The sequence below is a fragment of the Neobacillus ginsengisoli genome, from assembly GCF_030813055.1.
The window spans coordinates 1-115,343 of the sequence record NZ_JAUSTW010000006.1 but is presented as its reverse complement, the minus strand read 5'-3'; the positions used below and the strand labels follow the sequence as shown (position 1 = coordinate 115,343).

Here is a 115,343-nt window from a genome sequence, read left to right as displayed (position 1 = left end):
TGTGTTAGGTTATTATAAATGGATTTGCAAACTGGAAAAGAAGGCGGTATGCTAGAAGACCATTTCACCGGGGTTTACTTATACGTTTAATTAGTTTAAAAAAATCGTAGGATTACCCTACGATTTTTCATGATTGAAAGATTTCTTGTAATGTCTCATCCTCATCCAAAAATTGCAGTGCTTTCTTCCGATATGTCTCATCATGCAAATAAGTGTATCGGTTCGGTTTAATTGTCGGAGCCATTTCAATGGCTTGACTGTATTCTTCTTTATTTAAGCTCAGATCTTTCACATAATCAAAAAAGCCCGTTCTCGTAAAAATTTTTGTCATTCGTTCGGCACGATGCTGTTGAATATTTGCGATTATGTAGGTAGCGATACCGACTTGAATTCCGTGCATTTGCGGATGCTTAGAAATTTTATCCAGCGCATGGGAAATCAGGTGCTCTGAGCCGCTTATGGGAGAGCTGTTCCCGCTTATAACAGTCGAGATACCGCCAAGCGTAAGCGAACTGATGAGCTCTTTTAGGAAAATAGGGTCTTTTATATTTGTCATAGGTGTCCGAATAAAGCTATTTACTGCTTTTTTACTGAGCATATAGGCGAAATGATTCACTCGAGTCACCTCATGCTTTTCCTCAAACTCCCAATCATAAAGAGCGGTGATGTTGGACATCAAATCACCGATGCCTGCCAAAATAAATCGATCAGGCACATGTCGGATGATTTCGAGGTCGGCAATAATTCCATATGGAACCCTAGCCGGAACCGTTGTTTTCTTTTTATTAACAATTAGGGAGCAATTGCTGCTGGCAAAACCATCATTGGATGCTGAAGTCGGTATGCTAAGAAAAGGACTCCTTCGTGAAAAGGCAATATATTTTCCGTAATCGATTACCATTCCGCCTCCCATGCTAATCACAACATCAAATCGCTCCATCTCAAAAGCTTTTTTGATCAACTCTTGGATATCCATATCAGGCGGCATCAACAGGGAAGTAATTTTAGTTGCGGAAATCGAGTCTATTATGACTTGTTGATACGTTTGATAGGTGAAATCATCAAACAGGAAAACAGCATTTAAGAAGCCGTTTTGCTTTAATATCCTATCCAGGTTAAAAACAGTACCTTCACCAATTTCCAAAATTGCAGGAATTGGAATACTTGTAACAGGAGTCATCACGTGTGCATTACCCCTTCTTCAACCAAATAATTTTCAACCTCTTTAAAATCATTTACGGCAATAAACGGTAGCTTTTGTTCACGCAACAACTCCTGTAAACCGTTCTTAGCAAAAGTAACATCAGCAACTTTTGCAGGGTGCGAGTCCGGTTCGCTATCCCCGATAAAATATACAGTTTCATACTCTTCCTTCAATTTTTGAATCACCTTGGTTTTGTCAATTCCGTACCGTTCGGAATAATGCCACTGGTTTTTATCGATGTTCATATGGACATTTTTTTCACGGTAGTAGCCTTCGTTTGAAAAAACCTTTACGTTTTCAACGCCGTACTTTTTTAAAAGATGATAAATATAATAGTCCGTTCCGGCGCTTAAGATGTAAAAATCGGCGCCATTCTTTTGTACCTTCTTAATAAAATCGGGTACATACTCATCAATTGGGATGGATAACGTATCCTCAATAATCCTTTCTTCCTCCTGATTGATGGACTTGAAAACAGTGCCTAAGAAGTCAATATCCATCATCTCCCCGGATTTCCATTTTTTAAAAAGCTCACGACCGGCAGGGAAGTACTTGTCCATCATGATGATATAGAAATCCTGTTTCGAAATAGTTCCGTCAAAATCGGAAACAAACGCCCATTTTTTCACCTATTAATCCTCCATGATATAAGTTATTTATTATATTTTGCCCGGAAAAGCACAAAAAAACTTCCTCTGAAATCGTAAGATATTAGAAGGATTAACCAACATATTTCCTTTGGAGAAAATCCAAACTAAAAACTGCTGCTCATTCACTACAAAGGGAGTTGGTTTATTTGAAATGGCATATGAAGCTTTTATCCATGATCCAAAAAAGAGAAGATAAAAAAATAGCCCTAGCAGTTGATACCTCTACAGCCGAAGTAAAATCCGATCTCATTAACAACATTGTGAAATTATTCGAAACTGTTAAACCCGATACCATTCTCGTTCAAGCAGACTTTAAAATACGAAGCATCACCCCAGTAAAAGCCAATACCATCAAATATTATACACACGGAAAATCTTCCTATACCGATGTACTTGAATGGGCCAAAAATGAACAGATTGATACTCTATTCTATATTACGGATGTAACCGGTTATATATATGAGGAAATTAAAAATGTCGATTATGAACTTTACTGGTTAGTTCCGGATGAGTACCTTCCTAAAGTACCGTTTGGAAAAGCGATAAAGGTAGCGTAACAGCAAAACCCTAAAGCCGGATAGTTTCAAAAAACCGTCTGAATTTCAGACGGTTTAAGATTTATAAAACCAATATTTCTACACACGCGGTTCTTTACGGGCAACTCCTGTTTGATTTGCTGCTTTAACAACCGCTTCGCGGACACGTTTTACAACCTTATCGTTGAACACACTCGGGATAATATACGATTCACTCAGCTCCTCGTCCGTGACGACGGAGGCAATCGCTTTAGCTGCCGCTACTTTCATTTCCTCATTAATTTCCCTTGCGCGGCAATCGAGCGCACCGCGAAAAATCCCTGGAAAACAGAGAACATTATTGATTTGATTTGGAAAATCGGATCGGCCGGTCGCTAACACTCTTACGTATGGCTCGGCGATTTCAGGGTAATGTGTGTACTTGTACCTGTTCCTGTTGACACGTGGATCTCCTCCTGATGTTTTTAAAAATTTCTAACGTTACTCCTTGGGTGGATAGGGGATTGTAAAAATAAATCTTGTTCCTTCTCCGGCTCTCGTTTGAAGCTCCATTTCACCATGCAGTTTTTCCAGGCTTCGTTTGACGAGGAATAAACCGATTCCTCGATTGGTTCCCTTGGTAGAAAATCCTTTCGTAAATACTTTATCTACGATTTCTTCCTCTATACCTTGACCATTATCAGCTACTTCCAATAAAAGTTCAATATCATCATATTCGAAATGGACCGACAGCCTTTTGGTCTCCTGCTCTGTAAGAGCTTCCAAAGCGTTATCCAGCAAATTTCCAATAATCGTGATTAATTCGTGAGTCAATTCAGGTCTGTTTGGTTCAGGCAGAACACCTTCTCCTGTAAAAGAAAGTTCTGCACCGAATTCTCTGGCGTAGCTCATTTTTCCGAGAATGAATCCCGCTAAAACCGGGTCCTTTAGTTTGCTTACAATATACCCGACCTCATTCTGAAGATGCTCTGAAATCCGGTTAATATAATCGTCCAGCTTTTCATAACGCTGTAAGTGAACCAGACCAAGAATTACATGAAGTTTATTCATGAACTCATGGGACTGTGCCCTTAATGCTTCCGCATAGAGCTTCACACCGGTAAGCTCTTCCGCTAACTGGTTCATTTCAGTTTTATCACGAAACGTGGTAATCGCTCCAACAATTTGACTTCCCACACTGATTGGCAGGTGATTCGCCAGTAAGGTAATACCTGATAAATCAATTTCTTCGTTTATTCCGGGACTGCCTGTTTTCAGCACGTTTTTTAAATGAAGATGCGGTATGTATTCCTCCACTGAGTGCCCAACCGGATTGTCCTTGATCCCCGCTTCTTCAAATAGCCGTAGGGCTTCATTATTAATCAGCGTTATGCGGGCATCCTGGTCGACTGCTAAAATTCCTTCCTTCGTCGACTGCAGCATCGCGCTTCGCTCTTCAAGTAATTTTCCAATCTCAAAGGGTTCAAGTCCAAACATACTTCTTTTAATTTTTCGTGCTAAAATGATAGCCCCTATCACCCCTACTAATACTCCGAAAATAGCTGCAAAATAGATGACCATTTTGCTGTTTCTTACGTCTTCTTTTACATTAGCCAGTGAAATTCCGACCGCGACTGCGCCAATCTGTTTACCGCTCGCTGTACGGATTGGTGTAAATGCACGTAAAGAGTACCCTAATGTACCTTTCGCGGTGGATATATGTTCATGACCATGAAGCACAGGACCCTCATCTCCCCCAACAAACCTTTGGCCAATTTGGTTCGTATTAGGATGTGATTTCCGAATCCCCTTCATATTCATGACCACGATGAATTCGACATTCGTTATCTTGGTCATATCACCGGCATATTTTTGAATGTCAATCTCGCTTCGCTTTCCGCTCAGGGCATCCACTACAATAGGAGAATTTGCGGTCATCCTGGCAATATTTAATGCTTTTTCTTCCTGGTTTTTTTGTGTAGTATTCCCAACTTCTTCGCTGATGAGCAGATCCGTTACAAATAATGCCAAGGCCACAACGCTGCAAACCAGTAAGGTAATGGTTGTTTGTAGACTAAACAGAGGCTTTTTCTTCCGCACAGGTTTCCCCTCTTTCATGATGTATTTTGGGATGGATTATAACCTGTACTTATTGATTGGCCTGCCAACGGAGCCATATTGAACGTCCATGACGATATCTCCCTTTTTCTCCAAGTACTCTAAATAGCGGCGGACCGTTACCCGCGCTAATCCTGTGCCGGTAGCAACTTCTTCAGAAGACAGCGGTATCTCTTGCCCTGCTAAAAATTGCAAAATTTGCTGCAAGGTGCGGTCGTTTAACCCTTTTGGCAGAAGCTCCTCAACTAATACTTCGGATTGATATGGCCGGATTCCTTTGATGGCATCTAAATCCGCTTGATCTAATGGCCTATTCTCCTTGAACTTTCTTAATGTATAGCGGTACTGTTCCAACGCTGTTTGAAATCGGTCAAATCGGAAAGGCTTGACGATATAATCGACAACCCCTGCCCGAAAGATTTCCCGTATATGCTCCGGATCCCTATTGGCCGTTAGTAGAATAACATCCATTGGGTAATTATTTGTCCGAATTTCCTGCAATAGGGAAAGTCCATTCGTGTCAGGCAAAAAATAATCGAGTAGAACGAGATCAGGTCGAATATCTTTTAATAACGAGATCGCCTCTTTGCCATTGAATGCTTTTCCTGCTAACTCAAAGCCCGACAGCTTGGATACAAATTCTGCGTTAATCTCCATGACCATTGGATCATCCTCTACGATCATTACACGGATTGGCTGCATGAATGCTCTCCTTTTAATACTTTTTCTTTCATTATAGATTACTTAATTTCCAATTATCAAAGAAACAGCCACGGAACCCGTGGCTGCTAATGATTATGTTTACCGCTTGCTACGCAGTTTTTCCAATAGCCTTGTCAATTTCCACATTTTCATCGAACTCATTTTCCATTTTCGATACTACCACTGTCGCTACACCATTGCCAATTAGGTTGGTTAGCGCACGGGCAGTCGACATGAAGCGGTCAACACCCAGTAGCAAGGCAATTCCTTCCACCGGTACACTCGGGAATGCGGCCAAAGTCGCAGCCAAGGTGACAAATCCTGAACCTGTTACACCTGCTGCCCCCTTAGAGGTAAGCATCAAAACACCAAGCAATGTTACTTCCTGTCCAAAGCTCAAGTTTACCCCAAAGGCCTGAGCAATGAACAGCGCTGCCATCGATAGATAAATGGACGTTCCATCAAGATTAAAGGAGTAGCCCGTAGGAATAACAAGACCAACAACAGACTTGGAGCAGCCGTAGTTCTCAAGCTTTTCAACCATTTTTGGCAGAGCCGATTCAGATGATGATGTACCAAGAACTAAAAAGATTTCGTCTTTGATATAACTGATAAACTTGAAGATGTTGAATCGGTAGAATTTTGCAATCGCTCCTAGAACGACCACGATAAATACGACCATCGCGAATACAGTTAAACCAAACAATTTTCCAAGCGATACAAGTGAACCAATTCCAAATTGACCGATTGTATAGGAGATTGCACCAAATGCCGCAATTGGAGAGTAATACATAATAATGTTAACAATCCGAAAGAAGGTATCCGATAGTTTTTCAAATATCTCAATTACGGATTTCCCTCGTTCGCCTAGGCCGGATAACGCAATTCCAAAAAGTATTGCCAAGAAAAGAATCGGCAGCAACTGGCCGCCTGCTAAAGCTCCCATAAAGTTATCAGGGATGATTCCCATAATAAAATCCATGACGCCATGACTTCCCTGTGCTGCTGCTTTTGTAAATTGGCTTATGTCACCCTTCGCGCTATGTGCATTCACTCCTGCTCCAGGCTTGAACACGGTCGCAAACAGAATTCCAATAGCCAAGGAGATAGTGGAAACGATTTCAAAATAGAGAATCGCTCTTCCGCCAATTCTTCCAACTTTCTTCATATCCCCCATGCCGGCAATTCCGACAACGATAGTTAAGAAGATAATCGGCGCAATGACCATCTTGATCATTTTAACAAAGATATCAGATAAAACCTTCAAATCCGCTCCTGCTTTCGGAAACAAGGCACCAAAGATAATTCCTAAAACAATGGCAATCAAAACCTGTGATGTTAGACTCTTAAAATTGATCTTCATTCAACCATTCCCCCTAAATTATTCATTCAATAAATTTGTAAACACTTACAATACAGGGTATCTGAAAGCGATACAACCTGTTTATCACCTAACCGTAGTATATAAATTTTACAAATAGTCTGACAATATTTTGGTTATATCGTTCTTTTTGGTGATTTTGGTCACAGCAAAAAGAAATGTAACGAAACATAACATTATTGTGTAATCGAGGTGCCAGGCACCAAAAAATCAGAGGGGGCTAGCCCCCTCTGATTCTCTAATAAAAATCCCCCTTATAGAATCACGATTACATCTTCATTAAGGATTTCCGTTTCATAGGTTTTGACACAGCCGATATCAGGTGCTTGAACCTTTCCATCTAGTAAATTGATTTTCCAATCATGCATCGGGCAGTAGACATGCTCGCCGCTAATCATCCCTTCCGCCAAGACGCCCCCTTTATGAGGACACCGATTTTCAATGGCTCGAATTTCTCCATTGGCAAGACGGAAAAGAGCAAGCTCCAGCGATCCGATTTTTACAGTTTTACCTAAATTTTTTGGCAGTTCATTTATAGTTGCCACTTTTATTCGATAACGGATCATTTCCACATCCATTCCCCCTAATTAGAATTTGGCAGGCACCTTGGCAGTCTTAAAGAGTTCCCTTTGAATGTCGTCACTATCAATAGCCTCCTGCCACGGATCTTTTAAGACAGACAATGCTTCATCTATACGTTCATTCAATTCTTGGCGGGTCTCCTTGTTTTCTAAGACTGATTTAATATGATCCAATCCCATTCGGTCCACCCATTTAGAGGTACGTTCTAAATAATTTGCTGTTTCACGGTAATACTGCAGATAGGCCCCTGTCATCTCGAGAACATCCTCCTCGGTTTTCACTTTCCAAAGAAGATCTCCCGCCCGTAAATGCGTCCCGCCGTTTCCGCCGACATAAAGTTCCCATGCACCGTCGACGCCAACCACACCCAGGTCTTTAATACCTGATTCAGCACAGTTTCTTGGACAGGCAGAAACTGCCATTTTTACTTTATGCGGCGTGCTTAACCGTTCAAATTTCTTTTCCAACCTAATTCCCATACTGATTGAATCCTGCGTACCAAAACGGCAGAAATTTTCACCGACACAGGTTTTAACCGTACGAAGCGATTTTCCGTAGGCATATCCTGACGGCATGTCAAGGTCAGCCCAAATGCCTGGAAGGTCTTCCTTCTTCACCCCTAGTAAATCAATCCGCTGGCCGCCTGTAAGTTTAATTAATGGAACATTGTATTTTTCAGCAACAGCGGCAATCTTTCGTAATTCCGATGCATCCGTCACACCTCCGTACATCCTTGGTACAACGGAATATGTTCCGTCCTTTTGGATATTGGCATGAAGCCGTTCATTCACAAAGCGTGATTCCCGTTCATCTTGATAATGGAGGGGATCGAGCATTCCTAAATAGTAATTCAGTGCAGGCCTGCATTTTGAACAGCCATCTGTTGTTTCCCAGCCAAGGACATTCATGACTTCCCTCGTATGGGTTAAGCCTTTTTCACGAATTTCTTGAACGACCTCATCCCTTGTTAATTCGGTACAGCTGCAGATTGACTCTTTTTGATCTGTCCTGTTAAACTTGGCTCCTAATGAATACTCAAGTAAATCTGTAACAAGCGATTTACACCCGCCGCATGACCTTGAAGCATTCGTACAGCCTTTCACTTGTTCAACCGTCGTTAATCCTTGTGACTGAATAGCGTTAACAATGACTCCTTTTGTTACTCCGTTACAGCCGCAAATGATTTCTTCGCCTGACATTGTTGCTGTAATGCAGCCCCTGGTTTGTTCACTTTCGTTTTTGTCGGTATACGCGGAAATATCGGCCCCTTTTTTTATTAGGCTCAGTAAGCGATTCCCCTCACTTGTGTCCCCAAATAGAACCGAGCCGATGATCTTCCCATTTTGAATAAGGATTTTTTTGTAAATCCTGCGATAATCATCAAAGACCTTCATGGTTTTTGTGCGGTCATCCTCGAAGATTTGTCCTGCGGAAAACACATCCACCCCTGACACCTTTAATTGCGTGGAAACCGTTGATCCTACGTATGGAGTTTCCTCTATTCCGCAAAGCTTATTTGCTAATACCTTCCCTTGTTCATAAAGAGGTGCAACTAAGCCATAAACCATTTCTCTGTGCTCGGCGCATTCGCCGACGGCATAAATATTGGCCATTTCCGTCTCCATATAGTCATTTACAAGGATACCGCGATTAACAGGAATACCGCTTTCTTTCGCCAGATGGACGTTCGGCTTAATCCCTACCGCCATAACGATTAGGTCTGCTTGAATTACTTCCCCATCACTAAAGCGAAGTCCCTCAACCCGCTCCCCGCCGATAATCTCTTTTGTTTGTTTTTCCAGTAGAAAGTTCATTCCCTGCTGTTCAAGTTCCTTTTGAAGAAGTTGGCCGGCTGTTCTATCCAGCTGCCTTTCCATCAAGTAATCCCCGATATGAATCACATCAACCTTCATACCAAGATTCAACAGGCCTCTTCCCGCCTCTAAACCTAATAAACCGCCGCCAATTACAGCTGCCTTCTTATATATTTTTGAATATTCAATTATTTCTTTACAGTCTTTGATATCACGAAATGCAGTTACCCCTTTTTTATCTGCTCCCGGAATCGGCAGCATAAACGGTAATGACCCGGTAGCAAGAATTAACTTGTCATAGTTTACTTTTCGCTCTTTACTAGTAAAAACGAATTGTCCAACCGGATCAATTTTGACAACCGTCTCTCCCGGGTATAACAGGATCCCATTTTCTTCATACCAGTTCCAGTCATTGATGGTAATATCCTTAATCGAAGTATCCCCCTGCAAAACCTTTGATAATTGTATTCGATTATAGTTTGGATGGGGCTCACTTCCAAAGATCGTGATATCAAAACGATCCGGTTTCAACTTTAAAATTTCCTCTATACAGCGAACACCCGCCATGCCATTCCCAACTAGCACTAATTTCTCCTTTGCCACTTTTGACCGTCGCCTCCAATGGTTTAGCCATATTAATATTAATAACATGGTAATTTTATTTATCTGTTGGTTCAACATTCATGTAACAAAACCTCACATAGAATTGTTCTCGAGGTGCCTGTCACCTCATCGCATAAAAGAAAAGGCGCCAACCCCACTTTGGGGGCTGGCGCCTTTTCTTTTATGCGACTTTTTCTTCTGGTTTGTCTTTGAGTTTATGTCCTTCCCATTTGGTAATAACAATAGCGGCAAGAGAGTTTCCGACGATGTTAACACATGTACGTGCCATATCAAGGATACGGTCAATACCCGCGATAAAGGCAAGTCCTTCCACCGGAATACCCACGCTTCCTAATGTTGCAAGAAGAACAACAAACGATACACCCGGAACTCCGGCAATCCCTTTTGAAGTGAGCATTAAGACAAATACCAATGTGATTTGGTGCCCGATACTCAAATGAATTCCATACATTTGTGCAATAAAAAGTGCAGCTATCGCTTGATATAATGTCGATCCATCAAGGTTAAAGGAATACCCCGTTGGAATAACAAAGGATGTAATCGCCTTTGGACAGCCGAGTTTCTCCATTTTTTCCATGATTTTTGGAAGGACGGTTTCTGAGCTCGCTGTTGAATACCCCAACAATAATTCGTCTTTTAAATACTTGATAAGTTTAAAAATGTTATACCCGGCAATTTTCGCAACTATTCCGAGCACTACAAGAATAAAGAAGATCATTGCTCCATATACCACAAGAACCAGTTTACCTAGCGGAATTAACGAAGATAATCCAAATTTAGATACGGTGACTCCAATTAATGCAAAAACACCAAACGGTGCTACCTTCATAATCTGGTTGGTTACATGGAACATCGCATCTGCTGTTCCTCTAAAGAAATTGAGAATCGGCGTTCCTTTCTCTCCGATAGCCGCTATTCCTAGGCCAAACATAACGGAGAAGAAAATGATCGCTAACATATCCCCATTTGCTAAAGACTGAATGATATTCGTCGGAACAATATTTACAACTGTGTCAATCATCGAATGGGACTCTGTTGTTTTAGCGGTAGTTGCATAGGTACTAATGTCTGTTTTTGTTAAATGGGAACGATCGACTCCTGCTCCCGGCTGAAACACGTTTGCCGCCAAAAGCCCAACCACAATGGCAATTGTCGTGATGATTTCAAAATAAAGCAGGGTTTTTCCCCCAAGCTTTCCTAATGATTTGATATCCCCTACACCCGCTACACCAACGATCAAACTTGAAATAACGATTGGAACCACAATCATTTTAATTAAACGGATAAAAATATTCCCAATTGGATTCAGGTAATCTGCCAGATGCGGATTTCCGTAAAAACTAGCCCCGACAACAATACCAAGAGCCAATCCAATGAAAATTTGCCATGCCAAACTTATTTTTTTCATCATTCACACTCCCCTTCTTTTAATAAATTCTGTATTTGTAAATTGAAATTGTGACAAAAAATCAACTTACAATAATAAATCATTTGATACTATTTTATTTTTTGTTATACTAGTATATTTTAGTCCTTATTATCTATTTTCACAATATGAAAATATTCCTTATTTGAATATTGTGTTTTTAAATGCATAAAAGTGGCAGGGTCACTCCCCTGCCGCTATATTGTATTAGTTCATTAATTAAATTATTTAAATCAGTATACTAAACAGGAGACTTAACAAATAATAAAATGAGAAGAAACAGAAATTCTACTCCACTTAAGGGCCATTGAATGTTACCATCTAGAGGTACTTTTTTTATACCTTTGTTTGCTTTAGGCAAAAATTAATGAGCTTGGAGAATTTTCCAAGCTCTTTATTATAATTACATTACCATTTCTCCATTGTCATAGTTAAATTGCCAATGGATTCCAAACTTATCAGTTAATTGGCCGTAGCATTTGCTCCAGAATGTTTCTTGTAGTTCCATGCCTACAGTACCGCCTTCTTTGAGCTTATTAAATGAAGATTTTACCTCGTCCAGATTTTTACTAACAAATGAAAGATTAATGTTGTTCCCTTCAATAAAAGGCATGCCGGGAAATACATCCGAAAACATCACATTGCTTCCATCAATGTTAAGCCGTGTATGCATGATTAAATTTTTTGCTTCCTCCGGAAGAGGATATTCCGGGTTAGGCGGCGATTCTCCGAAAGTCATAAATTTTGGCTTTTCTGTTCCAAAGACCTGTGCGTAAAACTCAACTGCTTCACGGCAGTTTCCATTAAAATTCAGATAAACATCTACTGACATTTGCTTCACTCCTAAAATATATTGATAGCGCTTTCTTCAATAGTGAAAAAGTGCACCAAAACCTATTAATTAGGCCTTTTTGAGAAAATCCTCGAGCTGGTCAAAGGTTCCGCCAAATCCCGCTTTAATTCCTTCACGTGCTGCCTCGAAGGTTTTCTGCTCCTCCTCGGTTGCCGATAGAGGGCCACCCTGCATGGTAAGCTCGGATAGGGCTTCGTTTGTTACCTTGTTTTCGGTCATTTTATTTAATACCTCCAAAATCTAAAAACCTTTCTCACAGCCTAAATATACCGCATTAGCGAATAGTGTGCTAGCTACGGTCTGTCAACCTAAATAAGTATTTCCGATAGTAAGATAGTATAACCTTTCTTTCATTATTTTTCAGCAAGATTTAATTGCCAAGAAACGCCATATTTATCCTGTACCCACCCAAACTTTTCACTAAATGGAGATGCAGCTAACGGCATTAACACTTGTCCATCTTGAGATAGTTTCTCAAAAGCCCCGTCAATCTCTTCTACTGAAGCACATGTTACAAACAATGACATCGCAGGTGTAAAAGAATGTTCTTGCCCGCTGCTATTATCAATACACATGAAGCGTTGTCCTTTTAATGTAAAAACCGCGTGTAATACAGTTCCATTTTCATGATGAAAAACACTATTAATTTCTGAGTGATCAAATACAGAGGTGTAAAAATTCATTGCCTCTTCAGCCTTGCCGGAGAACATTAAAAACGTAGTAATTTTTTGATTCATAAGAGATCGACTCCTTTTTCAAATGTCTGTCTGACAAAATTTTCTTTTGGCAGTAATTCTCTGACAATACCAATAATACTATATAGGAAAATAATGTAATGAATTTATTTTAAGAATTTTGATCCTTTGCGGAAAAAAAATAAGGTTTGAAACAGAGGCTGCTATGAAGATTACGTTAATATTCCTCACATCATTAACAACTTACCTATTTTATCCACGGGAAGACATATACGGCATCATGACTTCTGCAAGTCCATGAAGGCTTAATGTATGCAGCCAAACGGTGCCTGCTCCTGTAAGTTTTACCAAAAACATTCCGTCCCCGCTAAGAAACATGTTTTTGAATCCTTTGAGCCGCTGCACTTCAAAAGATACACGAGAATCATAAGCAGCAAGATGTCCGGGATGAACCAAGATCGTTTCGCCCGTCGCCAGATACATTTCATTGACTTCCCCATCTACCGAAATGAACGCCAATCCACTTCCATCCAACTTGTTGTAAATCAGTCCGTTGCCGCCGAAAAAGCCTGTTAATCCCATATTTCCGACCACATTTAGTGACACAGATTCTTCTGCACATAAAAAGCTATGCCTCTGTACATGGACGGAATTGTAACGGTCCATTTGTAAAGGCACGATGTGACCGGGCATGCGCGTGCTGAACGAAACGTGACCCTCCCCATGAAGTGCTTTAAAATGATTTAACACGGCAGTATTCCCAGTGATGACGCGCTTGAAAACGCCTCCAATTCCACCTGTAAAATTGGTTTCAAGTTCAATGGTCGGAGACATGGAAAGAAGCGAACCTGCTTCACTGTAAATCGAATCTCCACGCTCCAACTGAAGTTGCAATGATTGCATCGTACTTCCTTTAATTTGATATTCCATGAACATGCCCCCAAATTAGATGATTTCCTTTTTATTAGCCTACTAATAAAAAACGGTATCGCACTTATCCAATATCGTGGCGTCTTTGTTGCCTATTTCTTTGTAATTCTCCTTGTTTCCAAATGTATTTTTGCATATATAAAGTCAAAACTTCCTTCATTGTTTTTCCGTTTTTTTCCACCGCATCCCGAAAATCATTTCTTATCGTTTCCGAAATTCCGATACTTAATCGAACGGTTTTTCCCTGTAATTTCTTTACCGTTCTTCTCCTTGTTATTTTCCTTGTGCGTATTTGTTGCATTTTTTATCCTCCCCTGCGATTTCTACGTTAATAACAACACCTTCAATAGGTCATTACAAAAAATTAAATATTATAAATATTCAATAGATACATTTGATTTTACCAACTGAAAGCGAATACATTAAAATAATATTTTTCGATAAAAATCGACAATTTTTGCGAAATCTGAAGACACTGAGAAGATTAAAGTGGTTGAGATATTTCAATGTTTATAAATTCCTCTTTATTAAAATTTACGATGTGAAGGAACCCTTTATGAACGTTCCATGGACCTTGATGAAGGCATCGCTTTTTCATGCTCATTAATCACCCAGCATGTATTAAATTGATTTTGCGTGTTATAAAGACTACAAGAATTTATATAATTGAACTAGATGTCTTTTGAGTATGAAAGGGGCTGAAGGTAATGTACAAAAATAAAAACACGGCTCTAATCATTTTTTTGACTCTCATCTTACTCATATTTCTTGTTGTAAATGGGTTACGACACATTACTGTTTACTTTGTATATAGTTCGGGATTAGGTCCATTTATCATGACAGTGGTAATCATATTGGCGATTATTTTTCTTATTTTTAGACTTTTTTAAGCAAGGCGGTCCATTATTTTAGTTAGAAAAGCAGTGAATTTCCATCTGTTACCGCATAAAAACTAATAATGATTATAGGAATTAATAAGAATAACTGAATAAAGACAAAAGGCTTAATTCAACCTTTTAAAATGTGCTTTCCTACTTTTTTTATAAACGAGCTCATAATTCCATTGTCATAAATACGCTATTTGGGTCCTCAATGTAATCTGAAAACGGCTTACAATATTGAAACCCGTAACTTGCATAAAGCCTTTTTGCAGGTTCGAAAGCATACATTGAGCCAGTTTCTAAACTTAGCCGTTGATAGCCGCGTTGCTTGGCTTCTTCAATTATGTGTTGAAGGAGACGCTTCGCCACACCCTTTCTTAAATGTGATGAAGAGGTTCGCATTGATTTTATCTCTCCATGTTGACCATCGAGTTCTTTAAGGGCCCCGCAACCAAGTAATTCACCTTGTTCCCATGCACTCCAGAATGTAATTTCCGGTTTTTTTAACCGCTCAAGGTTTAAGGCATGAATACTTTCGGGCGGGGAGTGTTTTGCCATACTCTGAAGATGTTCACCCACTAATTCAGCCACTTCAGATCCGGTTAAATCATCTAATTTTATTTCCATAAAAACCTTACTCCTCAGTCTCTAAAATGGTAATAATTCATAATGTTCTATTTTACCAAATTCAACTCCTGCTTCGTTAATTCAATTAAAAAAAGAGTTGCCGAAAAAGACAACCCTGACTGTTATACGCGGCTGCATTGAATACCTCCTATTATATTAGTAGTAAAAGGATTAAAGGGGCCATATTATGTATGCCTCCATAGCTTGCAATCAGTTTGGAAAGTGGGGCTAGCTGGTCTAGCAGTCACAAACTTTTGATCTTTAGTCACTTCCCATAATGCCGGAAAATCTTTGAGCATTCTCTTTTCAGGATCACTTATCGCCTAATGGGAAAGAAATTGTGCCGCCCTTGATCTTTTGTGGTTATCAGGATACGTTAGTTCTTCCTTCAATTGATCCCAAACTTCATAGGACCAATCTACTGCTTTTGCCGTTGCTGCTAAAATTTTTTTATAAGCTTCGTGCTGAACGTCTTTATCCTTAGATTCCAGATTTTCAAAGTACGACTGGATTATACTATCCATCTCAACATCTCCTGAAAAGAAAACACTCTTTGTTTGAGGGATTTATAAGTATAGGTGTAAAAAAGAGCTTGGATTAGCTCTTTTAGATAAAAAACTACTTATTATTTTTAGAAAAATAATATAAAAACCACACGGCATGGTTCTGTTCATCAGCTGCTGCCCGAAGAAATACCTCTTTGATGTGTTGGTTTGTTGAATCGTCGGCTATTTCCAAGTAAAAATCAACGGTTTTTTGCTCATCTTGTAAAGCAAATTCTAAACCATCTAAATAAACATTAGGACATTCTTCAACGATCTTTGGTTGCGGTTGTTTTCCCGTAAGGCTCACAAAAATCTGTTCAAATTGTTGAAAGTGTTTTATTTCATCCTTACGTATCTCGAGAATCCGTTTTCGTTCCTCCCCGCTTAAGGTCAAATTTGCCAGCTTGCCATAACAATGTATGGCACTATACTCTCCATTAATGGCCTTTTCAACATCACTAACCAATTTATTCGATGGTCTATTTAAAGCATCGTGATAATTTGTATAAGGATACATACCTAGACCTCCCCATTTATTTTGATACTATCTTACGTTTTAATGAGGCACTAGGTGCATAGTGAATAGATGGATCATCTCTTTTACCTTTTACTTAAAGGATTGTTGAACAATGAAATGGAATATAACAATAGATATTGTGTAGATTATAAAGATGTTTAGGAGGTCCACAAAGATAAATAATGAAATTGAAAAAGAAGAGAAATAGACACGAAAATGATAAATGGGAACTTGTTGAGTTAGTTCTTGAATGCTTAGAACCGTTGTTTTTACTGGATAGGTTTATTGTTAGAGTAATAATAAAAATAGTTCATTGAATTGAATCGAATCTTTGGTGTCATTATTAGTAGAGAACCCATACTATTTTTTAATGGGCTCACTTATTAGGCGCTTTTTCACAACTCAATTCACGTGACATTTCACATTAAATCTGAAGGACATTTTTTCAGTTCTCTTAAGTGTTTTTGTCCTTCACCCCCCTCTTGAAGGACAGTTTGACCCTTCTCTGAGACGATTTTGTCCTTCGAATCCTTCTTCAAGGACAGTTTGACCGTTCCCTTAGCGGTTTTGTCTTTCAAATCCTTCTTGAAGAACAGATTTCCTGTTCACATAAACTTTTTCTATGTGTTTTCTACTTACTATGAAGCTTATTTGATCGGAACCCAAATTTCATTATAAGAATTCTCACTGGAGAGATCAGAATCTATGTATGCTTCAAAAGGAGGTAATGCTGCAGGTTCATATTGGTTAGCCGGGAACCATTCTGTATAAATTTGATGCCATGCATTTATAATTGCTCCCGGAACGGGGCCTCGAACTTCAAAAACCACCCATTTCGAAGCGGGTATTTCAAAACTCGCTAATCCATCAGGTACCTGCCCGCTATATTCAGTAGCAATTGAATAATCAACTACGTTTTTCGCTGCGTTATAATTGGAAGTAATCCCTAACAATCCTTTTATTTCACCATTGTTTAATTCAACTAATTGATTTGTGATTCCGCTTCCTTGGACTTCACCCCAGAATTCCGGAACGCCCGGAATTCCCGCTTCCCCGGAACCACATGAAAATTCCCGCTTAATACCTGTAACCCGGAAGGCATCTCTTTCGACAATTTTATATTTCATTGGTTTTACTCCTTTTATTATTTTCCTTTGCGATTAATCGCTGTAGTAATCCACACCGGTGCACAAGAGACGGTTAGCAGCCCCTTATTTTCTGATTGCAACAATATCCTTATTCTTAAAGGTTTGAATGTCTTTCATCCGCTATCCTCAGTTTATACAGTCATGAGCATTTATGGGGGAATTTAATCATTAGGGTTAACAATTGCCAACACCTGATGGTCCTCCCATTTCCCATTAATCTTAACATTTTTCTTCGCAAGTCCTTCTTTATGAAAACTTGACTTCTCTAACACCCGAATCGATCCAATGTTATGTGGCATGACGCCTGCTTCGATTCTGTGTAGCTTTAATTGGCTGAAGGCATATTCCACAATCAGCTTTACCGCTTCGGTTGTATAGCCTTTTCCATTGTATTTTTTATCTAAAAAATAGCCGATAAACGCACTTTGAAGAGATCCTCTTAGTACTTGAAAAAGATTAATTGTACCAATTAAGGTACCGTTATCTTGAAAAATGCCAAAGTTATAGGATTGGTCGTTTTTCCAGTCTTCTTCAAAACGCTTAATCCTTTCAAGCTGTGATTCAAGGGTATAAAAATTTTTATCCCGATCTACAGCAAATTTTTCAAAGAAACCACGATTTTTAGTTTGCAAATCAAGCAGTGCTGCAGCATCCTCAATTTCAACCGGTCTTATATAAATCGCTTCACCCTTAATCATTTAACAATCCTTTCCTACCTATCTTGAAAAGATAACCGATATGCTTTCACGATAATGCCATCATCTGCGGGCTCAAAGTCGAATTGCGGTAATCGCTCAAAACCAAGGCGTTCATACAATTTCATTGCGCTATCCATGAAATCTCCTGTGTGCAGTCCAATGGCTTGGAAGCCTTTTGCTTTCGTTCTCAATATACATTCAGAAATTAAGGCCGTTGCCACTCCTTTTCCTCGAGCTTGCGGTGCAACTGCGAGCATGCGGATTTCCGGATAATCCAGTTCAACGACAAAACCCTTGTAGGCATCCGTTTTGGCAGGAAACAATACCACACTGCCTACTATTTTCCCATCCATTTCCACGACTATTCGTTCTACACCTTGCTGTAAATCCGCATCCGATGAGATTGCCTGTTTCAGTGCCTGCCAATGTCCTTCAGGAATTCGATGAGCATGCTCTTGATAGGACTCCACCCTTTGTTCTCGAATAAATGGTAATTCATACTCTACAGCATCACGGATAATCATAATTTCACCTGCCGGATTAAAAATTTTTCCTCTTTATTACTTAATACCTTGCGATTATGCTCTGATTCAAGACCAGATAAATCCGGACCCTTTGGTAAAATGAGTTGTCCCTTTTGATCATCACTTGCGATATGGGTAGATAAATGATAATGCCGTTTGATTGCATCAAAATCAGTCGTATCACCAAATCCAGGCGTTTGATATAAGTCACGCAAGTAGCCCCATAAATTAGGGAAATCGACAATTCGATTTCGATTTGCCTTAAAGGCTGAGTAATATGCAACATCGAAGCGGACTAATGTGGCATATAAGCGTACATCAGAATCTGTTATATAATCGCCAAATAAGAATCGTTGGCCCAAGAGTCGCTGCTCTAATTCATCTAATCTTGCAAACAAGGTGTCATACGCTAGCGGTATCTCCCGGCATCCACTGGCAGCTCTCCCTCATGATTCCCAAAAGGGGTCGTAAATCTATTTTTTTGGCGATTATACGATCCATCTACATTAATTTCCTTCATGGAGTTTGAAATTTCGATTTTCCCTTCATTATTTTGAAAGTCTAGTTGGCTGCTTGATAGTTGCTTATTTTGTGACATAGAGTACACCCTTCCATTTTATATAGTTAGATATTCGAATTGTTATTCAAATATCCTTCCCATTGAAAAATATATCTTTACTAGCTCCCATATAAAATCATTCTAAAATATTGATATTGTACTCGTCCTATGCCATTTTTTCTTTTACTTTGATGCATTCCTCGTGAAATTTCATTGGTTCCTCATAGTTCAATAAATGAGCAGAGTTTTCAAACCAAATAAGCTCTTTATACGGACATTCCAACATATCAAAGTATTGTTCTACTAATAGGAAAGGTGTTTGATAATCATGTCTGCCCGCGAAGAAATAAACAGGAACTTCCAATCTTGGTGCAGTTTTTAAAAAATCAATATCTAGTAATTGTGACCACAGTGTTTCTAAAGAAAGCTTCCCAGCCTTCAAATAGCGAAACTAGTCCTTGATGGTATACTCATTAGCAAAGAACATATTCGAATAGATCAGATTATACATACTGACTCCAATAAAGGAACCACCTAATTTCATCAACCATTTTCTTTGTACCCCTAAATACTTCATATCGGAAGGATTAAGCTCAACCTTCTTTAACTCCTTAATGGCCTTGTCTTTCTTTAGTTCATTCGCCTTTTTAATCGTATAGTCATACGAAATTTTTTCCCCTTCCCGCATATTAACCACTTGGCCGATTCCTATGTAACTATAAATATATTGAGGGCATTTTTTTGTCACTAAAGTACCAAGTACGGTTCCCCAAGAATGACCAACTAGGAATAGTTTTTGTTGATTGAAGCGTTTTAAAAGATACTCAACTAACTGAACTGTGTCATTGACCATATTTTCAATCGTCAATTCTTCTTTCTTGATAGCAGGAGAATAAGATAACCCCGAGCCTCTTTGGTCCCAATTCACGACGACAAAATCCTTTTCTAAGTCCCGCTGGAATTTAGGGGCAAATCCTATTTGGGCTGTTCCAGGTCCACCATGCAAAAAGAGCATAATGGGATTCTCAACATTTTCCCCTCTTACCAAAATCATTTGTTTGATCCCGCCAATCACTACCTCTTCCAACGATGCAATTGATTCAAATTCACTGCGGATCATTTTTGTTTTTCGTGAAAACATTTTACGACCTCCCAGTTGAATAATCTAATGAACTCTTTTCTATATTTTACCACATTATCCCAATTGTTTTATATTACTTCATTGATTTTATAGCACAAAAAACAAATACCCATTTACTTGTTTCAGAGTCTAGGAGATCCATTTTTTAAAAGAACTATGGTTAAAATCAAAAAAACTGGTATCCTTGGAAAAAGAAGGCCGTTTCTACAGTACAAACCAATTCATAATTTTATAAAATTAAAGCCATCACACATTAAGTTGTTTTGTGATGGCTTTTTTGCCTCAAAAATACGAACAGGTTAGAGTACCGTTTCCATCCACTGGAATTATGTAAGAGTCCATTCATTCCATATGTCTGAAATAGATAAATTCATTCTTTCATTGTTTCATCAGATATATTGTATTGACGGCAGAAGTCTTGAACCGAAATTTGTCTGTAACTATACGCGACAATTAAATCATACTTTTCTTGTACAGAATAAGCACTTTTTTCCATAGAAAAAGCCCCCAATAAGGTAAACAGATTTTTATTATTTTATCTGTCCACATTATTGGGAGCATATCAGGCTTTCAAGCTATTTTAAATTTCTTCTTTTTATATCATTTTAAAATTAATTAGAAATGCGGCAGTAGATTTAATAAGAGCGCTATGGCCAATCCTACTAATCCAATGATCGATTGGATTAGTAGGATTGTTTTAAAGGTTTCTCCCATCGACATACTAAATGATTCCTTTACCAACCAGAATCCAGCATGATTGGCGTAGTTAAAGAATTACGAACCCGAACCAATCGCTACTACCAGCAGCTCCTTATTAATGCTCGGGTCGGATCCTACAAGTGGTGCCAACAAGCCTGTAGCCCCCACAATGGAACAAAAAATACCCGTTTGGAAAAGTGTACTTTTTCGAACGGTGTTATTGAGACAAATGAAAATATTAACTTTCCTGAGTGATGAACACGTTTAATATAAATGTACCTTATTGAGAAAAGAATAGACTGAACGGTAAAAACCGATCAGTCTATAAATAATTATCTTACTCCACTAAAGCGCCTGATTGCGGAAGAGCATCTTTTTATATCAACTTTAATTTTTGACCTTTTTCCGCCATAGAAAAATCCCCTCCTGCTTCTTTCCGGTAGGATTACTTTGAATGGTAGCTTTCTTGAACTAGCGACAAAAGCCAATCCTTAAAATCTATAATCCGTAAGTGCTTTGGGGTTGAAGAAGTGCCACAAACAATCATGGACACAAAGGAATCTTCCTTGTGTAACCCCCCATGGCTTGCACCACCTATATGTGTAGGAGAACCTTCACCTATAAATTCGTGCCCGGGTTTTGCACTTACAATGAGGTACTCCCCTTCATGTGAGAAAAAGGAAGAATATAACCTTGCTAGGGCATCAGGATAATCTCCATATTTCACTGTTTTATTCGTGAGGGAAAGATCTAATATTTCTGTATTCCCTTCTAGGAACCAAGATTGCTCATACTCATCAGCATATTCTCCTTCAGGATGAAAATGAAGATGTCCTTCATGTATTCCGGATGTAACGGTTACTGATTTTTCATTTTTAATGGCAATGACATCAATTCGATGATCATTTTGCAGGACTTTCGCGATTTCCTGTAAAGGCGCTTTTTGATCGTCCAGCGTATAAATAAAAGACATTCTTTCGTTCACACACAGAATGATTTCGTCTTGAGATGTAACCCCCTTTTTTAATACGCCGATTCGATAGGAATTCAAAAGATCTCTTAGGTCAATTAATGCATCTTTCTTATTGCTACTAATCCATGCTTGACCATTGTCTCCTGAAATAATCCATATGTTGTTTGACAAAGCCTCATCCCATGACGGGTACTGATTGAGGATTTTTTGTAATTGTTTATCTACTTTTTGTATTCCTTTTATATCCGTCCTCCCATTTTTATGTACGCTTTGATCTAAATCAGGAAAATAAGTTATGGTTAATGGTGGTAGTTTATTTTGATTGATAAGATACCCCACTTCGTTCGCTGAAAATTTATCGTTAAAACCATATTTTTGCCAAGAAAAGGAATACTTTTTGACAGGATTTAGACATCGAAAAGCTCCATATGAGTGTAAGTCTGGTGATTGAACCTCTATCTTCTTATTCATTCCTGTCACCATGGATAAGAGAAAGGGTGTTTTTAATACATTGGGATTACTTCCTTTATATAAAAGTGCATTGATGGATGACGTTTGTATTCCCTCATCATGTAGGATTTCGTGAATCGTTTTATGTTGCTTATTTAAATGGATATGATTTAAATTGAAAAATACGTCTCCCATAGATTGCTTTAGTCCTAGTTTAATTAGTTCTCTTACATGACTGCCATAGTTAACAATTCTTTTTTCTTTTTGGTTATACCAAACGAGTCCTGGAACTTTATGTTTATCACTGTAAACACCAGTTAATAATGTACTGTCAACGGTAACAGACATAGTTGGAAATGGACTAACAACATCAGGGAAATAACAACCCTTTTCAATAAAAAATTGAAAGGCAGGAACATTCCCGGTATTTAATGCCGCTTGTAAAGAAGAATCCATTAATGTGTCAACCATGAGTAAAATCACTCTTTTTTTCTGAGAATGCACTAATGTCATCAATCTTTCTCCCTTTGTAGAATGATTCTTGCTTGTATAGTTATTATTATGAACAAATATCAAATTCATATGAATAATAGGATACATGATTTGTTCACAGGAGAAATGAATCTTTTTTAAAAGTCAAACCTATTGACTAATAAAGAGAAAGTGTCGCTTTTAACGGCAAATGGTCGGAGGCTTTTGATAAAATTTTTACAAGTTCTACGTCAACAACTCGAACCTCTTGGCTCACAAAAAGATAGTCCAATCTTATTCTTGGCTTCTTTGATGGATAAGTAAATCCTGTCCCGTTGCCTGCAAGATTCCAAACGTCTTGAAACTTTTTCGTTATATTGCACCATTTATTTGATCCCGGTCTCATATTCCAATCACCCATAATAATCATCGGATGTGAACACTTGTCAAGCTGATGGATGATAAAGTTCGCTTGCTTTCGATGAAGAAATGAATTTAAACTTAAATGAGTAACATAAAATCGAACTAACTTTCCATTTATTTGAATGGACGCTTCTAGTAGGGACCTTGGTTCGGCTAGGCCTGCTTTTAAATGAAATGAATGACTCTTTTTAGTAATAATCGGATATCGAGACAGAAGAGCATTTCCATATTCCCGAACGTTCGCCTGGTTCTTGAACGGTAAAGAGATGGACGGACTAAAACCTTGATACATGTTTAATTGCTTTGCAAGCAAACTAATCTGATCTTCATAGTCACTTCGCCTAGAAAAATTCCTATCCACTTCGTTTAGACCAATGATATCTGCCTTACTTTTTTCAATTATATCCGCAATTCGATGAAGATCCGTTTGCTTATCGAGCCCTTTACCATGGTGAATGTTATAGGTCATAACCTTAATATCCAAAATCTCCTCACCTCAAAATCGAAAATCATTTACTCGCAATTAAGTGAAACTAAATCAGTGGGGGCGATGCATCCCCCTCTTGCTCCAGGCTTATGAGGGATAAACAATCTAAAGATTTTCAATGGGATATCTTCGCATAAGTTCCTTTGTCGACATGACCATCATCTTTGGCACAAGATGTTCAACTTTGTTTTGTAATCTATCTTTTCCTTGAGGATGAACGACAGACATTAATAAGCGCAAATATATTTTGGTAAAGAAGGAGAATGGTCCTCTTGGTAAGTCATTAACGATAAACCCGAATTGTTTTGTTCCACGATAGATCATAGAAACCCCGTATAGTGCCTTAATCTTTTCATAATTTGGATGGTTTAAAATGATAGGCAGAGTCTTCGGTAATAATTGTTCCGTTGTTCGAATCATTTGAATGGCTAATTGAATAGAAGAACGTGAATGGATTCCCATGTTATAAAGCACTTCATTATTAAAATGTAGTTCCAGTACACGGTCTCCTCTTTGAATTTTCTCTCCGTCTGACAATTGAACTGTTTTACCCCAATAAGTACGTATTCTTACGTTTAAGAATGGATGATTTTTATCAATGGGATGGATATGAAATAACCAATTAAACACTCTTTCCCATTTGAGCCATATAGAAACCATTACTTTCTTTTTCCAGCTTACTTCTGATGCTAATTTTTGTTTTCCTAATGGAGGAATCTGGTCTATACGTACACATGTATAGCCTCGATGCGATAGATCTAAGAATACATCTTCTAGAGCTTTGATAGTGTGTAATGGTGCGTCCGGGTTGGCTCCCCACGTTTCTCCGCTATCATGTAAAAGAATGATAGACCCTCCTTTGATCTTGTGCATTAATCTACGCTTAATTTTGTCACTTCCACCTTTACTCCGCCAATCACCTACCATCAAAGACCACAACACGATTCGAAATTCCTTTCGCAATAAAAAATCAAAAAGGTTAAGCAGCCCCCACGGAGGACGATAATAGATAGATCGCACACCTGTAATTTGTTCGATGATGGAAGCTGAACGGTCTAGTTCTCGGCGAATGGTCCAAGGAGTCATTAACCAGTTTGTTCGATGCACATAATTATGGAGCCCAATTAAATGTCCTTCTTGATTCATACGTCGTATAAGTTCAGGATTTTTTTCTGCTTTCGAACCAAGGACAAAAAATGTCGCTCTAACATTATACTTTTTCAAGAGATCCAGTAATTTCGGTGTAAATCTTGGATCAGGTCCATCATCAAATGTAAAGGCTACCTCATGACATGATGGGCTCTTGCGGAATACACCAAAGCCCAAGACAGCTGTACATATCCATGGAATCATTCCATACACAAAGAACAGAATGATCAAAGTCCAAAATATGGCTTCCTCCATGTTACATTCTCCTTCTCCGTTTCACTTTATCGCCTTGTAGGAGCAAAAAAATCTAGAATTATGTCAACAAATAACGAAGACTAACTCAAACGATCATGGGATAATTGAACCAATCTATCGATCTCTTCTTCATTAAAACATTTTGTAACACGTAATACTTAGTGATTTCCTACCATATCTAGCCAAAAGAATTTGTACTTTTAAGTCTTGGCTCACCTTTTTCAACTTCCATATCTGGTGTTAAAATCAAGGTTAGGCTTTGTTGTTTCGTTCGAATAATCACATCAAGAGCACCAAAATTCGTTCCTTTCAAATGAAATCGTTTAACGTTCTCTTTCATACCTATTAGGAACTTTTAATTCGTCTTTTAACTGATGTCGTAATTTATCATTGTGACCACATACAATGATAAGTTGTTTGGGTTGAGGTAATGCATCCAGCTCGCGAAAGGTCGATAAACCATCGCGAATCATGCCGTGTCCCCCACCCATCACCATGATCGTAGGTAAGTCAAAATCCAGTCCATATTTTACAGATAGATCTTTACGAGAATGATGCTCGTAAAATTTTGATTTGATTGGGGTTCCTGTATCAGCAATTTTAGAATCTGCAATTCCTGCCATTAAAGTCCACAACAACTGGTTCTGCATCTGACAGGCGCGACTGCACCGCCTCGCGGACCGCGTAGGCAACTTGTTGATGTCTCTCTCCAAAAGTACTGGATAGAATAAGAATTTTATCTTTTTTTTCGGATTTATTTTTTTCACCTCTCCGCCTCACCTATTCAACCCCTTTAAAAGAAAGATTCCGAGTTCATTTGATTCTCCACTTGAGCTACTACTCTTTACTATTTAATTCAACATACAATAGTATCAACAAAATACAAGAAATTATGAGGATACAACAACTGAAAATCTGACTGACCAAGGGACCATGTGCAAGCGCCTTGATTAGCCTCAAACAAAAATGTCTCCAACCTATGAAGTCCGTTATTTGAATTCTTAGGTTGCTCAATTTTGACCTCCAGGGGCTAGCTGCTCGCTCTAGTTGGGGTAGCGTCAGGAAAATGCAAATTTACACCAGGAAATTCTAATATTAAAAAGCCCAATTTCTCTATTTTAATACTGAGGAATTGGGCTTTTTTCGTTCCTCCATTAAAGCGCCCGATTTTTAAGGATTAATAATATTATGGAGAACTTCTGAATCCGGTTCGCGCTTATTAAACTATAGCTACCCGTTAGCCATCCATGAATCAGGGCTTCACCACAGAAAATGTAAGAAAATTACGTTCTTACATGGTAGTAATAAATTATGATTCATCGCAGTCATTACGAAACAGCTCATCTAGATTACTTTTCTCTTCTGTTTATAAAACCCTTGGTTATTTGATAATTTTCTGTATCTTCATATTCGATCTCTTGAATAGGTGAAGAATCGAAATTATAAATTTGTGCATTCGAATAACCTAGAAGAATGGTGGAATGAGTAGCGATTATAAATTGTGCATCACCTTGACTCTTGACTAGCAAGATTATAAATAATCAGTAAGAAAGCTAATTGACGAGCAGGAGATAACGCTGCTTCAGGTTCATCCAAAAGATAGATACTCCTATTACCAAAACGGTTAATGAATAAAGACAAAAAGCCTCACCATGCGACTGATGATGTAGTGATTTCCCACCATATCCCTGATACCTAAACGTTGGATCTTCATTAGCCAACTCATCCAAATAAGAGGCAAAATGAAAATAAAACATCTCGAAATTTCCAAAAGAAATCATATTCAGAATCAATGACAGTTAATTGCACTCCTAATGGTGGAACGGTTGAATCATCTTTAAATGCCCTGAACTTGTCAGTTTTTACACTACCTTCATTAAAGCAATCTGTTATCTAAGAAATTAACTTGTTCCATATAACTCTCCCTATAATAGATTCTATATAGTTAATTCCACCATCTTATTAAACTAACCATTTGCTTAATTACAATTATTTCAAAACTTGTTATTTAACTTAATCCTTTATTCCGTTAAAAAAAGACGCTTTCCGTGTTCCGGAAAAGCGCCCGATTGCGGAAGATCGTTCTCAGTTTGTTATAGAAACTGACCATCCGGAAAATCAAGATTAATAGTAGTATGACGCAAGATCGATTCATAAGCCTTGGCCTTTTCTGAAAACAGACGCATCAGAACAACAACGTCTAAGGATTCGCTAGATAAAGCACCCTCATCTCGACTGCCAATGAGCACCACATCTGGTACAACAGGCCAAGCACCGGCACGATTATAGAAAGAAGCTAAAGATGGTTTACACGTGAATATGCCAAAATCTATGTCTCTTTGTTTTTCAATCCATTGAGTAGCGGCAGCGACTGTACGTAAACCTAACCCTTGACCTTGATACTCGGGATCAGTAGCCACACAGCTAAGTCCAGCAATATTTAATGTTTGTCCATCGTGCTTGATAGTCTTATGCACCACACCTGCATAGCTGACCAACTTTCCATCTATGTAGGAATAAAATGAGCGTGCATTAAGTTCTTTATCGTGAGCTTCCGGAATCGTTGCCCCTGGCATCGGACAAGCATCTGGCCAGACCTGATGTAGCATTACGGCAATCTCACGTTGTAATGTATCAGGTGCTTGATTATAATAGAATGATTGCACGATAGTTGTCATAAGTTTATTCCCTCACCTTCTACTATGTAAAGTTCCGCAGTGTGTTTATTTACCTTCAATACAATTATAGTTCCTTTAATATAATAAAAAAACTTTTCTAGTAAGAAAAGTCGTCCGAAAGGTTTCTTAAATGAATCATCATTGAGTAAATACATTTGCGTTTCCAGGCTGACACCCGGCTTATAATTAAACATTAGATTGACATCCACTTTTTTAGAGTGATACGATTGCAAATAAGATAAAATTCTAAATATTTTGTAAACAAATTTAGTAATGAAGACCTAAACCAGCCATAAAAAAATTAAAACTGGGTTAAGCACCCACAAGACGTTCCGTTTTCGGAGCCGAAGATCAAAAAATTGGATGGCATCTTTCATGGAAAGTTCCTAATTGACCGCCTGGCCAGCAATCTATGGCTAAAAGAATCACAAAATAAACAAGTGCTTCATTTTATAAACTTATAGGTATTATGTTCAATATGAATTAAGTGAATTTACAACAGGAGAGATAGAAATGAATCGTTCTTACATGACTGTGACAGAAGTCACTGACTATGGCCCGTACATATCCAAAATCATTCTTCCTCTGTCCGAATCTGTTAAATCAGAGGTGCTATCGGAAGATACTTTCAACGTTTATGTCGAGAGACGAAGCAAAAAAACCGGCGAAGTGCTTCAACTCAGAAATAATTGGACTTCGAAAGAGGCTCGTCCGTCAAAAGGATATTGTCGTGTTACAAAAGCGTATACATCAGACGGTGAAGGGAACAAAACCGAACTCGGCAGTCACGCCACACTTGAACTCGAATGTGAGCCGATCTACCGTTTAAACTCAGTAACTGCGTTTCTGGAACAGGGACTTAATGTATATGTTTTCTGCGATTTTCGCATAACGCAGGTAAAAGAAATACAAACCGATAATGATTCCATTTCAGGGCTTGCCTATGATCATTTCAGCGGCGGCAAGATGGAGCAAATCAAAGGCTGGATAAACAGCAAATCATCATATGCTGAGTTGCCTCTGCGTTTCGGCTATTATTCACCAAATATGAGCAGAGGAAAACGTCCTTTAATCATTTGGCTGCATGGTGCAGGCGAAGGCGGATATGACACGGCGATTGCTTATACCGGAAATGTAGGCCCCGAAATGGATTACGGAGAGGTAAATTTCATGAGGTTGGATCATTGAAAAATTAAACCACTAATAAAAATGAATCTTCGCTAATAAAATCATATGAATTCGCCTAAATATGTATATTCACCGATAAATCCCAAAAATTGTTTCGTCAAATTTGATCATCTAACAGTAAATACAAAAAGGTTGTCCCAAAAATTTTTTGGGGCAACCTTTTTCAATCGTTAACTTTCAACAAAAAACATTTATTTGCGAATCCAATTTTCCCAGCTTTTATTTATATGGATTTATATCATTATATTTTTCACTGTGCATATAATCGACAAATTCGTTTGCCAGACCGCCTAGGTTGAGCAATTCTTCCAAACCAGCGACCACTCCTTGGAAGGCCTTAGCTGGAATGGTGAAATCAAGCAGTGGCTCTCCAGCATTACTGTAGACTCCTGTGTAAAGATTTCCAGGGGATATCTTCATTTTTAAGAGGTCATCCAAGGTAATATTTTTATTATTTGCCTTGAGCTTTAATTGAATTTCATAAAGGTTTAAGGTTTGCTTAAAGATTTGTGATAATTCATCTAATTGTTCGGCGTTTAGTTGTGAAGGGTCAACCGTACCTAGAAATTTATCGATTTGATAATCGAGTGATTGCATTTGGTCCAGCTGAGTTTTATTATCTTCCTCTATTTGAGTCAAATAGCTAAAAAACCTATCTGCCTCTTTGCTGGTGATACCAATTTTGGCCATATCCATTTTTATTCGGGCCATTACGTTATCGTGGTTTGTATAAAATGCAAGTGTGTTATTTAAATCCTCGATAAACTTATATTTATCTAATGAATCTCCAAATTGTTTCAAAAGATTATTTAGGTCTGTCTGGCTGAGATGATATTTACTTAATAGATCTTGAAGGTTTTTCGCATTAACGGGGGTTCCTAATGCATTCTTTAGGTCTGCGAGAGTGCTAAATCCTTCTAATGGCATTTCATAAAAATTTAAATAATTCATTAAATCTTGCTTCGTCCAGCCAATTTCTGCTAAATATTGATTAAGCTCATTGGCGGGAGGTGTTGCCCAAGCAACTGGTACATTAGACATAAGCACAAATGAGAGTAAGAAAATAAATATCGCTTTCCTCATAATTCAACCTCCATGAGATATAATTCATTTATAACATTCCCTCAAAGTTGAACTTAAAGATTGGAAATATTTATAAAAAATGCATTTTTATTTAAATATATTTGATAGAGTAAAATATTTACTTCGAGTTGAAAAAGGGGGGAAATAGATGAAAAGTAGAACTTCAGTCATGACTAGTATTGTTCTTGCCAGGCTGGTAACATCCATTGATTCCACCATCATGACACATTATCGAGAAGGAGTTAGGGAGATTTGATTTGTATACATGGGCTTTTGCGTCTTATATGATATCAAGCACGATTCTTTCTCCCGTTGCCGGTCATTATCGGATCTATTTGATCGAAAAAGAGTGTTTGGATTCGAATATTAGCATAAATATCAAGTTTTTGTTTGAAAGTCTTATTCAATTAAATGGCCCAATTCATTAAGAAAAGCGCATTTCTACAGAAATGCGCCCTATTCTTGAATAAAAGATAGCCTATATTAGCTGGTACTGGATATGGAAATAAAGATAATTTTTAACAAACCTTTTTATTAAGAAACCAAAAGGACTAAATTAATTCTTTCAGATGAGTTTTCGCATCATAGGGAATAATTTCTTCTCCTTTTTCCACTCGATGAAGAAAATTTGGATTGGCAAGTAACGGACGTCCAAAAGCAGCGATATCAATCGTTCCTTCTGCTATTGCTTGTTCAGCTGTTTCAGCATTTAAATCTCCGACTCCGACAGTAACTCCATCCCAATATTTACGGACGAGCTGATGTATTGTTTTTCCATCGGCAATTGTTTTGGTAAATTCCATGGTTGACGGATGAATCATTGTCATACCAACCTCTTTGAAAGCTTCAATAAAAGTTTGAATAGCTTCTTCCGGATCTTCCCACATGTAATCCGGATGGTCAATTTTTAACGCTGAAAATCGAATAAGTGTACGATTAGCTCCCACTGCATTAATAACTTCCTTTAAGACTTCTTTCATAAATGTTAGTCTGCCTGCAAGATCTCCTCCGTATCTATCTGTCCGGTGATTGGAAACATCTGAATTAAATTGATCAATTAAATATCCGTGGGCACCGTGCACTTCAACTCCGTCAAAACCGGCTTCAATCGCATTTATTGCAGCTTGTGCATATTGGCCAATGACTTCTTTAATATCGTCGATACTCATTTCTTCAGGTATATCAAAAGGTTTTCCAAATCGTGATACTTTTCCTTCCGCTCGTATAGCTGATGGTGCCTGTGGTGGTAGATTGCCAGCAATCTCATGATGACTTGCTCTTCCAACATGCCAAATTTGTGCGATGATCGTTCCACCTTCTCGATGCACCGCTTCTGTTACCTTTTTCCACGCATTAATTTGTTCTTGAGTATACAGCCCCGGAACGCCTGGATTACCTTTTGCGCGAGGACTAATGACAATACCTTCAGTAATAATCAGACCAATTCCATCCGCTGCACGTCGACGGTAATATTCCACGACATCTTCACCAACAACTCCTGTTTGAACATCTGCAAAACAGCGTGTCATTGGTGCCATGGCTGTTCTTGTACGCAACTTCCACGCACCTATAGTTACAGGTTCAAAAAGCTTACTGATCATCGTATGTTCCATTATGCTTTCCTCCTGATTGTTTCTTATTTATTTTCACCAGCTAACTTTAAGTAATAGCTGTGTTATCTAGGATAATGATATTTAGCAAAAATTACAAATTATATACTCACTTAACAAAGCTGGTGCTCAGTTTAAAAAATGTATTAGAAAGAAGATACTGTTATTGTAAGATTTTTACATTTACTTTTATGTATGTTTCATCGTTCTTCAGGGGTCATTCGTTTACTTATATCTCAAATCATTTACACTGTAATATATCGTGTGGGCAACCATCTAAAACTTAGTCGGACCCCTAATTAGCCAAAAGTTAACACTCTCATCCTCATAAATTCAAATTCATTACGAAACGGTTTTTCTTTCATCTCTATGTAATTACTGAGTTCAACAAGAATTTCTAATCGATAAGGACTGTATGATTTAGGAACAATTACCGGTTCCCAATAATTAAGCCAAACGGTTTCTACCTTATCATTAATTTGAACTTGTACCTGAATACACTCTTTGTCAATAAGTTCAGCATGTAATACATTTACATCTTCACCTGAATCATGGTTCAACATATGGTTTATCCTTCTTTTTCATTTTTAAAATACAGGTATTATACACCCCTCCTTATTAAACAACAACAGAAACTAAAAAAACGAAAATTCACTACGCTAAGGACTTTTTTAATTGGTGATTTTGGTGATTCTAGACCCTGATTTTACTTTCAATTATTCAAGCTTAAATAACCAAAACAACATTTCAAGGACGTTTTTGGTTTTGGTTATTTACATTATTTGTCTTAATGGAAAGTTCGCGTTTTGACATCAGAATCCCTATTTAGATAGCCTGTCTATCTTGAATTAACCAAAGAGGCAGCATATATGGACCAGGTTTAACTGATTTTCGGTAAAAGGAAGGCGACTATGTGACGATCGTTGTTCGTTACTAGACTAGCAAAGAGGATGACGAGGACATTTATTATCATGGCTACATAACGGAAATCGAAGCCTACTCATCAAATAACGAGTGGGCTTTTAAATTAATTGATGTATGATTTTGCAGTATGTTTGAATCATTACTCAAAGAGAAATTGTATAGATTCTAATATTTATGCATATTTAAGAAACTGTGTTTACTGTACTAACCGTCAGATTTGCAGTTTAAGAATATACTTATTTTACCGTTGAATATCTATTTGTAAATTTGTATAATTATTTGTAAAATTGCATAATTATTAATTATTATTTTAAATGTATTGATAATGACTATGATGGGAGGTTAATTAATGTGTCAGGCACACAAAAAAAAATGAAAGAAAGAATAGGAATTAAAATTGATCCAAAAATCGTTCGAGTAAGTATTGAAATTCCAGAACAGATAAGAGATGATTTTCGAGATGCGGTTGAAAGAAATGGGAAGTCAATGAAAGATGTGCTTAGGTTATATATGCAAAAATACACATGGAAACAAAGCGAATTACAAAGAAATAGACAAAAGAGTCGCCAAACTATTGGGACCAAAATATAAAAAAATTAAAAGAGTTTTGCCTCATTTCTTGTTTAACTAAAGGCTTCGATTGATTTACGATATTACTTTATAATATGCCCCTAAAAGGAATAATGGGCGCTTATCCTTGTTCCAGGATCGCGCCCGTTTGTTGAATATAGATTATCATTTATTAAAGGATTTCACTATAATAACTAAGAGTTGGTACTAACAAATTTGAGCTATATATATTATCAAGTTCAGGTCTTGTTACCCATTTAATATCACTAAAAGAATAATTAATAAAAACACTCCTATTCTATTATTGATAATGGTGCTTTTTGGATATTATACTGGAGGTGAATTACTATTTAATAATGAAGGGAGATTTACGTATGGAGGTAACATTTACAGTAAGCAAATGGGATGAAAAGCCAGTAGACGACACTAGAAAAGAATTCCCTATTAATATTGCCCATGTTGAATATGATATTGAGGGTGAATTAACAGGAAAAGCTTTTGTTGAATATTTATTATTTTATATAGACTCTACTATAGATGATGGTCACTTGGCCACTTCTAAAATTTCCGGATTTCTGCATTTCGAAGGAACTTACAAGGGAAAACAGGGGACATTTACGGCTATAGAGCAAGGAATATTTGATAAAGGAAATCTAGATTCTCCAGCAACAATCATCAAAGCTACCGGTGACTTAGAAAGCTTAAAAGGGTCTTATAATTATAAGTTTACAGGTGAAACCAGTAAGATGATTCTAGACTTTAAATTCTAACAAAACAGTAAAAAAGGGCATCTCTGTACTACCAGGAATGTCCTTTTCGTCGAACGAGCTTCTTCAACTCCTACCATTTACTTGATAAGAAAAAAGCATTACCGTTATTCCAGTAATGCGCCCGATTGCGGAATATCGAAAAATATAAAAGAGCTTCAAAAATTGATCTTTAGTTACTGTGCTAACGTTACCAGTTAGCTGAGAGAAAGAGATGGATGTACGGTGACTCAGCCCTCTAGATCGTAGGCGGTGGGATGGCGTGGCTGGTATATCGAGATATTAGCGCCGCTGGGAAGCTTGATGGAGTTGAGCCGACCCCAACGCTGCTCGCTGATTGACTCTGAGATCGTGATGCCCTTAGCGGTCAGTTCCGTGATCGTCTTCTCGATATCGTCGCACATCAAGTAAAACTCGTGTTTATCAAGACCGTCTGTAGGATGCACGGCGATTTCGGCAGGAGGCAGTTTGAAGATCAGCCAACCATCGCCGGCGTCAACCCCAGCTAACCCGAGTACATCGCGGATGAATACCCGGTCTGCCTCCGCGTTGGTACTGTAGAAAATAATGTGTGCTGCATTGATCATGATTCCTCTTCACTCTCCTGTTCATCGACTGTTTCGTTTATCGATACTTTGCTCTTCTTGAGCAAGTCTAATACTTTATTTTTGGTCTAACACTTTATTTTCTTTCAACATAATTGTCTCCGAGACTGATCCATCCCGAAACATAGTGGTAGCCCGAGGCTATTAATATATGTCTTAGACTGCCGCTGTTTTTATTAAACTATCGTTTCCTGTAAGGCTCAATGCTGTATCGTAGAAATAAAGTTTAAACCTCACAAACCCCATTTTTTACGATAAATAAGAAAAATCCATTTAGAAAAAAATTGATCAAAATGGATTCTTCTTCATGAGGTTTAATCTTGGTTTTTTTAAAAAATTTTGATCATTTTCTACCTTGATTGTTCAACAAACGCGCCCGATTGTTGAATATCATTGCTTAAATCTTATTCAAGATTAGCACAACAAGAAAAACTAACTCGATGACAGCTATTAACTTCCTTTTAAAATTAAAATATATGATTACATACTACACGGACCGAGTGTGTCCTGTTATTGCTTCGAGTTCCTCATGAGGTTTTGTTCTCCATAAGATAAACAACGAGAAAATGACAATTGCGAGACACGCCCAATAAACATGACGAAATCCTACAAACTGGGCAAAGATACCACCACCCATATTTCCCACTATCCTTCCAATGATGGACCCGTTGTAATAAATCGTTGTGGACAGTCCCGGTGAATTAGGTAATAAATCCGTGAAATAGCTTAGTCCATTGCCCATGACAATAGCTACATACATTGCCTGCAGAAGCTGTGCTGCGATAAGTTGCCAGGAATGGGTCGATATACTTAAGAGGGTGTAATAGATAAGAGCCACAAAACAGCCGATCATCATTAAGGAATGGTTCGATATTTTTCTGCCCAGGGTACCTAATAAAAGCATGATGGGAATTTCCAAACCAGCAGAAATACTAACGACTAAACCGACATCCGTATGCGAACCATGGAGTTCATTTACAATAAACAACGGCGTGTTGATTCCATTAATAGCATTGACCGCAAACAAAAAGATAAAGGCGATAAGCGGCTGCATGATTTGCCTGCTTTTAAGTGATGAGGTGCCTGTTCTTTTTCCCTTCCTGTCATTGCGTTGAACAGATTTTCGTTTTTGTAGAAACAGGAATACAAGAGATGCAATTGTAAGATAGATTGCGGATGTCCCTAGAAAAAGCCCTTTGTATCCAAGTGCTCCCAAAATGAATGTACCGCCTAATGGTCCTATTAGGAATCCGAGAGATACAAGAGAACGTAATGTAGACATCGCAAAAGTCTTATCATCGGTTTGGCTTGCATTTGCCGATTCCTGTGCGCAGGCGTAGATTTGCGGCATGGCAGGAGCCCCTAATCCATTAAAAAGAGTGATGACTATCAACAGAATAATAAAGTTATGAAAAGCTAAATACGAAGCATATCCCAAAGCAGATGAAAGCATGGCTAAAATAATCAACCATTTTCGGTCCAGCCCACTATCCGATTGTTTAGCAATTAGCGAGTTGACCACTACTCCGCTTAATGAACTCACTGCCATGAAAACGCCAAAGGCTCCCGCACTCATTCCCAAATCTTCTGTAGCATACAAGGATAAATATGGCTGCGTAATAGAAATTCCGATACCAACCAGCAGTACACAAATGAGGAATAAACTATATCCTTTTATCGCAAATAGTTTTTTTACCCGTGTATACAACTTTTAGTCCTCCTTAGTTCTCACATTTATTGTTGCTGCTGAACACAGATAATCATTAATTCCTCCAAAATTTATAAAAACAGCCAGATAAATGAACCTGGCTGTTTATTAAATAAATATCATAATTGTTTAACTTTAACTGAACCAAAAACAAATAAAGGATTACCGCTCTTGACTTGTAGGACGAATAATCATCTCATTAATCGCTACATCAGATGGTTGTTCAATCGCAAAAGCAATGGCACGAGCAATGCTATCTGCTTCAATAGCATCCTCATACATTTTATCGATCATAGGTTTAAAATTCGGATCGATCGATTCTGTTAATTCCGATTTAACCATTCCTGGTGAGATAATGGTGGAGCGAATGTTGTTTGCAGCCTCTTCTTTACGAAGACCCTCAGAAATCGCCCGTACAGCAAACTTCGTTCCTGCATAGACCGCACTTGCGGCTCCAACAAAGTGTCCAGCTACCGAAGAAAGATTGATGATATGACCTGATTTTTGTTCTCTCATAAAAGGAAGCACTGCGGCAATTCCATAAAGAACTCCTTTAATGTTGACGTCAATCATTCGGTTCCAGTCATCAATTTTTTTCATATAAAGAAATGAATTTGGCATGAGTCCGGCATTATTGACTAATACGTCGATTTTTCCAAACTCTTTAAGAGCAACCTCAGCTAGCTCTTCCATTTGTTCATGCGAAGTTACATCCGTCACTTTATAAATAGCTACTCCGCCATTATTTTGAATCTCTTCTTGTAGTTTCTTTAATCGATCTTCACGACGGGCTGCAAGAACCAATTTCGCCCCTTTGGATGCAAGTTCTTTTGCAGTAGCTTCTCCAATTCCACTAGAAGCACCCGTAATAATGACAACTTTACATTGAATATTAGACATACTAAATAACATCCTTTCGTTATTTTTATTTTTCTTTTGTGAATACTTCTTTTGCAACCGTAATGGCTGACATTGCCTTCGGCCAACCTGCATAGAAAGCAAGATGGGTCATGACTTCGATTAGTTCTTCTTCCGAAAGACCGTTTTGTTTTGCTAAATTTAAATGGGATTTCAGTTGCTCGGTATTTCCACCTGTTAATAAAGAAGCAACGGTAATTAAACTGCGGTCACGTGGAGAAAGCTCCTCACGCTTCCATACATCTCCAAACAAAACATCATCAGTTAATTGCACAAGCTTCGGCGCAAAATTTCCTAACTTTTTCTGTGCAACAGTAAGCTCTTTTAAATCTGACATTTAATTTCCCTTCTTTCATTTATATTTACTCTTCTATTAGCCGAAGGTTGTTAAACTTGTTGTCAGCAGAAGAAATACATGTTACATCACCTATTTGTCGATTTTATTTTCGTGTTCTTCTGGATAGCGATGTCCCGAAATCTCGATCTGCGAGAGCGCGTCGTTCAAATCACTTAGTTCCTCGGGAGTCAGCTCGACATCCACTGCGCCAAGATTTTCTTCCAGGCGTTCCAATTTGCGCGTGCCGGGAATCGGAACAATCCATGGCTTCTTGGCAAGCACCCATGCGAGTGCGATTTGAGCCGGGGCAGCGTTTTTCCCTGCAGCAATCTTCTTTATCAGTTCGACCAAATCCTGATTTGCTTCGAGATTCTCAGCTTGGAAGCGAGGAACAATGCTGCGGAAGTCGGAGTTAACGAATGTAGTATTCTTATCAATTTTCCCGGTAAGGAAGCCCTTGCCCAGCGGGGCGAACGGAACAAAGCCGATTCCAAGTTCCTCGAGGGTAGGCAGCAGTTTTTCTTCAGGACTTCTCCACATCATGGAGTATTCGCTCTGGACTGCGGTGAGCGGCTGAACGGCGTGCGCACGACGAATCGTCTTCACGCCTGCCTCAGAAAGCCCCCAGTACTTAACCTTACCTTCCTGGATCAGATCTTTGACTGCTCCCGCAACCTCCTCGATTGGAACGTCCGGATCAACCCGATGCTGATAGTATAGGTCAATCGCTTCGACTTTAAGCCGTTTAAGTGAGCCTTCTGCAGCTTCTTTGATATGCTCAGGTCGGCTATCAAGTATAGTCCGTCTTTTACCCTGAAGGTCAAAGCCGAACTTGGTGGCAATTACCACTTGATTCCGAAAGGGTTGGAGAGCTTCTCCTACGAGCTCTTCGTTCGTATATGGTCCGTACAATTCAGCGGTGTCAAAGAAAGTAACGCCGCGGTCAATCGCCGCATGGATCAGCGATATCATTTCTTTCGTGTCTGATGCCGGACCAAAACCGGAGCTCATTCCCATGCAACCTAGTCCGATAGCAGAAACTTCTAGTCCACTTTTCCCCAATTTACGCTTTTGCATTCTTTATCTTCCTTTCTTTTATATGATTGTCACCTTAATTCCACGAGTTGTTCATTGTGTTCTGTCTAATTATGCAACATATAAAAAAGCGAATGGTATCACATTCCTATCAAATGATTGCCTAATCCTATCACAGCCACTTTCGCAATAGGCGAAAATGCATTAGAATGGAACTAGCAAGAATAAAGAACAAGGAGGACTCTTATGTCTGAACAAATCTATAAACAGCAGGTTGAGCTCGCTGAACTCATAGAGCGTTATTCAGGACAGGATGGTGTTCACGCGACTGGGGTTCCGTCTTTATATTTTATTCGCCGCTCTCATGTTACCGGTCCAAATCACAGTGTTTACAAGCCTTCTTTATGCATTATCGTTCAGGGAGCGAAGGAGGTAATGCTCGCTCAGGAGCGCTTTAGGTACAGTCCTTCCGATTACCTTGTTGCATCGGTCGACCTGCCGGTTGCCGGGCAAGTTGTAGAAGCTTCTTCCGATGTTCCGTATCTGGCTCTCAATCTTGTATTTACACCGAGTCAAATCTTAGATGTTTTACGTGATTTTAAAATTCAAGGTGGAAAGAAAGAGAATGCTAAGCGAGCCATGTTCGTCAGCCCGATGGAGTTATCGATGTTGGATGCCGTCATCAGGTTAGCTCGTTTGCTAGACAATCCGGACGATATTCCGGTTCTTGGTCCTCTATTTACGAAGGAAATTCTCTATAGGGTTTTTCAAGGGCCGCATGGGGATGTGCTGAAACAAATGGCAATAGAAGGAAGCTCTACCTATCTTATCAGAGACGTTATCGAACAGATCATGAAGAACTATGATAGATCTTTTCGGATTGAGGAGCTTGCGGAAATAGCGAATATGAGTGTTGCTTCACTTCATAGGCACTTTAAAGAGGTAACCGCTATGAGCCCTATTCAGTTCCAAAAACAACTGAGACTGCAGGAAGCCCGGCGCCTGTTATTATCCGAGTCAACAGATGCCGCTGATGTCGCATTCCAGGTAGGCTATGAAAGTCCATCGCAATTCAGCCGTGAATATTCCCGCATGTTTGGTTTTCCACCTAAAGAAGATATAAAGCGCCTGAGGGAGAAATATGGCCAAACGATAAACGTATGAGTCCCCTGCCTAATGGAGGGGGACAACCGCATATTTAATGATAGTTACCCTTTGTTAGTTTATCGATCATCAAATGACGAATAGCTGGTTTAACAGTGAGTTCGACGACCAATAATCTGTTGGAAATGCTTGCTGTCAATTTTGATCATGAATGGAATGACTTATCGATCTTATGTCATTCAAGACAGGTGGGGGTTTTTGTTAAAGAGGAATCTATAATCGATATCTTACAAGTAGCTTAATCACCGAGTACCTAATGCATAATACTTGTTTTCACAATCTCTTCATTCTTACCAATTTTCTTTAAACGTGATGTTCAACAATCTGGCCCTTAAATACAAAAAAGATCTCAATCCTTACTACAGGACAGCGCCCGATTGCTAAAAAAGAAAAAGTCGTAGCGATACTGAAGTGACCCCATAAAGTTAGACACCATTCAAAGATCCACAGGAATATGCACCTAACGAAGAGACTGGTGTTATCATGTACAGCCCTGATTTTGCTAAGAAAAAAGACTTAGCTACTCATTTCATGACTGCTTACTTAAAAGCAGTAAGGTTATACGATAACGCATTCCTTTATGGAAGCGAAAATAAAGACAAGATTGCAAAGATTATGTCTGACTACATGAAGACTCCAGTTGAACAGCTGGACCAGATGAACATGCCACTCCTTGATCCAAACGGTTTCGTTGATCCGAAGGCAATAAAATCGGATGAGGACTGGTATGTAGAACAAGGTTCTATAAAGCAGCCCATTTCAGCAGATAAGGTTGTAAATTCGGAATTTGTAAAAGCTGCCGTTGAAAAAATCGGAGAATATAAAAAACAATAATGGATTGTAATGCTCTAAGTAGACTCTTAGGGCTTTTTTTAATTTTCAACTAACCCGACCGTAGTTTAAGTGAACAACTTCACAAATGTTCTTTAATCAGTATTCTTACTCCTTTTTTTTCCTCCATAATCTGGCCCTTTAATGTCCCCGGTTACGAAGCTGTTGTTTACCTATTCATTGACTGGCAGACTTAAACCCTTCCCTATCTTACGAGAAACGTAAAATAAAAAATATAAAAATGAACATATAAACAACCCACAATCCAGAGAGGAAAAAGGGCAAAAAAAAGAGGATGATAGCTGATATCATCCTCCTTGTATTCATTTCATAATCCTTTCTTTTGAGGACCTGGAAGTTTTTTTACGTTTACCATTTCCCCCTTTTCCCCCAAATTCCCTATTCCCTTTATAGTTTCTCCTTGGTTTCTCTTGTACCTTTATTTTAGGCTTATTGGCATATCGCGGTGTCTCGGAAGTTAGCTGAACGGGAACATCCCTCTGTTCCTTCGACAACAATTTCAAGGCAATTGAAACTAACGCTATCGAATCATACTGATCGAGCAATTCGCTTGCTGCTTGTTTAAACTGTATGTACTGCTCCTCTTCAACCAATTGAATCATCTTTTCTAATGCGGCTCTTTGTATAGACTCCATTGCCTCTGCTACCGTCGGTATTGATTTGCGCTGGATCTTTCCTTTCGAGGCTTTTTCAATACTGTGAATCTGTCCGGTTTCCCTCGGTGTAACAAATGTAATAGCTAACCCCGTCTTACCTGCTCGCCCCGTTCTGCCGATTCGGTGAACATAACTTTCCGGGTCTTGAGGAATGTCAAAATTGTAGACGTGGGTAACCCCTGAAACATCGATTCCCCTCGCAGCCACATCGGTCGCAACTAAAATATCAATGTTTCCCTCACGAAATTTATTCATCACAACATCTCGCTGTCGTTGATTTAAATCTCCGTGCAACCCATCAGCAAGGTACCCTCTTTTATTCAATGCATCACTTAATTCATCCACGCGTCTTTTTGTTCTTCCAAAAATAACGGCTAATTCTGGGTTATCCACGTCTAGTAGACGGCAAAGCACTTCAAATTTATCTCGTTCATTAACCTCATAATAAATTTGCTTTACAGTTGGAGAGGTAACTTCCTTCGCTTTCATCTTTACTAACTCTGGATCGTTCATAAACCTTTCCGCAAGATTTTGAATCGGTTTGGGCATGGTTGCAGAGAACAGCAAGGTTTGTTTTTCTTCAGGGGTCTCTTTGAGGATTCGTTCGATATCCTCCAGAAAGCCCATATCTAACATTTCATCAGCTTCATCCAAAACCACCACTGAGATGCGGTCTAACTTCAGCGTTTTACGTTGAATGTGGTCCAAAAGTCTTCCAGGTGTTCCCGTAATAATGTGAGGGCCCTTTTTTAATGCCTTGATTTGGCGATCTATAGACTGTCCTCCATAAATAGGGAGAGAAGATATGCCCATATATTTCGCCAGCCGATTGATCTCTTCTGAAACCTGAATAGCTAATTCTCTTGTCGGTGCAATTGCAATCGCCTGAACATATTTTTTGTTCGTATCCACTTTCTCCAAGATCGGTATGGCGAAGGCAGCCGTCTTTCCTGTACCTGTTTGTGCTTGACCAATAATGTCCTTCCCCGTCAAAGCTATGGGAATGGCTTTCTCTTGAATAGGAGATGCTTCTTCAAATCCCATATCCGTAATCGCTCTTTGAATGGGTTCATTAATGCCCATTTCATGAAATGTTGTCATACTTCAAAAACCCCTTCTATGTGTTTACTATTTTTTATATTGGACTAAATTCCTTGATTGAATGCACATATGTATTGATTTTTACAAGCTAATTTAGGGGTAGTACCAGCCAAGCTGTCACCACCTGCAATAAGGAAATGTCAAGATATATAAATTTAATTTTAAAACTTCAAACACGCATACCCCCATCCTGTTTTTTGATGGGGGTAAATAAAGTTATTTAATTTTTGATAAAAAATGCTTTAACAATAAAGTCGTTAAAAATCTAAATTTTATTCCATAATCGCGCCCGATTGTTGAAGATCCTTGTTAAACTTTATTCAAGATATGCCCCTTTTAAACGGTAGACTAGTTACAAAACTCCCTTATAATCTGCTTCTTTATTTCTTCTATCGGAAACTTCTGTAGATAGGTAGATATCATCAACATAATACCTTGTAGCACAGATGAAAAATATAACGATCGTTTCCTTGGTTCCTTTTCTCCCATTCTTTCAAATATTTTACATTGTAACTCAAATTGTCTAGCATTTTCTTCAATAATGAGATGACTGTATTTTATCAACTCTTCATCTGCCTCTGGCTGAGTTTGCAGGTGTAGATAGAACCGATGGACTGCCGGTTTTTTGTAGATATTATCAATGGCACCATTGACTATATGTTCAAGCTGTTCACTAGGTGTATCTAAGGTGATTGCTTCTTCCATGACCTCAACCACTTCCCTGATTCTGGCCTCGACCATTTCAGAAAGCAGCTCTTCTTTTCCTTTGTAGTAGTTATAAAGTAACCCTTTCGAAATGCCCGCTTGTTTGGCTATAGCGCTTATAGAAGTAGTGTAATATCCTTGTTTCATAAATAACTCCATAGCTGCAGCGCGAATTTTTTCTTTGGATGCTTGGCGAATACGGTCATTCTCTTCGGGTGTACGTGGCATTTTAACTTCAATCCTCCAAAAAAGCAATGATTTCTTGATATAAATCTTCAGAATGAGTGAGGGGCAGCATATGATCGGCATCCTCTAATTCAATGAAATGAATGTTTGGAACCTTACGGAAACAATCGGCAACTCGAAAATTATCTGCCAAGTCCTTTTTACCGATAATAAATAAAGTTTCGGGATTCAATTCTCCTAATCGTTCCATTGCTGGCGGCTGAGGCCATTCCATGCAGAAATCAGCGGGCCACTTAAGCATGCGCCCGAAATGATGCCTGAGCATTTGAACAGTGAGATCTTTGTGCGGACTATCGATAACGACTTGATATGTTGGTGAATGAAGGGCAAGCTCTAACATCTTATCTATATTGGGAGCAGCTTCCAATATTTTGTTATGATATTGTTCAAACTCTTTTGAATAGGGAAAACCAGTCAAAGAAGGAGCAATTAATACAAGTTTTGATACTCTTTCAGGGTAATTAAGAGCGAAATCAGTTGCAATCTGTCCGCCCATGGAATGGCCTATAATCGTTGCCTGATTAAGTTCTAGGTAATCCATTAGTGCCAGTACATCTTCAACATAGTTTGCATGTTTTATAGGGGATGGTGATTTACCAGCACCACGGCCATCAAAAGCAATCACTTTGTAATTCTTAGATAAAAGAGATACTAAAAATGTCCATTGCCTCAAATCAGCCCCACCACTATGAATAAGAACAACAGGATGACCATTGCCGGTAATCTCGAAATGTAAATCCAATTTAACCCCTCCGTTTTTACTGAATTTTCAGTATTATTTTATTATTGAATGAACATTTAGTCAATAGAAAACGCAATTTAATTTGAATGATCTAAGTTATTATTTCTATTCCGCAAAATAGCCCTTTCATGCAAAAAGGGCGCTAATCCTATTCCGGAAATGCGCCCTATTGTTGAATAACACTATTTTGAATATTATTTATGATACGGTTCACCGTAACGCATCTAAATGAGGTTTAACATTTTTTTTACTAAAATGAATTTACTAGAAATTCAATAAAGAACAGTACTGATAAAAATGCTATTACCCTTTAAAAGTATTTCCAACATTCAGAAATCTTTATCTTTTCTGGGTGTGCGAAAATAAGGGGTAACTGGCAACTGGCCAGGCTCAAAATTATTTGGGTTTTAACTGGCACTGCTTATGGGCAGAATAAGCATAATCTCTCTTGTAAACCTTCTAAGACTTCTTCTGGCACTTCCCTGACCTTGATATCCCCACCTAGGAAAAGTAGCCAATTTGTTACTTCGGTCAATTCTTCAGGATTATTAACATTGATAAAAGTCTTTAGAATGGCTGTGGTTTGGAAAGGATTCGTATAGGAAATTGAAACTTTTAAAGGATGGTATTTTTTGAACTGGGTAATCGCCTTTGGACCAAGTTCAAGGACAAGGTTAATTACTTCTTCCTGCTTACTTAGTTTTTCTAAAATCTTTTTCTTACTTAATCTTTTTTTCGTAGGGTATGGTTTGACATTGGTGAGATTGTCGACAGGGAAAATCTGCCTCTTTTCATCCTTTAAGACAAAGCCTTCAATCAGCCAAAGGCCTTTATCATGATAAAGGTGCAAGAGATAAATTGGATAAGACCTTATTACCTTCTCTTCTTTGATGGTAATCAATAAATAGCTATCCAAAAGAAGGATTTGGATGAGTTTTTCTAACATAGGATGGGGTAGGTCTGATAGATCAAGTAGGTCGGGATTATTGGGGTTGGTCCCTTCAAAAAGCAAGATTTGATTTAAAAGAACAAGGTCATCTTGCTGGTTTTCTGAGATGAGGCCTAGTAATTTTTCAGCTAAAGACTGACGACTCTTTAGATAAGGGAGTTGTTTATTTCTTGTGGCCATAAAGGCAATAAAAAGAGCTTTAATCTCATTATCGGTAAAGCGAACAGTGGGCAGGACAGAGTTGTTCATGACAAAATAACCCCCATCCCTTCCAACTTCAGCGACAAGTGGCATCCCCATGGCTTCAATTTCTCTGATATCTCTAATAGCTGTCGAACGAGAGATGTTAAATTCTCGCATGATTTCAGAAATTGTAAAGTGGGCGCGGTTGTTGATATACCGCATGATGATATTAATCCGTTCAACTTTTTTCATCGGGACCTCCCAAACAGTATCATTTTTTGACATGATTTAAGACTATTATAAACTCATCAAGTGAAAAGACAAATCATTTGATTAATTTAAAAAAGAGGAAGGTTTTGAATATGGCAGATTATACTCTAGAAGAAAAAGACAGCTTTACCGTTTTAGGTATTGGAACTGAGCTTAAGAGCGATTACACAGACTTTGCTGGCATAAACAAGGAAAAGGCAGACTTTTGGTGGGCCGTCAAACAAGATGGAAGGCTTGACACTTTAAAAGCCATAGCCACAAATGACTACATTTTTGCCGTGAACGAAGCGGTGAATAACAAGATGATGCATTATGCTGGCGTCACGACAGAGGCATCGGTACCAGAAGCATCCAGAGTTATCCAATTTCCTAAGGGGGAATACCTAGTTGTTAAAGGAGAAGGGAATACGGCTGATGAGTTGAGTAATAAGCTTGTTGGCATTGCCTTTGGTCAAGTCTTGCCAGAAGCAAAGGATTTTGCCTATGTTGGTGGGCCAAATGCAACGGTTGAGATGGGGTTGCGAAACGGCTTAGTATTTGGTGAAATGTGGATTCCTGTTGTTAGGAAATAAAGAGATAAAAGGAGGGATGGAATTGTCCTATATCGTTGATTTTAAAAATGTGTCTACGGTTGGTTTAGAGTCTTCACCTGTAGCAGAAGCGCTTGCTGGTTTACGTGCTAATGAAGCCCGTTACTTTATGAACAAATACAAGTATGAATTTACGGTTGTACCAGCTAGCGAAAGCCAGGAGACCCTTGATTATGTGAACCGAATTTTGAAAGAAGAACGTGATATTGAGTTTGAGGCCAAACCTTTAGAAACGTCGCGTTTTCAAGTGGAAAATATCAAATTTGCCTACGTCATTTATGAGGATGGTCTTGTGGTCAACGTCATGTATACGGTTGATGACCCTAAGAAGCGGGCTGTTGGTTTTAAGCTTTCTGAGGGGATGGAGGTACCAAAGGAGTTAGAAGGGAAGTTTAAGTTTGCTAGGCAGAAGTCTAAACTAGCTGGAACAATTCGGGGCTCGTTTTTTGTAATTAAAGGAGAATATTAAAGTAAGCAAAAACGCAAGTGGAGGAATTCAGCCATTTTTTGTATTTGGTTATTCTTTTTCTTCATTTGAATAAGAAAATCCTGATTGAGCAAAAAAATTAAATTCATCGCAAGAGCAAAAACAATCATTCATGCAACAAATGTTCATCTAGGCATTCAAATAACAAAACAGCACCTCTCCATCAAATTAGAGGGTGCTGTTACTTTTTTCGCAAAAACATCACTTACTTATGATACGGTTCACTCCGATTAATCCCAAACAAAATTAAATGAAATACCAATAAATTCCTGAACTCTTCCTCCACAATCTGGCCCTTTAATGGAATAACTAAAATATGGGCTTAGTCCTAAAATTGCTCATAGCGGAGCATAGGGCTCGGAGGCAAAGGTAAAAACCGGAAAGGAGAAACCACGAATTGTACTTGTGCTATGCCTAAATAGGCTAACGCACGTTTTAAGTTAGTGGAAGCTCCTTTATACGGAAAGATAAAATGTGAAAACCCACGAATATCAGAGTGCTAACCGCAGTAGAGATTTTTGCCTTCGTGCCGTGTGCTTAACTTTTTACTATCAATATGAAAGGAGAAATTTATTCATTCAATCTTTCACAATCTGAAGAGAAGCTGCCAATATGACTGCTCCGTCCCGTTCTTTAATTCTTGCATCTGAGGGTTGAATAAAAGTGGGCTTATATGTGATTTTTTAATCTCTTTTCCATCAGTTCTGCCATTTGTTTCGAATTTGGATTTCCTTCATTTTGTAATTTATCAATGATGTTAATATACTCCGTTTCATTTCGGTTCTGACTTAATTTATATGCAGCCTGAATTTCTCCCACCTTAATCTTAAATCCAACTATACCTTTCAGTTCACTTTCTAAGAGATGAGGAGAAAGTTTATCCCATAAAACAGGATTTTCACGATTTTCTTCATATTTTTCCAGCATTATTGTTAATTCTTCTATTAATTCATCTTTCTCTAAAATGCTTGCTTTACCATATACATGGACGGCTTGATAATTCCATGTTGGAACTTCTTCATGCCCATACCAAGAAGAAGAAATGTAAGCGTTCGGTCCCTGAAACATAACAAGCACATCTTCACAGGTTTCAAATGTTCTCCACTGAAGATTTCCATAAGCCATATGCCCTGTAATATAATAATCATCACCTTTTTTATTTAACCCCAAAGGCAAATGAGTGGCAATTGGTTTCCCTTGTTCTGTTGTGACAATCGTGCCAAAAGAGTTTATTTGAACAAAATCCCAAATTTCATCAACATTTGTGACCTTAAAATATTTTGGAATATACATAATAATCCACCTTTCAAAAAAAGTTATATGAGTGTTTTGGTCATTATAAAGTCCATTTGTTCTTCATCACCCATATAAAAAGAGTGGGCTCCAGTTTGAACAAACCCCATTTTCTTATAAAAAGCAATAGCATTTTCATTTTTTTCCCATACGCCTAGCCAAATTTTCTTTTTATTACGTTCCATCGCAATTTCCATAGCTCTATTCAGCAGATATTTACCAAGCCCATGTTTTTGGAATTTGTTCTTTATATAAATCCTCTCGATTTCAAGTGATTCATCACCCATTTCTTCAGACTGTGCATCATTGGCATTCACCTTTAAATATCCAGCGACTTCATTATTAAAATAAACAAAAAAGAATTGCGACGAAATATTGGATAATTCTTTTTCTAATTGTTTTAAGTTAAATGCCCTTTCCAAATAAGCATTCATATTTTCGGGTGAATTCTGATGCTTAAATGTCTCATTAAATGTTTCATAACTAATTTCTTGAAGTTTGCGTGAATCTTCAAGGGTACACTTTTTTATATTTATAGTCATTTAAATATGTCGCTCCTTTATATAATCAATAATTTCTCTTGTTTCCCTTTTTTACAAATTCCCAGTCTTTTCCTATATTTTTTCTTACTCTTATATTCGCACAAGGTACAAATACTGCCCTTGTGTAAGGTCATATTCTTTAAATTCTATATTACTTATAGAATCTAATGCCCTTGCTATCATTCCAATTTCACGAAGAATTTCCTTCATAATTAACTCCTTAGTACATATTTTTGTTGCAAACGCAATAAAAATGCCATATATTAAATTTAACCCAACTTTGTTGCATTTGCAACAAAAAATAATGATAAAGAGGTCGAGTAAAGTGAAATATGTTTTTTATGTATTAGGAATTTTAATATTAACCCTTGGTATTTCTTTCACTATACAATCTGACCTTGGAACTTCACCTTTTGATGCACTTTTGGTAGGACTGTCCATAAATGTGGGGCTTACTGTGGGCAGTTGGGAGATAATAATAGCTTTAATATTGATATGTTGTAATTCATTTTTAAAAAGACAAAGACCAGAAGTTTTGGGGTTGTTAACAGCATTTATAACGGGTATTGGTATTGATATGTGGCTTTTTTTATTGCATAATTTGATAACACCTGAACTATGGTACAGCAAAGTTGTTTTTTTTGGAATCGGCTTAGTTGTTATAGGATTAGGAACTGCAACATATTTACACACAAATTTTGCACCAATTCCAGTTGACCGATTAACCTTAATCATACAAGAATTAACTAGAACAAATATACTGTTATCGAGAACATTCATTTACCTGGTATTCTTGATGATGGCAATAATATTCAATGGACCCATTGGCATTGGAACTTTATTAACCGTTTGTTTAGGAGGACTAATACTCAATTACTTCATGCCACTTACTAAAAAAGTAATAGACCGCATATTAACACTCTCTAGTACATCACCAAATTATGATAAAGATAAAAACCATTCAATATAGGATGGTTTTTGTTGTTCTTGTTCCACTCCCTCCCCGTTACTTTAAGCATTTTTCACAATCTCTTCTAAAATGAACATAGATATCCAATTTTCTTTTATAGGTATTGCTCTACAATCTGTCCCGATTGCTTAAAACGAAAAAGTCGAGGCTATACGAAATGCTCACGACCTTTTCGTTAATTACAAAAATTAATTTAAATGTGTGACATAGCTTTTTTAATATACTTATATAGCTCTCCATCTACTCCATATTGGAGTGGATTGTTTGGATTTTCTGCATGGAAACGTTCAGCTGCCTTAATAATCTCAGGGTCACCACCAGTAAACTTATTAGTTAATTCCTGCCAACGTTTAGCTAATTGTACAACAACAGGGCTTTCTGGCGGTGTATCTTTTTCTAATTCCACTCGGACATTAGCAATTAATTCAGCCCAATCATTTTCTACTTGCCTTTTTTCTTCTAAGCTGAATTGGTCTGTTTGATTTTTCATTTTTTCTAATTGTTCTTTCGTAAAATATTGTTCACTCATATTTATCACCTCAATTAATTTAATAAATTGTTCAGACTGAACTTCCTGTTGAGTTGCAAGTAGCTGATACATGCCTTCTAGCCTACTGTATAACTGTTCTTGTACTTCAATTTGTTTCTTTACAGTTTCTAACTGTATATTGATTACTTCAATTGGATTAAAATTAGGATTTTCAATCGCTGCTTTAATCTCTTCTAAGGAAAACCCCAATTGTTTTAGTGATAGGATTTGTTGCAACTTTTCAATATCTGCTTCGGTATAAATTCTATGTCCCGATTCCGTAACCTCAGATGAAGAAAATAAGCCAATCTGGTCATAGTGGTGGAGTGTACGTACCGTTAGACCAGTTTGTTTTGCCAATTCTCCTATTTTCCAATATCTATTTATGATCATCCCCTCATTTCGCACGATTGTTATTGCCGGCAACATTACTATACAACCTGACGTCACGTTAGGTTCAAGTGTTTTCTCATTTTTTATTTTCAATTTTAAGTTCCCAGGAGAATGGGTCATTACGGAACAGGAAAAGGAGCCACTATCTATCGATTTACGAGTGATCACTTCTCTTCTTACTACACAAAAATCATTCATACTAATTCAAGGGATGCAATTCATGTTTTAGACGGTTTATTGCATCACGAGACTGATTTCGGGGGAATCGTCAGGAAAATTTGCTTAGCGTTGTAAATCCGCATTTTCCTGACGATTCCCCTAGATGATGGTTAATAATAAAGCAATTTCAATCTCCATAGCTATGCATGCACTACTTTCATTCGGGCACACCAAAAAAGAGGATAGTCTTTATCGACTACCCTAAGAACATTATCGTACATTCACTTGACTCTTTGATTTTGCAAGCTCTGCTGCTACATCAACAATCATATCCTCTTGACCGCCGACTACTTTACGTTTACCTAATTCTATTAAAATATCACGTGAATCGATTCCAAACTTAGCTGCGGCACGTTTGGCATGAAGGGCAAAACTGGAATAGACACCGGCATAACCAAGGACAAGGCCATCCCTCGTAATCTCTTGAGGAGTTTTCAAGATTGGGGCGACAATTTCTTCAGCCAAATCCATCATTTTGTAAACGTCTACTCCTGTTTTAATTCCCATTCGATCAAGTACAGCTACCATCACTTCTGTTTGGGTATTACCGGCACCGGCGCCTAAACAGCGAACACTTCCATCTATGCGTGTAGCACCTTCTTCGATTGCCACCAAGGAGTTTGCCATCGCAAGGGATAAATTGTTATGACCATGGAATCCAATGTTTATTCCTACATGCAGTTTAAGAGCACGGATCCGTTCCCGAACCTGTTCCGGAAGCAAGGCACCGGCGGAATCGACCACATAGACCGTATCTGCTCCGTAGCTCTCCATTAATTTAGCCTGCTCAACTAATTTACCTGCTTCTGCCATATGGGACATCATCAAGAATCCAACTGTTTCCATACCCAGTTCTTTTGCAGCATGGATATGCTGCGGGGCAACGTCTGCTTCCGTAACATGAGTGGCAACACGGGCCATTTTAGCTCCCAATTTTGCCGCTTCCTTTAATTCTTTGATGGTTCCAATCCCCGGAAGCGTCAGTACGGCGATTTTTGCCTGATCCGCTACCGACACAGCTGCTTCAATTAATTCCATTTCATTTGTTCGGGAAAGTCCATATTGCAAGGATGATCCTGCTAAACCGTCTCCATGTGTTACTTCAATATAAGGTACACCTGCATCATTTAAAGCTTTCGCTACTTTTAGAACCTGCTCTACAGTGTATTGGTGAGCAATGGCATGACTGCCATCACGCAATGCCACCTCGGTGATAAAAATATCTCGAACATTTGGCATTATTTTTTCTCTCCCTTCCACAGCTTAAACCGGCTGTTTTTCTACTAGATTTTCCGCAAATTCTTCCGCCACTTTTACCCCGGCAGCTGTCATAATATCAAGGTTCCCTGAGTATTTCGGTAAATAATCGCCTGCACCTTCCACTTCAATGAATATGGTTACTTTATTGCCATCAAAGATTGGTTCCGTCCGCAGACGATAACCGGGGACATAGGATTGAACCGTTTTCGCCATATCTTCAATGGATTGGGTAATTTTCGCTTCGTCCATCGTTCCATCTTCTACCAGTGCATAGACTGTATCGCGCATTAAAATCGGTGGTTCAGCAGGGTTTAGGATAATAATCGCTTTCCCTTTCTTTGCTCCTCCTACTTCTTCAATGGCTCTTGCTGTGGTTTGTGTAAACTCATCAATATTGGCACGGGTTCCGGGTCCGGCACTGCGGCTGGAAATGGTGGCTACGATTTCCGCATATTCTACCGGGCTGACACGATTTACGGCATGGACCATTGGAATAGTCGCCTGGCCGCCGCAAGTAATGAGGTTAATATTATCCGCTTCTAAATTTGAACCTATATTTACCGAAGGAACCACTAAAACGCCCCTTGCTGCTGGAGTCATATCAATCGCTTTTATTCCTGCTACTTTTAACATTTTGGCATGGCGGACATGCGCCTTTGCTGATGTTGCATCGAACACAATATCAGCTAATTCAGCGTGGTGTTCAAGGAATCCCTCTAAGCCAGTATCAACCGCCAAGTAACCTAGCTCTTTAGCACGCCGTAAACCATCTGACTCAGGGTCAATTCCAATGACAGCCGTAAGCTCCAAAATAGTAGACCGGCCGAGTTTGATCATAAGATCGGTTCCGATATTGCCTGAACCAAGAATAGCAACTTTAACTTTAGACAAATCCATTCTCCTCCTTAGTGATTCAGAATCTTTTTTTATGTAGCCAAACCTACACAAGGGCATGTTCGGCATTATACCCCATACTTTGCGAAATCTTGGCAGCAGCAAGTTTGATCACTTTGATGACTTCAACAAGCTTTTCTTCGCTCAACCTGATTTTAGGTGAGGCGCAGCTAATTGCAGCGATCACTTTACCCTGGTGATCAAAAATTGGCGCGGCAACGCATTTGAGTCCCAATTCGATTTCTTCATCGTCAATTGAATAGCCTTGCTCCTGAATCGTACGTAACTGTTTTTTTATGTCCTCTTTATCAGTCAATGTGTACTCTGTAAACGATTGCAAATCCGTGTTCGATAAAATCCTTTCAATTTCTTCTTCCTCTTGAAAGGCAAGAATCGCTTTTCCAACCCCTGTACAATGAATTGGAGCTCTTTTGCCAACCTGTGAGTAAATCCTTAAGGCACGAGGGCCGTCTAACTTTTCAATGTAAATCACTTCACCGCGTTCAAATACAACGAGGTGGACCGTTTCCATCAGGTCCTCCACAAGTTCTTTTATGATTGGACGGGCAATTTTTCCAAGGTCAAGGTTATTAACAACCCTATTTCCCAGTTCAAAAAGCTTCAAACCAAGCTTATACTTCAAATCATCGGGATTTTGCTCCAGGTACCCTCTATACTCAAGTGTCTTGATAATGCCATGAACCGTACTCTTAGATAAACCAAGCTTGTCACTAATCTCTTTAACACTTAGATCTTGATGTGCGGCCAAAAACAATTCAAGGACATCCGCTGCTCTTTCAATTGATTGAATTAAACGTTCAGCCATTTCTATCTCCTTTCGTTCGATATTATCGAACGTCGTTCGTAAATATTTACTTTATGAATTAATGGTATCTCCTACCCTATTCATTTGTCAATAAAATTTTAAATATGCTGCACCAAATAAAACGAAGTAGCATCCCTTTTTTAGGAGATTCAGTTGTCCATCCAGATGCTGTTCCAAAGAGCTTTCGTTTATTCGTATTAATTTTTTAATCTAGAGCAAGTGCCGAGTCAATTTATCATTTTTATTAATATATATGGTAATATTAGGTTAATAGACAAGCTGGTGGTGAGTAAATTGGAACCTAAATGGCTGGATTGGGCAAAACAGCTTCAATCCATTGCACAGGCGGGATTAGCGTATTCAAAAGATGTTTATGATTTGGAGCGATTTGAAGAAATAAGAAAGTTAAGCGTTGACATCTTAGCACAATATACGGATTTAGAAAAAACGATTATCAAAGATTTATTTGCAAGTGAAACCGGTTATGCCACTCCTAAGGTCGACATTCGAGCTGTTGTCTTTAAAGATAATAAACTACTTATGGTCAGGGAAACTACCGATGGGAAATGGTCTTTACCCGGCGGCTGGGCTGATATTGGTCTAACACCAAGTGAAGTGGCTGTTAAGGAAGTAAAAGAAGAATCGGGATTTGTTGTAAAAGCGGTCAAATTATTAGCTGTTTTAGATAATAAGTGTCATCCGCACCCTCCTTCTGCTTTTCATATTTATAAAGTAATTATTCAATGTGAAATCATCGGCGGACAGCCAACTATAGGCATCGAAACAAGTGAGGTTAAGTTCTTTGCTGAAAATGAACTGCCACCGCTATCAACAGGACGGATTACAAAAACACAAATAGAGCTGGCTTTTAAATACTTAAAAAATCCTCAAGAACCTGTTTATTTCGACTAAAAGAGGGTCATTCTTTCTTAAAAACCAAGATGTATTTTGAAATTCCTCAAAATACATCTTGGTTTTTTAATTACTATTTTCTAAAACATAATGACCGTTTTCTCTTTTTCTTTCAGATTTCGGATATCATGAACGCCGAGTTCAATGGAATTATCGGATAGTTATTTTTAAAACTGACTAATTTTTGTATCTAATCAGGTATTTTTTTTAGTCTTTTTGGACATTACTTGAACATCCTATTTTTGAAGGGAGTTCAGTAAAAAGTGTTTGGTTTTTTCGGCTTTGGTAAAAAGAGAAGTAAATTAGGGAAGTGGCTCGATAACAGAGGGATTTCTCAAACGTGGTTAGCACAAAGGGCCGGAGTTAATAGGAATACGATTAACGTTCTAGCAGCAGGCAACACTGACCGCGCACCTACAACAAGGACGATAAGTAAAATTGTAAAAGCTTTAAAGGAAGTAGACCCAAACGTAAGAGCGGATGATTTCTTTGACTTGTAGGAGGGATAAACATGAACAGGGATCTTAATGAATACATTTTTGAGCTAAATAGACTTATAGCCGACAAAACGAAAGATATTGAACAATGTGATAAAGAACTTAATTACTGGGATTATGACTACATTGTAAGAAGGGCATTATTGTTTTACAAATCGGAGTCACAATATCAATTGAACAGATATAAAAACAAATTAAATACTGCTTTGCAGGAATTAGAATGTATTAGGTAAGAATGATTCGTGTTAAGCCTTGACCTAAAAATTCAAAAAAAAAAATGGGGTGAAAATAAGTGGCAGCAACTGTCACAGCTAAGTTAGCCGTTTATATGATGAAGAACCGGCAAAGGATTACGATCGTCATCGTATTTGCTTTAAGTGTAATGGCAGGTTTGTTGCTTGGAAGTTATACTTCTCAACATCAGGCAATGGGGAACATTCATTCACCTGCCAAAACGGGGAAAGGCGAACATGCAAATAATCTAAAGACATCCGGTACAACCGTAGGTGGCGGAAATGTTTCTCCACTGGGAGAACAAACGTTTACTGCAATGATTACCGAAGCACAAAAATATATAGGGTGGCCTTATGTGTGGGGAGGTGCAAATCCTACTACAGGATTTGATTGTTCCGGCTTTACACAATGGACATTCGCTAAGGCTGGTATAAAGCTTCCACGAACAGCTCAGGAACAATACGATGCTTCTTTGAAAATCCTGCCAGCAGAAGCAAAGCCGGGTGACCTTGTCTTTTATACCGGTACTTATGCGTCAGATCATTTTATTACACATATAGGCATTTACTTAGGAAAAGGGAAAATGCTAGATTCTGATGATTCCGGTATAGGAATCCATACCATTCATTCGACCTACTGGAAATCTCATCTGGCCGGTTTTGGAAGAGTGTTACATTAGGCCCGTAATCTTACTAATAAGCGAAAAATAGTGGCTGATAACCCCATTTCTGAAGAAAGGGGGTTTACGTTACTCTTATCCTTTATTTCCCGTCTGTATCTTAACAGTTTCTCTGAATTGGTCCATATTAAAGTTCTTACCCGGACAACTTTTAGTTACACCCTTTAATTCTCGGTGTCCCAGAATCTGAGTGGTCGGTAAATGATATCGGATTAAAAGGAAAATGCACAGTTTAGTCAAAGATTTTAGTTGTTCCTTTGTAGGTGTATGAAGATCAAAATTCCCCGCTAAACAAATACCTAATGATTTATCATTATAGGAAAACGCATGTGCACCAACATGGTATCCTCTTCCTTTCAACACTTTCCCATTTTCTTCAATAAAAAAGTTATATCCAATTCCACTCCATCCGCAATGATCCTGATGAAACATATGTGTTTTAATAATATCCCAGCCAATTTCTTCTGTATGATGCACGATAAGGTATTCGACATCTTTTAAAAGAATAAGAGGATCATTAAATGATAAATGAATGTCCTTTATAAATTCAGGTTCTGCCTTCATCATTCACACTCCTAAAAATATATTCCTCATTACTTAAATCGAATTATGATCCCGGTCTTATCATCTTGACGAAGATTATTCAGTTTTTCATATTGTTCCAGTTCAAGAGAATATAAATAAAGCCCCGATTTATCTATCTTTTTAAAGGTTTCTTCGATGGAATAATGAGGGTGAAAAAGCCCATCTGTTATGATTAGCAATGTTTTCATTTCACTGATGGTTACGTGGCCATGCTGTATATAAGGTAACACTTCTCCTTTACCATTCGCTACCGTGTAGCCATATGGCTTATTCGCTAATGAACGATTAAAGATACGCTGCTCCGTGCTATCTTGATAAAACTCCTCAGCCGGCATGTTAACTCCTTGCTTTCTTTGTTCCTCACGCCATGCCTTCGCCCGATTATTTATATCTTTTACGGTATCCTTCGTTAAGGCTTTAATCCTTCCGTTTTGATCCTCAGCAATGATCATACAATCACCAAGCTGGGCAAAAGAGATTATTCCTTTATTTTCGAACCTTATGATGGCAGCACAGGTTGACCAAAGATGTTCATATTTCTCCTGATTAACCTTATATTTTTTCATCTTGTCTCGCAGTATTCTATTAGCAGCTGCGATTCCTTCTATTAATGAACGGTCATTTTGATAGAGTCCGGAAAAATAATCTTTAAAAAGTGCAGAGGCTATATAAGCGCCATTCATCCCGTTTTCATCTTTGAATGGTGTGATCGGTGTGGCCCCATCAAATACCCCATAAATATTAAGCTTTTCATTTAATACAATCGAATCTTCGCTTACACTTTTATGAGGGGCTGCACTTAAAAAAGACTCAATCTTCATGAATGTCCACCTTCTTTTAATAGGAATATCACGTTCAAGAACTACATTATATTTAAGATTGATAAAATTTATCCCCAAAATTTTGCTCTTTAAGAAGTTGTTATTGTTCAAGAAATACAGCGTAAATACCCATATTTAAAGTTGGGAATTTACGCTATTTTAAAAAAAGAACCCTGAATAAAAAATCTCAGAGTTCTCTTAGAAAAAGCTAAAAATCAACATTTATTTTTGGAACTAATGGCGAACTGATTAATCTGAAGTTGGTTCCAACTTCTCTTTAACAACAGCTTTTTTGTTAGCTAATTTAATTTGTTTTAAGAACAGGGTAAATAGTGCTCCGACAACAATTAAAGAAAGGCCGACAAAAAATACACTGTGTAAGGAATCCATTAAGGCAGTTTTTAATATTGAAACCATTTTGTCTGACAATGCAGCGGGCATTTGTTTTAAGGCTTCCGGACTAAACAACATTTGTAATAACCCCTCCGGATTTGTTGCAATCATGTCCTTAAGCTTGGAAACAATAGGCCCTGCTTGTGCCGGCAGTGTATTCAAAAATGGAACAAGTTGATCCGTTAGAAGTGTTCCTGACTTGCTGTTCATAACTGCCCCTAAGATGGTAATTCCGAATGTTCCTCCGATGGAACGGAAAAATTGACTCGAAGATGTTATCACACCAAGTTCTTCTTTTGAAAAACTTTCTTGCAAAGCTAAGGTAAGAATCGGCATAACCAGCCCCATACCTAAGCCGATAATCGCCATATAGGATGTAGCTGCCAGCTTACTTGTATCCATATTCAACGTTGTTAACATGAAGAAACCACTTGCCATGATTAACATACCTGCAATGATTTGCGGCTTAATTCCGACCTTATAAACTAATTGACCGCCAATGATACTAGCAATAATCATGGAAATCATCAATGGTGTCATTATTGTTCCTGATGCTGTTGCACTTACTCCGACAATTCCTTGCATAAAGAACGGAACAAACACAATCGCACCGAACATCCCTATGCTCATAAAGAAACCAATCAAATTCAAGAAAGTAAAGGTTCTATTTTTGAATAAATACATAGGAAGTATCGGTTCTTTCGCTTTTGTTTCCACAATCACGAAACTAACTAAACCGATCGCCGCCAGTGCAAAAAGACCAAGAATTTGCCATGAATTCCAATCATAGTCTTTACCGCCGAAGGTAAGAGCAAGAAGCAAGCTTACTACCCCCACAATCATCGTAACCATACCTGCAATATCAAAATTGATCGATCCAATTTGTTTTCGACCTTTTAATCCCATCGCAATCAAGATGGTAGCTATGATTCCTACAGGAAGATTGATATAGAATACCCATTTCCAGTTCAATGAATCAACAATCCATCCTCCAATTTGCGGACCAATCACAGAAGCAAGACCATAAATCCCGCCGAATACTCCTTGAAATTTTGCACGCTCTTTTCCTGTAAATAAATCCCCGATTACAATCATCGCCATCGGCATCATAACACCGCCGCCAATCCCTTGGACGCCGCGAAATATAATTAACTCCGTCATATTAGTTGCTAATCCGCAAAGTGCAGAAGCGCCCATAAAAATAATAAGTCCTGTCACATATACGGCTCTGCGCCCTAATAAGTCAGCCAGTTTTCCGGCAATCGGAACAACTGTCGTAGATGTCAGCATGTATGCGGTAGTCAACCATGTCATTTTACTTAATCCGCCAAGATCTCCTACGATTTTGGGCATTGCCGTTCCTACAATCGTTCCGTCCAGTGCGGAAAAGAACATCGCTATGATGAGCCCAATCAGCAATAACGTACGATTGTGGCTTGTTTCCGTCGTTGTTGTCATTTCGTTATCTCCCTCTTGCTTCATTACTATGATCTAGCTTGTGCCTCTAATAAGATATAAACTGAAGATGCGTTCAAGCAAACTATTATACTGAATTTCAGATAGGTTTTCAACTGCGGATTCGAATTAAGATACCATTCCTCGATGGGCTTTTGCATAGCATTTATGTCACTACTTTTACTAGCACATGCGCTCCATACATACTTGATCCCATTTTGGTAAAAATGAAGAGGAATAAATAATAGGAGGCAACTTAAGTGAAAAAAGATGAAAAAATTATGACGAATGAACAATTAAAAAACAATAATACACAAAGCCAGGCGGAACAAACTTTAAAAGGAAAAGACAATATTAAAGATTATAGCAGAGCATGGGAAGATGACCGTCTTTAATGAAGTTAAGACTCCTACGTTCCAATTATTAGATCTTCTGTGGACTATTTCTCTGCGGACTAATAAGTATGACTGAAAATGTTTTGGATGGTTCAAATGGCTGATCGTTTAACAAAAGAACAGCGAAGCAGAAATATGAAAGCAGTAAAAGCTCAATCCTCGCTAGAGAATAAAATCACGAAGGAACTTTGGAAAAGGGGGTTCCGATTCCGCAAAAATGTAAAGAATCTATTTGGAAAGCCTGATATTTCATTAAAAAGGTATAAAATTGTCATTTTTATTGATTCCTGTTTCTGGCACTGCTGCCCCATTCACGGCACTATGCCAAAATCAAACATAGATTTTTGGGAAAAGAAACTTGGAAGAAATATTGAAAGAGATTTGGAAGTGAATAATTATTATATAGAAAAAGGCTGGAATATTTTAAGATTATGGGAACATGAATTTAAAGAGGATTTTGACGGGACAATTCAAACGATAGTTGATTTTATCCTTCAAAACAAAGGAAAAATAGACCAGATTCTTAAAAGAACAACCTAAGTACTAATAGTAGGTAAAAGACAGCCTCCACAAAGGCTGTCTTTTTGTTCGAATTATTTTCCGATAAAATCCTGTGTCCAGTAATTACCTTGTGAGACGTAACCAACGCCAAAATACGTAAAGTTTGGATCAAGAATGTTTCTCCGGTGACCTTCACTATTCATCCAAGCATTGACTACTTCTTCAGGGGTTCTTTGTCCCATGGCAATATTCTCGCCCGCATAGCTATAGGTAATCCCATATTTTTTCATCATATCAAATGGGGAGCCGTATGTTGGACTTGTATGGCTAAAGTAATTATTAGCCGACATGTCCCGGGATTTTTCATGCGCCATTTTGCTAAGCGTTAAATCTACTTTAAGTGCAGGTAATCCATTTTTGGCCCGCTCTTGATTGGTTAAATCGACTACCTTTTGCTCGTAAGCACTTAAGGTGCCTGCAGCTTGGGTTGTTTGCGGTTGACTCACTTTAACAGGCTGCTGCACTGGTTTTGGCGCCACAGCTTGAGCTTGCAGTTTCTTTTGTACTGTTTGAGTTGTTGCTGTCCGTACCGGCTGCTTTACCGTGTTTTGTGATACGGGTATTGAGGTAACGTTTTTGTCTATTCCAATTTTACTAAGGTAATTTTCTATCATGCTATTAATCTCATTTATATTGGAGCCTTGAGTTACTTGATAAACATTTTCTAAAACAGTTGGGTTAAGATTGACAGCATGTGCATTGTTTTGTGCAGGATTCGCCCCAAATAATGCTCCCGACGCTGCTAAGGTAAGAATAGTTTTGCTCATTAACATGTTAACATCCTCCTGTTTTGAATCTTTTGCCTCTATTGCAAATTCATCGTAACATATGATTTTTGTCATATTTCAGGGAGGATTTTACAGAAAATACGCAGGACTTGGGGTGTATATGTTTTATAGCTTTATAGAATGCTAGTCTGTAAGGAGTTTCAGCCATTTTATTTAAAAATACCATTAGCCAATCAAAAATAATACAATTTGGAAACACAACCAGTAATTATATTAAAAATTGAGGTTGACAGCCTTCAAAGGTCCAGGCGTTTTTAACAAATATTTCAGAAAAATGTCGAATTTTATATTCCTTGTAAGTAAATGAACCGTTCGTTTAAAGAATTCGGCTCAACGAAAAAATAAATAAACGGATAATTATATCTCGTTTTCTTCCTAACACCTCTTCCGCATGGAAATGACAGCCATATTATAAGCTTTGCCGGTCAACATTTAGCTCGACTAAATTACCATCAGGATCCGCAAAGAATAGTTGGGCAAACCCACTTTTACTATTAGGCTTTTCTAGAATTTCAACACCATTCTTTTTCAACCAATTTAGCGTCTCATGGTAATTCTCAACTCTGAGAGCAAAATGACCTTCCCTGCTGCTCAAGCTTTTATCATGGCGTATCGTCTGTGAGGATGGCTCGACAATTAAGTGAAGCTGGTGGCTCCCTAATTCATACCAAGCACCCGGAAAATCAAAATTAGGCCGCGGTATTTCCTTTAAGCATAAAATCTGACTGTAAAAATGTTTAGCCGCCTCTAGGTCTGTAATAGAAAGACTAACGTGATGAAATCCTTTATAATGAATCAAATTGGTCAACTCCCTAACAAATAATTTTGGGTAACAATATACTTCTCCTCTTACCATTTCCATTCATCAACTAATTCCATTTCCCTTTCAACGAGTTCCGCATTTGCCGACTCCCAAAAGCTTAGCAGCATTTCATGTGTTACTTCACAGTTTGGAATCTCATGAAATTCATCTAACATAAGGAGGGCACCTCTCTACCTCCGATGCTTTTCCAGATATTATTGATCGTTCTTGCATCCTTAAAATGCGAACAAGATGAGACTACGGTCACTTAAACGTTTCTGAGTGATCGTAGTCTGGAAAATAGAGATGCATTGAGGAAAAGATACAAGTGCCGCTTCGTGAATTTAATATAAATAATCTGTTTTATTCATATTTTTTTAAAACAATTACCGCATTGTGGCCACCAAAACCAAATGAATTGGACAAACCGATTTTTAGAGGTGCTGGACGGGCAACATTCGAAACAATATCCAAGTCACAAAGAGGGTCCGGTTGTTCTTGATTAATAGTTGGAGGAATGATTCCCTCTTGGATGCTTTTTATTAATGCGATGGCTTCCGCTCCCCCCGCTGCCCCTAACATATGACCGGTCATGGACTTGTTCGCTGTGATTGGAATTTGATTTGCTTCTGGGCCAAGCAGTCTTTTAATGGCCTGAATCTCAGAACGGTCGCCTACTTCCGTACTTGTTGCATGAGCACTGATCACGCTAATTTCATCCGAAGAAATGGCCGCATCGCGTAAAGCTGATTTCATCGCAAGATAGGCCCCTTTACCCTCCGGATGTGATGAAACTATATGATATGCATCTGAACTAGCGCCATAGCCAATAACTTCGGCAAAGATTGGTGCATTTCTACGTAATGCATGCGACAAAGATTCGAGAATAAGGATACCGGCTCCTTCTGCCATGACAAATCCATCCCGCTCGGCATCAAATGGTCTGCTCGCTTTGGCAGGGTCATTATTTCTTGAGGATAATGCAGTCGCATTCTCAAAACTGGCTAGGGATAAATCCGTTATCGCCGATTCCGCTCCTCCTGCAAACATAACATCCGCTCCACCATATTGAATCAATCTAAACGCCTCTCCAATCGCTGTATTACCAATGGAACAAGCTGTTACTGGTGACATGCTGGGTCCCATTGCCCCATATTTTATACTAATTTGGGCAGAAGCCATATTGGAGATGATCGCCGGAACTAACAACGGACTGACTTTTCTCGGCCCTTTTGCACGCAACGTATCAATATTATTGATGAGAGTCTCAATTCCTCCTATTCCTGAACCAACATATACCCCAAGGCGTTCAGGGTCAATCGTATCTTGGTCCAGCTCGGACTGACTCCACGCTTGTTCTGCTGCAGCCATAGCAAAATGACAAAATGGATCTAAGCGCTTTGCTTCCTTACGTCCCAAAATGGAATCAGCGTCAAACGCCTTTACGAGGCCGGCAATTTTTGTCTTATGATGACTTGTATCAAATCGATCAATGATCGATACTCCCGACCTACCCTCCACTAAATTAGCCCAGAATGACTCCACCTCATTGCCAAGTGGTGAAATAACCCCCATACCTGTAATGACTACTCTTTCCATGCTCTCTTCCCCCTTCACTGTGTTACCCATATTTTTACTTAGAAGTTATCCTATTACAAGTTGTAGTTTATACTAGTATCAATACCACCATGATGGAGGGATTGTTCATGAATAACAAAACCAGACTGGATGCACTCTCTGATTTTTTAAAATCCAAGCGTTCAAAAATTAAGCCTGAATCGGTAGGCTTACCCGCAGGGATTCGAAGAAGGACTCCCGGTCTCAGAAGAGAGGAAGTTGCTCAGTTAGCGGGAGTCAGTACCACCTGGTATACATGGCTAGAGCAAGGAAGGGATATTAAAGTTTCGACCGTTGTGTTGGATTGCATTGCCAATACTTTGCAATTGAACAATGACGAACGAAAATATTTATACGATTTAGCTTTGGATGCACATGGGAATATTTCTTCTAAAAATGAGAGACTGCCAAAAATTAGCAGTTCTTTAGAAAAAATTCTAAAGGAATTGAAGCATTGCCCGACCGTTGTAACGGATCGATACTGCCAAATAGTCAGTTGGAATCAGGCCGCTACCCATGTTTTTCTGGATTTTGATCAGATTCCGATTGAAGAGCGGAACTTAATTCGCTTAGTATTTGCAAGGAAAGAATTACGTGCACTCGCTGTCAATTGGGAGCATTTTGTAAAAGGCTTTCTGGCCATTTTCCGCGTCTATTACGGACAATATGTAGGAGATGATTGGTATAAACAGTTTATTGAAGAAATGAGTGACAAATACCCGGAATTTCGAGCATTATGGCTTGATAGTCAAGTAAGTACTGCTCCGGATGTACAAATTGAATTCAGACATGCGAAGGCAGGAAAAATGCTATTTAATCTAACTTCCCTTCAGGTTCAAGGAGAAACAGATTTAAGGTGCAGCATCTATACGCCATTAGAGAATTCCTCAACCGAAGAGAAATTAAAAAAATTGATGAATAAAAGCGACGTTTAATAGAAAACAATAAATGACGTGCTTGATTTCTGCATTCTCATTGTTCAGAATTTCCTCTTCAATATCGGTAAACTCTACGTTCAAACACTTAAAAAGTCAAATTTTAGTGTAAATCTACACTTTATCAGCGGATTTATACGATTTATCAGCGAATTATTAGCTTTTATCAGCGAATTCCAGAGTTTTATCAGCGAATCAAAGAAAGCAATAATCTTTTAAAAAAGAGCCTAAAGTTTTTACCCTCAAGGACGCTATTGAGCAAAACGGAGGGGTAGTAAAAAAGCCGCTAGTAGTCACCCTATTCTTAGCAAGAAAGAATAATTCAATCAAAATGTCAAAAGGACAGCCGATTCGCTGTCCGTTAAGAGGTAGTGGTAGTAAGAAGCTAGACGGAGTTATTACTGATAATGAACTACCATTTTAAAAATAGCTTTTTTAGGACTAGATTACAGAAGCGGCAGGGTTATCCTGACGCTTCTTTCATTTGAGAAGAAAATTAATCACTTAATCCGGAATAATAATCTCTAGCTTCCCTTCCTGATTGCTTACTTCGATCACCTTGTCTGCAAACAGATATGGAGTATCATATCGATCTTGCTTTTTGATATCCATATAGCTATTATTGGCAGTCAGGACCGGAAAGACAGCGTTGGTTTTTTTAAATAAATTTTGCGAAACCTCTATTTCCGCCATCAAGATGATTTGTTTATTGGAGAGGGCAAAAAATAGTTTACCAATCTCTCTTTCATTTTCATCTGTGATTTTGACCTGCTGCAGAATTGAAATTAAGCAGGTGACAAAATCATTAATCTTCTCATTTGCTAAGCCTGCTAACTGATAATCCGCCAGTGCTTTATTGATTCCATTTTTCAATTCCTTGAAGGAAAATACATCTTCAATCCTAATAGCCGATTTTGTTTTCCCAATGCTTTCAAACTTTTTTCTCGTTTCAAAAAGATAATCTTTTATATAGCCGTTATGCTGATCTCGATGAGCAACAAAATCCGCTAGCTCATTGATACAACGAATCTCTTTACTTGGGTATCGGATCAAAAGTAAAAAAGCACTAACATCTTTCTCATCAAACGTATTGTTGATAAACTTCTCATAATAATAATTCATTAACGATTGCTTTTTAGTATCCATTTTTTGCTCCTAGAAGAAATAGTAATATACCAACTATTGTACAACTTATCAGTTTAAGAGGACAAACCTATTATTTATCACCCTGTGTTAACAAAACTTTTCCCCTTTTAGACTGAATTTGCATTAAACGATGAGCCTCAGCCGCTTTTTCAAAAGAAAAACCCTAGCGATTGTTGGACTAGTAAGCAGTTACAAAGTTTAAAAAAAGTGCGACAGCCTGTTGGGGATGAATCGTACTTGGTATTTTAATAAGTTCGCTTTCCGGAATATAGGCATAGGTCGCATAACCGCCCGTAACAGTTAAACCCTTTAATTCTGCCGCTCTCCCAATGGAATACATTTTTCGACCGCCTCTTCTCCTTTGATTCATTTTTTTACATAATCATTTAAATTATATATTTAAAAGAGAAATGTTCTTGATAAGGGCTCTGAGGACAAAAGTAAACCTGTATATTGTCCTTCAACTCGGTTTTCAAGGACAATACCCGCCTAATGAACTGGAAAATTGTCCTTCAACTTGGGTTTCAAGGACAAAACCTGCTGAGTGAAGGGAAAAAGTGTCCTTCATAAGGGCTCGGAAGGCAATCTTTTTATACTACAAAACCTCAAATACCCGGAGCAGAAACTATCTAAACTAACGTATAATTATTTTTTCAGTCAAATCCTTACTTAGGAAAAGGACCTTATAGTTATTCGTATTGGAAATTTTTGTATGACGATATCACCTAGTAGTTTAAGTAGGTGGTATTAATATTTGTGGAGGAACAACCTGTTAGGATAATAGGTAAAAAGCAACCTGAAAAATTCAGGTTGCTCTTAACAACGGTCTATTTAGAGGGAGAATCTAAAAGAGGCATTTTTTGTTTCCATAGAATTTAAGAACAAACCTTTCGTTATGCTCCCTTATTAATTTTGGATTCGCTGCTGTTTAATGAATGAAAGAGAAACTCTTTAACACAATTTGTTTGATGCTTTGCTTTTGTTGTAAAGAAAGGATTCAAAATAATACTGAATAATAAGTTTGCTGCTAATCCCCAGAATCCTTCATAAATACCAAATGAATTGCCTGTTCCATATACCGTAAAGGTTGTTACCAATCCAACAAGCAATCCGATAATGGTTGCCTCTTTCGTTTGGCTTTTCCAGAAAAGACTCACAACAATAGCAGGGAAAATTTGCACCATTCCTGAAACACCTAAAAGCTGCAAAGATACTAGTGCTGAAGGGAATAACAGTCCAAATAATAAAGCAAGTCCAATTACGACAAACACCATTGAACGGGTTACTAGTGTTAATTTAGCACCACTTACCTTTGGATTGATTAAATCACGATAAATGTTGTTTGCAAATAAGTTGGAAGCACCGATTGCCATAATTGAGCATGGAATTAAAGATGCTAAGGCAATAGTTGAATAGGCTAATCCTTGTGCGACACCGCCGTAAGAAACTTGAATGAGGTTTAATAATGCAAAACGCGGATCGCTTCCTTTCGGCAATACATGATAAGCTACAAAGCCAAGGAAAATAACCAGGATTAGAACCACATTATATAAAGGCAAGAACATGGCATTTTTTCGAACGGCATCAGCACTTTTGGCTGTGAATACTCCTGTTGCTCCATGTGCCCACATAAATAATGCCAAGGCAGAAACAAGAGATGCTGTTATAAACCACGGAATACCTTTAGGGCCGGCTGTAGGAATCGTCAGCAATTGCGGTGATTCCTTGGCAAGTGTATGAATCATCGGGCTCCAGCCGCCAAAATGGATAATCGGCAGTGTAATCACAAGGAATAACATAATCACCCATACAAGAACATCTTTAATGATTGCTGTATAGGTAGGCCCTTTGATTCCGCTAAAGAATGTGAAAAGTGCAACAAGGAGGAAGGAAGTAATGACGACTACCTTCACATTAATAAAGCCTGCTCCAGCTACTTGAAGTGTATTTTGAATCCCTGCTAACTGTAAGTCAATATACGGAATTAGCATCAATACGCCGACAACCGCAATAAGAGATGAAAGAAGTTTACTATCAAAACGCTCTCTTGCATAATCCGCCAGTGTTGTTAACTTATATTTGTTGGCCACTTTCCATAGTTTAGGTAGGTAAAAGTAAGAAACAAAATAGGCTAAAATACAATAAGGAATGGCAAAGAACGCAAGACTTCCACCTGAATAGGCTGTACTTGTTAGTCCTAAAAATGTATAAGCTGTATATAAATCTGCTCCTACTAAAAACCAAACCAGCAATCCGCCAAAGCGTCTTCCACCGACAGACCATTCCTCAACTGAGCTTCTTGCAGATTTATTCCTCCCTGCCAAAAATCCAATCAAAACAACTGTCAAGACAACGAAAACTGTGATTAACAAAGCTGTTAAATTTCCATGCATTAGTCAATACTCCCTTCCGATTTTTGAATTCGATAAATCCCAAAAGTACATAAGGGAGTTAAAACGATCCATAAAAAGAACCAAAATTGAAGAAAGGGTAACCCTAAAATAATAGGGTCTATTCGATTAACGAAAGGCAATACGGCTAACTGAGAAATAAAAGGGAGTATAATTAAGAATATTTTAAATTTTCCCATCAAAAAAAAACCTCCTATTAATATTTGATTCTAACAAAAACATATGATTCAAATAGTTTTATTGTCCAAATGATGTTATTGTTGAATATTTTTTAATGTACATTATAATAACAATTTTTGGAGGAGAAATCAATTTAATTTTCTAAAAATTTATAAAATTCCAATTAAATCTTTCGCTAATTTATGTGAAGAATAAGAAGAAAGACAGGTAAAGAATGATATGAAAGGGTTTATGGTTATATATTACGTTATAGAAACTACTAATTGAAATTCTCATCCATTAATATATTTGAAAATCAAAAGGATGAATTTTATATAAATAAAAATGGTGATTGAAATTATAGAGTTTATTGCTTTTAACGGTCCCTAAAGCCAGCTTCCTTCTTAAAAAGGTTCAGGTCAGAGGAGGTAAATAGCTCCAGATGATATTATTTTCTTCAATAATTTGTTATAATAAAGCGTTTTTAAAATTATTGAGGAGGAACAATATTTTTATGTCATTCGAAGTAGGCAGCAAGGTACAAGGTAAAGTAACAGGTATCACAAATTTTGGAGCTTTCGTAGAATTGCCGGAAGGCTCAACAGGTCTTGTGCATATCAGTGAAGTTGCGGATAGCTATGTAAAAGACGTGAATGACCATCTGAAAATAGGCGACCAGATTGAAGTAAAGGTGATTAGTGAGAAAGACGGAAAAATTGCTTTGTCCATCAAAAAAGCTATTGATAGACCCGAAGGACAAACCTCTTCCTATTCACAACGCCCACCACGCCAAGGAAAAGGTGATAGCCGTTCCAAAGACTTCCGTTCAAAAGGTCATGTTAAACCAAAGGAAAACTTTGAAGATAAAATGGCTAAGTTTTTAAAGATTAGTGAGGAGAATTTGTCTACCCTCAAACGTAACACCGGAGCAAAACAAGGCGGTAGAGGCGGAAGACGCGGATAATCTGCTGCGTATTTAAAATTTCATCATATAGATAAAGGCAAGCCTGTATAAACTGGCTTGCCTTCTTATATGTCAGCGATGAGAAAGGACTGAAGGTTAGCTCCTTTCAATGCCGGTTGAATTATTTATCGTATAAAAAGGGTGCTGTACCAGCTAATCCTTAAGAAAAATTCATATAATGTCAATTCGCCATGACACCAGTCACTTTATGGCTGGTATAAGACCAGCTAAATCTAAATATGATAAAAATAGGAGTCCTAAAAAAGGGGTTGTTAAAGAATGATTATTTTTAATAAAATCGCTTTATTTTTTGTTGTTTTATATTCTGTCATCATCGTGGCAAACACTTATTTAGGAGAAAACGAGCGGGTACAATCCAATGTTATTTATTTTATTATGAATGGGTTTGCATATATTGTATCAGCACTGGAGGTTGAAAAAGAAAAGCAGATTTCAGAGGCAAATAGGTGACAAGTACCTTTCACTCCACACATTTTTCCGGCTTCATATGGACGTGAATCCACTGTCCGTTCGGATATTTTTTATATTGGGTAATTTCGACATCCGTCCCATTGGTTAATTCGATAAAAACAAATAAATAGTCGTTCCCATCGGTTCCATTTATAAAGATATGCTTTACGTAGCCATGTTGCCGGGTTGGGTAGATCTTTTTGATAAGCTTGCACCAATTGCCATACTTCACTTCCACCACTGCTTCTGCATCGTGGTCCCAGCCATGGTAGGCAGCACATAAAAAATCCTCTCCAACTAAGCTAATGTCCTGAATCTTAAAGTGATTCTGTTCCTTTGTTAGCTGAACAAAACCATAATAGTAGGCGAAATAGGTGACGCCCTTTCGAGATCCCTCAATCGTCTCGCTCTCAAAAAAATACTGCCGGCCATCTCTTTCATCAAATATCCCGTAAAGTTTGATTAAGTTAAGATGACCGATACCCTGAAAGGATTTTAAGAAATCGTCGTAGTTTAACACTTCCCTAACGATTCAATCTTTTTTAATAAAAAAATTAGATTAGCAAAACCAGGCAAAGAGACACCCCCTAAACTTCATAGGGTGCCTCTTTGCCTAGTTTTCTTATTCTGATTACCAATATATTATCCCAATACTCTATCAGCGATTTATATAAATGAGTGGTACAAGGAAAAAAACAGGAGGTTGCCTACTCCCCGTTACATCAATACATTAATACGTTAATTTACCAGGTTTCAAGCAAACGATCCATTTATAATGATTGAATTGTAAGTTCGAGTTTTTCAATTATTGATTCATCCTTTACTAATATAAAATCAGTATGAATATAATTCGTGCCAAACAAATTTTGCAAATCTATATAATTTAAATTCACTGCCTTTACCAGAGTATCATCCTTTTTATAAACATAGATCGTAAAATGGGTTTTTAAAAATATCAAAAAATCTTCCACACAAATACCAAGTTTTTCAATATATTCACTATTAAATTCAATGAATCCTAGTAGGGACACACTATTCTTAAACAGGTTAGTCATTCCTTTTAAAACAAATGCCTCAAATCCCTCTACATCAACTTTAAACAGTACAGCTTCATATGACCAATCTCCACTCAATAAAGTATCGATAGCTATAGATTTAATAGGGACCTTTTCAATGAAATTATGAGATGGTATATAGGCTGCAGAGGATGTTCCAGACCAATGCTTATCTATGAAAAAAATTTTTTCTTCATCGTCCATATCGGATGCAATTGCATTAATAATCTTAATTTGTAATTTATTTGGATGAACATCTTTCGAGCGGTTAATATATTTTAGTAAGTGACTGTTCGCTTCAATACCATAAATTTTTGTATTTAAAGGATATATGGTAGAAAAGATGCACTCTCCATAGTTCACACCAACATCAACAACTAGATCTGGTTTAAATTCTTTTACAGCCTTTAACCAAAAGTATGTCAGCCTCTTTTGCGTAATTCCATTGCTAATAAGCAATGCCCTGCCACGGTTTTCCTCTGAATTTACAAAAAGGATATTAGAACAAGGTAATATGACTTTGTCTGGTAGTTTTTTAACATTTAATGTCTTATATTTAAGTAAAATCCCTAAATCAATTAAAAATTTCCACGTTTTCGGATAATTCTCCCATATTCTCATAAGGAAAGGTTTTCGAATAGCAGCTTTCAATTTCATAATGCCCTCCTAGTATTCAACAAATTTTTCAGAGGTATAATTTCTTATAAAAAAAACATGGAGATTCTCTTTTTGGATTTCACCAGTTCCCGTTTTAACCACAAAAAAAGAGGCCAACCATTTATTAATAAGTTAGCACACTTCCGTGTCTCCTTAAATATGACCCACATCAAAATTCCCGAAATACACAACAATTGAACATAAATATCATAAGCAAATAGTTGTTTTTAATCAATAATGTCAAAAAGAATCCTGGCAATATCACTATTTTCCATTCTTCCACTAAATAAATGTCTATTTAAACCATATGCATAGATTGGAACATCCTCACCGGTATGCCCTTTTGTTGTCCAGCCTGTACTGGAATAGTGATTAATTATGTTAATGAGCGCTTGACGTGTATCCTCTATTTCCATTTCAAGCGTAGATTGTAAGGTTTTCAAATCCTCTTCATGAAGAGTAAAGTGCATGTGCTGCTTCAAAGCTGTCATATCTTTTGTTTTATGCAATTGAGTTGCAATGACAAGCGGTGTTGATAATATGGATTTAATCACACTTGGATTCCATTTATAGTTATCATTACGATCAATACTCATCCCGCCGGTTGAGTGATCGGCTGTGGCGATCACTATCGTATCCTCTCTATCTAGAGCGAAATGGATCGTCTCTTTAAAAGCGGCTTCAAAGTCTTTAACCTCACTCATTGCCCCTACGATATCATTGTCATGCCCCGCCCAATCAATTTGGCTTCCTTCTACTAATAGAAAAAAGCCATTTGGGTTTTGTTGCAATCGTTGCAGTGCAGCCCTCGTCATTTGTGATAGAGACGGAACAGTCTGATCACGATCGATCTGTTTCGGTAGTTCAATAGGTGCGAATAAGCCTAGCAATTGCTCGTTTTTATTCGTCATGAGTTCTTGTAGGTTGGAGACATAACCAAAACGATTTTTCACAAACTCTTCTGTTAAATTACGGTCATCCCGGAAGAAATAAGAGGTACCTCCCCCGAGCATCACGTCGATTTTATGGTTTCCATCTATTCGTTCATCGAAATAATCATCGGCAATTTTATTATATTCATTTCTAGATTCACTATGGGCGGCAAACGCCGCTAATGTTGCATGGTTAATCTGACTTGTTCCTACAAGTCCAGTTGATTTACCACGAAATTTAGCATATTCCAAAACAGTTGGTACCGCTTGTTTATTAATAGTAAGACCAATGGCTCCATTAAATGTTTTATAGCCGGTCGATAAAGCTGTACCCGCTGCAGCAGAATCCGTAATATTACTTTTTGTATCTAATGAGTAGGTAGATTGTGCGCCAACAAAGTATTGATCAAATATTGTGGGGCTCATTAGTCCCTTTTGGGAATCATGATTTAAATAACGAAGGCCGGTGGTATAAGAAAAACCCATCCCATCGCCGATCAGTAAAATAACGTTTTTTACTTTCTTGGTTCGAATGTAATGATGATTAATGGTAGGAATGAAAGGATTAAAACTTAAATCATTTAGCAGAATGGTGGAATTTAACAAAGATAACAGCACCTTTCTATTTATCCTTAATGATCGGTTTATCTGAGCTTTTCATGTTTATGAAAACGAACATAAACAACCAAGCACATTTCATATATAACATATAAAAAAGGTAATCATGCTTGTAATACAACAATTTAACAAAAACTCAAAAAATTCTTAATGATTTAGTGGTGATTTACTCATAAAACCAATTTCGTTTCCTTGTGTCCATATACAACGGACACATACCCCAATCTGTCCATGAACGGTGCCTGTCACCTAAATTGAATCCTAAATATACAGAATTTTTACATTATTTTAACAAAAGGTCAAGAAAAGATTTCCCATTTCCTAATACAATAAAGGGGACTTTATTATTTGGAGGGATTGGATGAGGATGACAGTTGAAGGAGCAGGGTATTGCTTTTGTGGGATAGGTATATCGTTTAGGAGGAGATTTTTATGAGAATTGCTATTTTCACAGATACCTTCCATCCGGACATAAACGGGGTTGCTCGAACGCTTAAACATTTTACTACTTATTTAGATGACCAAAACATAGTCTATAAAGTCTTTGCACCTGATTCTCATTCAAACGAATATGTTTCTACCCATATTCGCCGCTTTAAAAGCTTCTCTTTTTTCTTATATCCGGAATGTCGTCTTGCGTTTCCTAACCTTTTTCGAATCAAATCAGAATTACAACAGTTCTCTCCCGATATCATCCATGTCGCTACTCCATTTAATATCGGACTGTGCGGTATTTATTTGGCCAAAAAATTAAACATTCCACTTGTCGGCTCCTATCATACCGACTTCGATTATTACTTACAATTTTATGACCTTCAATTCCTTTCTAAAATCCTTTGGAAATACATGAATTGGTTCCATCGGCCATGTAAAAAATTATTTGTCCCTTCCAATGAAACGTTAAAGCAGCTAAAACAGCAGGGATTTGCGAATTTAGAAATTTGGTCCGGAGGGGTCGATTGCCAGCATTTTCACCCTTTTTATGATAAAAAGACTGTTCGTGAGCAATACGGCCTTTCAAAAAAATACCTCCTTACCTATGTAGGTAGATTGGCACCGGAAAAAGATTTAAAAACTCTTCTTGCTGTAGCAAAAACACTGCCATCTGAGATCAATGAGCAAATTCATTGGCTGATTATTGGAGACGGTCCGCAAAGGGATGAACTTCAAAACGAAGCTCCGGAGAACATGATCTTTACAGGATTTTTAAAAGGAGAACAATTAGCGGAATTTTATTCCGCTTCAGACCTATTTGTTTTTCCTTCTCCTACAGAAACATTTGGCAATGTGGTTCTCGAAGCACTTGCAAGCGGGACGCCTGCTATTACTGCTAATTCCGGCGGTGTAAAAAATATTATCCAAACGGGGGTTACAGGGTATTTGTGTGAACCGGGCAATGTACAGGAATTTGTAATCGCCATTCTTCTGCTATTAGAAAATCATAGTTTACGGAAGCAATTAGGGCTAGAGGGAAGAAATTATGCTTTAACACAAAGTTGGAATAACATTTTTGCCAATTTACTTTGGCATTATTCTAAGGTTATCGATGAACCAAAAATTCAAAAATATGCGTGAGTCTATAAACCTGGGACTAGGAGTGATCAAGTGGATACTTTCTCTCACATTATTATAGGCTTAGGATTAGGCGCTCTCTCTCAAATCGATCCGGCTGTCTCAGAAAATATTACGCTATCACAGGCTGTTATTTTAGGTACGGTTATCGGTTCAAACGCACCTGATTTTGACATTATCTATCGATTGAAAGGAAAAGGCAGTTATTTTCGGAATCACAGGGCCATTTCTCACTCACTTCCTGCACTTCCGTTATGGGGTATCATTGTTTCTGGCTTGATTTATCCATTCTTCCCAGATTTATCTTTTCTTCACTTATTTTTATGGACACTTTTAGCAGTGATGGTACATGTGTTTTTTGATTTATTCAATGTACACGGGACACAAATCTTGCTGCCTTTTTCCCGAAAATGGGTTTCCTTTGATTCTATCACTTTAATTGATCCTTATATTTTGTTTCTCCATTCTCTAGGGTTTAGTTTACTCCCCTTCTTTACAGCAGGGAAAACCTTTCTTTTTATTTATCTATTCATATTTTTATACCTTTCAATTCGAATTCTTTCAGCATTATTAACGAAAAAACATTTACAAAATCACTTTCTGAATGCAGTCCGCATAAAACTAATCCCACGTACTGCTATGTTTAAGTGGGACATATTGATTGAGACGAACGAGGATTTTTTATTCGGTATTTATTTAAATGATAATCTTTATATTGAACATACCCTTTCTAAAAAAATAGACTTTCCGGCATTTGTTTCAGATAGTAGGAATGATCCGACCATTTCAGACTTTATTGCTAGTACAAATTATGCTTATCCATTTGTAAGAGCAAGTAAAAGCGGCTACTTTGTCTTTTGGAAGGATCTCCGTTTTCGAACGAATAAATCTTTCCCTACCCTTGCCATCCTTTTCATTTCCTTTGATTTCAAAAATAAGAATGGCTATATAGGTACGATAACCTCTTTAAGGCACTACAAAAAAGTGTTAAGAAACTTAAAGAATACTCCTGGATCAATTAATGAAAAGAGGATTAAGGCACGGGTGCCTTAATCCTTTTTACTTTATGACATAGTTTGGCTATATTAGCCTTTTACGATCACAGAATGATAGCTGTTGAATAATTTTAATGATACGTATGGCCATTAGCGGCAATTCAAAAAGCCATGAATTTAATGGCCATTCCCTGCAAAAACTATCCAAATCATGTAAGGTTGAACGTAATAAGTGGTATAGTTAAAGAAGATATTTTATAACAATAGTCTCAATATTAAGGAATCAATAAGAGGTGTATCATGAAACAAGAAATTGCATTTATTCAAAGTGAAGAATTAAAGGTAAAACCTAAAGCCGATTCATTGGGTTTTGGGAAGTATTACAGCGATTACATGTTTGTAATGGATTATCATTCAGAAAAAGGCTGGTATGAACCGAGGATCACTCCTTACGAGCAGCTGATACTCGATCCGGCCGCAATGGTTTTTCACTATGGGCAAGCTATCTTCGAAGGATTAAAGGCCTATAAGACAGCGGATGGAACGATCCAGCTCTTCCGTCCGGAAAAAAACATGAAGCGATTTAATGAATCATGTGACAGACTATGTATCCCCCAAATTGATGAGAATTTTTTATTAAAAGCGATTAAAGAATTAATTCTTATTGAAAAAGATTGGATTCCTGAAGGTGATGGGACATCGCTTTACATTCGCCCGTTTATTTTCGCTACGGAACCCTATCTTGGTGTACGGCCTTCCCACCAATATAAATTGCTCGTCATCCTTTCTCCGGTAGGAGCCTATTATGGAGACCAATTAAGTCCTGTCAAAATATATGTTGAAGAGCAGTACGTCCGGGCAGTTATTGGAGGAGTCGGGCATGTGAAGACTGCCGGCAATTATGCCGCCAGCATGAAAGCACAAGAAGTGGCAGAGGCGAAAGGCTTTGCCCAAATTCTTTGGCTGGATGCGAAAGAAAATAAGTATGTTGAAGAAGTAGGCAGTATGAATATTTTCTTCAAGATCAAAGGCGAAGTAGTAACACCTAAATTAAACGGCAGCATTTTAAGCGGTGTTACACGTGATTCCGTTATTCAATTACTAAAACATTGGAATATTCCTGTACGCGAAGAAAAAATTTCGATTGAAGAAGTCTTTGCTGCCCACGAGCGCGGTGACCTTGAAGAAGTATTTGGATCAGGAACAGCTGCCGTCATTTCACCCGTTGGCGAATTAAATTGGAACGATCGTTCAATTGAAATCAACCATCAAAAAATTGGCCAGCTTTCACAGCGCGTATATGATGAAATTACCGGCATACAGCTTGGAAAAAAAGAAGATCCATTTAACTGGATAATTAAAGTTGCTCAAGTGTAGTCTAATTTTTAGATTGATCACCAAGTACCTATTTCCCATGAAAAAACCAGATAAATACCCCTTTTTATGGAAAATGTTTAGTAATTAAAAAAACAAGCTTGAGGTGAAAGTTCTTCCTCAAGCTTGTTTTTTTTGTAATAAAGAGAGGGTCAACCATCCTTAACATTCTTTTCATGGAAGGAATTTTTTGTAACTGTCTTGCCGAAAACTTTCCCCTCTATATAAAATGTCCCTTTTTATTTCTTAAAACTAACCAGTTTCATCTCCGTCATTTCTTCAATCGCATATTTCAATCCTTCCCGACCTATGCCGCTTTCCTTCACACCGCCATATGGCATGTGGTCAACACGGAAGGTTGGGATGTCATTAACCATTACGCCCCCTACCTCTAACTCTTCAGCAGCTTTTAGTGCTGTAAAGACATTGTTGGTATAGATCCCGGCTTGAAGTCCGTATCTCGAATCATTCACATAATGAATCGCTTCATCTACAGATGTTATTTTATTTATTAAGACAATCGGAGCAAAGACCTCTTGGCAGGAAACCTTCTCTTTCGGATCCACATTTAATAGAACCGTAGGCTCGACGATATTTCCTTCGCGCCCGCCTCCTGCAGCAACAATAGCACCGGATTGTCTTGCTTCTTCAATCCATTGAAGCGTACGATCGACATCCTTTGGACTAATCAAGGCCGATACTTCTGTTTCAGGATCAAGCGGACTCCCTAATTTTAAGCTCCTCGCTTTGGCAACAAATTTTTCAACGAATTCATCATACAACTCTTCATGAACATAGGCTCTTTGCAGGGAAATACAAACCTGGCCGGCAAAAGAGAAAGCTCCTGTTACGGCCCTCGGAATAATCGAATCGACATCTACTCCCTTATCGACGATTAACGCTGAGTTGGAACCAAGCTCGAGGGTCACCTTTTTTAACCCGGCTTTGCTGCGCAATCCAATTCCGACTGCCGGACTGCCGGTAAACGTGATAGCTTTCACCCGATCATCCTGAATCAAGCGGTCTCCAACAACACTACCGCTGCCTGTTACCACATTTAGCGCCCCGTTAGGCAAGCCGGCTTCTTGAAGTAATTCCGCTAAATACAGAGAAGTCAATGGCGTTTGCGATGCAGGCTTTAAGACAATCGTATTTCCTGCAGCAATCGCCGGGCCTACCTTGTGGGCAACCAGGTTCATCGGAAAGTTAAAAGGTGTGATGGCGGCAACCACACCGATAGGCTGACGGATTGTAAAGGAAATCCGGCCCTCTCCTCCCGGTGCGGCATCCATCGGAATCGTTTCTCCGTGTATCCGCCTTGCTTCTTCTGCCGCAAACTTATAGGTCATGATCGTTCTTGCTACTTCAGCCTTCGCTGTCGTCCAAGGCTTTGCTGCCTCAAGCGCAAGGAGACGGACACACTCTTCTTCATTCTTTGTCATTAATTCTACTAGTCTTTCTAAAATAGATGCGCGTTCGTGAGCCGGCATTTTTGCCATGAGAGGTCTGGCATTTTCGGCGGCAGTAATGGCAGAATCGACTTCTGTTCCATCGGCATACGCGATTTCTGCCAGCAGTTCATTATTATAAGGACTGTATAAAGGGCGATACTCTTTCGCTTCTACCCATTCACCATTAATAAATAACTGTTTTTTCATCCAAATCACTCCTATTCTATACCAGTTGTTTTAGCACTTCTTCAATCACATCAAGCGCTTCATCTAGCTGGTCATCTGTGATGACGAGCGGTGAAAGGAAGCGTAATACATTCCCATAAAGTCCTGCGCTAAGGACAATGACACCCCGTTTGTTACATTCTTGGACCACTTTTGCCGTTAGATCTTTATTAGGTTCTTTTGTTTGCGGATCTTTTACAAGTTCCACTGCACACATGGCGCCTAAGCCGCGAACATCGCCAATTACATTAAGTGTATTTTTCAAACCGGTAAAACGCCACATAATTCTTTCTCCAATTGCATTGGCACGGTCAACCAGCTTTTCTTCATCAATCATCTCAATGACCTTTACCCCCGCTACACATCCCAATGGACTGCCGCCATACGTACCGCCTATTTCACCGGGTGCTGCTGCATCCATGATTTCCGCACGGCCTGTTACGGCACTAATTGGGAGTCCCGCTGCAATCGACTTCGACATCGTCATGATGTCCGGAACTACATCAAAGTGCTCGATGGCAAACATTTTCCCCGTACGGCCAAAGCCCGTTTGGATTTCATCCGCAATAAAAAGAATTCCGTGCTTTTCACAAATCCGCTTCACACCTTGAACAAAGGTCTTAGATGGAATGATAAATCCACCTTCACCTTGAACAGGCTCCATAATGATCGCCGCAATTTCTTCAGCAGGGACTTCTGATAAGAAAAAGTCTTCCAGCTGGTCTAATAGATTTTGATCCAGCTCTTCAGGCGTGACGCCAAATGGTGCCCGGTAATAATATGGATAGCGTGCCTTATAGGTATCAGGTGCAAACGGACCAAAGCCAAACTTATAAGGTTTCACTTTACTGGTCAGGGACATGGCTAACAAGGTTCTGCCATGGAATCCTCGATCAAAGGAGATAACCGCCTTCCTGCCCGTATATTTTCGGGCGATTTTTACGGCATTTTCGACCGCTTCTGCACCGCTGTTCAAGAAAAAGGTCTTTTTGTCATGTGTTCCGGGTGTGATTTGATTTAACTTTTCAGCAAGCTCGATATATGGTTCGTACATCATAACATTAAAGCCTGGATGGATATACTTTTGAATTTGTTCTGTTAAGGCTTCCACTACCTTTGGCGGGCAGTGACCTGCATTTAATGTTCCAATCGCACCGCCTAAATCGATGAATACATTCCCATCTACGTCTTCTAAGAGAGCACCTTTTCCTTTGGCAGCAAAAGATGGTACCGTATTGGAAACTCCTTGAGGGACATTATTGGCTCTTCTTTCTAATAGAGAGGAAGATTTTGGCCCCGGAATGGATGTCTTTAGTTCAATCGAATTCATAGTCGTTTTCATGTTATTTTCCCCTTCCAATTTCGGTTTAAAAAATGCGTTTACTTACTTTTATGTTATGCAAATTTCATGCCAAGTTCTCAATTCCCTATAAAAGCGTACCTGTCAAAATACCTAATGGAATCATCATTCAAAAATGAATAACATCATTCATTTTTGAATGAAATTAAATTCATTGATAGAGTTCTTGTCTTCGGTCAGCTAAATAATTAAATACTGTAGTTGCTTTTTGGATATCCTCTAACGATAAATCAATGATTTTAACTGCTTCTACATTCTCTTCCATTTCCGTAATCAGCTTTCCATCCGGGCCAATCACGGCACTTTGTCCGCGGTATTCATATTTTTGATTCGCGCCAATACGATTGCAGTAAACAACAAAACATTGATTTTCGAGTGCTCGAGCCTGAATAAATAACCGGTGAATATATTCATAGGGTGCCATATTCGCAGAATTCACGATGAGGAGATTGACCCCTTGTAAGGCCAACGCCCTTGCCGGTTCGGGAAATTCAATATCATAACAGGTAAGAAGACCAATCGATAAAGGGCCCAAACTCACTTTTATCCACTCATTCCCCCGGCTAAAAAGCCGTTTTTCATCTGTAAAAAGATGAGTCTTTCGATAATAAGCAAGTGTCTGCCCATCTTTATTCAAAAAGCAAGAAGTGATATACATCTCCTCATCAGAAACATATTCTGGAAAGGAATAAACCAAGGAAACCGAATAGCTCCTTACCATTGTTTGAATTCGTCTAAAGCTTTCCCCTTCACGCACCTCAGCCATTGTTTTCATTTGCTCCTCAGAGACAAGCCCCGTTAAATTTAACTCAGGTAAAATGAGAATATCTGCAGCTGCTTCGGAGGCAATTTTAATGGCCTCCTCCATTTTCTTTAGATTCTCTTCTTTATTTCCATCGATGACAGTAAGCTGTGCAAGCGCGATTCTACATGTTTTTTCCATTCGCATTCTCCTCCAATTTCGAATAAGAGGCTCCGAATATTCATCGACTCGGAGCCATCCTTCTATCATTCTTAAAGTCTTACACCGCTTCATCAACATTTTCAAAATGCATTTCCGGCGGTTGGTTTTTAAACATTTTTGTGAGGAATAGCAAGTAGGCAAACCCGCAAGCTGCCCAAATTCCCCCTAAAACCAACGCGTTTTTATCCAAATTCACTAACAGCCAGAAGTCAAAACAAACGCCAATGAGCGGAAATAATAAAAAGAATAGGTTATCCTTCCCAACTCTTCTTCTTCCTTTTACATAGTAGTGTGCAATGACGGAAACATTGACTAACGTAAAGGCGATGAATGCGCCAAAGTTAATAAAAGAAGTAGAAGTGGAAACGTTGAGCTTTAATGCTAACAAACCGATTACCGCCACCAGGATAATGTTGAGTACCGGTGTTTTGTATTTAGGATGAAGATAGCCAAAGAATTTCTTTGGAAGCACAGAATCTCGGCCCATTGCATACAGCAATCTCGAAGCACTGGCTTGAGCGGATATTCCCGATGCAAACTGTGCAATAATGATCCCTGCAAGAAAAATAGAGCTAAATAAATTCCCGCCAATTTGTTTGGCAATTTCAAAGCCGGCTGAATCGATACTTTTAAAATTATTAAAATTTGGATGCACTAATTGGGTGAAATAGGATGAAACGATGAAAATAGCGCCGCCAATTACCGTCGTAAGAATAATCGCTCTTGGAATATTTTTTTCGGGGTGAAGGGCCTCTTCGGTAAACGTTGAAATCGCATCAAATCCCAGGAATGAATAACAAGCGATGGAAGCCCCGGCAAGGACGAATGAAAACGATACGTGTCCATTGATAAATGGATTTATGGAAACTAGTGTTGCCTCACCCATGCCGCCTACGATACTTTTAATGCTTAAAATAATAAAGAAGGCAATGACTAAAAATTGAAATACCATCATCAACGAGTTCACTTTAGTACTTAATTTGATTCCAAAGATATTGATTACGGTAGTCACTAAAATAAACGATACTACCCATAACCATGTTGGCACTGCAGGAAAGGCGGCATTAAAATAAGCGCTTCCAATTAGCCATATCGCCATCGGAATGAACACATAGTCCAGAAGGGTTGCCCATCCGACCATAAACCCTAAATGCGGATTGAGTGATTTCCTCGTGTAGGTATAAGCGGAGCCTGCAACAGGAAAGGCTTTAACCATTTGAGTATAGCTGAAAGCGGTAAAAAACATGGCGACTAACGCCACAAGATAAGCACTTGCCTCAAGACCGTGTGTCGCTTGGGCAACGGTACCATAAATTCCAAATACAATCATTGGCGCCAAATAGGCCAGTCCAAAAAGGACCAAATGGGATAAGGTTAGTGAACGTTCCAGTGATACCTCTCGATTTTTCATTAAAATCCCCCTTCAGATCTTTTGATAAGGTCATAGAATTGGAAAATTGCAGTTACCAGTAAAGAATATGACTATTTTTTCTAGTTTGAATAATCTGAAACTTTTAAATAAAATTTGCCAATAACACGTAACAATATGTACTTTGAACTGGCTTTTACCCCCTTTTATAAAGAAAAAATTCCCCATCCATCCCCATGAAAATTAATAGAATTAAGGTCACCCTACTAAAATGCAATTATTGTGCCATTCTTTTTAAAAGCCGTTCCGTTTGGTTTCTCCCCTTATTTGAACGCAATAATAAGAGCGGCTCATTCATTTTTGAATGACAATTATTCAAAAATGAATGAACATGTCTTTTTTTGAAAAATCATTTGGGTAATAGATTGTTTAACTACTTTATACTTAAACTCCCATATTGTTCTTTAGCTTGTTATAAAGTCTGCTTATCGTAGGCTGGCTCACTTCAAGCACTTCTGCTACTTTGGTTAGCGTATTATATTTTGAAAGGGCTAAATGAAGAAGTTGTTTTTCTGTATCTTGGACCGCAATTTGTAAAGGGATAATGGAATGGACCTCGACCGGATTTTGGCTCTTCTTGCGATTCTCCAGAATTTTCACCAGATCATTCGCTGTTATCATTTGATTGGAGGTAATAACCATCGCTCTTTCCGTTACATTTTGTAATTGTCTTATATTCCCCGGCCACTTGTAGGCATTTAACATTTCCATTGCATCCTCTGAAAAATGCTTTTTTGTAGAAAATCTATCATTATAATATTCTAGAAAATGATACACCAGGTGCTCGATATCATCCATTCTCTCACGCAATGGCGGAACAATTAATGGAATCACATGAATCCGGTAAAATAAGTCTTCACGAAACGTCCCCGCTGTCACCATTTCCTCCAGATTTTTATTGGTAGCAGCGATAATTCTAATATTAATGGGAATGGTTTTCGTTCCGCCAATTTTCATGATCTCGCGTTCTTGAATTGCCCTTAGAAGTTTAACCTGTAAATTTAACGGCAGCTCCCCAATCTCATCAAGAAAGAGGGTTCCCTCATTGGCTAATTCGAATAAACCCTTTTTCCCATTGCCCAGAGCGCCGGTAAAAGCACCTTTTTCATACCCAAATAATTCACTTTCCAATAAATTCTCGGGAATCGAACCGCAGTTTATCCGGATAAAGGGCTTTTCCGCACGCGGGCTTAGCTGATGGATGGAATGGGCAATTAATTCTTTCCCCACACCAGACTCTCCGTAAATGGTAACCGTTGATTCAACCTGAGCGACACGTTCCACTTCAAACATTAAATTTTTCATTTGCTCCGATTGATAGATGATCCTCTTCCCATTACCTTGATGAACCTTTCTTAATATATCGACCTCTTTACGGTATTGCTCTTTTAACGTTTTTGCTTCCTCGAGCTCTTTTTCTAATCTCGTTTCTTCGGTAATATCCCGGGAGGCAATGACAATCCGTACTAATTCTTTTTTTCGATTAAAAATCGGATTCCCGACAGCTAAAATTTTCCGGCCAAATCGGTTATGCTGTACAATCGAAATTTTCTTTTTTTCTTCGATTACTTTTCTGGTTACCGAAGGCTTAAACCAGCCTTTTTCTTCAAGGTCTAAAATATTTTGGCCAATAACCGTTTGCAGGTTTACCCCCCATAAATTGTTGGTGCTTCGATTCGAAACTCTGATGATTTTTCCTTGAGCGTCTACGACCAATACTTCATCGTAAATGGAATCAACAATCGCTTCTAAATCAGTTGTCATCGCCCTCATATCCTTCGAGTATGCCAGCTTTAATGAATCGATTTCTACTGATTTACCATCTGTCCAGCCGATTATTTGATTCTTTCCATCGACAATCAAGGCATAGGAAAAATCATGAACGGATATGGAAAAGTCCTGATGATCCCTAATCGTTATAAATTCGGTGTCATAAACGATCTTTTGGTCAAGCCTGCCTGTTTGCATGAGAAGAAGGTGACTATCACAAATCCCAACCGGATTGCCTCCTTTTTGAATAACCAATAACCGTAAATTATTTTGAATCATAGTATCTAAGGCTTCCTTAACGTTAGATACATCATCTACTATGGCAAAGTCTTGATTATAATCCAATTTCGTTTCTTCCTTTCCGGCTTGTAACTTCATCCTGCCCCAAGAAACATGAGCCTTTTAAAAACAAAAAAGCCCTTGGTAGTTATTCATTTCTGTATAACAATTATACGTAATTGAATGAATTATCACAATTAACAAAAATAGTAAACGTGAGGTACGACAAACCTTTCTAATAGCCCCTTAGTGCAGGTCCCATTTCATTCCATAAAAAGAGACCCCCTGTAACTTTTTACCGGGTTCACTTTAGAGGTGCAAACAATAAAATAACAAAGCAATGCACACGTCACTTAACATATGAATTCGTGTGCATTGCTTTGTTATAATATCAAGGTTTTATGGTATTTTAATCTTATTTTTATATATCAAATCACATGAAAGCAATAATTAGTAGAGGATGTGTGAAATTGCTGTGTAAATGACCCTATTTGCTCATTTCAACCCAATTTCTGCCGCTGATTAAGGGCTCTTAAGGACAATACCCGCCTTGTAAACCTGGAAATTGTCCTTGAAAGCGGAGCCTAAGGACATCTCTTTTCACTACTTCAAAAGAAATGTTTTTAGAGAAAAAGTCACTATTAGCTCTCTTGGGGGGCAAAACCTTTTGTGAATTGTTCCGTGATTTAAGTCGTGAAAGATTGGCGTATGAACCAGTGATTTGACACTTCTTCCCCACACAAGTTAACCTGTAAGTAACTTTTACAAGGTGTCTTTTTATGTTGAACTAAACTATTACCGATTCACAGTTAGTATCTTCAGCAACTCCATTTATATTTTGGACAACTTTGCGATATCACTAGTCTCTAGAATAGAATTTTCATAACCCTTGTGTTATAGAATGCATCAAGATTTCCTGCTTCCCATAGTTTCTTAATGAATGTGACTTCCTAAAACTAAAGAATACACTCACTTTCAACGATTTCAATCAGTTGCTTCAATTGCTTTACACTTTGATCTAATGAAAGAGAATAATAGCGCTGTGTCCCTTTTTGTTCTATTTCTACGAGATGATTATCACGCATGATTTTTAAATGATGCGATATTGCCGGTCGTGACAGGTTCGATTGTTCGGCAATTTCATTGACGCTTAACGTCTCGTGTTCTGCAAGCATTAAAATAATATCCTGCCTGGCAGGATCACTTAAGGCGTTAAATAACGGGATACATGCCCTGAATACCTCAATTGCTTGTTGTGCCATAAATGGATTACCCCCGGATTCTACGCAATTATTACTTTTCTCCTGCAATATACTTGGCGATTTTAGCCGCTGTGCTTCTTGGCATAAATTTAGCCCCGAGTGCTCCTGCTTTATTAAATCCGCCTGTTATGATTACGCGCTTTCCGCTCATCAATGCCTCATATCCTTTTTTTGCTACTAGATCAGAAGCCATCGCGCTGCTGAACATTTTTGTGCCTTCCACATTAGCAACCGACCCGAAATTAGTTTTTGTCGGACCCGGACAAAGGGTTGTAACGGTGATTGCACTGCCCGCCAGCTCTTCAACAAGTGCTTCTGAAAACGAAAGGACAAATGCCTTGGTTGCATAGTACACGGCCATTAGCGGACCGGGCTGGAATGCCGCCGTACTTGCCACATTTAAAACTCTGCCGCTGTTGTTGAGTTTCATTTTTTGCAGGAAGTAAAAGGTTAACTCAGTCAGTGCGGTTATGTTTAATTGAATCATGTTTACTTGTTTTTGTATATCCAGGTCATCGAACTTGCCCATTAACCCGAATCCGGCATTATTAACGAGAATATCAACGTTAATCCCGCGTTTTTCAACTTCTTCAAATACCTCTTTCGGTGCTCCCAAGACACCTAGATCCTTAGAGATGACGGTAACGTCTATATTAGTATAAGTTTGCTTGATTTCCTCGAGTTTTTTTCCGTTTCTAGCAACTAGCACTAGGTTGTAGCCATCATTGGCAAATAGTTTCACAAACTCATATCCTAAACCGCTCGTAGCCCCGGTAATTAATGCAGTTTTTGTCATATTCAATGCCCTCCTTTGTTTGTTCGAATGTTTAAATGTTTAATCACTTAAACATATAATATATAGAATTTTATCCGCTGTCAATTGTCCGCTAAAGTACAGGCCCACTTTTTAGAGAGCTATATCTGAAATCCATCAACTATCCCTTGGAGTCTGCATTTTTCTTTCATACAATATGTCCTGAATGATTTCGATGTGAAAAGCTGCCCATGCTTTTTCACGAAAATGAAGAACGACACTTATGGTTAGAGCAACTATGTAGACAAAACTAAATACAAGCCAAAGCCGGCTTCCTTCTTTAAAAAGAAACTTTGATAGTTGATTTGAAAACATAAAAATAAGCCACGGTATGGATGATACAAAGATGGGGATGATACCCGAACCGTTTTTTTCCTTTACCATGCGATAATAAATTAATTTTAATGTGTCGCTATCAATTGATTGATAAAGACTCTTCACTTTTTCAATCTCTTTGAATTCCTTAATGTGTTTAATGGATTGTTCCTTGTGTAATGCTTTTTCAAGTTTAAGAAAAATTTTATGAGCATCCCCTCGTAATGAAAACATATTTCTATTCCCTACCTTAGTTTTAAGAATACTTTTAGCAACAGGATACTATAGTTGTTAAGTTTTTCTACTGGAAGTTATTCTATTCAAGAAAATAAAATGGACCCTGCATTCAATAGCAAACTTTCCTCAGCCGTCTTGCGGCTTTCATATTTCTAGCAATTTTTGATGGGGTTTTTATGCTTTTGTCAGCGAAAAGACTAGTTTTATTTGCGAAACTAAGTGGTTTATTTGCGAACAACAAACACATAGTGTGAAATCATAGTTTGCTTTAATCAAACGTTTGATTAGTTTTTTATTTCAGATTAAAAATCCTTATATACCAAGTTCCAATCCAATTTAATCAAACGTTTGATTAGTTTTTTTCACATTATAAATCCTTATAGAACCAGACCTTAGCCTGTACCTGCTATCCACCCTGTTAATACTGCCCCTCCATCAGGATCATTCACTGCAACAAGGTCCCCGCCGTGGGCTTTGAAAATCCGTCTCGCGATCGTTAGTCCGAGTCCCGCTCCGCCGGTTGCCCGATTCCTTGACACTTCTCCCCTGTACAATGGCTCAAACAAATGTTTTAAGTCTTCCTGTGAGAAACCCGGACCTGTGTCCCTGACAGAAATGATTGTTTTTCCTGAATCTTTATACCATTGAACAAAAATCCAGCCGCCATTTGGCGTGTGTCTCAGAGCATTATCTAACAAATTGTTCATTGCACGTTCCAATAGATGTGAATCTCCAAAACCATCGCATCTATCAGGAGGTGATTTTTCTAGAATAGCGACGCTTTTATCCTGTGCCTGCGGCCTAACACTATCAATAGATTTTTTCAATATAAGTCCAACGTCCATCTTTTCATATTGAAGTGTCTGTTCCATATATTCAAGCTTCGTAAAAGCAAAAAGATCTGATACGAGCCGGTCAAGCTGATCGGACTTTTCTTTACATACTGTCACATACTTGGAAATCTTCTCCGGTGAAGCAGCAATGCCTTGCTCCAAGCCTTCCAAGTACCCCCTTAAAGCAAACAAAGGTGTCCGTAAGTCGTGGGCAATCGCCCCAATGAAGAATCGCCTTTCTGCTTCCATCTCGGCTTGTTTTTGAAATGATTTACGAAGACCTGCCACCATAACCTCAAAGCCGGTCCGTACTTCAGCTATTTCTGTGACACGGGAAACCGGCAGATGTAAATCGAGATCTCCTTCCGCAATCCTTCTTGCCGTTCCGCTCATTGCTTCGAGAGGCTTTACAATATACCTTCGCATTTGAGACCCAACAATGAAAATGGCAAGAATCAAAGCAGTCAATGCTGAAAATCGTGCGAATATATCATTTTCCCCTTTAGAAAGTACTTTCACCGTTCCCAAGACTCGGCCGTCCTCTATGACCGTAACTTGTTGGTTTGACATCCAGGGATTTCCGTGCCAATTACCGAACTTAAAAATTTGCCGGTTAGATGGGGAAAGGATGACCGCATTAATGTTCGCTTGCGAAAGCTGTTCCAGTAATTTTTTTTGCCATGCAGGATTTGTCCACTCCGCTGAATTCGTGACAATCGTATTAATGGTTTCATTCAAAGTTTGACTCTGGTGTTGGGAACCCTCCCGAAAGGGATTAAAGTGAATAATGAAATAAATAAACCATGGAAAAATCACAACGGATATCATGCCAACGACCATGAACTTGCGAATTCGAAGTGTTTTCATGTCGGTATTCCCTCAAAGCGGTACCCGATTCCCCACACATTCACAATATATTGCGGGTTATTGGGATCGCCTTCAATCTTCTCCCGAATACGGGAGATATGAACCCTAACCGTATGTTTGTCACCCACCCCGCTCCAAAACGTTTCCAGTAAATGTTCGTAGGTAAATACCTGACGGGGATGCTCAGCAAACAAATGCAGCAGCTCATATTCCCTTGGTGTAAAAGAAATTTCCTGTCCGTTGACCCGAACTTCCCTTGCCGTCAAATCCAACACCAGCCGTCCATAATTCAGTGACATCACGCGGGAACCCTGCTGAACTCCGAACCTCCTTAAAACAGCCCTGACTCGTGCCACAACTTCGGCCGGTGAAGCCGTTTTAACAATATAATCATCAGCCCCTAACCCCAGACCTCGTATCTTGTTGACGTCATCATCACGTGCACTAAGAAATAAGATGGGCACATCACTTGTGGTTCGGATCTGCCGACACAGATCGAATCCCGTTTGTCCCGGCATCATGATATCAAGAATGATGCAATCAACTAGAATTTGTTGCATCAAGGTTAACGCTTGACTTGTATCATGCGCTGATTCCACATGAAACCCATCGTTCTCCAAAAAATCGCGCATCAAATCAACGATACTTTTATCATCGTCCACCACTAAAACTGTTTGTAATTGCTTCACAGAAGGCATCCCTTTCTCTTGTCTTCGCAGTATTAGATTTAGTTTACCACACTAAAAAATTAACAGGTTTTCCACAATTGACTTGTTGCAAATCTGTGATTGGTTGTTGATGGTTTCGTGACATTTTACTCCTTAGTTTGAGATATTTAGCGGTTACTATGAATGTGTGCTGCTAAATTGACGGCATCGAGTAAAAAAATCTTAATAAGGAGGATACAAATATGTGGGCACATCATGGTTACCCATGGTTCGGATTTTTGTTTTTTATTCTAGTTATCGGTTTTATTATTTTTCGAGTAGTGACTTTTCGTAAATATGGAGGCCGCCGCTGCGGCTCTTTTGATGAAGCGGAAGCCATTCTCAGAAAACGTTTGGCGGGCGGAGAAATTAACGAGGAGGAATATCAGAAATTAAAGGAGGCTCTAAAAAAATAACAATCTAGCGGCATTAATCAATTTGTTAGCCTCAGAAATTGTAAGGAGTCAGTTGAATGAAAAGGATATTATCTAACGTACATTACTTTCTTAGCATTGTAATCTTAATTTGCTTAGTTGTAGAATTCTTTTTTGCAGGAATGGGAGTGTTTCATGCAGCAAGTTTCAAGATCCATCAGCTAACGGGCATGCTGCTCTTGGCTTGTTCTTTACTCTTATTACTAGTAGCTTTGTTTGGAAAAATAGGCGGCAAATCAATTGGACTCTCAACATTATTGTTTGTCCTATTGTTTATCCAGCCTCTGCTCTTACAGATTCACCAGCCGTTCGTTCAGGCACTTCATTTAGTAAATGGCTTAGGAATTGTGGCAACATGTGTGTTTCTAGTTCGTTCCGGATCCATGAGGGGTAAGGAACGAGCGTGAGCTATACCGTCATAGGTAAAGACCACCAACGTGGGATTTCTCGAGGGTGGTCTTTTATTTTCTTGACTTTAAATTGTTGTTCCATGGTTTCTTCTTAGAAAATTGTTTTGAATGAGTATATTTAATTAAACGTTTGATTAGTTTTTTAATAAATGAATAATCACCTTATGTTTGCTCAAATTATTAGATGTAGATTTTTAAGATCTTTTTGGAGGTTTTTATTGATGAAAGAAAGCAAGAAAGGAACTGCCCATATTGTGTCAAATGATGCCATTATCGGTAAACCCTATCTTGATATTGACCGCGTCATTCTTGATGGAAAATCACAAAGTTCTGTTCAAATAAGAGAGGATCTAACAAGCGGTGAAAAAACTTAACCGGTGTTGCGAAACAGGAAAAAAACAGGTCAAATCACCGGTTCATTCGCAAGTATTTTCACCACTCAATTCACGGGGCAATTCACATAAGGTTTTGTCCCCAAAGTGAGCTTATTGAGGACTATTCTTTTGCTTCCATGTCGGTTTTTGTCCTTGAAAGCCCTCAACATTATATGACACGCATTTTTTCAATATCCGAAACAATTGAAGTGACAATATGCAGAGAATCCCATTCTCCCTCAGAAAAAGCAACAATGGGGTACTTTTTCGGAAAAAGCTTTTTATCGATTTCTACAACCGAAAGTCCTTCCTTATGCAGATGTTCCACTTCACCGCAAAGATTCTCAAGATGCTCTAACTTTTGCCCCATCATCCTTTTTCCATCCTGAATATATCCGGCATGGGAACAAAACAACGATTCAAAATCATAAGAGAGCAGCTTTCGGATTGAATCCATCGTCACGGGAATTGATTCGCCATCCATAATGACCTTTGTCTTCGGAGCCACAAATAAGTCACCGGAAAATAACCTGCCTGTTTCTTCATGAAAAAGAGAAATATGATCCTCGGCATGACCCGGTGTATAAATTACTTTCCATTCCTGACTTCGAGATTGAATCGTCTCTCCCAGCGGCATAGTAAGGAATTCTTTGCGTACTCCCCAGGTCAATTGCCGATACTCGGGATACGAGCAGGGCTGTGCGCAAATACCAATTCCCTTTGGATGGACATAGATTGGAACATTCAAGTTTTCTTGAATCCATGAAGCGGTTCCTGAATGGTCCTCATGACTATGGGTTAAGCCCACTAAGTCAAACGAATGTTCTTTATAAAAAGGAATTAATTCAGCTTCAAGGCATTGGGGTCCAGTATCGATGATCATGCCATCTACCAAAAAGGTATAAACGGAACGGCCAAATTTTTCAACCTTCCCCTCGACGCAAGTTACGCCTTCTTTCTTAAAAATATGAATCATGTCCTATTGTTTACACTCCTTTCTATGTCCTTCACATGTTTTCATGATATATTGCGAATTTTCAAATTTAATTATATCATGTGATGAATGAATAATCACTCAATTAAAAATCGTTCAGTTTTTTTAAACCTGTATAAATTTGCTTAAGTCCGATTATATTAATCTGTAGGAATTTTCACCATCAAAGGGGGAAAAACATGAGTCTTGTGGCAAACACATTAATTATTATCGGATTCATTATCGTCGCCATCCTTGCCATCGTACTTTTGATTTTTGTTTTATATCTATTAGTGTTTGACCGAAATCAAAAAATGCACTCCATTTTACGAAATTATCCCGCACTCGGCAGGCTTCGTTATTTTTTAGAAAAAATGGGACCCGAACTTCGTCAATATTGGTTTAACAGCGATACAGAAGGTAGACCTTTTTCAAGAGATGATTATGAACATATCGTCCGCAGTGCAAAGTATAAGCGCGATGTCGTCGGGTTCGGTTCGAAACGTAATTTTGAAGAAGAAGGGTTTTATGTCCGAAATGATATGTTTCCAAAACTAACAGAAGAAATTAAAATGGATCAAGAAACGATAGCTTTAACAAAAAGATATTTATTAATAAAAGATCCTCTCTTTACCCAAAGAGAAGAGAAATGGGAAGAGGATGAGTCCACAGCCCAATTACTGCATGCTGATGATGCTATTGTCATTGGCCCGAATACAAAGCATCCTTTCGTCTTAAATGGTCTTATCGGGATGTCAGCGATGAGTTACGGTGCGCTTGGAAAAAATGCGATTACCGCCCTCTCAAAAGGATTGGCCATCGCCCAAGGGACGTGGATGAATACGGGTGAAGGCGGATTATCTCCCTATCATTTAGAGGGAGGGGTTGATATCATTATGCAGATTGGGCCCGCATTATTTGGGATCCGTGATAAAAATGGGGAGGTTGACTGGGACGAGTTAAAGCGAAAAAGTGAAATTCCCCAGATTAAAGCATTTGAACTCAAACTGGCCCAAGGAGCAAAAACGCGCGGCGGCCATATTGACGCAGAAAAAGTAAATCCTGAAATTGCTGAAATCCGCAAGGTAGAACCCTACAAATCAGTGGATAGCCCAAACCGTTTCTATCAGTTCAGTGATGTGCCAACGATGTGTGATTTTATTGAAAAAATCCGCGAGCATACAGGGAAACCGGTTGGCATGAAGATTGTTATTGGCGGTAATGACAGCGCTGAGGAATTAGCAAAGTATATGAAGGAAACGGGTAAAGGACCTGATTTTATCACGGTTGACGGCGGTGAAGGAGGAACAGGTGCCTCCTATCAGGAATTAATTGATAGTGTTGGATTGCCGATTAAATCAGCACTTCCAATTCTTGTCTCTACTCTTAAAAAATATGGGGTTCGTGATCGTGTGAAAATCATTGCTTCAGGGAAACTTTTTACACCTGACCGAATTGCGATCGCATTGGCAATGGGAGCCGACCTTATTAATATCGCGCGCGGATTTATGATCTCCGTCGGATGCATTCAAACATTAAAATGCCATTCAAATGCCTGTCCTGTCGGGGTTGCTACGACAGACCCGGAACTGCAGAAGGCTCTGGTGATTGACGAAAAAAAATACCGTGTCGCCAATTACCTGATAACATTGCGAAAGGGCTTATTCCGAATTTCGGCTGCAGCAGGATTAGACTCACCCGTTCATTTCTCACCTAAAAATATTATGTATAAAGATGATAAGGGTGTTGTCTATTCATTAGAAAGCATTTTAAATGATATTCAAAAACAAATCGGCTAGCTAGATTATATATGCTTTAGCAGAGTTCCTCTCATTAATTTCGTCTCTTGGGGTTAGCCTTAGTTCGAGCTTCAAAAGCCGATCTTCTTGTTAGGAAGATTGGCTTTATTATTATTTATTTTACAATTCCGGAATGAATCAAATTCCAAACAATATTAAATTCTTGATTAATGGTAGGTGATGTCCATTCTTTTGCGTGGGCTGGATGATGAAATCGAGCCGTCGCCATAAAGATACCACTAGCAGTCGCTGCTGGATCTGTCGATTTAAATTCTTGATTTGTGATTCCTTCTTCAATAATTGGGATGATTTGACCGATTAATTCACCAATATGAGCATTTACCACATCTACAGATTCTTCAACGAGTGTTGTATACATCGTAAATAACTCAGGATCTTCCTGAACCAAGGTATGTTTAATATGAATCAATGTCTTTAACCATAAACGCAAACGCTCAGAAGCTGAACAATCCTGTTTAAAAACAACCTCTAATGGTAAAGAGATAGTATGCAGCCACCTTTCAGCAACAGCTTCTCTTAATGATGCTTTGCTAGGAAAATGGCGATAAATGGTTCCATGGCTAACATTTAGAGCTCTTGCAACATCCACAACACTTGTTTTCTCTGGTCCAAATCGGCGAAGCACCTGTTCCGCCGTATCTAAAATGGATTCTTTGGTTAAATAATGATCCGCCATCTCTTACTCTACTCCGAGCATACCCATTTGATCAGCAGCATAACGGGTCCCCGCAACAGCTTCTGCAGGCACTGCTGCTTCAATTGTTTCAAGATCAGATTGGCTAAGTTGAAGACCAACTGCGTTCAATGCATCCTGTAGTTGTGAACGTTTGCGAGCACCAATTAGTGGGATGACATCCTCACCTCGAGAGAGGACCCACGCAATGGCAAGTTGTGCCACATTTGTTTGTTTTTCTTCAGCTATTTCTCGTAAAGTCTCTACAAGTGCTAAGTTCTTATCCAGGTTTTCGCCCATAAAACGTGGAGAGAAAGATCGAAAATCAGGCGCTCCATGACGATCCTTGGACCACTTTCCACTTAACAATCCACGTGAAAGTACACCGTATGCCGAAAGGCTTATTCCAAGTTCACGTAAAGTTGGTAAGATTTCTTTTTCAATCCCACGACTAAAAAGTGAATATTCAATTTGCAGCCAGCTTATCGGGTGAACGGAATGTGCACGACGGATGGTTTCTGCATTCGCCTCAGAAAGCCCAATGTGCTTTACGTATCCCGCCTTCACCATGTCAGCAATAGCACCTACAGTTTCCTCAATCGGCACATTTGGATCGACACGTGCAGGTTGATAGAGATCAATATAATCGACACCTAATCTCTGTAACGTGTAGGATAAAAAGTTTTTTACCGCCTGCGGACGACCATCAACTCCTACCCATCCTCCGTCTGGTGATCTCATGGCACCAAATTTAACTGCTATAAATGCATTATCGCGTTTTGATCCTTTTAAAGCCTCATTCAAAAGAAGTTCGTTGTGGCCGACACCATAAAAATCTCCGGTATCGAACAAGGTAATGCCAGCTTCAAGTGCCGCATGAATCGTTGCGATACTTTCTTTTCGATCTGTTGCACCATAAAGATCGGACATTCCCATGCAGCCAAGTCCTAGTGCTGATACTGATGGGCCGCTTTGACCAAGTTTTCTATATAACATATATAATTGCCTCCTAATTAAGATGGTTTTATCATAACATCGGTGAAAACGAAAATCAAATGACAGATTTTACATTTTGTCATTTGATTTTCGTTTTATGATTTCATCATTTAGTTTGTTCAATTCAGCCTTCTCGAAACAAAAATATCACTTACAGATTTAAAGAGGGTGTCCCAAAAACAACTTTGGGACACCCTCTTGATTTTCAATGCTTATTTTATCTTGGCCACTATTTTACCTTTTACATGTCGTTCTGAAAGACGAATTAATGCTTCTGGTATTTCATCAAGTGTAATGACCTCTTTTAGCATGGAAGAGACTTTCCCTTGTGCCACTAAAGCCAGCATTTCATCTCCTATTAAGGCAAGATCTTTTTCTGCCTTTACATCCCCGGATTGATGCGCTGCTCCGAGGGCGATTTCATGATATGAAACAGATTTAGTAAAAGGTTTTATTATTGTAAAATCTGGAGCACCAGCTATAAACACAATGTGTCCCATGAATGCGAGCATGTTTAGAGAATCGGTTGCACTTTGTCTGCTCACGGCATCAACCACTGTATCAACACCACGTCCATTTGTAATTTCCATTACTTTTGCAATAACGTCCTCTTCACGGTAATCAATTACATAATCTGCACCAAGTGACTTTACATAGTCATGATTATGAGAAGAGGCAGTTGAAATAACTGTTTTACCAGCATATTTCGCCAGCTGGATCCCGAAACCTCCAACACCACCAGCTCCTCCGTGAATTAAAATCGTTTCTACTTGTCTAAACGGCAGCTTTCGGAATAAAGATTGGTAAGCCGTATATCCTGCAGTAGGAATAGCAGCAGCATCCTCAAACGTCACGCGATCAGGAATACGGGAGACCGTGTGTGCTGTTGCCACCGTATATTCAGCAAATCCGCCTTTTTTAGTGAGATTCCCGTGATAAACAACTCGATCTCCCTTTTTCCATTGTGTTACGCCTTCACCTGTTTCTGCCACAACACCCGTTACGTCTAAACCGAGAATATGCGGGTAAGACCAATTCGGATTGCCGCCCGTGGCTGTTTTATAATCAACAGGGTTTAAGCCAACTGCATGTACCTCGACCAATAGTTCCTCATTTCCTGGTTTAGGTGTTTGCACATCCTCCACTTTCATTTCTTTCCACTGCCCTTTATCATGCAAAAGCAATGCTTTCATCTATAACATCTCCAGTAAAAAATTATTAGTATCATTCGTTCGTCCAACCTAGTTTACAATATATACTTGGATTTATAAAAAACAAGGTTTCATTTATAAACATATAAATAAAGCCACGAGGGCTTCCATATTCCTCGTAAGCTTATATTCTTATCCTCGATGATTATCAATCAATGAAAGTGTTTCCCCATGCAGTGCATTTAGCACAGGCTCAGATGCAAGGAACTCATGTGGAAAGCCCAATTCAATTTTACTTACTTCATTTAATCGTTCTAGATGTTCCGGTTCCAATTTAAACTGAACACTTTCCAAGTTGTCCTTCATCTGCGACTCTTTTCGAGCACCAACAATTGGAATCATAACGCCACTTTGCTGGCGGACCCAGTTTATCGCTACCTGCGCTGGACTATGTCCTATCTCTTTTGCAATCTCCACCACTGATTCTGCTATTAAAATATTTTTTTCCTTTAACCTTGCACTATTTGGCGAAAGTCTTTTAGGATCAGAATTATTATTTCTGTATTTGCCGGTCAATGCTCCTCCCGCCATCGGTGCCCAAGCAGTTACCCCGATATCAAAGGCACGTGCCATTGGCAAAAGATCGCGTTCCGGTGCACGTTGCATCAAATTATATTCGACTTGAAGCCCAATAAACGGAGTCCATCCTCTTAATGAAGCTAAGGTATTCGCTTGCGATACAATCCATGCAGGCGTATCAGAAATTCCTACATATAATACTTTTCCAGCACAGACCAAATCATCTAACGCCCGCATCACTTCTTCAACAGGGGTAAGAAAATCCCATGCATGGAGCCACAGAAGGTCAATATAATCAGTTTGCAGTCTTTTCAAGCTTGCCTCAACCGATTGAACCAGATTTTTCCGATGATTCCCACCGCCATTTGGATCTTGTCGGCGAGTGGTTAACGAATATTTCGTTGCCACAACATACTGCTCTCGCTTCGATTGGATAAATTCCCCTAAATAGGCTTCACTTGTACCATTTGTATAGTTAACGGCCGTATCAATAAAGTTCCCGCCAGCTTCTGTGAAGGCATTGAAAATCTTTTGACTTTCTTCTTTAGAAGCACCAAATCCCCACTCTTCTCCAAACGTCATCGTACCTAAAGCCAACTCAGACACACGTAAACCACTTTTACCGAGTAATTTGTATCGCATATTTTTCTCCTCCTTAAAATCAATCTTTTTTATACCTAGCATCCTGTAAATCGATTTTTCTCTTAAGACAATTTGGTCATTTTTGTACTTACCTCCCAAAGCTTCTTTGCGGTCATCTCGTCATAAGAAATAGGAGAAGAATTTACCGCTTTTTTCTTTACAAAATATTTTGCACTTATACCTTCCACTTGCGGGGATGAAGCTAAAAATATAGAAGTTTCCGCTCCTTTATCAGGTGGAAGCATAAAAGGTTTCATTAAAGTACCGGAAATTTTGAAAAATAATGAACCTGTATTTCCAAAATTCGTCCTAACCACACCTGGGTGTAAACAATTTACTGTCACCCCCGTACCTTGTAAAATTCGATCTAGTTCATAAGTAAATAAGACATTGGCCAGTTTTGACTGACTATAGGCTTTTATGCCACTATATTTCTTCCGACTATCTAAATCATCGAATTCAATTTTCCCCATAGCCTGTGCACTCGAACTAACGTTTAAAATCCTTGCTGGAGCACTTGCTTTAAGTAAATCAAGGAGTAAATTTGTTAACAAAAAAGACGCAAGATGATTAATCGCAAATGTGCTTTCAAATCCATCTGTAGTGAATTCCTGCTTCCACTTCATGACCCCGGCGTTATTTACAAGAACATCTAAACGAGTATATTTTTGTTTAAATCGATCAGCCAATTGACGAATTGATTGTCGTGATGATAAATCTGCCAGCAATAACTCAATGTTTTCATTTCCGGACATGGATTTAATTTCTTTTAATGCCGCCTCTCCACGTCCTTGATCAAAAGAGACCATGATAACCGTCGCCTTCATTTTTGCTAAGGCAATAGCAGTTGCTTTGCCAATTCCTTGGCTGGCTCCAGTGACCAAACATACTTTTCCTACCATATTTTCCAAAGTCCATTTCCCCCTTTATATTTCATTCTATTTCTGAGTCTCAGAATCGATATCTTACCAACTGATTCTCTTCCCGTTTCTAAAAAACCCGCCGCTTGGACCATCTTCCTCCAATTCAGCTAGCCATAATATAGAACTGGCTGCCTCTTCTGCACTTCTTGAAGCATTTGGGCCGCCCATATCCGTACGTACCCATCCAGGACAGACCGCATTTACCTTGATATTTCCAGAAACCTCAGAAGCTAATATTCGAGTAAGGCCATTTAGGGCAAGCTTTGATAATTTATAGGATCCTGCTCCGTAATCATCCATTTCATCTATTTGTCCATAACCGGAAGAAATATTGATAATCCTTCCATAATTATTTTTCTCCATTAATGGAAGAAAAGATCGAATAAGATGATAGGGTCCCAATAGGTTCGTTCTCATCGTTTTTTCTAAAATAGTAGGATCTTCTTCTGATAGCTTTAGACCCTCATCTAAATAGACACCTGCATTATTAATTAATACATCTAGTCGACCATAAGTGTCTTGAATGTCCTTCACTGTGTTCTCAATGCTTTCAGGATTGTCGACATCAAGTTCAACAAAGCTGCTTTCAATTCCAAGTTTCTGCAAGGATGAAACAGCTTTTTGTCCTCTATCACGGTTTCTGCTGCCTAATAATACTTGAAAGTTTTTCTCGGCTAATTGCTTGCTTAATTCAAACCCAATCCCTTTGTTTCCACCGGTAATGAGAGCTATTTTTCTAAATTTAGACATTTTATCCTCCTTTATTGTTTGTACATACAACTTATTTTGGAAAATTTTTTTCTTAAAAAAGAATTACATGGTTATTTTATAATTTGATATTCATTATCCTTATCCCTGTAAGAGTCCTCTGCAACGGTAGGCCTTTTGTTTTCGAATATACCAAAGGAATTACCGCTAATATCCTTAAAAGTGTAACAAGGTCCATTCGGTATACCAATTGGTCCATTTTCTTCCTTCCAGCCTTTATTTCTTAATTCCATTACAGTTGCATCTAAGTCCTTAACTTCATAAATAGGCATGCATGTCGGTGCGGTTAGGTGATCTGCAATTAATATTAGTGGTCCTTCGCCAATTTTAAACGCTGCTACCTTTGCTCCAAATCGGTCGAAAGCCCAATGCAATTTGCCCCCAAGAACAGATTTATAGTAGTGAAAATCAGATTCAAAATCTAAAGTACCTATATACAAAAACATCAATTTGTTAAACGGAATAGAACTCATTTTAGATACACCCTTTTATGATAGTTCTTTTGTTTACTTTATGATTCATTCATGCTATCACATCAATTGTTGTTTGTACATACAATTATAATAGAGCGATAATTTTGAAAGACCAATCATTCCTCCTTGAAATTTTTCCTCCAAAAAATTAAACTTTTAATATTTGTAAATTACTGTTAATGTGAGTTTGACAAATATTATAGCTTGGTGTAATTTGTATGTACAAGAAAACGTTAGGGGTTTTTATTATGATAGATGATTTTTTTAACAATTGCCTTTATTTCACAGTGAATAAACTCTCTCGTGCCATTACAAAAATGGCTGAAGATTCATTTATAAAAACAGGTTTATCTCCCACTCATGCATTTTTAATGATGCTGGTTATTGATAAGCCCGGCATATCACAGTCTGAGTTGGCAGACGCACTACATCTAAAGCCTTCTACAATTACTCGCTTTGTCGATAAGTTAGTTGAAAAAGGATTGATTGAACGAAAAGCAGAGGGCAAGAGATCCTTAAATTTTCCGACTGAAAATGGAGAAGCTATCCTTAAAGAGCTTAAAGAAGGCTGGAAAATTTTATTTCGAACTTACTCTGATGTTTTAGGTGAAGAAGAAGGAAAAGCATTGAATAAATTAATCAACGAAGCAGGCAACAAATTAGAAAAATAATAAAAAAAATCCTTTGACGAATTCTAAGGTATTCAGTAAAAGGATTTTCTTCTTAATATTTTATTGTAAAAACAAAGTAAGAAAAAATAGTTGACCTTAACTTTTAAACGTGTTAATTTGTATATGCAAATAAAAAAAGGACTGAATAAAATGAATGAAGAAGAACAAGTATTAATCCATTGCTTATATTTTACGGCTAGCCGTTTTGCACGAAACATGACAAAATTGGCTGAAAAAACATTTGATTTTGGTGACCTTGCTCCTTCTTATTTGTATATGATTATGATTGTTAAATTCCATCCCGAAATCACGCAAAAAGAGTTATGCCACAAGTTGTCCATCGCACCTTCTACCAGTACAAGGTTTATTGATAAACTCGAAAAACTAAAGCTGGTGACAAGAAAAGTGAATGGCAAACAAACGTTTATCTCTTTAACGGATGAAGGAGAAAAAATTTACAAACAGTTTAGAGTTTCTTTAAAGGAATTGTTTACAGGCTATTCTCAGATTTTAGGACGGGAATTTAGTATGGATTTAAGCAAAATGCTTAACGAAGCGAGCAATATGCTAGAAGAATAAATCTAAATTTTTTTAGTCTTTCATTTGCATATACAAACCTAAAAGGAGGCCTACTGATGTCAGAAAAGGTATTACTCATTGTCGGGGCTGGACCGGGGATTAGTTTAAGCACAGCGAGAAAATTTGGAAACAAAGGCTTTAAAATAGCCCTCATCGCCCGCCGATTACAGGCGTTACAGCAATATGAAGCAGAGCTGAGCCGAGAAGGAATAGAGTCGAAAGGATTTTCTGGCGATGTTTCCTCACCTGAAAGTTTAAAAACAGCGATTGATTCCGTTATTAAAACGTACGGGAAGGTCGATGTTCTTTTATACAATGCCGCTGTATTAAAACCGGGTAAACCAACTGAATTAACTGCTGATGATTTAATTAATGAATTTAAAATTAACGTGTCCGGTGCACTTACAAGTGTTAAAGAAGTCTTACCACATATGGAAAAAGGAACGATCCTTTTGACAGGCGGCGGTCTGGCGTTATATCCAAATGCTGATCTTGCTTCATTGTCTATCGGAAAAGCAGGTATACGCAGTCTTGCATATAGCTTGCATCAAGAATTGAGCCCTAAAGACATTTATGTCGGAACATTAACGATCAAAGGGTTTGTACAAGAAGGAACATATTTCTCACCTAAAAATATTGCGAATACATTTTTTAGCATGTACGAAAATCAAACTGAAACAGAAATTATGTTTGAAGAAAAGTAGAGCTTTTTTTAAAAGTACATTTGCATGTACAAATGTAAAAACTTCTATGAATTAAACAAAAAATGAAACCAAAACTAGAAAAGAAAAATAAGGACAAAAGGAGACTTACTAATGAAAACTCTCGTAATTATCACTCACCCTAATCTTGAACAATCGCGAATTAACCGCACTTGGATGGAGGAATTGAAAAAACACGAAGAAATTACGATTCATACTCTTTATCAAGCGTATCCGGACGGGAAAATAAACGTAACACACGAACAAAGCCTATTAGAATCACATGACCGTTTTATTCTTCAATTCCCATTCTACTGGTACAGCACGCCTTCTTTGTTAAAACAATGGCAAGATGAAGTGCTTTCTTACGGCTGGGCATACGGAGAAGGCGGCGACAAGCTTCATGGCAAAGAACTAGGGCTTGCAATCTCAACCTTTGGTCCAAAAGATTCTTACCAGCCTACTGGCTACAATAATTTTACCATGGAGACGTTAACAACTCCCTTACAGCAAACAAGCAATCTCATTGGTGCCCGTTTTATGCCATTATTCGTCTTGAATGGTGTTATGCATGTCTCAGATGAAGAACTTGCAGAAAGTGCAAAAGCATATGTAGATCACGTTCTTCAACCATTAAAGGTAGAAGCTTAATTTAAAAACTCAATGAAGATATCCTTCTGTTTCTTTGGAATACCTTCATTGCATCAAACATTTGAAGTATGTTGCGTGTACAAACAACTATAGAACTAAAATCAGAAGGGTGATAAAAATGAAAACATTAGTCATTGTTGCACATCCAAACCTGGAGCAATCGAAAGTAAATAGAACGTGGATGAATCGTCTTCAACAAGAAGAGAATGTAACGGTTCACAATTTATATGCACATTATCCAAATTTTGAGATCAATGTAGAAAAAGAGCAACAGCTATTATTGGAGCATGATCGCATTGTTCTGCAATTCCCATTCTATTGGTACAGCACACCAGCTTTATTAAAGCAATGGCAGGATGTCGTTTTAACTTACGGATTTGCCTATGGGTCAGAAGGAAACAAATTACAAGGAAAAGAGTTTATGCTTGCTATTTCTTCCGGCGGTCCGGCTGAAGCTTACCAGGCTGGTGGTTACAATAGCTACTCCATGAGTGAGTTAACTCGCCCGCTCCAAGCGACAGCAAACCTGTGTGGCATGCATTTCTTGCCCTCATTTCTTTTACAAGGAATGATGACACTAACCGAAGAAAGGCTCCAAGAAAGCACGGAAGCACTAGCTGTATATGTAACCAATCCAAATTTACGTGCAGACCGCTAATCGGTCTTCGAACGAATTAATCTTTGAAATATCAATTAGTTGAAACATTAAGAAATGAAAGGAAGATTTGAAAATGAAAACTTTAGTTATTTATACACATCCAAACCCAGCTAGCTTCAATGCTGCCATTAAAGAAACAGTAGTAAATGAGTTGACTTCAAACGGACATGAAGTGAAAGTTCGTGATTTATATGCAATGAACTTCAATCCGATTTTGTCTGGAGAAGATTTTGTCCAGTTTTCTCAAAATAAAACTCCTGCGGATATTAAAGCAGAACAAGATGTAATCGCTTGGGCCGATCAACTCGTATTTATCTATCCAACTTGGTGGACGAATATGCCGGCAATGTTAAAAGGATATATTGACCGAGTACTTACAAATGGATTTGCCTTCAAATATACAGAAAATGGCGCTGAAGGATTATTAAATGGTAAGAAAGCGATTATTTTTCAAACTACAGGTCAGCCTAAAGATAGCTTAGAGGCCTACAACTTGATTTCACCTTTACAAATAAGCATGGAAATGGGTACGCTAGCATTTACAGGAATTGAAACAATTGCACATCCGTTTTTCCATGGAGTTCCATATGTTTCAGATGAAGATCGTAAAAACATGCTGGATGAAGTCAAGCAAGTACTTTCAAAATTAGAAACTGTTAAATTGTAACGATTGAAAAGCAGGATCCCTCTTTTTAAGGGGCCCTGCTTTTATTCTAAATACACTTATAAATGGAGAAGTTTAAATCATGGATCATAAAATTGCAATCGTACAGGAGCATCAGTGATGATTCAGAATGGATTAGTGGACAGACAATTTATGTTAATGGCGGCCTAGCTTAATATAGAGTCAAAGCATAGGTTGTTAGGATAGAAAAGGAGATAAAATAATATGGAAACTGTATCGATGCAAACAATCCTAAATAAATTTTCTATTATGGAAACGATCTCTAAATTTTACTACTTTGCAGATCATCGTGAATGGGATAATTTAAGAAAACTGTTCACTGATCAATTAACCATTGATTACACGTCCTTAGCAGGCGGAGAGCCAGTGAAGCTTGATGCTGAAACTTTAGTAAAACATTGGGAGCCTGTATTATCTAAATATAAGACTGAACATTGATCCATAATATTGATAAAATCAAAAAAAGCCTTGCGAACATTATTAAATGTTTACGTAAGGCTTTTTCATGTATCTACAATTAAAGAACAAAAAGAAGGAAAACGACAGCCAAAACTACATACCATTTGCTCATAAAAAGTTCACTTATTACTTTTTTTGTTTTACTTTCAAAAGGCAATTCGACTCTCTGCTTTACCACTACATATGATATGGTTCTCCGTTTCATCTCTATCAGTAAACTTTAAATAATTGATCTAATACCCTTTTCCTATAAAATTCTCACTATCTGCTACTTTTTCCTAAAAAATTTGTCAATTTTTAAATTGTTTCCTAAAAATTTGTTTGTTAAAATCGAATAGGGTTCTTTAATAGATTAATTGATTAATAGAGGAGAGGAATGTTATAAAAAATAAAATAAGTAAATATCTCTTGTTTGCTTCAGTTTTTGCTATTCCAATATTCATTAATAATAGTAAGGTATTAGCTTCTGGTAATCTTCTTCCTAAAGGATATATTGATACACCAACAGTTGGTTCCACGATTAAAGGGAATAGTAATGTAAATGGTTGGTTTTTAGATGGCAGCGGAGTATCCAAGATTGATGTTTTAGTAGATGGAACAACCATAGGTACAGCACAGTATGGCAGTACGCGTCTCGATGTCCAAAAAGTCTATCCGGATTATCAAAATGCAAACTCAGGATTTCAGTATACCCTTAATACCTTTAATGTAACGAATGGACAACATTCATTGACCGTTAGAGAGACTGGGAATAACGGAACCACAAACGTGCTCCAAAGCCAGATAGTAAATGTGCAAAATTTACCAGCAATTGGATCGATTGATACCCCGGCTGGTGGCTCTACGATTAGTGGAGATAGTACTGTACGAGGTTGGTTTTTAGATAGCAGCGGCGTATCCAAGGTTGAAGTTTTAGTAGATGGAAAAACCATGGGTTCAGCACAGTATGGCAGTACGCGTCTCGACGTAGCCAAAGTCTATCCAGCCTACCAAAATAGTTCTTCAGGGTATCAGTATAACCTCAATACGAGGAATTTAACTAATGGACAACATTCATTGACCGTTAGAGAGACAGGAAATAATGGTGCCACAACAGTGCTTCAAAGTCAAATGGTTAATGTTCAAAATTTACCGGCAAAGGGATCGCTTGATACCCCAGCGGTTGGCGCTGCGATTAGTGGAGATAGTAATGTACAAGGTTGGTTTTTAGATGGCAGCGGTGTATCCAAGATTGATGTTTTAGTAGATGGAAAAACCATGGGTACAGCACAGTATGGCAGTACGCGTCTCGACGTAGCAAAAGTCTATCCAGCCTACCAAAATAGTTCTTCAGGGTATCAGTATACCCTCAATACGAGGATTTTAACCAATGGACAACACTCATTAACCGTTAGAGAGACAGGAAATAATGGTGCTACTAATGTGCTTCAAAGCCAAATGGTCAATGTGCAAAATTTACCGGCAAAGGGATCAATTGATACCCCGGCGAACGGTGCTTTAATTAAAGGTGATAGTGTTGTAACTGGTTGGTTTTTAGATGGAAGCGGCGTATCCAAGGTTGAAGTTTTGGTAGATGGAAAAACCATGGGTACAGCACAGTATGGCAGTACACGTCTCGATGTATCAACAGTCTACCCGGCATACAATAATGATGCCTCTGGTTATCAGTATACCCTTGATACGAAACAATTTGCCGATGGTCCACATACACTGGCTGTTAAGGAAACGGGAGTAAATGGTTCAACTTATACCCTTACTTATAATGTAACTGTTGGTAATGGGAATCTCTATACCTTAGTTGACTTAAAGAAACCAGCTAATATAACGGCAACCGATATCGTTAATTTCTTTAATCTAAAAAGTCCTAACAGCCCTCTCAAGAATTATGCCCAAAATTTTATTGATGCTCAAAATAAATATGGTGTTAACGCACAATATCTTGTAGCTCATACCATTTGGGAAACGGGCTGGGGAGGATCAGATTTAATAACCTATAAGCATAACCTTTATGGGTACGGTGCTTTTGATGTATGTCCTTTTACCTGTGGTTATTATTTTCCAGCAGTAGCTGATAGTATTAATAAAGTGGCTTATCAGGTTAGACACGATTATCTCGATGAATCAGGAGCCTATTACGTTTCGAGTTATGGTCCTACTTTAGCTGGAATGAATGTACACTATGCTTCAGATCCAAATTGGGAAAATGGCATTGCTTCTCTTATGGCAAGTATGAAACCATATGATTATTCCTATTACGTCAAAACGAATGAACTCGCTAATACTGGGAGCATCCCACCAGCTTATGGAAGCACTATACCAGATGGACAGGCTTTTCCAAGTGATATAATTCTTAGCTTCCCAAGTGGTATAACTGCAAAAGTAAATAATACAACGCTGAATTTACGATCTATACCATATGTTTCATCAGCAAGCTATATAAGCACTCTAAGTCTGAATACGGTAGTTACGGTCTTAGGATTAAATACTGATGTATATTACGATCCAACTAATACTGATAGTTATGCATACCATTGGTATAGAGTGAATGTCAATGGTCAAAATGGCTGGTTGTATGGACAATTTTTAGATATTGCCAATTTACTTCAAGCTAATACAAGTACTGGTTCGTTACAAATTCTTAGCAATCCTTCTGCAGATGCTACTTCCACTGTAATGACTAGTGTTAATAACGGAACGTATTTAAAGCTAGTGATGAATAACGGAAATCCACTTACGAATAACGGATGGTATAATGTATATTTGCCTAATTCATCAGCAACAGGATGGATCTCTGGAACTAGCGTTAAACAAATAAGCCACTAAAATAACGCCCCACTAGTTTATATAAAACTAGTGGGGCGTTTCACTGTTCACTTAATATAATTCTATCCCATTCACTAAATCACCTAAACAGCCAGAAATGATCAATATAAGAGAACAGCACTCCTTATTTCTTTTTCCTTCTGAACAATTCCATTGATTTATAGCCATCTCCAAGTATTGCTTCCATTTCTAACAATCGTTTATCTTGAGTTTCCTTTCTTTTTGCACTATAAACATAGCGTGCCCAGTCCTTTTGGTAACCGTGGGTTAATTGATTGTAGAAGTTTAGTAAATCCTCATTCTTGTTCAAATAAACCTTAATATCCTCTACATTTTCAATGTAGTCATCCACACATTGGCTATTTTTTGTGCTTGCTGTGCTTTTGGCTTTCTTTGGTGCTGACTTAAGGCCGACCACTGTAAAAACATCATTTAGACTAACCATTCTGGCAAACTTGATGTTGCTCTCAAGAACATAGCCTTCCTCATCAAGAGGTACTTCCTTAAAGAAACTATCACGGTCTATGTATTCTTTATATTTTCGATTATTCTTTTTCGGATACGCAAAGTATAAATATCCGCTATCCTTGATTAATTGTTTATCGATCACTAACTTTAACTGCTTAGTGAATTCTTCTAAACTAAAAACGAAAATAAAGATAAGATTATATTGATCCTTTTTTATCGAAGAGTCATATTCTATTTCGTTAAAGTCAGCAATATCCTCAGGGGTATTGAGAATCAGCTTTGTCGGATATTTATTTATAGATAATTTTTCAACAACACTTTTCGTCGAATTCATCTTGTAAACTCCTTCGTTTTTATATTTAGATTACATCCTAGCATGGATTACTTCAAATGATCATTTAATACGTTTTCTTCTAAGACTGAAAATTTATCCCCGTATACTCTCGTAATATGTTTTTCTCCCCAGGCACAAAGAGAATCTAAAATTCCTTGCAGGCTCCATCCATATTCACTGAGCTCATATTCCACCTTTGGCGGAATTTGATTATAGACAATTCTATTAATGACTCCGTCTTCTTCTAATTCCCTTAATTGCTGGGTTAACATCTTTTGCGTGATATCCGGCATAAGCCGTTTTAATTCACTTGTACGTTTTTTTCCGTGTGTTAAATGGCATAAAATCACGCACTTCCACTTTCCGCCGATAACCTCCAAGGTCGCTTCTACTGATATATTGTATTTCTTTTTCTTCATATCTTTTTCCTCCAAATCAATAGGTACCAAAAAGTACCTATCACACTTTTAAGTATCTATAGCACTTATAAGTGCGTACTTTTCTTATATTCCTATATATCTCATAATAGCATTTGCCGGTTGAATTTATACGTATTTATTTTTATATATCACAATCATCTAGGAGGAGGAAATATGACTAGCGATAAAAAACGAAGTACATTCGCCTTGCTGGCATTAGCCATGAGTGCATTTGCAATCGGAACGACAGAATTTATTAGTGTAGGGTTATTACCTTTAATAGCTAAGGATTTACAAATATCAGTTACGACAGCCGGCTTAACCGTATCCTTATATGCCTTGGGAGTCGCATTTGGAGCGCCTATCCTGACATCAATCACTTCCGGTATGAACCGTAAAACTTTATTACTCTGGATTATGATTGTTTTCATTATCGGGAATAGTCTTGCTGCGGGGGCAGCAAGCATTGGCGTCTTACTTGCAGCGCGGGTGATTTCTGCTTTTTCACATGGTGTCTTTATGTCAATCGGCTCTACGATCGCTGCTGACTTAGTACCGGAAAATCGCAGAGCCAGTGCCATATCCATTATGTTTTCAGGTCTTACGGTAGCTACGATTACCGGTGTACCGATTGGAACTTTCATTGGACAACAATTCGGCTGGAGAACCGCATTTGTCCTCATCATAGCAATCGGGGTTATTGCTTTTATTGCGAATAGTTTCCTAGTCCCTGCTGATCTGCAAAAAGGAACCAGGACTACGTTTCGTAATCAGTTTAGATTAATCACAAATGGCCGCTTGTTACTTTTATTTACGATTACCGCATTGGGGTATGGGGGTACCTTCGTTGTCTTTACTTATCTATCTCCAATCCTGCAGGACATAACCGGATTTAAAGAGGGAACTGTTGCTTTGATCCTGCTCGTATACGGAATTGCCATAGCGATTGGTAACATGGCAGGCGGCAAGCTGTCGAATCAAAATCCGATGAGGGCATTATTTTATATGTTTATTGTCCAAGCAGTTGTCCTTTTTACATTGATGTTTACGGCGCCATATAAAACGGCAGGACTGATGACCATTTTCCTAATGGGGCTGTTGGCTTTTATGAATGTGCCCGGATTACAATTATATGTGGTCATGTTAGCGGAGCGGTTTGTACCGGCTGCCGTAGATGTGGCTTCAGCTATCAATATTGCGGCATTTAACGCAGGAATTGCCATTGGATCCTACCTAGGCGGTATGATTGCAAATTCAATCGGACTGATTCACACTACTTGGATAGGAGCTTTAATGGTTTTAGGAGCAGTCATCCTTACAGGCTGGAGTCGGGTCCTTGAGCGTAAAGACCAACAAAAAGTTAGAATTTTATCACAAAAATGTTCTTAAACAAATGGAGGAGATTAATCATGATAAACAACTTACAAGCTACAACTGTATTAAGTAATGGGATAAAAATGCCTTGGTTTGGTATCGGGGTATTTAAAGTAGAGGAAGGCCCTGAACTGGTGAATGCTGTTAAATTCGCGATAAAAAACGGGTATCGAAGTATTGATACAGCCGCGATCTATGAAAATGAAGAAGGAGTAGGCCAAGCAATTCGCGAAGGGATAAAAGAAGCGGGAATCTCAAGAGAGGATTTATTTGTGACTTCGAAGGTTTGGAATGCTGACCTAGGGTATGAATCAACGTTAGCAGCATATGAAACCAGCTTAACGAAACTGGGACTTGATTATTTGGATTTATACCTTATTCATTGGCCGGTTGCAGGTAAATACAAAGAGGCATGGCGGGCATTGGAGACTCTTTATAAAGAAGGAAAAGTAAAAGCAATTGGGGTTAGTAATTTCCAAATCCACCATTTGGAAGATGTAATGAAGGATGCCGAAATTAAACCAATGGTAAATCAAGTTGAATACCATCCGCGTTTAACCCAGAAGGAGCTTCAAGCCTTTTGTCAACAGCATGGAATTCAGTTAGAGGCTTGGTCACCTTTAATGCAAGGGCAATTATTAGATAACCCTGTTCTCCAAGAAATCGCCAATAAGTATAACAAATCCATTGCTCAAGTTATTTTACGATGGGATTTACAAAAAGGGGTAGTAACCATTCCAAAATCAACGAAAGAACATCGCATCATTGAGAATTCAACCGTATTTGATTTCGAGTTAACGAAAGAAGAAATGGTGCAAATTGATGGGCTGAATGAAAATCATCGTGTGGGACCGGACCCGGACAATTTTGACTTTTAATATAGGCTCATTTCTAAAAGATTGTGGCTTTTTGCATTAGAAAATAGCCTTAATAAAAAACATATCCGGCGCTTTCCCTTAATGGGACAGCGCCGTTAATCTTAATTAGATTGATGTTTTTCTGCAACTGAAGAAATCTCGGCTACTGGATAAACCAATTGTGCTAATCTGGACCTTACTCAAAGTTCTAATTGATATATAAAAATAATAAAGAGCAAGAATCATTGGATTCTTGCTCTTCTACACGTTATTCAATTTATTTACCATAGATCAAACCTTAGTGCTGTTAGTCAGAGAATTTATCTCCTGAATGTGATAGGTGTTTTTGCTTTCGTAATAAGATGATGAAATAAATAACATAATACGCAAACATAATAAGCATCAGTCCGGATGTCCAGGAATTACCGGCAGTGTAACCCATATTTTGCCACCCGCTGGTTTGGTCTGTTTTTACTCCACCCAATGATCCCTGTGTGTATATTCCATAAATGCGATAACCAAGGCGGGCAAGGAAAATGACCGTTACAATGCTGCCAATCCAGGTGTTCGGGCGGTAGTACAAGCCTCCATCCCTTTGTTCGAAACGCGTCATACCCGCACTGTAATAGGCAAGAATGATACCAATAATAATTCCCACTACATCTGAGATTAAGCTTATGGGGTGGAAAATTCCCTCTCCCAAGAATAACAGCCCAATAATAACTAAAAGGACAGTCCTAAACCATATTTTTCCTTGACTTAACTGTTGCCATCCTATGTTTCGGCGGACACGCCTATAAATACTAAAAAGAATAAGAGCTGCAATAATGAAAACCGAGTAAGATGTTTGATGCATGAGTGTTCCTCCCTTTTTTAAATAAAAAACAAAAAGTCCTTGAATTTCCCCCTAAACTATTAACCTAAAATTCACTAACCATATTCACTTTCCGGTGATTCTCGAAGTTCCCTCTACACTGGATGTTTATTATCTTACCTCTTCTTATTCTATGAATCGACTATCCCCGGATAGAATTCTAAAACAAAAGTCTCTATCTCAGGATAGAGGCACATCGCTCAAAGTTACTTAAAAAATTCGTTATTTACATATGCTCCGCCTTTTCTAATGATGCCTTGGACGTAATTTACTTTCGGGAATCACCGTCCAATAGTTGCACGAATCCATTGGTTCCATCCACCCGGATATTTGCACCGTTTTTAATCATTTCCGTCGCTTTTTCGATACCAACAACAGCGGGAATGCCGTATTCTAAGGGCAACTACCGAACCATGAGTCATCCTTCCGCCCACTTCCGTGATCAGTCCAACTGCCGACGTAAAGAGTTGAGTCCATCCGGTATCCGTAAAGGGAGCATCTAAAATTTCTCCGGGATTAAGCTTGGCATCTTGTTGAATAGCTTCCCCTTTATCAATTTATCCTTATTATCCTATCTATTAAATTACTATTTTCAAAATTAACACAATTAAATCCAAATAAATAAAAAAAGCAAGGCTTAATGCCAAGCTAATTCTATATTACAGTCGGTGCCCCATAGTGAAGTGACCACCACTACAATTGTTTTAATTTTTTATTCACAATAAAATCAATTAGGTTCTATTGCATAAACCGCATTTATACCTTTTTAACAAATTCAGACTTTAATTTCATTGCTCCAAAACCATCAATTTTGCAATCAATATCATGATCCCCATCAACTAAACGTATATTTTTAACTTTTGTACCTACTTTTAAAACTGATGAACTTCCTTTTACTTTAAGGTCTTTAATTACTGTTACCGTATCACCATGGTTTAAGACATTTCCATTTGCATCTTTGATAATCTTTTGATCTTCCCTATTTTCGGTTTCTAATTCTAAATTCCATTCATAAGCACATTCCGGGCAAACAAAAAGACTACCATCTTCATAAGTATATTCTGAATTACATTTTGGACAATTGGGCAAATTAGACAAAATTGCATTTCCTCCATTAATCAAAAAATTTAATGATCTGCTTCATGTATTTCTATTATTATTCTACTTCTTTTTAGTAAAAAAAGAGACTTTGAAATGATTGGCCATATAAAAAACCTCATTTACAAATGAAACGGTTCTACTCAATTAAATTGATAAGTTGACGTTCGGTACAAAAATCTTTTCAAACTGGTAATCACCATCTGCTTCAAAAATTTTGATGACGGATGCATTTTCTACAGGTTTAAAATTGGCCAAATCCTCAACAGGCCAGTTCATTAGGAAGGTTAGCAGCATTTGAATAAATGCAGCGTGGGTAACAATCACGACATTTTCATACCGCTGCTGCTGCTTTACTCGTTCTATTACGGTATTAATAAACATGGTCGCACGCAAGTACACATCGGCCAGTGATTCTCCGTTTTGATAGCGAAAATAAAATTGGCCCGCTGCTTTAAATTCCTTTTTTGCCTCAGGGGTGCGATTGTTAAAATCATAAAGATTTCCCAGCTCCCACTCTCTTATAAGCGGGTTTTCGTAAAAAGGAACCTGCTCCGGAAGAAAGGAATGAATCGCCTTCGCCGTTTGAATCGTTCGCAAATACGGTGAAGTATATAAAACAGTCTTTTCATTTAGACTGTTTTTGAGAAATTCAGCCGTTTTCAGTGCCTGGCTTTGACCGAGTTCTGTCAAACTATGCTTAGAATCATGGGTATGCGCCATCACTGTCCGATCAATATTATGCTCCGATTCCCCGTGTCGGATAACGTAAATGTTCAAATCTCTCCACCCCTTGATATCATCTATTTTCCTTTAACTAGCTTCTTATTGATCACTTTAAATCAGCAGGCCGCAAACTTAGTTTCGAAACAAATACAGGCCAAATCCCAATGTATCCCTGCCCCATTTCAAATAGGTTTGTCGCCATGTCCGGATTCGCTGCAGCATCGCTTCACAATCCGGGTCTTCGGAATTTTTATGACAATAATTTTCAATAGATAAGGAATAGAGCCATTCATATTCATCCCAATCATCCTCGTTTGCCACATAGGACCAAAGAGGGATTAAACCTAATTCCTCACCTGCTTTTACAGTCTCCGCATGACTTTTACATTCAGACTCATCCGCTCCTCCAAGTGCCTGTAAATATTCAGCACTTGGAGGCTGCTTCCAGTAGCCCTCCCCGATAATAATGAACCCATTTTTCTTTACGAGACCCTTCAGCGTCTGCAATGTAGTTTCCAGCCCGCCCAAAGCGTGGGTTGACCCGATACAAATTCCGAAATCATATCCTTCTTGTTCACATTTCTCAACTGCCTGCTTGGCATCATCCACAATAAACTCAATACTGCCCTCGGGGATTCTGTTACTGGCTCGCTTCTTCGCTTCCTCGATTGCACCGTCATACAATTCGATCGCAGTAGCTGACATTTTATAGTTCTCTATCAGGCGAATCAGCAGTTCACATTTTCCTGCTCCAATATCAATTGCTTTATCTTGCGGCTTAGGTGCTACGATTCGGATCATTTTCATGATCTTTTCTTCACTGATTGGATTACTAAATGCATGATTGCAATGGGCGATCGCTGAAAATCTGTTTCTATCCAAATTTATTTCTCCTTATCTCTTAAAAGCTGGAATATAGATTATTTCCTTTAAGTTTAAATTTTAATTACCTTAACGGCAACTTTGTTATGAAATAAGTAAGGAAGGCTATCGGAACTACGGCTGGAATGAACTAAAGAGATTACAAGGAATACTTTTCTACAAAGAATTAGACATTCCTTTATTAGAAATCAAAAATTTATTGGAGGTAAACTCCGAAAGGATAAATACCTTGGAAAAACAAAAGAAATTGTTTTTAAACTTGATGTATCAACAAAAAAAACACGAGATTTCAACTATGAAATATCGTGTTTTTTATATTCTGATTTAATTGTATGCACCTTTGTAATGAACCAGTTAGTAACTTTCATAGGTGCCTAATAGATTCTTTAAATGATTGTAATACCATTCCATATGATTTATATAATCCTACATATAAAATGGCTCCGCAGGTAGGACTCGAACCTACGACCGATCGGTTAACAGCCGATAGCTCTACCACTGAGCTACTGCGGAACAATAAATTAATTGTTTTTGATGGGCCTAAATGGACTCGAACCATCGACCTCACGCTTATCAGGCGTGCGCTCTAACCAGCTGAGCTATAGGCCCATTTTAATTTTGGAGCGGGTGATGGGAATCGAACCCACTACATCAGCTTGGAAGGCTGAGGTTTTACCAGTAAACTACACCCGCAGTTTAAAAAAAAAGAAATATGGCTGGGCTAGCTGGATTTGAACCAACGCATGTCGCAGTCAAAGTGCGATGCCTTACCGCTTGGCTATAGCCCATTAATATAATAATTATTGGGGCGGCTGATGGGAATCGAACCCACGAATGTCGGAACCACAATCCGATGCGTTAACCACTTCGCCACAACCGCCATAATCGACAGTGGTAGTAGGAATCGAATTACACTGAAGGTTATCGAACCCTTTTTCTGCCTTGATCTAAAATTTTAATCATGATGGCTCAGGACGGAATCGAACCGCCGACACAAGGATTTTCAGTCCTTTGCTCTACCGACTGAGCTACTGAGCCAACAAATGGCGGTCCGGACGGGACTCGAACCCGCGACCTCCTGCGTGACAGGCAGGCATTCTAACCAACTGAACTACCGGACCAAATTGCGGGGACAGGATTTGAACCTGCGACCTTCGGGTTATGAGCCCGACGAGCTACCGGACTGCTCCACCCCGCGACGGTAAAAAGTACATTATTTAATTCATGCCCATAGTTTGTATGGACTGTATCAATCTCAGTAAGCTTATTCAAGCAGCAGTTCGATTGATACAACTCGCAGTCATTCGATGAAGTAACGCTCGTTGCTCCACCCCGCGACGGTAAAAAACTAATTTTTTCATGTTTTAGAGAAACATGATTGATAAAAAGCAAATAATATGGCGGAGGAAGAGGGATTCGAACCCCCGCGCGGTTTAACCCGCCTGTCGGTTTTCAAGACCGATCCCTTCAGCCGGACTTGGGTATTCCTCCATATAAATGGCCCATATAGGACACAAATCTAGATAGAAAATGGTGAGCCATGAAGGACTCGAACCTTCGACCCTCTGATTAAAAGTCAGATGCTCTACCAACTGAGCTAATGGCTCTAAAACAAAATGGTGCCGGCTAGAGGACTTGAACCCCCAACCTACTGATTACAAGTCAGTTGCTCTACCAATTGAGCTAAACCGGCAAAAATGGTGGAGGATGACGGGATCGAACCGCCGACCCTCTGCTTGTAAGGCAGATGCTCTCCCAGCTGAGCTAATCCTCCATATATAATGGTGACCCCTACGGGACTCGAACCCGTGTTACCTCCGTGAAAGGGAGGTGTCTTAACCGCTTGACCAAGGGGCCAACTTTAAAATCAGACAAAATAATAGCCCCACAAATGGGGCAGCCTGGCAACGTCCTACTCTCACAGGGACTCGCGTCCCAACTACCATCGGCGCTGAGAAGCTTAACTTCCGTGTTCGGTATGGGAACGGGTGT

The 115,343-nt window shown here is 38.5% G+C and carries 121 protein-coding genes, 13 tRNA genes, 1 rRNA gene and 8 pseudogenes; 40 read left to right on the top strand and 103 right to left on the bottom strand.

Going from position 1 to position 115,343, the window contains the following annotated elements; translation table 11 throughout:
• Nucleotides 1-127 precede the first annotated feature (127 nt).
• Nucleotides 128-1,183, bottom strand: coding sequence for an iron-containing alcohol dehydrogenase family protein (locus J2S10_RS18055; protein ID WP_370876234.1), 1,056 nt, complete (start codon nt 1,181-1,183; stop codon nt 128-130).
• Complete coding sequence (locus tag J2S10_RS18050) at nt 1,180-1,833, bottom strand: MtnX-like HAD-IB family phosphatase (RefSeq protein ID WP_307410321.1); 654 nt, start codon at nt 1,831-1,833, stop codon at nt 1,180-1,182. Before J2S10_RS18050 ends, J2S10_RS18055 begins: the two co-directional genes overlap by 4 nt.
• A gap of 167 nt (nt 1,834-2,000) precedes the next feature.
• On the opposite strand from J2S10_RS18050, the gene J2S10_RS18045 reads away from it, so the two are divergent.
• On the top strand, nt 2,001-2,411 hold the full coding sequence (locus J2S10_RS18045) for a VWA-like domain-containing protein (RefSeq protein ID WP_307410319.1): 411 nt from the start codon (nt 2,001-2,003) through the stop codon (nt 2,409-2,411).
• Between the two features lie 78 nt (nt 2,412-2,489).
• On the opposite strand, the pseudogene J2S10_RS18040 reads toward J2S10_RS18045, so the two are convergent.
• The 29 genes and pseudogenes from J2S10_RS18040 to J2S10_RS17900 form a co-directional block, all read right to left on the bottom strand.
• Nucleotides 2,490-2,798: pseudogene (locus tag J2S10_RS18040) on the bottom strand (malic enzyme-like NAD(P)-binding protein); the annotation flags it as partial.
• A gap of 72 nt (nt 2,799-2,870) precedes the next feature.
• Nucleotides 2,871-4,469, bottom strand: a complete 1,599-nt coding sequence (gene dcuS, locus J2S10_RS18035; RefSeq protein WP_307410316.1) for a DcuS/MalK family sensor histidine kinase — start codon at nt 4,467-4,469, stop codon at nt 2,871-2,873.
• A gap of 36 nt (nt 4,470-4,505) precedes the next feature.
• Complete coding sequence (locus J2S10_RS18030) at nt 4,506-5,189, bottom strand: response regulator (RefSeq protein WP_307410314.1); 684 nt, start codon at nt 5,187-5,189, stop codon at nt 4,506-4,508.
• 109 nt (nt 5,190-5,298) lie between these two features.
• The gene (dctA, locus tag J2S10_RS18025) at nt 5,299-6,552 is read right to left on the bottom strand and encodes a C4-dicarboxylate transporter DctA (RefSeq protein ID WP_307410312.1); all 1,254 of its coding nucleotides are present in this window, start codon (nt 6,550-6,552) and stop codon (nt 5,299-5,301) included.
• 272 nt (nt 6,553-6,824) lie between these two features.
• Entirely contained in the window at nt 6,825-7,136 is a 312-nt protein-coding gene (nirD, locus tag J2S10_RS18020; RefSeq protein WP_370876243.1) for a nitrite reductase small subunit NirD, read from the bottom strand.
• 21 nt (nt 7,137-7,157) lie between these two features.
• Nucleotides 7,158-9,569, bottom strand: coding sequence for a nitrite reductase large subunit NirB (nirB, locus tag J2S10_RS18015; RefSeq protein ID WP_307410308.1), 2,412 nt, complete (start codon nt 9,567-9,569; stop codon nt 7,158-7,160).
• A 181-nt stretch (nt 9,570-9,750) separates the two neighbouring features.
• On the bottom strand, nt 9,751-10,998 hold the full coding sequence (locus J2S10_RS18010) for a cation:dicarboxylate symporter family transporter (protein WP_307410938.1): 1,248 nt from the start codon (nt 10,996-10,998) through the stop codon (nt 9,751-9,753).
• Nucleotides 10,999-11,419: 421 nt separating this feature from the next.
• Entirely contained in the window at nt 11,420-11,848 is a 429-nt protein-coding gene (locus J2S10_RS18005) for a VOC family protein (protein ID WP_307410306.1), read from the bottom strand.
• A gap of 69 nt (nt 11,849-11,917) precedes the next feature.
• Nucleotides 11,918-12,088 carry a hypothetical protein gene (locus J2S10_RS18000; protein ID WP_307410304.1) on the bottom strand — a complete coding sequence of 57 codons (171 nt, stop codon included), beginning with the start codon at nt 12,086-12,088 and terminating at the stop codon, nt 11,918-11,920.
• A 134-nt stretch (nt 12,089-12,222) separates the two neighbouring features.
• Nucleotides 12,223-12,606, bottom strand: coding sequence for a VOC family protein (locus tag J2S10_RS17995; protein ID WP_307410302.1), 384 nt, complete (start codon nt 12,604-12,606; stop codon nt 12,223-12,225).
• Between the two features lie 210 nt (nt 12,607-12,816).
• Nucleotides 12,817-13,494 (bottom strand): TIGR00266 family protein, encoded by a 678-nt coding sequence (locus tag J2S10_RS17990; RefSeq protein ID WP_307410300.1) that lies wholly within the window; start codon nt 13,492-13,494, stop codon nt 12,817-12,819.
• A 64-nt stretch (nt 13,495-13,558) separates the two neighbouring features.
• Nucleotides 13,559-13,795 carry a hypothetical protein gene (locus tag J2S10_RS17985; RefSeq protein WP_307410298.1) on the bottom strand — a complete coding sequence of 79 codons (237 nt, stop codon included), beginning with the start codon at nt 13,793-13,795 and terminating at the stop codon, nt 13,559-13,561.
• Between the two features lie 751 nt (nt 13,796-14,546).
• A complete protein-coding gene (locus J2S10_RS17980) occupies nt 14,547-15,002 on the bottom strand; it encodes a GNAT family N-acetyltransferase (RefSeq protein ID WP_307410296.1) in 456 nt (151 codons plus the stop codon).
• Between the two features lie 323 nt (nt 15,003-15,325).
• Nucleotides 15,326-15,526 (bottom strand): hypothetical protein, encoded by a 201-nt coding sequence (locus tag J2S10_RS17975; RefSeq protein ID WP_307410293.1) that lies wholly within the window; start codon nt 15,524-15,526, stop codon nt 15,326-15,328.
• Between the two features lie 94 nt (nt 15,527-15,620).
• Entirely contained in the window at nt 15,621-16,064 is a 444-nt protein-coding gene (locus J2S10_RS17970) for a ferritin-like domain-containing protein (protein ID WP_307410290.1), read from the bottom strand.
• Nucleotides 16,065-16,711: 647 nt separating this feature from the next.
• Nucleotides 16,712-17,191, bottom strand: a complete 480-nt coding sequence (locus tag J2S10_RS17965) for a GyrI-like domain-containing protein (RefSeq protein WP_307410287.1) — start codon at nt 17,189-17,191, stop codon at nt 16,712-16,714.
• 182 nt (nt 17,192-17,373) lie between these two features.
• On the bottom strand, nt 17,374-17,910 hold the full coding sequence (locus J2S10_RS17960; RefSeq protein WP_307410284.1) for a GNAT family N-acetyltransferase: 537 nt from the start codon (nt 17,908-17,910) through the stop codon (nt 17,374-17,376).
• Nucleotides 17,911-17,924: 14 nt separating this feature from the next.
• A complete protein-coding gene (locus J2S10_RS17955) occupies nt 17,925-18,434 on the bottom strand; it encodes a GNAT family N-acetyltransferase (protein ID WP_307410279.1) in 510 nt (169 codons plus the stop codon).
• Nucleotides 18,431-18,832 carry a glutathione S-transferase C-terminal domain-containing protein gene (locus J2S10_RS17950; protein WP_307410278.1) on the bottom strand — a complete coding sequence of 134 codons (402 nt, stop codon included), beginning with the start codon at nt 18,830-18,832 and terminating at the stop codon, nt 18,431-18,433. Before J2S10_RS17950 ends, J2S10_RS17955 begins: the two co-directional genes overlap by 4 nt.
• Nucleotides 18,833-18,843: 11 nt before the next feature.
• A complete protein-coding gene (locus tag J2S10_RS17945) occupies nt 18,844-19,032 on the bottom strand; it encodes a hypothetical protein (RefSeq protein ID WP_307410276.1) in 189 nt (62 codons plus the stop codon).
• A 127-nt stretch (nt 19,033-19,159) separates the two neighbouring features.
• The gene (locus J2S10_RS17940; protein WP_307410274.1) at nt 19,160-19,435 is read right to left on the bottom strand and encodes an alpha/beta fold hydrolase; all 276 of its coding nucleotides are present in this window, start codon (nt 19,433-19,435) and stop codon (nt 19,160-19,162) included.
• Nucleotides 19,436-19,444: 9 nt separating this feature from the next.
• A complete protein-coding gene (locus tag J2S10_RS17935; RefSeq protein ID WP_307410272.1) occupies nt 19,445-20,134 on the bottom strand; it encodes an alpha/beta fold hydrolase in 690 nt (229 codons plus the stop codon).
• 615 nt (nt 20,135-20,749) lie between these two features.
• A pseudogene (locus J2S10_RS17930) lies at nt 20,750-20,893 on the bottom strand (GntT/GntP/DsdX family permease); the annotation flags it as partial.
• A 385-nt stretch (nt 20,894-21,278) separates the two neighbouring features.
• Nucleotides 21,279-22,769, bottom strand: coding sequence for an alkaline phosphatase family protein (locus J2S10_RS17925; protein WP_307410269.1), 1,491 nt, complete (start codon nt 22,767-22,769; stop codon nt 21,279-21,281).
• A 136-nt stretch (nt 22,770-22,905) separates the two neighbouring features.
• The gene (locus tag J2S10_RS17920; RefSeq protein WP_307410267.1) at nt 22,906-23,634 is read right to left on the bottom strand and encodes an endonuclease/exonuclease/phosphatase family protein; all 729 of its coding nucleotides are present in this window, start codon (nt 23,632-23,634) and stop codon (nt 22,906-22,908) included.
• 108 nt (nt 23,635-23,742) lie between these two features.
• On the bottom strand, nt 23,743-25,041 hold the full coding sequence (locus J2S10_RS17915; protein WP_307410265.1) for a polysaccharide deacetylase family protein: 1,299 nt from the start codon (nt 25,039-25,041) through the stop codon (nt 23,743-23,745).
• 323 nt (nt 25,042-25,364) lie between these two features.
• The gene (locus J2S10_RS17910; RefSeq protein ID WP_307410263.1) at nt 25,365-25,664 is read right to left on the bottom strand and encodes a hypothetical protein; all 300 of its coding nucleotides are present in this window, start codon (nt 25,662-25,664) and stop codon (nt 25,365-25,367) included.
• Between the two features lie 686 nt (nt 25,665-26,350).
• A pseudogene (locus J2S10_RS17905) lies at nt 26,351-26,792 on the bottom strand (AAA family ATPase); the annotation flags it as partial.
• 342 nt (nt 26,793-27,134) lie between these two features.
• Complete coding sequence (locus J2S10_RS17900; RefSeq protein ID WP_307410261.1) at nt 27,135-27,719, bottom strand: GNAT family N-acetyltransferase; 585 nt, start codon at nt 27,717-27,719, stop codon at nt 27,135-27,137.
• 513 nt (nt 27,720-28,232) lie between these two features.
• Between J2S10_RS17900 and J2S10_RS17895 the strand changes: the two genes are divergently transcribed.
• Nucleotides 28,233-28,907: a hypothetical protein gene (locus tag J2S10_RS17895; protein WP_307410258.1), complete on the top strand. Its 675-nt coding sequence runs from the start codon at nt 28,233-28,235 to the stop codon at nt 28,905-28,907.
• 219 nt (nt 28,908-29,126) lie between these two features.
• Here the strand turns inward: J2S10_RS17895 and J2S10_RS17890 are convergent, their stop codons facing one another.
• Nucleotides 29,127-29,990 (bottom strand): processed acidic surface protein, encoded by an 864-nt coding sequence (locus tag J2S10_RS17890; RefSeq protein WP_307410256.1) that lies wholly within the window; start codon nt 29,988-29,990, stop codon nt 29,127-29,129.
• 148 nt (nt 29,991-30,138) lie between these two features.
• Here J2S10_RS17890 and J2S10_RS17885 point away from each other — a divergent pair.
• A pseudogene (locus J2S10_RS17885) lies at nt 30,139-30,351 on the top strand (major facilitator superfamily transporter); the annotation flags it as partial.
• A gap of 190 nt (nt 30,352-30,541) precedes the next feature.
• Here the strand turns inward: J2S10_RS17885 and J2S10_RS17880 are convergent.
• Complete coding sequence (locus J2S10_RS17880) at nt 30,542-31,603, bottom strand: alkene reductase (protein WP_307410254.1); 1,062 nt, start codon at nt 31,601-31,603, stop codon at nt 30,542-30,544.
• 296 nt (nt 31,604-31,899) lie between these two features.
• Complete coding sequence (locus tag J2S10_RS17875) at nt 31,900-32,163, bottom strand: hypothetical protein (RefSeq protein WP_307410251.1); 264 nt, start codon at nt 32,161-32,163, stop codon at nt 31,900-31,902.
• Between the two features lie 712 nt (nt 32,164-32,875).
• Between J2S10_RS17875 and J2S10_RS17870 the strand changes: the two genes are divergently transcribed.
• Complete coding sequence (locus J2S10_RS17870) at nt 32,876-33,115, top strand: hypothetical protein (RefSeq protein ID WP_307410250.1); 240 nt, start codon at nt 32,876-32,878, stop codon at nt 33,113-33,115.
• Nucleotides 33,116-33,468: 353 nt separating this feature from the next.
• A complete protein-coding gene (locus tag J2S10_RS17865; protein WP_307410247.1) occupies nt 33,469-33,864 on the top strand; it encodes a DUF3224 domain-containing protein in 396 nt (131 codons plus the stop codon).
• A gap of 227 nt (nt 33,865-34,091) precedes the next feature.
• Here the strand turns inward: J2S10_RS17865 and J2S10_RS17860 are convergent, their stop codons facing one another.
• The 5 genes from J2S10_RS17860 to J2S10_RS17840 all read right to left on the bottom strand — a co-directional run bounded on the left by J2S10_RS17860 (nt 34,092) and on the right by J2S10_RS17840 (nt 38,506).
• On the bottom strand, nt 34,092-34,448 hold the full coding sequence (locus J2S10_RS17860; RefSeq protein WP_307410245.1) for a VOC family protein: 357 nt from the start codon (nt 34,446-34,448) through the stop codon (nt 34,092-34,094).
• 505 nt (nt 34,449-34,953) lie between these two features.
• A complete protein-coding gene (locus J2S10_RS17855; RefSeq protein WP_307410243.1) occupies nt 34,954-36,174 on the bottom strand; it encodes a sugar efflux transporter in 1,221 nt (406 codons plus the stop codon).
• 162 nt (nt 36,175-36,336) lie between these two features.
• Nucleotides 36,337-37,074 carry an SDR family oxidoreductase gene (locus tag J2S10_RS17850; RefSeq protein ID WP_307410242.1) on the bottom strand — a complete coding sequence of 246 codons (738 nt, stop codon included), beginning with the start codon at nt 37,072-37,074 and terminating at the stop codon, nt 36,337-36,339.
• 25 nt (nt 37,075-37,099) lie between these two features.
• Nucleotides 37,100-37,429 carry a carboxymuconolactone decarboxylase family protein gene (locus J2S10_RS17845; protein ID WP_307410240.1) on the bottom strand — a complete coding sequence of 110 codons (330 nt, stop codon included), beginning with the start codon at nt 37,427-37,429 and terminating at the stop codon, nt 37,100-37,102.
• A 90-nt stretch (nt 37,430-37,519) separates the two neighbouring features.
• Entirely contained in the window at nt 37,520-38,506 is a 987-nt protein-coding gene (locus J2S10_RS17840; protein WP_307410238.1) for an aldo/keto reductase, read from the bottom strand.
• 204 nt (nt 38,507-38,710) lie between these two features.
• Between J2S10_RS17840 and J2S10_RS17835 the strand changes: the two genes are divergently transcribed.
• The 3 genes from J2S10_RS17835 (at nt 38,711) to J2S10_RS17825 (ending at nt 40,462) form a co-directional block, all read left to right on the top strand.
• A complete protein-coding gene (locus J2S10_RS17835; protein WP_307410235.1) occupies nt 38,711-39,628 on the top strand; it encodes an AraC family transcriptional regulator in 918 nt (305 codons plus the stop codon).
• A 95-nt stretch (nt 39,629-39,723) separates the two neighbouring features.
• Nucleotides 39,724-39,870 carry a hypothetical protein gene (locus tag J2S10_RS17830; RefSeq protein ID WP_307410233.1) on the top strand — a complete coding sequence of 49 codons (147 nt, stop codon included), beginning with the start codon at nt 39,724-39,726 and terminating at the stop codon, nt 39,868-39,870.
• Between the two features lie 241 nt (nt 39,871-40,111).
• Nucleotides 40,112-40,462 carry a substrate-binding domain-containing protein gene (locus J2S10_RS17825; RefSeq protein ID WP_307410231.1) on the top strand — a complete coding sequence of 117 codons (351 nt, stop codon included), beginning with the start codon at nt 40,112-40,114 and terminating at the stop codon, nt 40,460-40,462.
• 320 nt (nt 40,463-40,782) lie between these two features.
• Here J2S10_RS17825 and J2S10_RS17820 read toward each other — a convergent pair whose 3' ends face one another.
• The 4 genes from J2S10_RS17820 to J2S10_RS17805 all read right to left on the bottom strand — a co-directional run bounded on the left by J2S10_RS17820 (nt 40,783) and on the right by J2S10_RS17805 (nt 45,314).
• Complete coding sequence (locus J2S10_RS17820; RefSeq protein WP_307410229.1) at nt 40,783-42,237, bottom strand: DEAD/DEAH box helicase; 1,455 nt, start codon at nt 42,235-42,237, stop codon at nt 40,783-40,785.
• Nucleotides 42,238-42,585: 348 nt separating this feature from the next.
• Entirely contained in the window at nt 42,586-43,170 is a 585-nt protein-coding gene (locus J2S10_RS17815; RefSeq protein WP_307410227.1) for a TetR/AcrR family transcriptional regulator, read from the bottom strand.
• Between the two features lie 7 nt (nt 43,171-43,177).
• Entirely contained in the window at nt 43,178-43,930 is a 753-nt protein-coding gene (locus J2S10_RS17810) for an alpha/beta fold hydrolase (RefSeq protein ID WP_307410225.1), read from the bottom strand.
• 421 nt (nt 43,931-44,351) lie between these two features.
• A complete protein-coding gene (locus J2S10_RS17805) occupies nt 44,352-45,314 on the bottom strand; it encodes a helix-turn-helix transcriptional regulator (protein ID WP_307410223.1) in 963 nt (320 codons plus the stop codon).
• Nucleotides 45,315-45,424: 110 nt separating this feature from the next.
• Between J2S10_RS17805 and J2S10_RS17800 the strand changes: the two genes are divergently transcribed.
• The 3 genes from J2S10_RS17800 to J2S10_RS17790 all read left to right on the top strand — a co-directional run bounded on the left by J2S10_RS17800 (nt 45,425) and on the right by J2S10_RS17790 (nt 46,643).
• A complete protein-coding gene (locus J2S10_RS17800) occupies nt 45,425-45,904 on the top strand; it encodes a GyrI-like domain-containing protein (protein ID WP_307410221.1) in 480 nt (159 codons plus the stop codon).
• Between the two features lie 22 nt (nt 45,905-45,926).
• A complete protein-coding gene (locus tag J2S10_RS17795) occupies nt 45,927-46,391 on the top strand; it encodes a phage tail protein (RefSeq protein ID WP_307410218.1) in 465 nt (154 codons plus the stop codon).
• An 84-nt stretch (nt 46,392-46,475) separates the two neighbouring features.
• Entirely contained in the window at nt 46,476-46,643 is a 168-nt protein-coding gene (locus J2S10_RS17790; RefSeq protein ID WP_307410216.1) for a hypothetical protein, read from the top strand.
• Nucleotides 46,644-47,078: 435 nt separating this feature from the next.
• On the opposite strand, the gene J2S10_RS17785 is transcribed toward J2S10_RS17790, so the two are convergent.
• The 3 genes and pseudogenes from J2S10_RS17785 to J2S10_RS17775 all read right to left on the bottom strand — a co-directional run.
• The gene (locus J2S10_RS17785; RefSeq protein ID WP_307410214.1) at nt 47,079-47,702 is read right to left on the bottom strand and encodes an FMN-binding negative transcriptional regulator; all 624 of its coding nucleotides are present in this window, start codon (nt 47,700-47,702) and stop codon (nt 47,079-47,081) included.
• Nucleotides 47,703-47,725: 23 nt separating this feature from the next.
• Nucleotides 47,726-48,244, bottom strand: a complete 519-nt coding sequence (locus J2S10_RS17780) for a GNAT family N-acetyltransferase (protein ID WP_307410212.1) — start codon at nt 48,242-48,244, stop codon at nt 47,726-47,728.
• Nucleotides 48,245-48,337: 93 nt separating this feature from the next.
• Nucleotides 48,338-48,454 (bottom strand): annotated as a pseudogene (locus J2S10_RS17775) (MarR family transcriptional regulator); the annotation flags it as partial.
• A gap of 115 nt (nt 48,455-48,569) precedes the next feature.
• Here J2S10_RS17775 and J2S10_RS17770 point away from each other — a divergent pair.
• The gene (locus J2S10_RS17770) at nt 48,570-49,214 is read left to right on the top strand and encodes a YczE/YyaS/YitT family protein (protein ID WP_307410210.1); all 645 of its coding nucleotides are present in this window, start codon (nt 48,570-48,572) and stop codon (nt 49,212-49,214) included.
• A gap of 193 nt (nt 49,215-49,407) precedes the next feature.
• Here J2S10_RS17770 and J2S10_RS17765 read toward each other — a convergent pair whose 3' ends face one another.
• The gene (locus tag J2S10_RS17765; RefSeq protein ID WP_307410208.1) at nt 49,408-50,172 is read right to left on the bottom strand and encodes a MerR family transcriptional regulator; all 765 of its coding nucleotides are present in this window, start codon (nt 50,170-50,172) and stop codon (nt 49,408-49,410) included.
• Between the two features lie 81 nt (nt 50,173-50,253).
• Here J2S10_RS17765 and J2S10_RS17760 point away from each other — a divergent pair.
• Nucleotides 50,254-50,391 (top strand): annotated as a pseudogene (locus J2S10_RS17760) (Tn3 family transposase); the annotation flags it as partial.
• Between the two features lie 174 nt (nt 50,392-50,565).
• Here the strand turns inward: J2S10_RS17760 and dmpG are convergent.
• Genes dmpG through J2S10_RS17745 form a run of 3 tightly spaced genes read right to left on the bottom strand, consistent with a single transcriptional unit; the run spans nt 50,566 to nt 53,335 of the window.
• Nucleotides 50,566-51,594 (bottom strand): 4-hydroxy-2-oxovalerate aldolase, encoded by a 1,029-nt coding sequence (gene dmpG / locus J2S10_RS17755; RefSeq protein ID WP_307410204.1) that lies wholly within the window; start codon nt 51,592-51,594, stop codon nt 50,566-50,568.
• Between the two features lie 24 nt (nt 51,595-51,618).
• Nucleotides 51,619-52,506 (bottom strand): acetaldehyde dehydrogenase (acetylating), encoded by an 888-nt coding sequence (locus J2S10_RS17750; RefSeq protein WP_307410202.1) that lies wholly within the window; start codon nt 52,504-52,506, stop codon nt 51,619-51,621.
• Nucleotides 52,507-52,555: 49 nt separating this feature from the next.
• Nucleotides 52,556-53,335: an IclR family transcriptional regulator gene (locus tag J2S10_RS17745; RefSeq protein WP_307410200.1), complete on the bottom strand. Its 780-nt coding sequence runs from the start codon at nt 53,333-53,335 to the stop codon at nt 52,556-52,558.
• A gap of 294 nt (nt 53,336-53,629) precedes the next feature.
• Between J2S10_RS17745 and J2S10_RS17740 the strand changes: the two genes are divergently transcribed.
• From J2S10_RS17740 to J2S10_RS17725, 4 genes are all read left to right on the top strand, one after another.
• The gene (locus tag J2S10_RS17740) at nt 53,630-54,247 is read left to right on the top strand and encodes an NUDIX hydrolase (protein WP_307410198.1); all 618 of its coding nucleotides are present in this window, start codon (nt 53,630-53,632) and stop codon (nt 54,245-54,247) included.
• Nucleotides 54,248-54,510: 263 nt separating this feature from the next.
• Entirely contained in the window at nt 54,511-54,747 is a 237-nt protein-coding gene (locus J2S10_RS17735) for a helix-turn-helix domain-containing protein (RefSeq protein ID WP_307410196.1), read from the top strand.
• A gap of 11 nt (nt 54,748-54,758) precedes the next feature.
• Complete coding sequence (locus tag J2S10_RS17730) at nt 54,759-54,977, top strand: hypothetical protein (protein WP_307410194.1); 219 nt, start codon at nt 54,759-54,761, stop codon at nt 54,975-54,977.
• 59 nt (nt 54,978-55,036) lie between these two features.
• Nucleotides 55,037-55,657, top strand: a complete 621-nt coding sequence (locus J2S10_RS17725) for a C40 family peptidase (protein ID WP_307410192.1) — start codon at nt 55,037-55,039, stop codon at nt 55,655-55,657.
• 75 nt (nt 55,658-55,732) lie between these two features.
• Here J2S10_RS17725 and J2S10_RS17720 read toward each other — a convergent pair whose 3' ends face one another.
• From J2S10_RS17720 to J2S10_RS17710, 3 genes are all read right to left on the bottom strand, one after another.
• Entirely contained in the window at nt 55,733-56,221 is a 489-nt protein-coding gene (locus J2S10_RS17720) for a peptidoglycan recognition protein family protein (RefSeq protein WP_307410190.1), read from the bottom strand.
• A 29-nt stretch (nt 56,222-56,250) separates the two neighbouring features.
• On the bottom strand, nt 56,251-57,063 hold the full coding sequence (locus J2S10_RS17715) for a protein phosphatase 2C domain-containing protein (protein ID WP_307410188.1): 813 nt from the start codon (nt 57,061-57,063) through the stop codon (nt 56,251-56,253).
• Nucleotides 57,064-57,312: 249 nt separating this feature from the next.
• Nucleotides 57,313-58,914, bottom strand: a complete 1,602-nt coding sequence (locus J2S10_RS17710) for an MDR family MFS transporter (protein WP_307410186.1) — start codon at nt 58,912-58,914, stop codon at nt 57,313-57,315.
• 257 nt (nt 58,915-59,171) lie between these two features.
• On the opposite strand from J2S10_RS17710, the gene J2S10_RS17705 reads away from it, so the two are divergent.
• Both J2S10_RS17705 and J2S10_RS17700 read left to right on the top strand, forming a co-directional pair.
• Complete coding sequence (locus J2S10_RS17705) at nt 59,172-59,306, top strand: hypothetical protein (protein ID WP_307410183.1); 135 nt, start codon at nt 59,172-59,174, stop codon at nt 59,304-59,306.
• Nucleotides 59,307-59,402: 96 nt separating this feature from the next.
• Nucleotides 59,403-59,846 (top strand): very short patch repair endonuclease, encoded by a 444-nt coding sequence (locus J2S10_RS17700; protein WP_307410182.1) that lies wholly within the window; start codon nt 59,403-59,405, stop codon nt 59,844-59,846.
• A gap of 53 nt (nt 59,847-59,899) precedes the next feature.
• On the opposite strand, the gene J2S10_RS17695 is transcribed toward J2S10_RS17700, so the two are convergent.
• The 4 genes from J2S10_RS17695 to fabF all read right to left on the bottom strand — a co-directional run bounded on the left by J2S10_RS17695 (nt 59,900) and on the right by fabF (nt 63,056).
• A complete protein-coding gene (locus J2S10_RS17695; RefSeq protein ID WP_307410180.1) occupies nt 59,900-60,640 on the bottom strand; it encodes a CAP domain-containing protein in 741 nt (246 codons plus the stop codon).
• Nucleotides 60,641-61,064: 424 nt separating this feature from the next.
• Complete coding sequence (locus tag J2S10_RS17690) at nt 61,065-61,454, bottom strand: VOC family protein (protein ID WP_307410178.1); 390 nt, start codon at nt 61,452-61,454, stop codon at nt 61,065-61,067.
• A gap of 50 nt (nt 61,455-61,504) precedes the next feature.
• Complete coding sequence (locus J2S10_RS17685; protein WP_307410176.1) at nt 61,505-61,633, bottom strand: hypothetical protein; 129 nt, start codon at nt 61,631-61,633, stop codon at nt 61,505-61,507.
• A 187-nt stretch (nt 61,634-61,820) separates the two neighbouring features.
• Nucleotides 61,821-63,056, bottom strand: a complete 1,236-nt coding sequence (fabF, locus tag J2S10_RS17680) for a beta-ketoacyl-ACP synthase II (RefSeq protein ID WP_307410174.1) — start codon at nt 63,054-63,056, stop codon at nt 61,821-61,823.
• A gap of 107 nt (nt 63,057-63,163) precedes the next feature.
• On the opposite strand from fabF, the gene J2S10_RS17675 reads away from it, so the two are divergent.
• Nucleotides 63,164-64,009, top strand: coding sequence for a helix-turn-helix transcriptional regulator (locus J2S10_RS17675; protein ID WP_307410172.1), 846 nt, complete (start codon nt 63,164-63,166; stop codon nt 64,007-64,009).
• 504 nt (nt 64,010-64,513) lie between these two features.
• Here J2S10_RS17675 and J2S10_RS17670 read toward each other — a convergent pair.
• The 4 genes from J2S10_RS17670 to J2S10_RS17655 form a co-directional block, all read right to left on the bottom strand.
• Nucleotides 64,514-65,155, bottom strand: a complete 642-nt coding sequence (locus J2S10_RS17670) for a hypothetical protein (RefSeq protein ID WP_307410170.1) — start codon at nt 65,153-65,155, stop codon at nt 64,514-64,516.
• Nucleotides 65,156-65,333: 178 nt separating this feature from the next.
• Nucleotides 65,334-65,495: a hypothetical protein gene (locus tag J2S10_RS17665; protein ID WP_307410168.1), complete on the bottom strand. Its 162-nt coding sequence runs from the start codon at nt 65,493-65,495 to the stop codon at nt 65,334-65,336.
• Nucleotides 65,496-66,048: 553 nt separating this feature from the next.
• Nucleotides 66,049-67,548, bottom strand: a complete 1,500-nt coding sequence (locus J2S10_RS17660; protein WP_307410167.1) for a sodium:solute symporter family protein — start codon at nt 67,546-67,548, stop codon at nt 66,049-66,051.
• A complete protein-coding gene (locus J2S10_RS17655) occupies nt 67,548-67,745 on the bottom strand; it encodes a DUF3311 domain-containing protein (RefSeq protein ID WP_307410165.1) in 198 nt (65 codons plus the stop codon). The genes J2S10_RS17660 and J2S10_RS17655 overlap by 1 nt, the downstream gene beginning before the upstream one ends.
• Nucleotides 67,746-68,239: 494 nt before the next feature.
• On the opposite strand from J2S10_RS17655, the gene J2S10_RS17650 reads away from it, so the two are divergent.
• Nucleotides 68,240-68,689, top strand: a complete 450-nt coding sequence (locus tag J2S10_RS17650) for a S1 domain-containing RNA-binding protein (RefSeq protein ID WP_307410163.1) — start codon at nt 68,240-68,242, stop codon at nt 68,687-68,689.
• Nucleotides 68,690-68,968: 279 nt separating this feature from the next.
• Nucleotides 68,969-69,160, top strand: coding sequence for a hypothetical protein (locus tag J2S10_RS17645; protein ID WP_307410161.1), 192 nt, complete (start codon nt 68,969-68,971; stop codon nt 69,158-69,160).
• Between the two features lie 10 nt (nt 69,161-69,170).
• Here the strand turns inward: J2S10_RS17645 and J2S10_RS17640 are convergent, their stop codons facing one another.
• The 3 genes from J2S10_RS17640 to J2S10_RS17630 form a co-directional block, all read right to left on the bottom strand.
• A complete protein-coding gene (locus J2S10_RS17640; RefSeq protein ID WP_307410159.1) occupies nt 69,171-69,680 on the bottom strand; it encodes a hypothetical protein in 510 nt (169 codons plus the stop codon).
• A 250-nt stretch (nt 69,681-69,930) separates the two neighbouring features.
• Nucleotides 69,931-70,872 (bottom strand): FkbM family methyltransferase, encoded by a 942-nt coding sequence (locus tag J2S10_RS17635; RefSeq protein ID WP_307410157.1) that lies wholly within the window; start codon nt 70,870-70,872, stop codon nt 69,931-69,933.
• A 227-nt stretch (nt 70,873-71,099) separates the two neighbouring features.
• Nucleotides 71,100-72,410: an alkaline phosphatase gene (locus J2S10_RS17630; RefSeq protein ID WP_307410155.1), complete on the bottom strand. Its 1,311-nt coding sequence runs from the start codon at nt 72,408-72,410 to the stop codon at nt 71,100-71,102.
• Between the two features lie 444 nt (nt 72,411-72,854).
• On the opposite strand from J2S10_RS17630, the gene J2S10_RS17625 reads away from it, so the two are divergent.
• The 3 genes from J2S10_RS17625 (at nt 72,855) to J2S10_RS17615 (ending at nt 76,366) form a co-directional block, all read left to right on the top strand.
• Nucleotides 72,855-73,997 (top strand): glycosyltransferase family 4 protein, encoded by a 1,143-nt coding sequence (locus J2S10_RS17625; RefSeq protein ID WP_307410152.1) that lies wholly within the window; start codon nt 72,855-72,857, stop codon nt 73,995-73,997.
• Between the two features lie 30 nt (nt 73,998-74,027).
• Nucleotides 74,028-75,047 carry a metal-dependent hydrolase gene (locus tag J2S10_RS17620; protein WP_307410150.1) on the top strand — a complete coding sequence of 340 codons (1,020 nt, stop codon included), beginning with the start codon at nt 74,028-74,030 and terminating at the stop codon, nt 75,045-75,047.
• 242 nt (nt 75,048-75,289) lie between these two features.
• On the top strand, nt 75,290-76,366 hold the full coding sequence (locus J2S10_RS17615; protein ID WP_307410147.1) for a branched-chain amino acid aminotransferase: 1,077 nt from the start codon (nt 75,290-75,292) through the stop codon (nt 76,364-76,366).
• A gap of 236 nt (nt 76,367-76,602) precedes the next feature.
• On the opposite strand, the gene J2S10_RS17610 is transcribed toward J2S10_RS17615, so the two are convergent.
• The 10 genes from J2S10_RS17610 to J2S10_RS17565 all read right to left on the bottom strand — a co-directional run bounded on the left by J2S10_RS17610 (nt 76,603) and on the right by J2S10_RS17565 (nt 88,867).
• A complete protein-coding gene (locus J2S10_RS17610) occupies nt 76,603-78,021 on the bottom strand; it encodes an aldehyde dehydrogenase family protein (protein WP_307410145.1) in 1,419 nt (472 codons plus the stop codon).
• Nucleotides 78,022-78,037: 16 nt separating this feature from the next.
• A complete protein-coding gene (gabT, locus tag J2S10_RS17605) occupies nt 78,038-79,381 on the bottom strand; it encodes a 4-aminobutyrate--2-oxoglutarate transaminase (RefSeq protein ID WP_307410142.1) in 1,344 nt (447 codons plus the stop codon).
• 169 nt (nt 79,382-79,550) lie between these two features.
• Nucleotides 79,551-80,342 (bottom strand): carbon-nitrogen hydrolase family protein, encoded by a 792-nt coding sequence (locus J2S10_RS17600; RefSeq protein WP_307410139.1) that lies wholly within the window; start codon nt 80,340-80,342, stop codon nt 79,551-79,553.
• Between the two features lie 79 nt (nt 80,343-80,421).
• Complete coding sequence (locus J2S10_RS17595; RefSeq protein WP_307410137.1) at nt 80,422-81,774, bottom strand: APC family permease; 1,353 nt, start codon at nt 81,772-81,774, stop codon at nt 80,422-80,424.
• Nucleotides 81,775-82,176: 402 nt separating this feature from the next.
• Entirely contained in the window at nt 82,177-83,907 is a 1,731-nt protein-coding gene (locus tag J2S10_RS17590) for a sigma 54-interacting transcriptional regulator (RefSeq protein WP_307410135.1), read from the bottom strand.
• 890 nt (nt 83,908-84,797) lie between these two features.
• Entirely contained in the window at nt 84,798-85,103 is a 306-nt protein-coding gene (locus tag J2S10_RS17585) for an ArsR/SmtB family transcription factor (protein ID WP_307410133.1), read from the bottom strand.
• A gap of 31 nt (nt 85,104-85,134) precedes the next feature.
• Entirely contained in the window at nt 85,135-85,899 is a 765-nt protein-coding gene (locus J2S10_RS17580) for an SDR family NAD(P)-dependent oxidoreductase (RefSeq protein WP_307410131.1), read from the bottom strand.
• Between the two features lie 135 nt (nt 85,900-86,034).
• The gene (locus J2S10_RS17575) at nt 86,035-86,466 is read right to left on the bottom strand and encodes a hypothetical protein (RefSeq protein ID WP_307410129.1); all 432 of its coding nucleotides are present in this window, start codon (nt 86,464-86,466) and stop codon (nt 86,035-86,037) included.
• 395 nt (nt 86,467-86,861) lie between these two features.
• Nucleotides 86,862-88,169: a sensor histidine kinase gene (locus J2S10_RS17570; RefSeq protein ID WP_307410127.1), complete on the bottom strand. Its 1,308-nt coding sequence runs from the start codon at nt 88,167-88,169 to the stop codon at nt 86,862-86,864.
• Nucleotides 88,166-88,867 carry a response regulator transcription factor gene (locus J2S10_RS17565; RefSeq protein WP_370876233.1) on the bottom strand — a complete coding sequence of 234 codons (702 nt, stop codon included), beginning with the start codon at nt 88,865-88,867 and terminating at the stop codon, nt 88,166-88,168. Before J2S10_RS17565 ends, J2S10_RS17570 begins: the two co-directional genes overlap by 4 nt.
• A gap of 212 nt (nt 88,868-89,079) precedes the next feature.
• Between J2S10_RS17565 and J2S10_RS17560 the strand changes: the two genes are divergently transcribed.
• From J2S10_RS17560 to J2S10_RS17550, 3 genes are all read left to right on the top strand, one after another.
• The gene (locus J2S10_RS17560; protein ID WP_307410123.1) at nt 89,080-89,292 is read left to right on the top strand and encodes an SHOCT domain-containing protein; all 213 of its coding nucleotides are present in this window, start codon (nt 89,080-89,082) and stop codon (nt 89,290-89,292) included.
• A gap of 56 nt (nt 89,293-89,348) precedes the next feature.
• Entirely contained in the window at nt 89,349-89,717 is a 369-nt protein-coding gene (locus J2S10_RS17555) for a DUF6220 domain-containing protein (RefSeq protein ID WP_307410121.1), read from the top strand.
• Nucleotides 89,718-89,941: 224 nt separating this feature from the next.
• Entirely contained in the window at nt 89,942-90,094 is a 153-nt protein-coding gene (locus J2S10_RS17550) for a hypothetical protein (RefSeq protein ID WP_307410119.1), read from the top strand.
• A 169-nt stretch (nt 90,095-90,263) separates the two neighbouring features.
• Here the strand turns inward: J2S10_RS17550 and J2S10_RS17545 are convergent, their stop codons facing one another.
• Nucleotides 90,264-91,070 carry an MBL fold metallo-hydrolase gene (locus tag J2S10_RS17545; RefSeq protein WP_307410117.1) on the bottom strand — a complete coding sequence of 269 codons (807 nt, stop codon included), beginning with the start codon at nt 91,068-91,070 and terminating at the stop codon, nt 90,264-90,266.
• 197 nt (nt 91,071-91,267) lie between these two features.
• On the opposite strand from J2S10_RS17545, the gene J2S10_RS17540 reads away from it, so the two are divergent.
• Complete coding sequence (locus J2S10_RS17540) at nt 91,268-92,866, top strand: FMN-binding glutamate synthase family protein (RefSeq protein WP_307410115.1); 1,599 nt, start codon at nt 91,268-91,270, stop codon at nt 92,864-92,866.
• A gap of 115 nt (nt 92,867-92,981) precedes the next feature.
• Here J2S10_RS17540 and J2S10_RS17535 read toward each other — a convergent pair whose 3' ends face one another.
• The 7 genes from J2S10_RS17535 to J2S10_RS17505 form a co-directional block, all read right to left on the bottom strand.
• Complete coding sequence (locus J2S10_RS17535) at nt 92,982-93,563, bottom strand: TetR family transcriptional regulator (RefSeq protein WP_307410113.1); 582 nt, start codon at nt 93,561-93,563, stop codon at nt 92,982-92,984.
• A 3-nt stretch (nt 93,564-93,566) separates the two neighbouring features.
• Complete coding sequence (locus J2S10_RS17530; protein ID WP_307410112.1) at nt 93,567-94,556, bottom strand: aldo/keto reductase; 990 nt, start codon at nt 94,554-94,556, stop codon at nt 93,567-93,569.
• 212 nt (nt 94,557-94,768) lie between these two features.
• Nucleotides 94,769-95,749 carry a zinc-binding dehydrogenase gene (locus tag J2S10_RS17525; RefSeq protein WP_307410110.1) on the bottom strand — a complete coding sequence of 327 codons (981 nt, stop codon included), beginning with the start codon at nt 95,747-95,749 and terminating at the stop codon, nt 94,769-94,771.
• A gap of 150 nt (nt 95,750-95,899) precedes the next feature.
• Complete coding sequence (locus tag J2S10_RS17520) at nt 95,900-96,928, bottom strand: aldo/keto reductase (RefSeq protein ID WP_307410108.1); 1,029 nt, start codon at nt 96,926-96,928, stop codon at nt 95,900-95,902.
• A 62-nt stretch (nt 96,929-96,990) separates the two neighbouring features.
• Complete coding sequence (locus tag J2S10_RS17515) at nt 96,991-97,830, bottom strand: SDR family oxidoreductase (RefSeq protein WP_307410935.1); 840 nt, start codon at nt 97,828-97,830, stop codon at nt 96,991-96,993.
• A 63-nt stretch (nt 97,831-97,893) separates the two neighbouring features.
• A complete protein-coding gene (locus J2S10_RS17510) occupies nt 97,894-98,601 on the bottom strand; it encodes an SDR family oxidoreductase (RefSeq protein ID WP_307410106.1) in 708 nt (235 codons plus the stop codon).
• 71 nt (nt 98,602-98,672) lie between these two features.
• Nucleotides 98,673-99,092 carry a VOC family protein gene (locus J2S10_RS17505; RefSeq protein ID WP_307410104.1) on the bottom strand — a complete coding sequence of 140 codons (420 nt, stop codon included), beginning with the start codon at nt 99,090-99,092 and terminating at the stop codon, nt 98,673-98,675.
• A gap of 248 nt (nt 99,093-99,340) precedes the next feature.
• Here J2S10_RS17505 and J2S10_RS17500 point away from each other — a divergent pair, with 248 nt between their 5' ends.
• From J2S10_RS17500 to J2S10_RS17465, 8 genes are all read left to right on the top strand, one after another.
• The gene (locus J2S10_RS17500) at nt 99,341-99,763 is read left to right on the top strand and encodes a MarR family winged helix-turn-helix transcriptional regulator (protein WP_307410102.1); all 423 of its coding nucleotides are present in this window, start codon (nt 99,341-99,343) and stop codon (nt 99,761-99,763) included.
• Between the two features lie 150 nt (nt 99,764-99,913).
• Nucleotides 99,914-100,342, top strand: coding sequence for a MarR family winged helix-turn-helix transcriptional regulator (locus J2S10_RS17495; protein ID WP_307410100.1), 429 nt, complete (start codon nt 99,914-99,916; stop codon nt 100,340-100,342).
• 56 nt (nt 100,343-100,398) lie between these two features.
• On the top strand, nt 100,399-101,046 hold the full coding sequence (locus J2S10_RS17490) for an SDR family NAD(P)-dependent oxidoreductase (RefSeq protein ID WP_307410099.1): 648 nt from the start codon (nt 100,399-100,401) through the stop codon (nt 101,044-101,046).
• Nucleotides 101,047-101,157: 111 nt separating this feature from the next.
• Entirely contained in the window at nt 101,158-101,694 is a 537-nt protein-coding gene (locus J2S10_RS17485) for an NAD(P)H-dependent oxidoreductase (protein WP_307410098.1), read from the top strand.
• Nucleotides 101,695-101,812: 118 nt separating this feature from the next.
• Nucleotides 101,813-102,352 (top strand): NAD(P)H-dependent oxidoreductase, encoded by a 540-nt coding sequence (locus J2S10_RS17480; RefSeq protein WP_307410096.1) that lies wholly within the window; start codon nt 101,813-101,815, stop codon nt 102,350-102,352.
• A 73-nt stretch (nt 102,353-102,425) separates the two neighbouring features.
• Nucleotides 102,426-103,019 (top strand): NAD(P)H-dependent oxidoreductase, encoded by a 594-nt coding sequence (locus tag J2S10_RS17475; RefSeq protein ID WP_307410094.1) that lies wholly within the window; start codon nt 102,426-102,428, stop codon nt 103,017-103,019.
• Between the two features lie 222 nt (nt 103,020-103,241).
• Complete coding sequence (locus J2S10_RS17470; protein ID WP_307410092.1) at nt 103,242-103,475, top strand: nuclear transport factor 2 family protein; 234 nt, start codon at nt 103,242-103,244, stop codon at nt 103,473-103,475.
• A 429-nt stretch (nt 103,476-103,904) separates the two neighbouring features.
• The gene (locus J2S10_RS17465) at nt 103,905-106,319 is read left to right on the top strand and encodes an Ig-like domain-containing protein (RefSeq protein ID WP_307410090.1); all 2,415 of its coding nucleotides are present in this window, start codon (nt 103,905-103,907) and stop codon (nt 106,317-106,319) included.
• Between the two features lie 124 nt (nt 106,320-106,443).
• Here the strand turns inward: J2S10_RS17465 and J2S10_RS17460 are convergent, their stop codons facing one another.
• Together J2S10_RS17460 and J2S10_RS17455 are read right to left on the bottom strand one after the other, a co-directional pair.
• Complete coding sequence (locus tag J2S10_RS17460) at nt 106,444-107,121, bottom strand: YdeI/OmpD-associated family protein (protein WP_307410088.1); 678 nt, start codon at nt 107,119-107,121, stop codon at nt 106,444-106,446.
• A gap of 47 nt (nt 107,122-107,168) precedes the next feature.
• Entirely contained in the window at nt 107,169-107,540 is a 372-nt protein-coding gene (locus tag J2S10_RS17455; RefSeq protein WP_307410086.1) for a winged helix-turn-helix transcriptional regulator, read from the bottom strand.
• A 174-nt stretch (nt 107,541-107,714) separates the two neighbouring features.
• On the opposite strand from J2S10_RS17455, the gene J2S10_RS17450 reads away from it, so the two are divergent.
• Both J2S10_RS17450 and J2S10_RS17445 read left to right on the top strand, forming a co-directional pair.
• On the top strand, nt 107,715-108,929 hold the full coding sequence (locus tag J2S10_RS17450; protein WP_370876232.1) for an MFS transporter: 1,215 nt from the start codon (nt 107,715-107,717) through the stop codon (nt 108,927-108,929).
• 20 nt (nt 108,930-108,949) lie between these two features.
• Nucleotides 108,950-109,792, top strand: a complete 843-nt coding sequence (locus J2S10_RS17445; protein ID WP_307410083.1) for an aldo/keto reductase — start codon at nt 108,950-108,952, stop codon at nt 109,790-109,792.
• A 286-nt stretch (nt 109,793-110,078) separates the two neighbouring features.
• Here J2S10_RS17445 and J2S10_RS17440 read toward each other — a convergent pair whose 3' ends face one another.
• The 5 genes and pseudogenes from J2S10_RS17440 to J2S10_RS17420 all read right to left on the bottom strand — a co-directional run bounded on the left by J2S10_RS17440 (nt 110,079) and on the right by J2S10_RS17420 (nt 113,351).
• Entirely contained in the window at nt 110,079-110,627 is a 549-nt protein-coding gene (locus J2S10_RS17440) for a CcdC protein domain-containing protein (protein WP_307410081.1), read from the bottom strand.
• Nucleotides 110,628-110,913: 286 nt separating this feature from the next.
• A pseudogene (locus J2S10_RS17435) lies at nt 110,914-111,178 on the bottom strand (PEP-utilizing enzyme); the annotation flags it as partial.
• Nucleotides 111,179-111,401: 223 nt separating this feature from the next.
• Nucleotides 111,402-111,743 carry a zinc ribbon domain-containing protein YjdM gene (locus J2S10_RS17430; protein ID WP_307410079.1) on the bottom strand — a complete coding sequence of 114 codons (342 nt, stop codon included), beginning with the start codon at nt 111,741-111,743 and terminating at the stop codon, nt 111,402-111,404.
• A gap of 147 nt (nt 111,744-111,890) precedes the next feature.
• Complete coding sequence (locus J2S10_RS17425; protein ID WP_307410077.1) at nt 111,891-112,523, bottom strand: histidine phosphatase family protein; 633 nt, start codon at nt 112,521-112,523, stop codon at nt 111,891-111,893.
• A 78-nt stretch (nt 112,524-112,601) separates the two neighbouring features.
• The gene (locus J2S10_RS17420) at nt 112,602-113,351 is read right to left on the bottom strand and encodes an SAM-dependent methyltransferase (protein ID WP_307410075.1); all 750 of its coding nucleotides are present in this window, start codon (nt 113,349-113,351) and stop codon (nt 112,602-112,604) included.
• Between the two features lie 88 nt (nt 113,352-113,439).
• Between J2S10_RS17420 and J2S10_RS17415 the strand changes: the two are divergent.
• Nucleotides 113,440-113,604, top strand: a pseudogene (locus J2S10_RS17415) (MerR family transcriptional regulator); the annotation flags it as partial.
• A gap of 185 nt (nt 113,605-113,789) precedes the next feature.
• Here J2S10_RS17415 and J2S10_RS17410 read toward each other — a convergent pair.
• The 14 genes from J2S10_RS17410 to rrf all read right to left on the bottom strand — a co-directional run.
• Nucleotides 113,790-113,864, bottom strand: a tRNA-Asn gene (locus J2S10_RS17410).
• 22 nt (nt 113,865-113,886) lie between these two features.
• Nucleotides 113,887-113,960 (bottom strand) — tRNA-Ile (locus tag J2S10_RS17405).
• 10 nt (nt 113,961-113,970) lie between these two features.
• Nucleotides 113,971-114,044: transfer RNA gene (locus J2S10_RS17400), tRNA-Gly, on the bottom strand.
• 20 nt (nt 114,045-114,064) lie between these two features.
• Nucleotides 114,065-114,139 (bottom strand) — tRNA-Gln (locus J2S10_RS17395).
• Nucleotides 114,140-114,155: 16 nt separating this feature from the next.
• Nucleotides 114,156-114,231 (bottom strand) — tRNA-His (locus J2S10_RS17390).
• Between the two features lie 85 nt (nt 114,232-114,316).
• Nucleotides 114,317-114,389, bottom strand: a tRNA-Phe gene (locus tag J2S10_RS17385).
• Nucleotides 114,390-114,395: 6 nt separating this feature from the next.
• A tRNA-Asp gene (locus J2S10_RS17380) sits at nt 114,396-114,472 on the bottom strand.
• A 3-nt stretch (nt 114,473-114,475) separates the two neighbouring features.
• A tRNA-Met gene (locus J2S10_RS17375) sits at nt 114,476-114,549 on the bottom strand.
• Nucleotides 114,550-114,749: 200 nt separating this feature from the next.
• Nucleotides 114,750-114,842, bottom strand: a tRNA-Ser gene (locus J2S10_RS17370).
• Between the two features lie 40 nt (nt 114,843-114,882).
• Nucleotides 114,883-114,958: transfer RNA gene (locus tag J2S10_RS17365), tRNA-Lys, on the bottom strand.
• 10 nt (nt 114,959-114,968) lie between these two features.
• Nucleotides 114,969-115,044: transfer RNA gene (locus tag J2S10_RS17360), tRNA-Thr, on the bottom strand.
• Between the two features lie 5 nt (nt 115,045-115,049).
• Nucleotides 115,050-115,125 (bottom strand) — tRNA-Val (locus J2S10_RS17355).
• A gap of 8 nt (nt 115,126-115,133) precedes the next feature.
• A tRNA-Glu gene (locus J2S10_RS17350) sits at nt 115,134-115,208 on the bottom strand.
• 42 nt (nt 115,209-115,250) lie between these two features.
• Nucleotides 115,251-115,343 (bottom strand): 5S ribosomal RNA (rrf, locus tag J2S10_RS17345); the annotation flags it as partial.

Coding starts and splice junctions, on each gene's coding strand:
- J2S10_RS17685 (WP_307410176.1), bottom strand. CDS start 61,633: ATGTTAGATGAATTTCATGAGATTCCAAACTGTGAAGTAACACATGAA.
- J2S10_RS17850 (WP_307410242.1), bottom strand. CDS start 37,074: ATGTCTAATATTCAATGTAAAGTTGTCATTATTACGGGTGCTTCTAGT.
- J2S10_RS17875 (WP_307410251.1), bottom strand. CDS start 32,163: ATGTTGAACCATGATTCAGGTGAAGATGTAAATGTATTACATGCTGAA.
- J2S10_RS17945 (WP_307410276.1), bottom strand. CDS start 19,032: ATGTCACAAAATAAGCAACTATCAAGCAGCCAACTAGACTTTCAAAAT.
- J2S10_RS17900 (WP_307410261.1), bottom strand. CDS start 27,719: ATGACAACTATCGTGCAATCATTCTATTATAATCAAGCACCTGATACA.
- J2S10_RS17815 (WP_307410227.1), bottom strand. CDS start 43,170: ATGCCACGTACACCCGAAGAGAATGACCGTATTCGCCAAGCATCCAAA.
- J2S10_RS17595 (WP_307410137.1), bottom strand. CDS start 81,774: ATGAAAAATCGAGAGGTATCACTGGAACGTTCACTAACCTTATCCCAT.
- J2S10_RS17460 (WP_307410088.1), bottom strand. CDS start 107,121: ATGAATTCGACGAAAAGTGTTGTTGAAAAATTATCTATAAATAAATAT.
- J2S10_RS17565 (WP_370876233.1), bottom strand. CDS start 88,867: ATGCCTTCTGTGAAGCAATTACAAACAGTTTTAGTGGTGGACGATGAT.
- J2S10_RS17550 (WP_307410119.1), top strand. CDS start 89,942: ATGAAAGAAAGCAAGAAAGGAACTGCCCATATTGTGTCAAATGATGCC.
- J2S10_RS17570 (WP_307410127.1), bottom strand. CDS start 88,169: ATGAAAACACTTCGAATTCGCAAGTTCATGGTCGTTGGCATGATATCC.
- J2S10_RS17990 (WP_307410300.1), bottom strand. CDS start 13,494: ATGGAATATCAAATTAAAGGAAGTACGATGCAATCATTGCAACTTCAG.
- J2S10_RS17890 (WP_307410256.1), bottom strand. CDS start 29,990: ATGAGGAAAGCGATATTTATTTTCTTACTCTCATTTGTGCTTATGTCT.
- J2S10_RS17485 (WP_307410098.1), top strand. CDS start 101,158: ATGAAAACTCTCGTAATTATCACTCACCCTAATCTTGAACAATCGCGA.
- J2S10_RS17975 (WP_307410293.1), bottom strand. CDS start 15,526: ATGGATAGTATAATCCAGTCGTACTTTGAAAATCTGGAATCTAAGGAT.
- fabF (WP_307410174.1), bottom strand. CDS start 63,056: ATGGAAAGAGTAGTCATTACAGGTATGGGGGTTATTTCACCACTTGGC.
- gabT (WP_307410142.1), bottom strand. CDS start 79,381: ATGAAAACGACTATGAATTCGATTGAACTAAAGACATCCATTCCGGGG.
- J2S10_RS18005 (WP_307410306.1), bottom strand. CDS start 11,848: ATGTCAGTAGATGTTTATCTGAATTTTAATGGAAACTGCCGTGAAGCA.
- J2S10_RS17450 (WP_370876232.1), top strand. CDS start 107,715: ATGACTAGCGATAAAAAACGAAGTACATTCGCCTTGCTGGCATTAGCC.
- J2S10_RS17820 (WP_307410229.1), bottom strand. CDS start 42,237: ATGACAACATTTCATGAAATGGGCATTAATGAACCCATTCAAAGAGCG.
- nirD (WP_370876243.1), bottom strand. CDS start 7,136: ATGATCCGTTATCGAATAAAAGTGGCAACTATAAATGAACTGCCAAAA.
- J2S10_RS17695 (WP_307410180.1), bottom strand. CDS start 60,640: ATGTTAATGAGCAAAACTATTCTTACCTTAGCAGCGTCGGGAGCATTA.
- J2S10_RS17780 (WP_307410212.1), bottom strand. CDS start 48,244: ATGACTATAAATATAAAAAAGTGTACCCTTGAAGATTCACGCAAACTT.
- J2S10_RS17615 (WP_307410147.1), top strand. CDS start 75,290: ATGAAACAAGAAATTGCATTTATTCAAAGTGAAGAATTAAAGGTAAAA.
- J2S10_RS17700 (WP_307410182.1), top strand. CDS start 59,403: ATGGCTGATCGTTTAACAAAAGAACAGCGAAGCAGAAATATGAAAGCA.
- J2S10_RS17490 (WP_307410099.1), top strand. CDS start 100,399: ATGTCAGAAAAGGTATTACTCATTGTCGGGGCTGGACCGGGGATTAGT.
- J2S10_RS17665 (WP_307410168.1), bottom strand. CDS start 65,495: ATGTATTCCATTGGGAGAGCGGCAGAATTAAAGGGTTTAACTGTTACG.
- dctA (WP_307410312.1), bottom strand. CDS start 6,552: ATGAAGATCAATTTTAAGAGTCTAACATCACAGGTTTTGATTGCCATT.
- J2S10_RS18000 (WP_307410304.1), bottom strand. CDS start 12,088: ATGACCGAAAACAAGGTAACAAACGAAGCCCTATCCGAGCTTACCATG.
- J2S10_RS17765 (WP_307410208.1), bottom strand. CDS start 50,172: ATGTTGCCGGCAATAACAATCGTGCGAAATGAGGGGATGATCATAAAT.
- J2S10_RS17715 (WP_307410188.1), bottom strand. CDS start 57,063: ATGAAGATTGAGTCTTTTTTAAGTGCAGCCCCTCATAAAAGTGTAAGC.
- J2S10_RS17785 (WP_307410214.1), bottom strand. CDS start 47,702: ATGTATATTCCAAAATATTTTAAGGTCACAAATGTTGATGAAATTTGG.
- J2S10_RS17915 (WP_307410265.1), bottom strand. CDS start 25,041: ATGGAGGAAGCCATATTTTGGACTTTGATCATTCTGTTCTTTGTGTAT.
- J2S10_RS17525 (WP_307410110.1), bottom strand. CDS start 95,749: ATGAAAGCATTGCTTTTGCATGATAAAGGGCAGTGGAAAGAAATGAAA.
- J2S10_RS17860 (WP_307410245.1), bottom strand. CDS start 34,448: ATGATCAATGCAGCACACATTATTTTCTACAGTACCAACGCGGAGGCA.
- J2S10_RS17555 (WP_307410121.1), top strand. CDS start 89,349: ATGAAAAGGATATTATCTAACGTACATTACTTTCTTAGCATTGTAATC.
- J2S10_RS17535 (WP_307410113.1), bottom strand. CDS start 93,563: ATGGCGGATCATTATTTAACCAAAGAATCCATTTTAGATACGGCGGAA.
- J2S10_RS17800 (WP_307410221.1), top strand. CDS start 45,425: ATGGCAGATTATACTCTAGAAGAAAAAGACAGCTTTACCGTTTTAGGT.
- J2S10_RS17455 (WP_307410086.1), bottom strand. CDS start 107,540: ATGAAGAAAAAGAAATACAATATATCAGTAGAAGCGACCTTGGAGGTT.
- J2S10_RS17520 (WP_307410108.1), bottom strand. CDS start 96,928: ATGCGATACAAATTACTCGGTAAAAGTGGTTTACGTGTGTCTGAGTTG.
- J2S10_RS17675 (WP_307410172.1), top strand. CDS start 63,164: ATGAATAACAAAACCAGACTGGATGCACTCTCTGATTTTTTAAAATCC.
- J2S10_RS17530 (WP_307410112.1), bottom strand. CDS start 94,556: ATGTTATATAGAAAACTTGGTCAAAGCGGCCCATCAGTATCAGCACTA.
- J2S10_RS17445 (WP_307410083.1), top strand. CDS start 108,950: ATGATAAACAACTTACAAGCTACAACTGTATTAAGTAATGGGATAAAA.
- J2S10_RS17745 (WP_307410200.1), bottom strand. CDS start 53,335: ATGGCTGAACGTTTAATTCAATCAATTGAAAGAGCAGCGGATGTCCTT.
- J2S10_RS17625 (WP_307410152.1), top strand. CDS start 72,855: ATGAGAATTGCTATTTTCACAGATACCTTCCATCCGGACATAAACGGG.
- J2S10_RS17650 (WP_307410163.1), top strand. CDS start 68,240: ATGTCATTCGAAGTAGGCAGCAAGGTACAAGGTAAAGTAACAGGTATC.
- J2S10_RS17720 (WP_307410190.1), bottom strand. CDS start 56,221: ATGAAGGCAGAACCTGAATTTATAAAGGACATTCATTTATCATTTAAT.
- J2S10_RS17865 (WP_307410247.1), top strand. CDS start 33,469: ATGGAGGTAACATTTACAGTAAGCAAATGGGATGAAAAGCCAGTAGAC.
- J2S10_RS17960 (WP_307410284.1), bottom strand. CDS start 17,910: ATGATTAAGGGTGAAGCGATTTATATAAGACCGGTTGAAATTGAGGAT.
- J2S10_RS17645 (WP_307410161.1), top strand. CDS start 68,969: ATGATTATTTTTAATAAAATCGCTTTATTTTTTGTTGTTTTATATTCT.
- J2S10_RS17440 (WP_307410081.1), bottom strand. CDS start 110,627: ATGCATCAAACATCTTACTCGGTTTTCATTATTGCAGCTCTTATTCTT.
- J2S10_RS17835 (WP_307410235.1), top strand. CDS start 38,711: ATGTCTGAACAAATCTATAAACAGCAGGTTGAGCTCGCTGAACTCATA.
- J2S10_RS17925 (WP_307410269.1), bottom strand. CDS start 22,769: ATGACATTAGTGCATTCTCAGAAAAAAAGAGTGATTTTACTCATGGTT.
- dmpG (WP_307410204.1), bottom strand. CDS start 51,594: ATGCCAAATGTTCGAGATATTTTTATCACCGAGGTGGCATTGCGTGAT.
- J2S10_RS17505 (WP_307410104.1), bottom strand. CDS start 99,092: ATGAGTTCTATTCCGTTTAACAAATTGATGTTTTTGTATATAGGTACT.
- J2S10_RS17935 (WP_307410272.1), bottom strand. CDS start 20,134: ATGTTTTCACGAAAAACAAAAATGATCCGCAGTGAATTTGAATCAATT.
- J2S10_RS17995 (WP_307410302.1), bottom strand. CDS start 12,606: ATGAATCAAAAAATTACTACGTTTTTAATGTTCTCCGGCAAGGCTGAA.
- J2S10_RS17970 (WP_307410290.1), bottom strand. CDS start 16,064: ATGTATCCTTATACAAATTATCACGATGCTTTAAATAGACCATCGAAT.
- J2S10_RS17545 (WP_307410117.1), bottom strand. CDS start 91,070: ATGATTCATATTTTTAAGAAAGAAGGCGTAACTTGCGTCGAGGGGAAG.
- J2S10_RS17980 (WP_307410296.1), bottom strand. CDS start 15,002: ATGGAAATAAAATTAGATGATTTAACCGGATCTGAAGTGGCTGAATTA.
- J2S10_RS17480 (WP_307410096.1), top strand. CDS start 101,813: ATGAAAACATTAGTCATTGTTGCACATCCAAACCTGGAGCAATCGAAA.
- J2S10_RS17965 (WP_307410287.1), bottom strand. CDS start 17,191: ATGAAATATAAAATTGTCGAAAGAGATGCCTTCCGGGTTACAGGTATT.
- J2S10_RS17575 (WP_307410129.1), bottom strand. CDS start 86,466: ATGTTTTCATTACGAGGGGATGCTCATAAAATTTTTCTTAAACTTGAA.
- J2S10_RS18030 (WP_307410314.1), bottom strand. CDS start 5,189: ATGCAGCCAATCCGTGTAATGATCGTAGAGGATGATCCAATGGTCATG.
- J2S10_RS17655 (WP_307410165.1), bottom strand. CDS start 67,745: ATGGGAAAATTTAAAATATTCTTAATTATACTCCCTTTTATTTCTCAG.
- J2S10_RS17985 (WP_307410298.1), bottom strand. CDS start 13,795: ATGCAACAAATACGCACAAGGAAAATAACAAGGAGAAGAACGGTAAAG.
- J2S10_RS17560 (WP_307410123.1), top strand. CDS start 89,080: ATGTGGGCACATCATGGTTACCCATGGTTCGGATTTTTGTTTTTTATT.
- J2S10_RS17585 (WP_307410133.1), bottom strand. CDS start 85,103: ATGGCACAACAAGCAATTGAGGTATTCAGGGCATGTATCCCGTTATTT.
- J2S10_RS17515 (WP_307410935.1), bottom strand. CDS start 97,830: ATGGTAGGAAAAGTATGTTTGGTCACTGGAGCCAGCCAAGGAATTGGC.
- J2S10_RS17825 (WP_307410231.1), top strand. CDS start 40,112: ATGTACAGCCCTGATTTTGCTAAGAAAAAAGACTTAGCTACTCATTTC.
- J2S10_RS17470 (WP_307410092.1), top strand. CDS start 103,242: ATGGAAACTGTATCGATGCAAACAATCCTAAATAAATTTTCTATTATG.
- J2S10_RS17635 (WP_307410157.1), bottom strand. CDS start 70,872: ATGAAATTGAAAGCTGCTATTCGAAAACCTTTCCTTATGAGAATATGG.
- J2S10_RS17955 (WP_307410279.1), bottom strand. CDS start 18,434: ATGATTATCCGTGATGCTGTAGAGTATGAATTACCATTTATTCGAGAA.
- J2S10_RS17540 (WP_307410115.1), top strand. CDS start 91,268: ATGAGTCTTGTGGCAAACACATTAATTATTATCGGATTCATTATCGTC.
- J2S10_RS17805 (WP_307410223.1), bottom strand. CDS start 45,314: ATGAAAAAAGTTGAACGGATTAATATCATCATGCGGTATATCAACAAC.
- J2S10_RS17510 (WP_307410106.1), bottom strand. CDS start 98,601: ATGTCTAAATTTAGAAAAATAGCTCTCATTACCGGTGGAAACAAAGGG.
- J2S10_RS17895 (WP_307410258.1), top strand. CDS start 28,233: ATGAATCGTTCTTACATGACTGTGACAGAAGTCACTGACTATGGCCCG.
- J2S10_RS17670 (WP_307410170.1), bottom strand. CDS start 65,155: ATGGATACTAAAAAGCAATCGTTAATGAATTATTATTATGAGAAGTTT.
- J2S10_RS17710 (WP_307410186.1), bottom strand. CDS start 58,914: ATGACAACAACGACGGAAACAAGCCACAATCGTACGTTATTGCTGATT.
- J2S10_RS18010 (WP_307410938.1), bottom strand. CDS start 10,998: ATGAAAAAAATAAGTTTGGCATGGCAAATTTTCATTGGATTGGCTCTT.
- J2S10_RS17495 (WP_307410100.1), top strand. CDS start 99,914: ATGAATGAAGAAGAACAAGTATTAATCCATTGCTTATATTTTACGGCT.
- J2S10_RS17880 (WP_307410254.1), bottom strand. CDS start 31,603: ATGGAACATACGATGATCAGTAAGCTTTTTGAACCTGTAACTATAGGT.
- J2S10_RS17475 (WP_307410094.1), top strand. CDS start 102,426: ATGAAAACTTTAGTTATTTATACACATCCAAACCCAGCTAGCTTCAAT.
- J2S10_RS17730 (WP_307410194.1), top strand. CDS start 54,759: ATGAACAGGGATCTTAATGAATACATTTTTGAGCTAAATAGACTTATA.
- J2S10_RS17910 (WP_307410263.1), bottom strand. CDS start 25,664: ATGGCAGGAATTGCAGATTCTAAAATTGCTGATACAGGAACCCCAATC.
- J2S10_RS17580 (WP_307410131.1), bottom strand. CDS start 85,899: ATGACAAAAACTGCATTAATTACCGGGGCTACGAGCGGTTTAGGATAT.
- J2S10_RS17610 (WP_307410145.1), bottom strand. CDS start 78,021: ATGAAAAAACAGTTATTTATTAATGGTGAATGGGTAGAAGCGAAAGAG.
- J2S10_RS17845 (WP_307410240.1), bottom strand. CDS start 37,429: ATGTCAGATTTAAAAGAGCTTACTGTTGCACAGAAAAAGTTAGGAAAT.
- J2S10_RS17660 (WP_307410167.1), bottom strand. CDS start 67,548: ATGCATGGAAATTTAACAGCTTTGTTAATCACAGTTTTCGTTGTCTTG.
- J2S10_RS17840 (WP_307410238.1), bottom strand. CDS start 38,506: ATGCAAAAGCGTAAATTGGGGAAAAGTGGACTAGAAGTTTCTGCTATC.
- J2S10_RS17600 (WP_307410139.1), bottom strand. CDS start 80,342: ATGGAAAAAACATGTAGAATCGCGCTTGCACAGCTTACTGTCATCGAT.
- J2S10_RS17500 (WP_307410102.1), top strand. CDS start 99,341: ATGATAGATGATTTTTTTAACAATTGCCTTTATTTCACAGTGAATAAA.